103 protein-coding genes and 1 tRNA gene are annotated in these 110,828 nt (G+C 68.6%); 43 read left to right on the top strand and 61 right to left on the bottom strand.

Features of this window, described 5'->3' with window-relative positions; all coding sequences use genetic code 11:
- On the top strand, nt 1-366 hold a 366-nt coding region (locus F1599_RS01465; RefSeq protein WP_150081917.1), incomplete at its 5' end, for an FCD domain-containing protein.
- Nucleotides 362-1,573, top strand: coding sequence for an NAD(P)/FAD-dependent oxidoreductase (locus F1599_RS01460; RefSeq protein WP_395894479.1), 1,212 nt, complete (start codon nt 362-364; stop codon nt 1,571-1,573). The genes F1599_RS01465 and F1599_RS01460, both read left to right, overlap by 5 nt.
- A 115-nt stretch (nt 1,574-1,688) precedes the next feature.
- Here F1599_RS01460 and aroC read toward each other — a convergent pair whose 3' ends face one another.
- The 3 genes from aroC to F1599_RS01445 all read right to left on the bottom strand — a co-directional run bounded on the left by aroC (nt 1,689) and on the right by F1599_RS01445 (nt 5,500).
- Nucleotides 1,689-2,801, bottom strand: coding sequence for a chorismate synthase (gene aroC, locus F1599_RS01455; RefSeq protein ID WP_149319247.1), 1,113 nt, complete (start codon nt 2,799-2,801; stop codon nt 1,689-1,691).
- Between the two features lie 124 nt (nt 2,802-2,925).
- Nucleotides 2,926-4,833, bottom strand: a complete 1,908-nt coding sequence (locus tag F1599_RS01450; RefSeq protein WP_150081911.1) for an MFS transporter — start codon at nt 4,831-4,833, stop codon at nt 2,926-2,928.
- A gap of 220 nt (nt 4,834-5,053) precedes the next feature.
- On the bottom strand, nt 5,054-5,500 hold the full coding sequence (locus tag F1599_RS01445) for a CBS domain-containing protein (protein ID WP_149319249.1): 447 nt from the start codon (nt 5,498-5,500) through the stop codon (nt 5,054-5,056).
- 297 nt (nt 5,501-5,797) lie between these two features.
- On the opposite strand from F1599_RS01445, the gene F1599_RS01440 reads away from it, so the two are divergent.
- On the top strand, nt 5,798-7,150 hold the full coding sequence (locus F1599_RS01440; RefSeq protein WP_150081907.1) for an O-acetylhomoserine aminocarboxypropyltransferase: 1,353 nt from the start codon (nt 5,798-5,800) through the stop codon (nt 7,148-7,150).
- Nucleotides 7,150-7,977 carry an alpha/beta fold hydrolase gene (locus F1599_RS01435; RefSeq protein ID WP_149319251.1) on the top strand — a complete coding sequence of 276 codons (828 nt, stop codon included), beginning with the start codon at nt 7,150-7,152 and terminating at the stop codon, nt 7,975-7,977. The genes F1599_RS01440 and F1599_RS01435 overlap by 1 nt, the downstream gene beginning before the upstream one ends.
- A gap of 126 nt (nt 7,978-8,103) precedes the next feature.
- Here F1599_RS01435 and F1599_RS01430 read toward each other — a convergent pair whose 3' ends face one another.
- Nucleotides 8,104-9,474, bottom strand: a complete 1,371-nt coding sequence (locus F1599_RS01430) for a YihY family inner membrane protein (RefSeq protein ID WP_149319252.1) — start codon at nt 9,472-9,474, stop codon at nt 8,104-8,106.
- A gap of 232 nt (nt 9,475-9,706) precedes the next feature.
- On the opposite strand from F1599_RS01430, the gene wrbA reads away from it, so the two are divergent.
- From wrbA to F1599_RS01390, 8 genes are all read left to right on the top strand, one after another.
- On the top strand, nt 9,707-10,327 hold the full coding sequence (gene wrbA, locus F1599_RS01425; RefSeq protein ID WP_149319253.1) for an NAD(P)H:quinone oxidoreductase: 621 nt from the start codon (nt 9,707-9,709) through the stop codon (nt 10,325-10,327).
- Nucleotides 10,324-10,779, top strand: a complete 456-nt coding sequence (locus F1599_RS01420; protein ID WP_149319254.1) for a DUF2069 domain-containing protein — start codon at nt 10,324-10,326, stop codon at nt 10,777-10,779. Before wrbA ends, F1599_RS01420 begins: the two co-directional genes overlap by 4 nt.
- Nucleotides 10,780-10,827: 48 nt before the next feature.
- Nucleotides 10,828-12,261, top strand: coding sequence for an FAD-binding oxidoreductase (locus tag F1599_RS01415; RefSeq protein ID WP_150081904.1), 1,434 nt, complete (start codon nt 10,828-10,830; stop codon nt 12,259-12,261).
- Nucleotides 12,262-12,423: 162 nt separating this feature from the next.
- A complete protein-coding gene (locus F1599_RS01410; protein WP_149319256.1) occupies nt 12,424-13,833 on the top strand; it encodes a selenium-binding protein SBP56-related protein in 1,410 nt (469 codons plus the stop codon).
- Nucleotides 13,830-14,486 carry a hypothetical protein gene (locus F1599_RS01405; protein ID WP_150081901.1) on the top strand — a complete coding sequence of 219 codons (657 nt, stop codon included), beginning with the start codon at nt 13,830-13,832 and terminating at the stop codon, nt 14,484-14,486. Before F1599_RS01410 ends, F1599_RS01405 begins: the two co-directional genes overlap by 4 nt.
- A 197-nt stretch (nt 14,487-14,683) precedes the next feature.
- Nucleotides 14,684-15,679, top strand: a complete 996-nt coding sequence (locus F1599_RS01400) for a Bug family tripartite tricarboxylate transporter substrate binding protein (RefSeq protein WP_150081898.1) — start codon at nt 14,684-14,686, stop codon at nt 15,677-15,679.
- A 121-nt stretch (nt 15,680-15,800) separates the two neighbouring features.
- Entirely contained in the window at nt 15,801-17,156 is a 1,356-nt protein-coding gene (locus F1599_RS01395) for an acyclic terpene utilization AtuA family protein (protein ID WP_150081935.1), read from the top strand.
- A gap of 9 nt (nt 17,157-17,165) precedes the next feature.
- Nucleotides 17,166-17,516, top strand: coding sequence for an AtuA-related protein (locus F1599_RS01390; RefSeq protein ID WP_149319259.1), 351 nt, complete (start codon nt 17,166-17,168; stop codon nt 17,514-17,516).
- Here F1599_RS01390 and F1599_RS01385 read toward each other — a convergent pair.
- Nucleotides 17,484-18,344, bottom strand: coding sequence for an IclR family transcriptional regulator (locus F1599_RS01385; protein WP_150081895.1), 861 nt, complete (start codon nt 18,342-18,344; stop codon nt 17,484-17,486). The two genes, F1599_RS01390 and F1599_RS01385, sit on opposite strands and share 33 nt — an antisense overlap.
- 10 nt (nt 18,345-18,354) lie before the next feature.
- A complete protein-coding gene (locus tag F1599_RS01380) occupies nt 18,355-19,548 on the bottom strand; it encodes an acyl-CoA dehydrogenase family protein (protein WP_150081892.1) in 1,194 nt (397 codons plus the stop codon).
- 342 nt (nt 19,549-19,890) lie between these two features.
- Between F1599_RS01380 and F1599_RS01375 the strand changes: the two genes are divergently transcribed.
- Complete coding sequence (locus F1599_RS01375; RefSeq protein WP_150081889.1) at nt 19,891-21,048, top strand: mechanosensitive ion channel family protein; 1,158 nt, start codon at nt 19,891-19,893, stop codon at nt 21,046-21,048.
- 119 nt (nt 21,049-21,167) lie between these two features.
- Here the strand turns inward: F1599_RS01375 and F1599_RS01370 are convergent.
- The 6 genes from F1599_RS01370 to cysS form a co-directional block, all read right to left on the bottom strand.
- A tRNA-Ser gene (locus F1599_RS01370) sits at nt 21,168-21,261 on the bottom strand.
- Between the two features lie 135 nt (nt 21,262-21,396).
- Nucleotides 21,397-22,647 carry an aspartate kinase gene (locus F1599_RS01365; protein WP_149319263.1) on the bottom strand — a complete coding sequence of 417 codons (1,251 nt, stop codon included), beginning with the start codon at nt 22,645-22,647 and terminating at the stop codon, nt 21,397-21,399.
- 303 nt (nt 22,648-22,950) lie between these two features.
- The gene (gene tilS, locus F1599_RS01360) at nt 22,951-24,459 is read right to left on the bottom strand and encodes a tRNA lysidine(34) synthetase TilS (RefSeq protein WP_190286276.1); all 1,509 of its coding nucleotides are present in this window, start codon (nt 24,457-24,459) and stop codon (nt 22,951-22,953) included.
- On the bottom strand, nt 24,425-25,396 hold the full coding sequence (locus F1599_RS01355; protein ID WP_023264370.1) for an acetyl-CoA carboxylase carboxyltransferase subunit alpha: 972 nt from the start codon (nt 25,394-25,396) through the stop codon (nt 24,425-24,427). Before F1599_RS01355 ends, tilS begins: the two co-directional genes overlap by 35 nt.
- Before the next feature lie 146 nt (nt 25,397-25,542).
- Nucleotides 25,543-26,451: a DNA-3-methyladenine glycosylase family protein gene (locus F1599_RS01350; protein WP_150081886.1), complete on the bottom strand. Its 909-nt coding sequence runs from the start codon at nt 26,449-26,451 to the stop codon at nt 25,543-25,545.
- Complete coding sequence (gene cysS, locus F1599_RS01345) at nt 26,436-27,824, bottom strand: cysteine--tRNA ligase (RefSeq protein WP_150081883.1); 1,389 nt, start codon at nt 27,822-27,824, stop codon at nt 26,436-26,438. The genes F1599_RS01350 and cysS overlap by 16 nt, the downstream gene beginning before the upstream one ends.
- A 239-nt stretch (nt 27,825-28,063) precedes the next feature.
- Between cysS and F1599_RS01340 the strand changes: the two genes are divergently transcribed.
- The 4 genes from F1599_RS01340 to F1599_RS01325 all read left to right on the top strand — a co-directional run bounded on the left by F1599_RS01340 (nt 28,064) and on the right by F1599_RS01325 (nt 31,039).
- Nucleotides 28,064-28,867 carry a tetratricopeptide repeat protein gene (locus tag F1599_RS01340; RefSeq protein ID WP_150081880.1) on the top strand — a complete coding sequence of 268 codons (804 nt, stop codon included), beginning with the start codon at nt 28,064-28,066 and terminating at the stop codon, nt 28,865-28,867.
- 152 nt (nt 28,868-29,019) lie between these two features.
- On the top strand, nt 29,020-29,628 hold the full coding sequence (locus F1599_RS01335; protein ID WP_283949977.1) for a peptidylprolyl isomerase: 609 nt from the start codon (nt 29,020-29,022) through the stop codon (nt 29,626-29,628).
- 12 nt (nt 29,629-29,640) lie between these two features.
- A complete protein-coding gene (locus F1599_RS01330) occupies nt 29,641-30,141 on the top strand; it encodes a peptidylprolyl isomerase (protein WP_023264649.1) in 501 nt (166 codons plus the stop codon).
- 115 nt (nt 30,142-30,256) lie between these two features.
- Nucleotides 30,257-31,039, top strand: a complete 783-nt coding sequence (locus tag F1599_RS01325; RefSeq protein WP_150081877.1) for a UDP-2,3-diacylglucosamine diphosphatase — start codon at nt 30,257-30,259, stop codon at nt 31,037-31,039.
- A 62-nt stretch (nt 31,040-31,101) separates the two neighbouring features.
- On the opposite strand, the gene cysE is transcribed toward F1599_RS01325, so the two are convergent.
- Both cysE and F1599_RS01310 read right to left on the bottom strand, forming a co-directional pair.
- The gene (gene cysE, locus F1599_RS01320; protein WP_149319424.1) at nt 31,102-31,845 is read right to left on the bottom strand and encodes a serine O-acetyltransferase; all 744 of its coding nucleotides are present in this window, start codon (nt 31,843-31,845) and stop codon (nt 31,102-31,104) included.
- A 387-nt stretch (nt 31,846-32,232) separates the two neighbouring features.
- Nucleotides 32,233-33,240, bottom strand: coding sequence for an RNA methyltransferase (locus F1599_RS01310; protein WP_150081871.1), 1,008 nt, complete (start codon nt 33,238-33,240; stop codon nt 32,233-32,235).
- A gap of 196 nt (nt 33,241-33,436) precedes the next feature.
- Here F1599_RS01310 and F1599_RS01305 point away from each other — a divergent pair, with 196 nt between their 5' ends.
- The 3 genes from F1599_RS01305 (at nt 33,437) to F1599_RS01295 (ending at nt 38,226) form a co-directional block, all read left to right on the top strand.
- Nucleotides 33,437-34,255 carry an inositol monophosphatase family protein gene (locus F1599_RS01305; RefSeq protein WP_149319271.1) on the top strand — a complete coding sequence of 273 codons (819 nt, stop codon included), beginning with the start codon at nt 33,437-33,439 and terminating at the stop codon, nt 34,253-34,255.
- 174 nt (nt 34,256-34,429) lie between these two features.
- Nucleotides 34,430-37,114, top strand: a complete 2,685-nt coding sequence (mutS, locus tag F1599_RS01300) for a DNA mismatch repair protein MutS (RefSeq protein ID WP_150081868.1) — start codon at nt 34,430-34,432, stop codon at nt 37,112-37,114.
- Nucleotides 37,111-38,226, top strand: coding sequence for a hypothetical protein (locus F1599_RS01295; protein WP_150081866.1), 1,116 nt, complete (start codon nt 37,111-37,113; stop codon nt 38,224-38,226). Before mutS ends, F1599_RS01295 begins: the two co-directional genes overlap by 4 nt.
- 78 nt (nt 38,227-38,304) lie before the next feature.
- Here F1599_RS01295 and F1599_RS01290 read toward each other — a convergent pair whose 3' ends face one another.
- Nucleotides 38,305-38,832 carry an FKBP-type peptidyl-prolyl cis-trans isomerase gene (locus tag F1599_RS01290; RefSeq protein ID WP_006576455.1) on the bottom strand — a complete coding sequence of 176 codons (528 nt, stop codon included), beginning with the start codon at nt 38,830-38,832 and terminating at the stop codon, nt 38,305-38,307.
- Between the two features lie 11 nt (nt 38,833-38,843).
- Here F1599_RS01290 and F1599_RS01285 point away from each other — a divergent pair, with 11 nt between their 5' ends.
- Nucleotides 38,844-40,052, top strand: coding sequence for a cupin domain-containing protein (locus tag F1599_RS01285; protein WP_317845723.1), 1,209 nt, complete (start codon nt 38,844-38,846; stop codon nt 40,050-40,052).
- 199 nt (nt 40,053-40,251) lie between these two features.
- Nucleotides 40,252-40,488 carry a hypothetical protein gene (locus F1599_RS26090; RefSeq protein ID WP_043437644.1) on the top strand — a complete coding sequence of 79 codons (237 nt, stop codon included), beginning with the start codon at nt 40,252-40,254 and terminating at the stop codon, nt 40,486-40,488.
- Between the two features lie 144 nt (nt 40,489-40,632).
- Here the strand turns inward: F1599_RS26090 and F1599_RS01275 are convergent, their stop codons facing one another.
- The 8 genes from F1599_RS01275 to F1599_RS01240 form a co-directional block, all read right to left on the bottom strand.
- Nucleotides 40,633-41,421 (bottom strand): MBL fold metallo-hydrolase, encoded by a 789-nt coding sequence (locus F1599_RS01275; RefSeq protein ID WP_150081863.1) that lies wholly within the window; start codon nt 41,419-41,421, stop codon nt 40,633-40,635.
- Nucleotides 41,422-41,536: 115 nt separating this feature from the next.
- The gene (bamC, locus tag F1599_RS01270; protein ID WP_149319275.1) at nt 41,537-42,772 is read right to left on the bottom strand and encodes an outer membrane protein assembly factor BamC; all 1,236 of its coding nucleotides are present in this window, start codon (nt 42,770-42,772) and stop codon (nt 41,537-41,539) included.
- Nucleotides 42,773-42,830: 58 nt separating this feature from the next.
- Nucleotides 42,831-43,715, bottom strand: a complete 885-nt coding sequence (gene dapA / locus F1599_RS01265; protein WP_150081861.1) for a 4-hydroxy-tetrahydrodipicolinate synthase — start codon at nt 43,713-43,715, stop codon at nt 42,831-42,833.
- Between the two features lie 160 nt (nt 43,716-43,875).
- On the bottom strand, nt 43,876-44,469 hold the full coding sequence (locus F1599_RS01260) for a class I SAM-dependent methyltransferase (protein ID WP_223819419.1): 594 nt from the start codon (nt 44,467-44,469) through the stop codon (nt 43,876-43,878).
- A 32-nt stretch (nt 44,470-44,501) separates the two neighbouring features.
- On the bottom strand, nt 44,502-45,704 hold the full coding sequence (locus F1599_RS01255) for a tryptophan--tRNA ligase (RefSeq protein ID WP_149319277.1): 1,203 nt from the start codon (nt 45,702-45,704) through the stop codon (nt 44,502-44,504).
- A 40-nt stretch (nt 45,705-45,744) separates the two neighbouring features.
- Nucleotides 45,745-46,410, bottom strand: coding sequence for a site-2 protease family protein (locus tag F1599_RS01250; protein WP_149319278.1), 666 nt, complete (start codon nt 46,408-46,410; stop codon nt 45,745-45,747).
- Nucleotides 46,411-46,492: 82 nt separating this feature from the next.
- Complete coding sequence (locus F1599_RS01245) at nt 46,493-47,116, bottom strand: L-threonylcarbamoyladenylate synthase (RefSeq protein ID WP_150081858.1); 624 nt, start codon at nt 47,114-47,116, stop codon at nt 46,493-46,495.
- Between the two features lie 16 nt (nt 47,117-47,132).
- Nucleotides 47,133-47,978 carry a 3',5'-nucleoside bisphosphate phosphatase gene (locus F1599_RS01240; RefSeq protein WP_149319280.1) on the bottom strand — a complete coding sequence of 282 codons (846 nt, stop codon included), beginning with the start codon at nt 47,976-47,978 and terminating at the stop codon, nt 47,133-47,135.
- Between the two features lie 319 nt (nt 47,979-48,297).
- Between F1599_RS01240 and F1599_RS01235 the strand changes: the two genes are divergently transcribed.
- Nucleotides 48,298-49,395, top strand: coding sequence for an NAD(P)/FAD-dependent oxidoreductase (locus F1599_RS01235; protein WP_150081926.1), 1,098 nt, complete (start codon nt 48,298-48,300; stop codon nt 49,393-49,395).
- A gap of 22 nt (nt 49,396-49,417) precedes the next feature.
- Here F1599_RS01235 and F1599_RS01230 read toward each other — a convergent pair whose 3' ends face one another.
- Both F1599_RS01230 and F1599_RS01225 read right to left on the bottom strand, forming a co-directional pair.
- Nucleotides 49,418-50,311, bottom strand: coding sequence for an alpha/beta fold hydrolase (locus F1599_RS01230; RefSeq protein ID WP_150081855.1), 894 nt, complete (start codon nt 50,309-50,311; stop codon nt 49,418-49,420).
- Nucleotides 50,308-50,601, bottom strand: a complete 294-nt coding sequence (locus F1599_RS01225) for a hypothetical protein (RefSeq protein ID WP_150081853.1) — start codon at nt 50,599-50,601, stop codon at nt 50,308-50,310. The genes F1599_RS01230 and F1599_RS01225 overlap by 4 nt, the downstream gene beginning before the upstream one ends.
- On the opposite strand from F1599_RS01225, the gene F1599_RS01220 reads away from it, so the two are divergent.
- On the top strand, nt 50,600-52,354 hold the full coding sequence (locus F1599_RS01220) for an acyl-CoA synthetase (RefSeq protein ID WP_150081850.1): 1,755 nt from the start codon (nt 50,600-50,602) through the stop codon (nt 52,352-52,354). The two genes, F1599_RS01225 and F1599_RS01220, sit on opposite strands and share 2 nt — an antisense overlap.
- A gap of 86 nt (nt 52,355-52,440) precedes the next feature.
- On the opposite strand, the gene F1599_RS01215 is transcribed toward F1599_RS01220, so the two are convergent.
- Nucleotides 52,441-53,325, bottom strand: coding sequence for a ferritin-like domain-containing protein (locus F1599_RS01215; protein WP_150081848.1), 885 nt, complete (start codon nt 53,323-53,325; stop codon nt 52,441-52,443).
- A gap of 189 nt (nt 53,326-53,514) precedes the next feature.
- On the opposite strand from F1599_RS01215, the gene F1599_RS01210 reads away from it, so the two are divergent.
- From F1599_RS01210 to F1599_RS01200, 3 genes are all read left to right on the top strand, one after another.
- Nucleotides 53,515-54,039, top strand: a complete 525-nt coding sequence (locus tag F1599_RS01210) for a gamma carbonic anhydrase family protein (RefSeq protein ID WP_149319284.1) — start codon at nt 53,515-53,517, stop codon at nt 54,037-54,039.
- Nucleotides 54,040-54,076: 37 nt separating this feature from the next.
- Nucleotides 54,077-55,105 carry an Hsp33 family molecular chaperone HslO gene (gene hslO, locus F1599_RS01205; RefSeq protein ID WP_150081846.1) on the top strand — a complete coding sequence of 343 codons (1,029 nt, stop codon included), beginning with the start codon at nt 54,077-54,079 and terminating at the stop codon, nt 55,103-55,105.
- A gap of 205 nt (nt 55,106-55,310) precedes the next feature.
- A complete protein-coding gene (locus F1599_RS01200; RefSeq protein WP_150081843.1) occupies nt 55,311-55,715 on the top strand; it encodes a hypothetical protein in 405 nt (134 codons plus the stop codon).
- Between the two features lie 39 nt (nt 55,716-55,754).
- Here F1599_RS01200 and ftsB read toward each other — a convergent pair whose 3' ends face one another.
- The 11 genes from ftsB to edd form a co-directional block, all read right to left on the bottom strand.
- On the bottom strand, nt 55,755-56,096 hold the full coding sequence (gene ftsB / locus F1599_RS01195; RefSeq protein WP_149319287.1) for a cell division protein FtsB: 342 nt from the start codon (nt 56,094-56,096) through the stop codon (nt 55,755-55,757).
- 81 nt (nt 56,097-56,177) lie between these two features.
- Nucleotides 56,178-57,467 (bottom strand): phosphopyruvate hydratase, encoded by a 1,290-nt coding sequence (eno, locus tag F1599_RS01190; protein WP_149319288.1) that lies wholly within the window; start codon nt 57,465-57,467, stop codon nt 56,178-56,180.
- Between the two features lie 124 nt (nt 57,468-57,591).
- A complete protein-coding gene (locus tag F1599_RS01185; RefSeq protein WP_006576078.1) occupies nt 57,592-57,882 on the bottom strand; it encodes a DUF1330 domain-containing protein in 291 nt (96 codons plus the stop codon).
- Nucleotides 57,883-58,021: 139 nt separating this feature from the next.
- Nucleotides 58,022-58,891 carry a 3-deoxy-8-phosphooctulonate synthase gene (kdsA, locus tag F1599_RS01180; RefSeq protein ID WP_150081841.1) on the bottom strand — a complete coding sequence of 290 codons (870 nt, stop codon included), beginning with the start codon at nt 58,889-58,891 and terminating at the stop codon, nt 58,022-58,024.
- Between the two features lie 24 nt (nt 58,892-58,915).
- Nucleotides 58,916-60,571, bottom strand: a complete 1,656-nt coding sequence (locus tag F1599_RS01175) for a CTP synthase (protein WP_149319290.1) — start codon at nt 60,569-60,571, stop codon at nt 58,916-58,918.
- Nucleotides 60,572-60,707: 136 nt separating this feature from the next.
- Nucleotides 60,708-61,529, bottom strand: a complete 822-nt coding sequence (locus F1599_RS01170) for a peptidase (RefSeq protein ID WP_149319291.1) — start codon at nt 61,527-61,529, stop codon at nt 60,708-60,710.
- A 206-nt stretch (nt 61,530-61,735) separates the two neighbouring features.
- Complete coding sequence (locus F1599_RS01165; protein ID WP_187829265.1) at nt 61,736-62,554, bottom strand: transglutaminase family protein; 819 nt, start codon at nt 62,552-62,554, stop codon at nt 61,736-61,738.
- Between the two features lie 71 nt (nt 62,555-62,625).
- Nucleotides 62,626-63,579: an alpha-E domain-containing protein gene (locus F1599_RS01160; protein WP_150081839.1), complete on the bottom strand. Its 954-nt coding sequence runs from the start codon at nt 63,577-63,579 to the stop codon at nt 62,626-62,628.
- A 105-nt stretch (nt 63,580-63,684) separates the two neighbouring features.
- The gene (locus F1599_RS01155) at nt 63,685-65,157 is read right to left on the bottom strand and encodes a circularly permuted type 2 ATP-grasp protein (protein ID WP_150081837.1); all 1,473 of its coding nucleotides are present in this window, start codon (nt 65,155-65,157) and stop codon (nt 63,685-63,687) included.
- A gap of 210 nt (nt 65,158-65,367) precedes the next feature.
- Nucleotides 65,368-65,877, bottom strand: a complete 510-nt coding sequence (locus tag F1599_RS01150) for a gluconokinase (protein WP_149319295.1) — start codon at nt 65,875-65,877, stop codon at nt 65,368-65,370.
- Between the two features lie 267 nt (nt 65,878-66,144).
- Entirely contained in the window at nt 66,145-68,013 is a 1,869-nt protein-coding gene (edd, locus tag F1599_RS01140; protein ID WP_149319296.1) for a phosphogluconate dehydratase, read from the bottom strand.
- A gap of 295 nt (nt 68,014-68,308) precedes the next feature.
- Between edd and F1599_RS01135 the strand changes: the two genes are divergently transcribed.
- The gene (locus F1599_RS01135) at nt 68,309-69,292 is read left to right on the top strand and encodes a MurR/RpiR family transcriptional regulator (protein WP_149319297.1); all 984 of its coding nucleotides are present in this window, start codon (nt 68,309-68,311) and stop codon (nt 69,290-69,292) included.
- Between the two features lie 127 nt (nt 69,293-69,419).
- Here the strand turns inward: F1599_RS01135 and F1599_RS01130 are convergent, their stop codons facing one another.
- The 4 genes from F1599_RS01130 to F1599_RS01115 all read right to left on the bottom strand — a co-directional run bounded on the left by F1599_RS01130 (nt 69,420) and on the right by F1599_RS01115 (nt 75,140).
- The gene (locus F1599_RS01130; protein ID WP_150081835.1) at nt 69,420-72,065 is read right to left on the bottom strand and encodes a DNA internalization-related competence protein ComEC/Rec2; all 2,646 of its coding nucleotides are present in this window, start codon (nt 72,063-72,065) and stop codon (nt 69,420-69,422) included.
- Between the two features lie 216 nt (nt 72,066-72,281).
- Nucleotides 72,282-73,124, bottom strand: a complete 843-nt coding sequence (locus tag F1599_RS01125; protein WP_150081832.1) for a TatD family hydrolase — start codon at nt 73,122-73,124, stop codon at nt 72,282-72,284.
- A 26-nt stretch (nt 73,125-73,150) separates the two neighbouring features.
- Complete coding sequence (gene lolD / locus F1599_RS01120) at nt 73,151-73,897, bottom strand: lipoprotein-releasing ABC transporter ATP-binding protein LolD (protein ID WP_149319301.1); 747 nt, start codon at nt 73,895-73,897, stop codon at nt 73,151-73,153.
- Complete coding sequence (locus tag F1599_RS01115) at nt 73,890-75,140, bottom strand: lipoprotein-releasing ABC transporter permease subunit (protein WP_150081829.1); 1,251 nt, start codon at nt 75,138-75,140, stop codon at nt 73,890-73,892. Before F1599_RS01115 ends, lolD begins: the two co-directional genes overlap by 8 nt.
- A 213-nt stretch (nt 75,141-75,353) precedes the next feature.
- On the opposite strand from F1599_RS01115, the gene F1599_RS01110 reads away from it, so the two are divergent.
- Both F1599_RS01110 and recJ read left to right on the top strand, forming a co-directional pair.
- Nucleotides 75,354-76,523: a hypothetical protein gene (locus F1599_RS01110; protein WP_150081826.1), complete on the top strand. Its 1,170-nt coding sequence runs from the start codon at nt 75,354-75,356 to the stop codon at nt 76,521-76,523.
- 208 nt (nt 76,524-76,731) lie between these two features.
- Entirely contained in the window at nt 76,732-78,429 is a 1,698-nt protein-coding gene (gene recJ, locus F1599_RS01100) for a single-stranded-DNA-specific exonuclease RecJ (RefSeq protein WP_150081820.1), read from the top strand.
- 116 nt (nt 78,430-78,545) lie between these two features.
- Here the strand turns inward: recJ and F1599_RS01095 are convergent, their stop codons facing one another.
- Nucleotides 78,546-79,292 (bottom strand): M23 family metallopeptidase, encoded by a 747-nt coding sequence (locus F1599_RS01095; RefSeq protein WP_150081818.1) that lies wholly within the window; start codon nt 79,290-79,292, stop codon nt 78,546-78,548.
- A 331-nt stretch (nt 79,293-79,623) separates the two neighbouring features.
- On the opposite strand from F1599_RS01095, the gene prfB reads away from it, so the two are divergent.
- From prfB to lysS, 3 genes are all read left to right on the top strand, one after another.
- Nucleotides 79,624-80,728 (top strand): peptide chain release factor 2 gene (prfB, locus tag F1599_RS01090; protein ID WP_150081815.1). Its coding sequence is split into 2 segments (ribosomal slippage): nt 79,624-79,704 and nt 79,706-80,728, totalling 1,104 coding nucleotides; the frame shifts between segments, so codons are not numbered across the junction.
- Between the two features lie 109 nt (nt 80,729-80,837).
- Nucleotides 80,838-81,620 carry an SDR family oxidoreductase gene (locus F1599_RS01085; RefSeq protein ID WP_150081811.1) on the top strand — a complete coding sequence of 261 codons (783 nt, stop codon included), beginning with the start codon at nt 80,838-80,840 and terminating at the stop codon, nt 81,618-81,620.
- Nucleotides 81,621-81,660: 40 nt separating this feature from the next.
- On the top strand, nt 81,661-83,193 hold the full coding sequence (lysS, locus tag F1599_RS01080; RefSeq protein ID WP_150081808.1) for a lysine--tRNA ligase: 1,533 nt from the start codon (nt 81,661-81,663) through the stop codon (nt 83,191-83,193).
- 162 nt (nt 83,194-83,355) lie between these two features.
- Here lysS and iscX read toward each other — a convergent pair whose 3' ends face one another.
- The 11 genes from iscX to uvrB form a co-directional block, all read right to left on the bottom strand.
- Nucleotides 83,356-83,550, bottom strand: a complete 195-nt coding sequence (gene iscX / locus F1599_RS01075) for a Fe-S cluster assembly protein IscX (RefSeq protein ID WP_149319309.1) — start codon at nt 83,548-83,550, stop codon at nt 83,356-83,358.
- A gap of 66 nt (nt 83,551-83,616) precedes the next feature.
- Nucleotides 83,617-83,955: an ISC system 2Fe-2S type ferredoxin gene (gene fdx, locus F1599_RS01070; RefSeq protein ID WP_053821506.1), complete on the bottom strand. Its 339-nt coding sequence runs from the start codon at nt 83,953-83,955 to the stop codon at nt 83,617-83,619.
- A gap of 54 nt (nt 83,956-84,009) precedes the next feature.
- The gene (hscA, locus tag F1599_RS01065) at nt 84,010-85,875 is read right to left on the bottom strand and encodes a Fe-S protein assembly chaperone HscA (RefSeq protein WP_150081805.1); all 1,866 of its coding nucleotides are present in this window, start codon (nt 85,873-85,875) and stop codon (nt 84,010-84,012) included.
- Nucleotides 85,876-85,999: 124 nt separating this feature from the next.
- Entirely contained in the window at nt 86,000-86,518 is a 519-nt protein-coding gene (gene hscB, locus F1599_RS01060) for a Fe-S protein assembly co-chaperone HscB (RefSeq protein WP_150081802.1), read from the bottom strand.
- 114 nt (nt 86,519-86,632) lie between these two features.
- Nucleotides 86,633-86,953 (bottom strand): iron-sulfur cluster assembly protein IscA, encoded by a 321-nt coding sequence (iscA, locus tag F1599_RS01055; protein WP_023263777.1) that lies wholly within the window; start codon nt 86,951-86,953, stop codon nt 86,633-86,635.
- Between the two features lie 23 nt (nt 86,954-86,976).
- Nucleotides 86,977-87,381, bottom strand: coding sequence for a Fe-S cluster assembly scaffold IscU (gene iscU, locus F1599_RS01050; RefSeq protein WP_053821503.1), 405 nt, complete (start codon nt 87,379-87,381; stop codon nt 86,977-86,979).
- A 48-nt stretch (nt 87,382-87,429) separates the two neighbouring features.
- Entirely contained in the window at nt 87,430-88,647 is a 1,218-nt protein-coding gene (locus F1599_RS01045; RefSeq protein ID WP_149319312.1) for an IscS subfamily cysteine desulfurase, read from the bottom strand.
- Between the two features lie 64 nt (nt 88,648-88,711).
- Entirely contained in the window at nt 88,712-89,281 is a 570-nt protein-coding gene (gene iscR / locus F1599_RS01040) for a Fe-S cluster assembly transcriptional regulator IscR (protein WP_150081799.1), read from the bottom strand.
- A 130-nt stretch (nt 89,282-89,411) separates the two neighbouring features.
- Nucleotides 89,412-91,709 carry a site-specific recombinase gene (locus tag F1599_RS01035; protein WP_150081796.1) on the bottom strand — a complete coding sequence of 766 codons (2,298 nt, stop codon included), beginning with the start codon at nt 91,707-91,709 and terminating at the stop codon, nt 89,412-89,414.
- An 88-nt stretch (nt 91,710-91,797) separates the two neighbouring features.
- Nucleotides 91,798-92,274 (bottom strand): low molecular weight protein-tyrosine-phosphatase, encoded by a 477-nt coding sequence (locus tag F1599_RS01030; RefSeq protein WP_149319315.1) that lies wholly within the window; start codon nt 92,272-92,274, stop codon nt 91,798-91,800.
- 11 nt (nt 92,275-92,285) lie between these two features.
- Nucleotides 92,286-94,382, bottom strand: a complete 2,097-nt coding sequence (uvrB, locus tag F1599_RS01025) for an excinuclease ABC subunit UvrB (protein ID WP_149319316.1) — start codon at nt 94,380-94,382, stop codon at nt 92,286-92,288.
- A gap of 153 nt (nt 94,383-94,535) precedes the next feature.
- Here uvrB and F1599_RS01020 point away from each other — a divergent pair, with 153 nt between their 5' ends.
- Nucleotides 94,536-95,732 carry an amino acid aminotransferase gene (locus tag F1599_RS01020; protein WP_149319317.1) on the top strand — a complete coding sequence of 399 codons (1,197 nt, stop codon included), beginning with the start codon at nt 94,536-94,538 and terminating at the stop codon, nt 95,730-95,732.
- 373 nt (nt 95,733-96,105) lie between these two features.
- On the top strand, nt 96,106-97,347 hold the full coding sequence (locus tag F1599_RS01015) for a polyhydroxyalkanoate depolymerase (protein ID WP_149319318.1): 1,242 nt from the start codon (nt 96,106-96,108) through the stop codon (nt 97,345-97,347).
- A 157-nt stretch (nt 97,348-97,504) separates the two neighbouring features.
- On the opposite strand, the gene F1599_RS01010 is transcribed toward F1599_RS01015, so the two are convergent.
- On the bottom strand, nt 97,505-98,140 hold the full coding sequence (locus F1599_RS01010) for a TetR family transcriptional regulator (RefSeq protein ID WP_149319319.1): 636 nt from the start codon (nt 98,138-98,140) through the stop codon (nt 97,505-97,507).
- Between F1599_RS01010 and F1599_RS01005 the strand changes: the two genes are divergently transcribed.
- Genes F1599_RS01005 through nth form a run of 3 tightly spaced genes read left to right on the top strand, consistent with a single transcriptional unit; the run spans nt 98,124 to nt 99,849 of the window.
- Nucleotides 98,124-98,348, top strand: coding sequence for a hypothetical protein (locus F1599_RS01005; protein WP_149319320.1), 225 nt, complete (start codon nt 98,124-98,126; stop codon nt 98,346-98,348). The genes F1599_RS01010 and F1599_RS01005 overlap by 17 nt on opposite strands.
- Nucleotides 98,349-98,395: 47 nt before the next feature.
- Nucleotides 98,396-99,208, top strand: coding sequence for an electron transport complex subunit RsxB (gene rsxB / locus F1599_RS01000; protein WP_150081923.1), 813 nt, complete (start codon nt 98,396-98,398; stop codon nt 99,206-99,208).
- The gene (nth, locus tag F1599_RS00995) at nt 99,205-99,849 is read left to right on the top strand and encodes an endonuclease III (protein WP_149319321.1); all 645 of its coding nucleotides are present in this window, start codon (nt 99,205-99,207) and stop codon (nt 99,847-99,849) included. The genes rsxB and nth overlap by 4 nt, the downstream gene beginning before the upstream one ends.
- Nucleotides 99,850-99,953: 104 nt before the next feature.
- Here the strand turns inward: nth and F1599_RS00990 are convergent, their stop codons facing one another.
- Nucleotides 99,954-100,541: a malonic semialdehyde reductase gene (locus F1599_RS00990; RefSeq protein WP_150081793.1), complete on the bottom strand. Its 588-nt coding sequence runs from the start codon at nt 100,539-100,541 to the stop codon at nt 99,954-99,956.
- Nucleotides 100,542-100,625: 84 nt separating this feature from the next.
- Complete coding sequence (locus F1599_RS00985; protein ID WP_149319323.1) at nt 100,626-101,558, bottom strand: DMT family transporter; 933 nt, start codon at nt 101,556-101,558, stop codon at nt 100,626-100,628.
- A gap of 250 nt (nt 101,559-101,808) precedes the next feature.
- Here F1599_RS00985 and F1599_RS00980 point away from each other — a divergent pair, with 250 nt between their 5' ends.
- Together F1599_RS00980 and F1599_RS00975 are read left to right on the top strand one after the other, a co-directional pair.
- Nucleotides 101,809-102,240: a DUF1841 family protein gene (locus tag F1599_RS00980; protein ID WP_149319324.1), complete on the top strand. Its 432-nt coding sequence runs from the start codon at nt 101,809-101,811 to the stop codon at nt 102,238-102,240.
- Between the two features lie 139 nt (nt 102,241-102,379).
- Nucleotides 102,380-103,699, top strand: coding sequence for a phospholipase A (locus tag F1599_RS00975; RefSeq protein ID WP_150081920.1), 1,320 nt, complete (start codon nt 102,380-102,382; stop codon nt 103,697-103,699).
- A gap of 121 nt (nt 103,700-103,820) precedes the next feature.
- On the opposite strand, the gene F1599_RS00970 is transcribed toward F1599_RS00975, so the two are convergent.
- Complete coding sequence (locus F1599_RS00970; protein WP_149319325.1) at nt 103,821-104,237, bottom strand: thioredoxin family protein; 417 nt, start codon at nt 104,235-104,237, stop codon at nt 103,821-103,823.
- An 89-nt stretch (nt 104,238-104,326) separates the two neighbouring features.
- A complete protein-coding gene (gene grpE, locus F1599_RS00965) occupies nt 104,327-104,917 on the bottom strand; it encodes a nucleotide exchange factor GrpE (protein WP_149319326.1) in 591 nt (196 codons plus the stop codon).
- Between the two features lie 262 nt (nt 104,918-105,179).
- Here grpE and F1599_RS00960 point away from each other — a divergent pair, with 262 nt between their 5' ends.
- Nucleotides 105,180-105,365, top strand: coding sequence for a hypothetical protein (locus F1599_RS00960; protein WP_149319327.1), 186 nt, complete (start codon nt 105,180-105,182; stop codon nt 105,363-105,365).
- A gap of 36 nt (nt 105,366-105,401) precedes the next feature.
- Here the strand turns inward: F1599_RS00960 and F1599_RS00955 are convergent, their stop codons facing one another.
- The 3 genes from F1599_RS00955 to hrcA all read right to left on the bottom strand — a co-directional run bounded on the left by F1599_RS00955 (nt 105,402) and on the right by hrcA (nt 108,011).
- Nucleotides 105,402-105,797, bottom strand: coding sequence for an RNA-binding S4 domain-containing protein (locus tag F1599_RS00955; RefSeq protein WP_150081790.1), 396 nt, complete (start codon nt 105,795-105,797; stop codon nt 105,402-105,404).
- Nucleotides 105,794-106,909 carry a ferrochelatase gene (hemH, locus tag F1599_RS00950; RefSeq protein WP_023263767.1) on the bottom strand — a complete coding sequence of 372 codons (1,116 nt, stop codon included), beginning with the start codon at nt 106,907-106,909 and terminating at the stop codon, nt 105,794-105,796. The genes F1599_RS00955 and hemH overlap by 4 nt, the downstream gene beginning before the upstream one ends.
- Nucleotides 106,910-106,973: 64 nt before the next feature.
- Entirely contained in the window at nt 106,974-108,011 is a 1,038-nt protein-coding gene (gene hrcA / locus F1599_RS00945; RefSeq protein WP_149319329.1) for a heat-inducible transcriptional repressor HrcA, read from the bottom strand.
- 102 nt (nt 108,012-108,113) lie between these two features.
- On the opposite strand from hrcA, the gene F1599_RS00940 reads away from it, so the two are divergent.
- Together F1599_RS00940 and recN are read left to right on the top strand one after the other, a co-directional pair.
- A complete protein-coding gene (locus tag F1599_RS00940; protein ID WP_149319330.1) occupies nt 108,114-109,031 on the top strand; it encodes an NAD kinase in 918 nt (305 codons plus the stop codon).
- A 62-nt stretch (nt 109,032-109,093) separates the two neighbouring features.
- The gene (recN, locus tag F1599_RS00935) at nt 109,094-110,815 is read left to right on the top strand and encodes a DNA repair protein RecN (RefSeq protein ID WP_150081788.1); all 1,722 of its coding nucleotides are present in this window, start codon (nt 109,094-109,096) and stop codon (nt 110,813-110,815) included.
- The last annotated feature ends 13 nt before the right edge of the window (nt 110,816-110,828 follow it).

Raw genomic sequence — 110,828 nt, 5'->3', positions numbered from 1 at the left:
GCCGCGCGCCGCCGCACCGAGGCCGATCTGGCCGCGATCCACGGCGCGCTGGCCGCGATGCGCGCGCAGCGCGACGACCCGTCCAGCGCGGCGGCGGCCGACGTGGCATTCCACCAGGCCATCGCGCAGGCGGCGCACAACCCCTGCATGGCGGGGCTGACCGATTTCGTCGGCCAGCAGCTGCTCGCCGCCCGCCGGCTGGCCTGGGAAAACGCTGCCCGCTATCGCGGCGGGCCCGGCGCGGCGGAGGAAGAACACACCGCCCTGGCCGAGGCGATCGCGGCCGGCGACGCCGGCGCGGCACGGCAAGCCGCGCGCCGGCATCTGGAAGCCGCGGCGGCGCGCATGGGGCTCGACCTGGATTGATCGACGAGACGAGCGAGCCGGAGCGCGATGGCAGTCGCCGTTCCGCACCCGCCCGTCTCGACAACGCAACTCAAAGCAACGCAAGGCAGAACAAGGAAAGCAAGGCATGGAATCAGTGGATTGCGTGGTGATCGGCGCCGGCGTGGTGGGCCTGGCGGTCGCACGGGCGCTCGCCCGGCAAGGGCGCGAGGTGGTGATCCTGGAGGCGGAGAACGCCTTCGGCACGATCACCAGCGCGCGCAACAGCGAGGTGATCCACGCGGGCATCTACTACCCGGCCGGCTCGCTGAAGGCGCGGCTGTGCGTGCAGGGCAAGGCGATGCTGTACGACTATTGCCGGAGCCACCAGATCGCCCATCAGCGTTGCGGCAAGCTGATCGTCGCCACCAGCGCGGCGCAGGTCGCCACGCTCGAAGGCATTCGCGCGAAGGCGGCCGCCAACGGCGTCGACGATCTGCGCCTGCTGTCGCGCGACGAGGCGCTGGAACTGGAACCGAATCTGCAATGCGAGGCCGCGCTGCTGTCGCCGTCGACCGGCATCGTCGACAGCCACGGGCTGATGCTGGCGCTGCTGGGCGATGCCGAGCAGGCCGGCGCGATGCTGGCGGTATGTTCGCCGGTGCTGACGGGTGCGGTGACTGCCGACGGCATCGTGGTCGAAGTCGGCGGCGACACCGCGACCACGCTGCTGGCGCGCACCGTCGTCAATGCCGCGGGGCTGACTGCGCCCGAGCTGGCGCGCCGGATCGAGGGCATGCCGGCGGCGCATATCCCGCCGCAGTTCTACGCCAAGGGCTGCTATTTCACGCTGGCCGGCCGCGCGCCGTTCTCGCGGCTGATCTACCCGGTGCCCGAGGCGGCCGGCCTGGGCGTGCATCTGACGCTGGACCTGGGCGGCCAGGCTCGCTTCGGCCCGAATGTGCGATGGATCGACGAAATCGAATATGGGGTCGATCCGCACGATGCCGACAGCTTCTATGACGAGGTGCGGCGCTATTGGCCGGCGCTGGCGGACGGCGCACTGCAGCCGGGCTATGCCGGCATCCGCCCGAAGATCAGCGGCCCGGGCGAGCCGGCCGCGGACTTCCGCATCGACGGCCCGGCCACGCATGGCGTGCCGGGGCTGGTGCACCTGTTCGGGATCGAATCGCCGGGGCTCACGGCGTCGCTGGCGATCGGGGAGGCAGTGGCGGCGATCGCGGAATAACGGACGCGCCAGATATCGGCTCCCCGCTCCCGCAAGCGGGAGAGGGAGAAAACCTCCCGCTCAGCCCTGCGCCTTGGGACTGTCTCCCAGCGGGAGACGGGGGAAACCCTGCCGCTCAGCCCTGCCCCTTCGGCGCCTGCGCCGGAATGCGCGGCGTCTCCACTCGCACGTCGCCGCATTGCGCGCGATGACGCAGCGCATGGTCCATCAGTACCAGCGCCAGCATCGCCTCGGCGATCGGCGTGGCACGGATGCCCACGCATGGGTCGTGGCGGCCGAAGGTCTCGACCGTGGCGGCCTGTCCGGCCTTGTCGATCGATTCGCGCGGGGTGCGGATGCTGGAGGTCGGCTTGATCGCCAGCGACACGGTGATGTCCTGCCCCGTCGAGATGCCGCCCAGCACGCCGCCGGCATTGTTGGTGCGGAAACCCGCCGCGGTCAGCTCGTCGCCATGGACGCTGCCGCGCTGCGCCACGCTGGCGAAGCCGGCGCCGATCTCGACGCCCTTGACCGCATTGATGCCCATCATCGCGTGCGCGATATCGGCGTCGAGCTTGTCGAACAGCGGCTCGCCCAGGCCCACCGGCACGCCGCTGGCCACCACCTCGATGCGGGCGCCCACGGAATCGCCGTCGCGGCGCAGCGCATCCATATACGTTTCCAGCTCGGGGACGATATTGGCGTCGGCGGCGAAGAACGGATTGCGCGGCACCTCGGCCCAGTCGGTGAACGGCACCTGGATCTCGCCCAGCTGCGACATATAGCCCCGGATCTCGGTGCCGTACTGCTCGCGCAGCCATTTGCGCGCGACCGCCGCGGCGGCCACCACCGGCGCGGTCAGCCGGGCCGACGAACGGCCGCCGCCGCGATGGTCGCGGATGCCGTATTTCTGCCAGTAGGTGTAATCGGCGTGGCCGGGGCGGAAGGTTTCGACGATATTGCCGTAGTCCTTGCTGCGCTGGTCGGTATTGCGGATCAGCAGGCAGATCGGCGTGCCGGTGGTCTTGCCCTCGAACACGCCCGACAGGATCTCGACCTGGTCCGGCTCCTTGCGCTGCGTGACGTGGCGCGACGTGCCCGGCTTGCGGCGGTCCAGGTCGCCCTGGATATCGGCCTCGCACAGGCTCATGCCCGGCGGGCAGCCATCGACCACCGCGCCGATGGCGGGTCCGTGCGACTCGCCGAAGGTGGTGACTGTGAAGAGCAGGCCGAGGGTATTGCCGGACATGATGAAAACCACGCAGGAATTGGGAAAGGCCTACATTGTACGGCCTGGCGTCGCGCCACGGCGCCGCCCCGCTGCCCCGCTGCCCCGCTTTTCCGCTACCCCGCCGCTTGTGAGGCCGCGCCGCCTACCGCCATTCGCCGCGCAGGCCCTGCACCACCTGCTGCAGGCCTTCCGGCGTGGCCTGCGTCGGGTCGATCGGCTCGCCGACCACCAGTTCGAGCCGGCTGAGGATGCCGCGCCGGAACGGCCGCGTCATCGCCGCCCCGCCCTTGCGCGAGAAAAAGCTGCCCCACAGGCCGCGCAGCGCCATCGGCACCACCGGTACCGGCGTGCGCCGCACGATCTGCTGCACGCCCTGCTTGAACGGATTGATGTCGCCGCTGGCGGTGATCTTGCCCTCCGGGAAGATGCAGACCAGCTCGCCCCCGGCGAGCGCGCGCGCGACCTCGTCGTAGGCCTGCTTCAGCGTCTGCGGGTCTTCGTGCGCGGGCGCGATCGGAATCGCGCGCGCCTGCCGGAAGAACCAGGACAGCAGCGGTACCTGGAAGATGCGATGGTCCATCACGAAGCGCACGGGCCGCGGGCTGGCCGCCATCAGCACCACCGCATCGGCGAAGCTGACGTGATTGCAGACCAGCACCGCCGGCCCCTCGGCGGGAATCCGGTCGGCGTGGATCCGCTTGAGCCGGTACACCGTATGCACCAGGATCCAGGCGACGAAGCGCAGCAGGAATTCCGGCACCACCGAATAGATGTAGATCGCCACCACCGCATTGAGCAGCCCCACCGCCAGGAACAGCTCGGGAATGCTGTAGCCGGCGCCGGTCATCGCCATCGCCAGCAGCGCCGAGGCGATCATGAACAGGCTGTTCAGGATGTTGTTGGCGGCGATGATGCGCGCGCGATGCGTCGGCGCGCTGCGGCTCTGGATCAGCGCGTAGAGCGGCACGCTGTAGAAGCCGCCGAACATCGCCAGCAGGAACAGGTCGGCCAGCACGCGCCAGTGCGCGGGCTCGGCGATGAAGGCCGCGACGCCGCTCAGCGTGGCCGGCGCCTGGCCTCGGCTGGCGAAGTACAGGTCGATCGCGAACACCGTCATGCCGATCGAGCCGAACGGCACCAGCCCGACTTCCACATGCCGGCCCGACAGCCGCTCGCACAGCAGCGAGCCGACGCCGATGCCGACCGAGAACACCGCCAGCAGCAGCGTCACCACGCTCTGGTCGCCGCCGAGCACGGTCTTGGCGAAGGCGAAGAACGAGGTCAGGAAGGTCGCGCCGAGGAACCACAGCCAGGAGATGCCCAGCAGGCTCAGGAACACCGTGCGGCTCTCGCGCGCCAGCATCAGGTTGCGCCAGGTCTCGGTGACCGGATTCCAGTTCAGCCGCAGGTCCGGCTGGGGCGCGGGCGACAGCGGCACGCGCGAGGCGGCCACACGGCCGGCGACGGCCAGCGCCACGCACGCCGCACCGATATAGAGCGTGGCGGGGATGCCTTGCCGTGCCGCCGCCCCACCCACCGCCGCGAGCTCCCCGCCGAGCACGGTGCCGAGCAGGATCGCGACGAAGGTCCCCATCTCGACCAGCCCGTTGCCGCCGACCAGCTCGCTCTCCTGCAGATGCTGCGGCAGATAGGCGTACTTGACCGGGCCGAACAGCGTCGAATGCAGGCCCATCAGGAAGGTGGTCAGGTACAGCAGCGGCGCGCTAAACAACGCGAAGCCCGCCAGTCCGACCAGCATGATGGCGATCTCCAGCGACTTGACGAAGCGGATCAGCCGCGACTTCTCGATCTTGTCGGCAATCTGCCCGCTGGTCGCCGAGAACAGCACGAACGGCGCGATGAAGATCGCCGAGATCAGGAAGGCCGCGCTGGCGCCGTCCACGCCCTCGAAGCGCGCGGTCTGGTAGGTCACCAGCGAGGTGAACGCGACCTTGAACACGTTGTCGTTCATCGCGCCCAGGAACTGGGTCCAGAAGAACGGCGCAAAGCGGCGCTCGCGCAGCAGGCGGGACTGGCTCGATTGGCTCATGGAACTGGCTGGGGTGCGGGAATGGCGCGGGGAAATGGTACGACAGACTGCGCGAAGAGGGGCGCGAAGGGCGGCGCGAAAGGCCGCGCCGGGGACGGCGCAAGGGACAGCGCGGCAAGCGCGATCGACTCCGCGGGCGCGGGGATCGGAATCGGGGGCGGCTGGAATCCGGCGGGCGGCACCGTCACGGTCCGCCCGCGCTCCGCGAGATGGCTCTGGCTCAGCTGGCCTTCTCTTCCGGCCAGTCGCGGATATAGGCCTTCAGCATGCGGTTCTCGAAGCTCTGCTCCTCGACCACCGCCTTGGCCACGTCGTAGAACGAAATCACGCCCATCAGCGTGCGGCTGTCGAGCACCGGCATATAGCGGGCATGGCGCTCCAGCATCATGCGGCGGACCTCGTTGACGTCGGTCTCGGGCGTGCAGGTCAGCGGCGCGTCGTCCATCACGCGGCGGATCGTCGTGTTGCCGACATTGCCGTTGTTCGAGGCCAGCGTCTGGATGATCTCGCGGAAGGTCAGCATGCCGACCAGCTCGCCGTACTCCATCACCACCAGCGAGCCGATGTCGCGCTCGGCCATCGTGGTGACCGCCTCCAGCAGTGACGTGTCCGGCTTGACGGTATAGAGCGTATTGCCCTTGATCTGCAGGATGTCGCTGACTTTCATAATGGTCTCCCCTCGATGATGCCGGTGCGGCGGGCGGCGGGCATCGCCGGCCCCAGGCGCCCGAACCGCGTGGCGGCGCAGGCCTTGCGCGCCATCCGCGATAGATGGGCCGATGCTAGCCGAAAGCGGGCGCCCAAGTAAAGCCGGGGCCCTGCGGCGAGGCGGTCCGCCGCGAGCAGGCCAATGCTACGATGCAGGCCGGCACATCCGCATGCCGCCGCACGCCCGCACTGCGGAACCGTGCCGTTGCCGGCCGCTGTCAGACCGCTTCGCTGGAACCACGATTCGATAGAGACCATGTCCGATACCCGTTTCGATACCCTCGCGCTGCACGCCGGCGCCGCGCCCGACCCCGCCACCGGGGCGCGCGCCACGCCGATCCACCTGACCACCTCCTTCGTGTTCCGCGACAGCGAGCACGCGGCCTCGCTGTTCAATATGGAACGCGCCGGCCATGTGTATTCGCGCATCTCGAATCCGACCGTGGCCGTGTTCGAGGAGCGCGTGGCCGCGCTGGAGAACGGCGTCGGCGCGATCGCCACGGCCTCGGGCCAGGCCGCGCTGCATCTGGCGATCGCCACGCTGATGGGCAGCGGCTCGCATATCGTCGCCTCGTCGGCGCTGTACGGCGGCTCGCACAACCTGCTGCACTACACGCTGCGCCGTTTCGGCATCGAGACCACCTTCGTGCAGGCGCGCGACATCGACGCGTGGCGCGCCGCGATCCGCCCGGAGACCCGCCTTCTGTTCGGCGAGACGCTGGGCAATCCGGGCCTGGACGTGCTCGACATCCCGACGCTGGCCCAGCTCGGCGACGAACATGGCATTCCGCTGCTGGTCGACTCGACCTTCACCACGCCCTATCTGCTGCAGCCGTTCGCGCATGGCGCGGCGCTGCTCTACCACTCGGCGACCAAGTTCCTCGGCGGCCATGGCACCACCATCGGCGGCGTGCTGGCCGAGGGCGGCAACTTCGATTTCGAGGCATCCGGGCGTTATCCGGAGCTGTCCGAGCCGTATGCGGGCTTCCACAACATGGTCTTCACCGAGGAAAGCACCGTCGCGCCCTTCCTGCTGCGCGCGCGCCGCGAGGGCCTGCGCGACTTCGGCGCCTGCATGAATCCGATGGCCGCGTGGCAGTTGCTGCAGGGCATCGAGACGCTGCCGCTGCGGATGGCACGCCATGTCGACAACGCGCGCCGCGTGGTGCAGTTCCTGGTCTCGCATCCGATGGTCGAGTCGGTGGCCTACCCCGAGCTCGAGTCGCACCCCGACCACGCGCTCGCCAGGCGGCTGCTGCCGCGCGGCTGCGGCGCGGTATTCAGCTTCAATCTGAAGGGCGACCGCGCCGCCGGCCAGCGCTTCATCGAGAGCCTGACGCTGTTCTCGCATCTGGCCAATGTCGGCGACGCGCGCTCGCTGGTGATCCATCCCGCCTCCACCACGCACTTCCGCATGGATGCCGCGGCGCTGCGCTCGGCCGGCATCGCCGAGGGCACGATCCGCCTGTCGATCGGCCTGGAGGACCCGGACGACCTGATCGATGACCTGAAGCGCGGGCTGAAGGCCGCGCAGAAGTCGATGGAAAAGGGCGGCGGCAGCGGGACCAGCAGCGGCGCCGCCAACAAGAGCAACGGAGGGAAAGCCTGATGTATCTGAACATCGATGGCCAGCGGGCCTACGCCTATACCGGCGGCAAACCCTTCGATCCCGCCCTGCCCTGCGCCGTGTTCGTGCATGGCGCGCAGAACGACCACAGCGTCTGGGGCCTGCAGACGCGCTGGTTCGCGCATCACGGCTTCTCCGTGCTGGCGGTGGACCTGCCCGGCCACAACCGCAGCGAGGGGCCGCCGCTGGCGAGCGTCGAGCAGATGGCCGACTGGGTCGCCGCGCTGCTGCGCGCGGCCGGCGTCACGGCACCCGCGCTGGTGTTCGGCCACAGCATGGGCTCGCTGATCGCGCTCGAATGCGCGGCGCGCCATGCCGAGGCGGTGCGCGCGATCGGCCTGCTGGCGACCGCCTATCCGATGAAGGTCTCGGACGCGCTGCTCGATGCCGCGCAGAACCGCGAGCACGAGGCCATCGCGATGGTCAATGCGTGGTCGCATTCGAGCCTGGCCAACAAGCCGTCGGCGCCGGGTCCGGGCTTCTGGATGCATGGCGTCGGCCAGCGCCTGATGGAACGGGTCGGGCGCCGCAATCCGCAGGCCCAGGTCTTCCATACCGACTTCGCTGCCTGCAACGCCTACGCCAACGGCGAGCGCGCCGCGGCGGGCCTGCAATGTCCGGCGCTGGTCGTGATCGGCAGCAAGGACATGATGACGCCGGCCCGCTCGGCCCGCGCACTGGCGGCGAGCATGCCGCGCGCCAGCGTGGTGGAAGTGCCGTGCGGCCACGCGATCATGGGGGAAAAGCCCGATGAGGTGCTGGACGCGCTGGCGGGCTTTGCGCGGCGCGTGATGGCGAATCGCGACTAAGCAAGCGCGCTCGCGCTGCGGCCCGCGAGAGCGGTGAGCCAGTGGCTTCAAAAGACGCTGGCTTCCCGCTCTCGCGGGAATGACGCGGTCGCCGGCGCCCCCCGCTTCGGCGCGCCGAAGCGCCGCTCAGACCTGCCCGTGCCAGCCGGGCGGGACCACCTCCAGCGTGCGGCGCTGCCCCTCCGGCGCTGGAGTTTGCGGGGTCTGCGGCGGCGATGCGGCGCCCGGCTCGAAGATCTCCTGCAGCGTCTTGTCGAGCATCGGATTCTCCAGCACGCCGCGCAACGCGTCCGCGCCATTGAGCAGCTGCGCCACCGCGGTGCGTGGCAGGCGCGGCAGGTTCAGCACCAGCCGGTCGTGCAGCAGGCGCAGCGGCACGCGCGCCGGGTCGCATAGCAGCGCCCAGTGCGCCTGGCCGCGATGGTGCTGCAGCTTGCCGACCAGATGCATCGCATCGAGCTTGCCCAGCAGCACGGCCAGGTAGTCGGCCTCGACCCGCAGCTTGCGGCCGAGATCCAGTTCACCGACGCTGCGCGGCGCCTGTTCGCGCGCGCGGTACAGCACGTACAGCACGCCGAGCGCATCGTAGAACTCGCTGCCGGCAAAGGTGCGGCGGCGCCAGTAGCCCTGCCGCACCACCGGCAGGTTGGCGGCGATGGTGGCGCCCAGCAGCGTCACCAGCCAGCTCAGGTAGATCCATAGCAGGAAGATCGGCAGCGCGGCAAAGGTGCCGTAGACCGCGGTATAGGTGGGGAAACGCGTGATGAAATAGCCGAAGCCGCGCTTGGACAGCTCGAAGGCAAGCGCCGCCACTAGCCCCGCGGCGATCGCGTCGCGCCATTCGACATAGGCATTCGGCACCGCCGTATAGAGCAGCGCGAAGGCGATCGCCGACAGCAGCACCGGCGCAAGACTGACGGCAAAGCCGACGCCGAACGGCATCGTGCCGACATAGCCGGCGGAGATCGAGATCAGGTACGAGCTGATCGACAGGCTGCCGCCGATCAGCACAGGGCCGCAGGTCAGCACCGCCCAGAACACCAGCACGCGCTGTGCGAAGCGCCGCTTCTGCTTGACGCGCCAGATCGCGTTGAGCGCGTCCTCCACCGTCAGCATGGTCAGCACCGCGGTGACCATCAGGCCGACGAGACCCACCGCGGTCAGGCCCTTGGCATTGCGCGCGAACTGGCTGACATAGCCGGTGATCGAATCGGTGAGGTTGCCCGGAATCAGGTTCTGGAACAGGAAGCCTTCGATCGCGTTGCGGAAGTTCGCGAACATCGGAAAGGCGGCGAGCAGCGCGAACGCGACCGTCAGCACCGGCACCACCGACAGCACGGTGGTGAAGGTCAGGCTGGCCGCGACCTGCGGCAGACGGTCCTCGCCGGCGCGCCGCGCGGCATAGCGCAGCAGCGCGCGCAGCTTCTGCCAGTTCCATTCGCGGCGCAGGCGCGCGATACGGTTGGTGCAGCGGGACAGCAGGCTGGGATGGGACATGCGAGGCAAACTCCAGGGCGGCGGGCGCCGAGCCCGCCACTATAATACGCCGGTTGCATCGCACGCGATGCTCGAGCCGCCAGAGCAAAGCCGCCACGGCCCCGCGAGCCGAGGCCCTTTCGTGGCTAGACCCGTGGCTAGACCCGTGCCTTGACCCACGCCTGACACGCGCCCTGGCCGGCTCCGCTGCCCGCTCCCTGCCGCTCCTTTGTCGCCTTCCTCCCGCGCCCCTATGTCCGACATCCTGGTCCTCTACTACAGCCGCCACGGCAGCACCCGCAAGCTCGCCGAGCTGATCGCGACCGGCATCGACAGCGTGCCCGGCGCCCACGCGCGGCTGCGCACGGTGCCGCCGGTGTCGACGGTGTGCGAGGCCACCGCGCCGGATATCCCGGCCGATGGCCCGCCCTATGTCGAGCTGCGCGACCTGCACGAGTGCATCGGCCTGGCGCTCGGCAGCCCGACCCGCTTCGGCAACATGGCCGCGCCGATGAAGTACTTCCTCGACGGCACCATCGCCGAGTGGCTGTCTGGCACGCTGACCGGCAAGCCTGCCTGCGTGTTCACGTCGACCGGCAGCCTGCATGGCGGCCAGGAGACCACGCTGCTGTCGATGATGCTGCCGCTGCTGCATCACGGCATGCTGGTGATGGGGCTGCCCTACAGCGAGCGCGGCCTGATGACCACCGTGGGCGGCGGCACGCCCTATGGTCCTAGCCACCACGCGCTTGGCGACAACAGCCGGCCGGTAAGCGAAGACGAATCGGCGCTGGCGATCGCGATGGGCAAGCGGCTGGCGCAGACCGCGCTGCGGCTTGCGCAGAACGCCCCTGCCAACGGAGCCGCGCGATGAGCGCCACCGACGCCCGCGACGATGCCGCGCTGCACAGCCCGCTGCTGTACCGCCTGAGCATCGCCAGCCTGCTCGCGCTGATCGTGCTGTCGATCGCCTGGGAGTGGTTCCTGGCGCCGCTGCGGCCGGGCGGCTCCTGGCTGATTATCAAGTTCCTGCCGCTGCTGCTGCCGTTGCGCGGCATGCTGACGCGCAACCGCTATACGATGCAGTGGTCGTCGATGCTGATCCTGCTGTATTTCACCGAAGGGGTCGTGCGCGCCACCAGCGACCGCGCGCCGTCGTCGTGGCTGGCATGGTGCGAGGTGGCGCTGACGCTGCTGTTCTTCTTCGCGACCATCTTCTATCTGCGCCCGTACAAGCGCCGCGCGCGGGCTCAGACCGGCGCGCCCGAGTCTGCCCGGAACAAGGCCAATGCCGACGCGGCGGCTTCCCCGCCAACGCGGCGCTGAAGCGCCACGCCTTCCCTTTCCACGTCTCCTCCGAATCCATCGCACGCCATGACGCAAGCCCCGACCGACGCCCGCCTCCACTCCTTCCTGTCGCTGTGCCGCGCCGCGCTGGGGCCGACACATGTGCTGACCGAAGCCGAGGACACGGCGGCCTACCTGACCGACTGGCGCCGCCGCTATACCGGCGAAGCCCTGGCCGTGCTGCTGCCGGGCACCACCGAGGAAGTGGCCGCGGCGGTGCGCGCCTGTCATGCGCACCAGATCGCGATCGTGCCGCAGGGCGGCAACACCGGCCTGTGCGGCGGCGCCACGCCGGACGCGTCGCAGCCGTCGGTGGTGCTGTCGCTCAAGCGCCTGAACCGCATTCGCCAGGTCGATCCGCTGAACAACACGATCACCGTCGAGGCCGGCGCGATCCTCCAGCAGGTCCAGCAGGCGGCCAGCGAGCACGACCGCCTGTTCCCGCTGAGCCTGGCCGCGGAAGGCAGCTGCACCATCGGCGGCAATCTGGCCACCAATGCCGGCGGCACCGGCGTGCTGCGCTATGGCAATACGCGCGAGCTGTGCCTGGGGCTCGAGGTCGTGACCGCCAGCGGCGAGGTCTGGAACGGCCTGCGCGGCCTGCGCAAGGACAACACCGGATACGACTTGCGCGACCTGTTCATCGGCGCGGAAGGCACGCTCGGCGTGATCACTGCGGCCGTGATGAAGCTGTACCCCGCGCCTCGAGCGCGCGTGACCGCGCTGGCCGCCGTCGAGGACCCGCGCGCCGCGCTGGCGCTGCTGGCGCTGGCGCAGCGCCACGCCGGCGCGATGCTGACAGGCTTCGAGCTGATGTCGGCGATGTGCCTGGCGCTGGTGACGCGCCACTATCCGCAACTGCGCTATCCGTTCCACCGGCCGCATCCGCAGGTCGTGCTGCTGGAGCTGTCGGACAGCGAAAGCGCCGAGCATGCGCGCGCCACCTTCGAGACGCTGATGGAAGCGGCCTTCGAGGCCGGCATCGTCGCCGATGCCGTGGTGGCCGAATCGGTGCAGCAGTCGCGCGACTTCTGGAATCTGCGCGAGCACATTCCGTTGGCGCAGGTCGAGGAAGGCAAGAACATCAAGCACGACATCGCGGTACCGATCTCGCGCATCGGCGACTTCATCGCCAGCACCGACGCGCAGCTGCAGGCCGCATTCCCGGGCGTGCGCATGGTGACCTTCGGCCATCTGGGCGACGGCAACCTGCACTACAACGTGTCGCCCCCGGCGGGACAGGACCACGATGCCTTCCTGGCTCACCAGGACGCGATCAACCGCATCGTCCACGACAGCGTGCATGCGCACGGCGGCTCGATCTCGGCCGAGCATGGCCTCGGCCAGCTCAAGCGCGAGGAGAATCGGCGCTACAAGAGCGAGGTCGAGCTGGCGATGATGCGGGCAATCAAGCAGGCGCTGGACCCGCTCGGGCTGATGAATCCGGGCAAGGTGGTGTGAGGCCCGGCGGCGATCGGCTTGCCCGCGTCAGACGCTGCAGAAGACACATAAGCTCATTCGAAATCGTTCGTAGCGGCAGGCCCGCCTTTCGTTGACGCCCGTTTCGCCGCGACCTAGTGTAGATAGGTTCGCGCGGCATATCCGTGCCAGGAGGGGCATTCCATGAGCCTGCGGCCAGATCCCACATTCCACGCCTCGCCGGCACTGGCGATGCAGGCGCCGCCCGAGGAGTACGCCTACACGGTGATGCTGAGCCCGGACGCCTCGCAGCCCGATGCGCTGGCCGTCATCGACGTCAAGCCTGGCTCGCCGACCTACAGCCAGGTGGTGCATACGGTGCCGATGACCCACCGAGGCGACGAACTGCACCACTTCGGCTGGAATGCCTGCTCGTCGGCGCTGTCCCCGCTGACGGGGCACGCGTTTCTCGAACGGCGCTTCCTGATCATCCCCGGCATGCGCTCGTCGCGCATCTATATTGTCGATACGAAACCGCATCCGACCCAGGCGGCGATCCACCGCGTGATCGAACCGGACGAGATCTTCCGCAAGACCGGCTATTCGCGGCCGCACACCGTGCACTGCGGTCCCGAGGGGATCTACGTGAGCACGCTCGGCGGCGGCGGCCACGACGGAACGGACGGCGCGCCCGGCATCTTCATCATGGATTGCGAGACCTTCGACGTGCTGGGGCGCTGGGAGATCGACCGCGGCCCGCAGGACAAGCACTACGACTTCTGGTGGAACCTGCCGCGCGACTACATGGTGTCGAGCGAATGGGCGCTGCCGCCGCAGTTCGAGAACGGCCTGGTGCCCGAGGACCTGCTGTCCAATCGCTACGGCCACCGCCTGCATTTCTGGGACCTGCGCGCGCGGCGCAACGTGCAGACCATCGACCTCGGCGCCCAGCATCAGATGGCGCTCGAAGTGCGCCCCGCCCACGACCCGGTGCGCGAATACGGCTTCGTCGGCGTGGTGGTCGACACCACCAATCTGGAAGGATCGATCTGGACGTGGTGGCGCGAGGACGGGCAATTCCACGTCGAGAAGACCGCGACGATTCCGGCCGAACCGGCCGCGGCGGATCTGCTGCCGCCGCTGCTGCAGGCGTTCGGCGCGGTGCCGCCGCTGGTGACCGACATCGACCTGTCGCTCGACGACCGCTTCCTCTACGTTTCCTGCTGGGGCACCGGCGAGATGCGCCAGTACGACGTCACCGATCCGCGCAAGCCGAAGCTGACCGGATCCGTTCATCTCGGCGGCATCGCGCGCCGCACGCCGCATCCGAACGGCAAGGCGTTCGCGGCGGGACCGCAGATGGTCGAAATCAGCCGCGACGGCCGCCGCGTCTACTGGTCCAATTCGCTCTATTCGAGCTGGGACAACCAGTTCTATCCCGACGGCGTGCCAGGGGCCCAGGTCATGGCGCATGCCGACCCCGACGGCGGCCTGACGCTGGCCGACGACTTCTGGGTCGAGTTCCCCGCGGGCTACCGCGCCCATCAGATCCGCCTCGAAGGCGGCGACTGCTCGACCGATTCGTTCTGCTATCCCTCCGTCGGCCCGCGATGACGTGGGAACAGGCCGGCCTGTGGACCGGCGTGCTGGTCAGCGGCCTGTATCACGGCCTGAGCCCCGCGATGGGCTGGCCGCTCGCCGTGTCGAACGGGCTGATGGCGCGGCGCGACGACGCCGTGTTCGCCGCGCTCGGCTATCTGGGCCTCGGTCACGCCGGCGCGGTGATGGCCCTGACGCTGCCGTTCGGCCTGCTCGCGTCGCTGGCGGCCTGGCAGCGCGAGATCCGCTTCGTCGCCGCCGCCCTCGTGATCGGCTATGGCATCGCGCTGCTGGCGCGGCGGCGCCATGCGCGCGCGCTCGCCCGCATCCCGCCGTCGCGGCTGGCGCTGTGGTCCTTCGCGATCGCGCTGGCCCATGGGGCGGGGCTGATGCTGGTGCCGCTCTATCTCGGCCTCTGCGGCACCGCGGCCGACACGGGCCATCAGGCCGCGGCCTCGCTCGCCTTCGGCAACGCCGGCATGGCCGTGCTCGTCGCGCTGGTCCACACCGCGGCCATGATCGCCGGCGGCGGCGCGATGGCATGGGTCGCCTATCGCCACGTCGGCCTCGCGCTGGTATCGCGCAGCTGGCTCAATACCGACGCCGCCTGGGCGTTGAGTCTCGTGCTGGTGGGTGGGATGTCGCTGATGGCGGCGACGGCGCGCTGAACGTACCTGCATGCCGAACGCGCCCGGCGCAGCCGAAAGGTGTAGCGCAACGGGCTCCGCTTCCCACACCAGAATTTTCATCCAATGAAAATCTGATCGCTTCGTTTGACGCTGCTTTCGGCGCCGCCCTACCCTGTGCCGCACAGAGTTTCCATTGACGAAACCAGCGTGCGCCTTGGCGCCGAGGAGACAAACCGATGAAGCGTCATTCCCCTGCGCGGCGCGCCCTGCTCGCCGCGATGGCGGTGCTGTGCGGCGCGGCCGTTCCCGCGATGTCGGCCATCGCCGCCGAGGCCTTCCCCAGCCGGCCCATTCGCCTGATCGTCCCGTTCACGCCGGGCGGCACCACGGACATCCTGGCGCGGCTCGTCGCACAGAAGGCCGGCGAGGTACTGGGGCAGCCGATGGTGGTCGAGAACCGTCCCGGTGCGGGCGGCAACATCGGCGCGGAGGCGGCCGCGCGCAGCGCCGCCGACGGCTACACGCTGCTGATGGGCACGCTCGGCACGCAGGTCACCAACCAGTTCATCTATCCGCGCATGCCGTATGACAGCGCCAAGGACTTCGCGCCGGTGACGCTGGTCGCCAATTCGCCGAACGTGCTGCTGGTCAACGGCACGCTGCAGGCCAACTCCATCGGCGAGCTGATCGCGCTGGCAAAGCGCGAGCCCGGCAAGATCAACTACGCGTCGACCAGCACCGGCGGCTCGCCGCATCTGTCGGGCGAGCTGCTGAACATGATGGCCGGCGTCAGGATGCAGCACGTGCCGTACAAGGGCGCGGCGCCCGCGATGACGGACCTGCTGGCCGGTCAGGTCAACCTGATGTTCGACAACCTGCCCTCCGCGCTGGCGCAGATCCAGGGCGGCAAGATCAAGGCGCTGGCCGTCACCGGCGTCAAGCGTGCCTCGGTGCTGCCGTCGGTGCCGACGGTGCGTGAATCGGGGTTGCCGGACTACGAGGTCAATTCGTGGTTCGGCCTGCTGGCGCCGGCAGGCACGCCGACCGAGCGCGTGCGCCAGCTGCAGCAGGCCGTCGACAAGGTGCTGGCGATGCCGGACGTGCGCAAGCGCATCCAGGAACTCGGCGCCGAACCCGGCGGCGAGGGCTCGGCGGCCTTCGCGGCGCAGATCAAGGCAGATACCGACAAGTGGTCGCGCGTGATTCGCAGCGCGGGGATCAAGGCGCAATGAGCGTGCGGCACGTATCGGACGTACCGCACGTACTGCACGTACCGCACGTCGTGCACGAACGGCTCGTATGGCACGCACGACACGTACCGCAGGAGAGAAGGACCCAGGCATGACGGACACCATGACTCGCAGCAGCACCCTTCGCATCGGCTCGGGATCGGGCTGGTGGGGCGATCGCGTCGAACCCGCGGAACGCTCGGCGCGCCTCGGCAAGCTCGACTATCTGTGCTTCGAGACGATGGCCGAGGCCACGGTCTCGGCCGCGCAGGTCCGCAAGCGGCGCGACCCGGCCTTCGCCGGCTACGACACCTATCTCGACGAGCGCATGCGCGCGGTGCTGCCGCACTGCATCGCCAACGGCACGCGCATCGTCAGCAATCAGGGATGGATCCATCCGCTCGGTGCCGCCAGGCGCGTGGCCGAGCTGTGCGAGGAGCTGGGGTTGCCCGGCGTCAGGATCGCGGCGATCACGACCACCGATTTGACCGGCAGCATCTGCGAGCTCGACCTGACGCTGCTGGAGAGCGGCGCGCCGGTGTCCTCGCTGCGCGGCACGCTGATCAGCGCCGAGCCTTACGAGGGTGCCGCGCCGATCGTCGAGGCCTTGCGCGCCGGCGCGCAGATCGTCATCACGGGCCGCGTCGCCGATCCCTCGCTGTTCCTCGCGCCGATGATCGCGCATTTCGGCTGGTCTCCCGACGACGTGACGCGTCTCGCGCGCGGCAGCGCCATCGGCCATCTGCTCGAATGCGGCGCGCAGGTGACCGGCGGCTACTTCGGCGATCCGGGCTACAAGGACGTGCCCGAGCCGTGGAATCTCGCCTTCCCGATCGCGGAGGTCGAGTCCGACGGCAGCGCGGTGATCGCGAAGGTCGAAGGCATCGGCGGACGCATCGATCTGCAGACGGTCAAGGAGCAGATGTTCTACGAGGTCCACGATCCGCGCCGCTATATCACGCCGGACGTCATCGTCGACTTCTCGACCGCGGTGCTGGAACAGGTGGGGCCGGACCGCGTGCGCATCGACGGGGTGTCCGGACTGCCGGCCACCGACACGCTGAAGGTGTCGCTGGGCTGTACCGAGGGCCATATCGGCGAGGACATGTTCTTCTATGCGGGCCCCGGCTGCCTGGACAAGGCGAAGCTGGCCAGGCGCATCCTCGAGGAACGCTTCGCCATCGCGAAGCTGCAGGCCGACGAGCTGCGCATCGACTTTCTCGGCGTCAACGCCGTGCATGGGGCCGCCTCGCCCGAACCGGCGTGCGAGCCGAACGAGATCGCGGTGCGCGTGGCGGCGCGCACGCGCACGCGCGAGGAGGCGGCCAAGGTCGGCCGCGAGATCGACAGCATGGCGGTCTGCGGGCTGGCGTCCACCGGCAAGCGCGTGCCGCATCAGGACCGGACCCGCGAGATCATCGGCGTCTGGTCGGCGCTGGTGCCGCGCGATTTGATCCGGTCCGAGATCCACTATCTGTGAGGAAGCGTCATGCGCGTACCCCTGCGGCGCCTCGCCCATAGCCGCTCCGGCGACAAGGGCAACACCTCGAACACGGCCGTGATCGCCTACGCGCCCGAGTTCTATCCGCATATCAAGGCGCAATTGACGGCGGCCGCGTTCAAGTCGCTGTACGGCACGCTGATCGCCGGCGAGGTGACCCGCCACGAGGTCGATGGGCTGCAGGTGCTGAACTTCGTCGCCGAGGGCGCGCTCGGCGGCGGCGTGTCGCGCAGCCTGGCGATCGACAACTATGGCAAGGCGCTGGCCAGTGCGGTGCTGCGTTTCGAGGTCGAGATCCCGGACGAACTAGCGCCGTTGCTGCGCGGGCCGGCGCGATAGGCGCACCGCCGTCACGCGCGCTGTCCCGCGCGCTGTCCCGCGCGTTGTAACCCGGCCTGCTTCGCCCTGCGGCGACAGCGCCGAGCCCGTCCACGCGCTGGCGATGTGGCTTGCCTCCGCCCGCAGGCGCCGCGCAAGGACCGCCTCGCGCGCGCGCAAGCGTACCGTCTGGGCCGCGACGCTGAGCGCGCCGATGGGCCTGCCCTGGTCGTCGAGAATCGGCACCGCGATGCCGCCCATGCCTTCGACCACCCAGTCGAGAAACATCACGTGCCCGCGCAGGCGGGCCGCCTCGATCTCGGCGGCGATGGCGGCGGCGTCGAGCCGCGGATAGTTCGCCAGCTTGCGCGAGGTCTGCTGCAGGCGGCGCGTGCGTTCGGGGGCCGGCAGCCACGCCAGCACGGCCAGGCTGCCCGCTCCCACGCCGAGCGGCCGGCGCGTGCCGACCGAGACGTAGTTCGCGCTGAGCGGCACCGTGCCCGGCTCCACGTCCGAACAGACCGCCTCGCCGCGGCTGGCCTCGGTCAGCACGGCGGTATCGCCGAATTCCGCGACCAATCGCTGCAACGCCGGGCGCGCCAGCTTGCGCAGCGCGGCCCGGCGCTGCGCGACGTCGGCCAGCTGGAAGATCTCCGGGCCGATGCCGTAGCGGCGCATCTCGTCGCGCGTGGCGAAGCCCTCCTGCACCAGCAGGTCCAGCATGCGCGACGCGGTGGCGGGATCGAGCCCGGTCGCCCGCGCGACATCGCTCATGCGGCGCACTTCGGGATCGGACAGCGCGCGCAGCACGGCAAGCGCGCGCTGCACCGGTGAGGGACGCGACGGCATGGCGCGACGTTCAGCGCGCCGGCGTGCCGGCCAGCGTATCGCGCTTGATCTTCTTCGCCAGCGACCACTTGTGGACCTCGGTGGGACCGTCGTAGATGCGGAAGGCCCGCACCTCGCGCAGGATCTGCTCGACGATGGTGTCGCGCGACACGCCCAGGCCCCCCATGATCTGCACGCAGCGGTCGGCCACGCGGTACAGCGCCTCCGACACCGCGACCTTGGCCATCGAGCTCTCCGCCGTGCCGGCCGCGCCGCCGTCGAGCACGCCGGCGCACCAGTCGATCATCAGCGCGGCCTGCTGCAGGTCGATCAGGTTCTCCGCCAGCATGAAGCCCACGCCCTCATGGTCGATCAGCAGCTTGCCGAAGGCCTTGCGCGTGGTGGCATACGCGCGCGCGATCTCGTCGGCGCGCACCGTGCCGCCGAACCAGCGCATGCAGTGCGACAGCCGCGCCGGCGACAGGCGCACCTGCGCATAACGGAAGCCCTCGTTGACCTCGCCGAGCACCTGGTCGGCCGGCACGCGCAGGTCGTCGAGCAGGATCTGCGCATGGCCGCCGGGCATCGAGCTGTCGATGGTGTCGATCACGCGCTCGAGGCGGATGGCCGGATGCGGCAGGTCCACCAGGAACATCGTCGCCTGCGCATGTTCGCCGTCGCCGGTGCGCGCCATCACGATGCCCACCCGGGCCCCTTCGGCGCCGGTGATGAACTTCTTGCGGCCGCGGATCATCCAGTCGCCGCCGTCCTGCGTCGCCGTGGTCTGCAGCATCGAAGGATCGGAACCGGCCCCGCCCTCCTCGGCCGGCTCGGTCATGAAGAAGGCGGAGCGGGCCTCGCCGCGCACCAGCGGCTCCAGAAAGCGCTGCTTCTGCGCCGGCGTGCCGACCTTGCCAAGCAGGAACATATTGCCCTCGTCCGGCGCCATCGTATTGACTGCAACCGGTCCCAGCGGCGACAACCCCGAGCGCTTGAGCACAGCCGCGGTTTCCAGCTGCGTCAGGTGCGATCCGTCGGGCAGGATATGCGGCGTCATCACGCCCGCGGCGCGGGCCTTCGCGCGCATCTCGTCGATCAGTTCGCTGGTCGGCCCGTGCGCCGTGCAGCGGGGATCGGCTTCATAGGGGACGACGACATCGCGGACAAATCGCTCGACGCGATCGGCAATGACGCGGCTGCGTTCGGTGGGGCACGGGGTGAACATGCTGGGTGTCTCCTTGGGGTCGGTCGCGCTCGCAGATGGCTTTGCATGCTGCGTGCCCGCCGCCGATGGTGGTCGCTTGTGTGACCCGATTGTATGGGATTCCCACTCACTGGCCGCGGACCATCGCCACCTTGTCAGCGTTGCCCTCGTTTGAATTTTCGACGAACGATTGCCTGCGGTCATCTCCGTGCACGCGCGCCTCGCCCAGGCACGATGACCCGCAATCCGTTGAACGGACCCATTCCGCGGCTTGCGCCGCTATGCACGAATCTCCCGTCGCACCGTGGCATCAATCCTGCAAGCCCCTGCCCCATGCGTCCGTCCCGGCACAGGAGGTAAGGCATGAAGGAATGGCTCGATCTGAACGTCTTCTTGGGCATCCCGGCGCTCAACTGGCTGCATGCCGGCATCGCCGCCGTCGTCAGCTATCTGGTGCTGGTCACGCTGCTGCGCTTCACCTGCGCACGCCTCGACCGGCTCGCGGCCCGGACAAAGCCGGTGATCATCGACCGCATGGCGGACATGCTGCGGCATACCTCGCGCTTCGTGCTGCTGCTGGCCGCGCTGCTGATCGCCGTCGACTTCCTCGATCTGCCGCCGAAATGGGCCAGCCGCATCGGCCATCTGTGGTTCCTGCTGATCGGGCTGCAGATCGCGATCTGGATCAATCATGCCGTGACGCTATGGACGTACGACAGGCTGACCGGCACCGGGCCGACCGCCCACAATCCCGTGTTCACCACGGTGATGGCGTGGGGCATGCGCGTGATGCTGTGGTCGGTGCTGCTGCTGGCGGTGCTGGCCAATATGGGCGTCAATATCACGGCCTTCGTGGCGAGTCTGGGCGTCGGCGGCGTGGCCGTGGCGCTGGCCGTGCAGAACATCCTCAGCGACCTGTTCGCGTCGCTGGCCATCGGCCTGGACAAGCCGTTCGAGAACGGCGATTTCATCGTGTTCGGCGACATCGCCGGCAGCGTCGAACGCATCGGCCTGAAGACCACGCGGCTGCGCGCGCTGAGCGGCGAGCAGATCGTCTGCAGCAATACCGAGCTGCTGAAGACGACGATCCACAACTACAAGCGCATGGCGGAACGCCGCATCCAGTTCAATTTCCGCGTGACATACCAGACGCCGCCGGACACGCTGCGGCGCATCCCGGAGATCGTCAAGGCGGCCGTCGTCGCCGCAGGCCGCACGCGCTTCGACCGCGCGCATTTCAAGGGCTTCGGCGAAAGCGCGCTGGAGTTCGAGGTCGTCTACTTCGTCACCGACCCGGACTACAACCTGTACATGGATATCCAGCAGTCGATCAATCTGGCGATGGTGACGGAGCTGGCGAAGCTTGGCGTGGAGTTTGGGGTGCCGGTGCGCAAGGTGCAGGTGGTGGAAGCGCAGGGAGGCGCGAAGGAAGAAGCCGAGGCCGCTCGCAGCGGGCCGCGCGATGCCGGCGAGCGCGAGCGTGGATGGGCGGGACAGCAGCTCGGTCGGCGCCATGCGTGACCGCCTCAAGGTGGAAAGCCAGCGCCCGCGAGCCAGAAATGCGCAAGAAAACAGGCCAAAAAAACAAAACCCCGGAAGACCGCGATCTTCCGGGGTTCCGCCGCCATGTACCGATGTACTGGCGGAGACGGAGGGATTCGAACCCTCGATCCAGGTTTTGGCCCGGATGCTCCCTTAGCAGGGGAGTGCCTTCGACCTCTCGGCCACGTCTCCCAAACTTGCGTTGTGCGAGGGAGGCCGCACAACGAAGCGCGTATTCTAGCGAGGGTGTGGCAATTGGTCAACGACGAATCGATGACACCGCACTTGCCTGCCCTCGCCAGGGCTGGCGCGCGAATGCGCCGGAATTCAGGCCTGTTCCAGCTCGAACGCCTTGTGCAGCGCGCGCACGGCCAGCTCCATGTACTTCTCGTCGATCAGCACCGAGATCTTGATTTCCGAGGTCGAGATCATCTGGATATTGATGCCCTCTTCCGACAGCGTGCGGAACATCTTGCTGGCGATGCCGACATGCGAGCGCATGCCCACGCCGACCACCGAGACCTTCGACACCTTCGGATCGCCCGACACGCTGGCCGCGCCGATATGGCCCTTGACCGCGTCGTTCAGGATCGCCAGCGAGCGCTGGTAGTCGCCGCGCGGCACGGTGAAGGTGAAGTCGGTCTTGCCCTCGACGGACTGGTTCTGGATGATCATGTCGACGTCGATATTGGCGTCGGCGATCGGGCCCAGGATCTGGTAGGCGATGCCGGGCTTGTCGGGCACGCCGAGAACGGTGATCTTGGCTTCGTCACGGGCAAAGGCGATGCCGGAGATGACGGCTGCTTCCATGTCAGGGTCTTCCTCAAAAGTAATCAGCGTGCCCGAATGCATTTCCTGCTCGAGCGGCATCAGGGGGTCGGTCAGCGACGACAGCACGCGCGTCTTGACGCGGTATTTGCCGGCGAATTCCACCGAGCGGATCTGCAGCACCTTGGAACCGAGGCTGGCCATTTCCAGCATTTCCTCGAAGGTGATGCGGTCCAGCCGGCGCGCGTCTTCGACCACGCGCGGATCGGTGGTGTAGACCCCGTCCACGTCCGTATAGATCAGGCACTCGTCGGCCTCGATCGCGGCGGCGATGGCGACGGCCGAGGTATCCGAGCCGCCGCGGCCAAGCGTGGTGATGTTGCCCAGCGCGTCGATGCCCTGGAAGCCGGTGACGATCACCACGCGGCCCGCGTCGAGATCGCCCAGGATGCGCTCATCGTCGATCGACTCGATGCGTGCCTTGGTGTATGACGAGTCTGTCTTGACCGGGACCTGCCAGCCGGTATAGCTGATCGCGTCGATGCCCTCGCCGTGCAGCGCGATGGCCAGCAGCGCGACGCTGGCCTGCTCGCCGGTCGAGGCCAGCATGTCGAGCTCGCGCGGGTCCGGCTGCGGCGAAATCTCCTTGGCGAGTCCCAGCAGGCGATTGGTCTCGCCCGACATGGCCGAAGGCACCACGACTACGCGGTGACCGGCGCGGTGCCACTTGGCCACGCGCTTGGCGACATTCTTGATGCGTTCCGTGGAACCCATTGAAGTGCCGCCGTATTTGTGAACGATGAGAGCCATCTTCTTGTCGACGCCAGCGATTGTGCAAAACCACTGAAAATACACCAAGCACCGACGCCCGGCAAGGCGGAATAGCGGGCGTTTCGGCTTGTCAAGCCTTGCCGGAGCGACGTCTCGTGCGGTAGGCGACGTGGCAGGCGCCGCGGGACTGCGGCATGAGCAGCCCCATCAGGGCCGCTCCGTCAGGGCGGGGGCCCGAGCGCCGGGCCTGAGTTCCGGGCCTGAGTTCCGGGCCTGAGTTCCGGGCCTGAGTTCCGGGCCTGAGTTCCGGGCTGGGCCATGGGGGCCGGGGTTATGCGCCGGTCACTGCGGCAGCCCGGCGGCGTCCGAACCCCAGGCCTGCCATTCGACCCGCCAGCGCGGGGCCGGCGCGGCGTCGGGCCAGCGGCGATGCATGCCGAGCCCGGCGGCCAGCACGATCTGCTGCCCTGCGCCCCCCGCCTCGCCAGCCCGCAGCAGCGGCAGATAGGGACGGCGCCAGGCCGGCACGGCCGCCTCCTGATACGCCTGTTTCAGCGCCCGGGCCGGGCCGCCCGGCCGCAGCACGATGCGCTCGCCGCCGGTGCGCGGCCCCAGCGTCAGCGGCTGCCGCAGCACGGCCTCGGGCACGCCGAAGGTATCGTCGCGCGTGAAGCGCAGCTCGCCGCACCAGGCGGGAACCGGCAGGCTGCCCTGCCCGGCCCACTGCAGCGCGACCGCCTCCGTTGGCGGGGCACCCGGCGGCATGCAGGCCAGCACACGGGAGCGGAAACGCCGCAGCACCAGGCCGTCATGCGGCAGCGCCGGTTCGCCGCCGTGATGGTCGATCAGTTGCGCCCGCATCGCCGCCAGCCGGGCCACCGACGGTGCGCGCACGCCGAGGTCGCGCAGCCACAGCCGCAGCACGGCATCGCCCTGCGCGGCCGGCAGGGCGCGCAGGCCGTCGAGATCGAGTTCGGCGAGCGTGGCGGCGTCGCGCCCGGGATGCGCCAGCGTCGCCAGATGCCGCGCCGCCAGCGCATCGAGCGCGTGGGCGGCTTCGGCCAGATGCGCGGCGGCCTGGGCGACGTTGGCGCGCAGCGCCGGGAAGGCGGCGAGCAATCCGGGCAACTGCTGGCGCAGCGCGTTGCGGGCGAAGCGGGTGTCGTCGTTGGAGGGGTCGTCGATCCAGCGCAGGCCGTGCGCGTCGCAATAGGCCTCGATGTCGCGCCGTTCGATCTCGAGCCACGGCCGCAGCAGCGCGATGTCGCGGCGTTCGGCCAGGCGCCGCAGCGCCGGCATGCCGGCCAGGCCATGCACGCCGCTGCCGCGGAACAGCCGCATCAGCACCGTTTCGACCTGGTCGTCCAGATGGTGGCCGAACAGCAGCCAGCCGACGTTGTGCTGCTCGCAGAGCTCGGTCAGCGCCTGGTAGCGAACGCGGCGGGCGGCGGCTTCGAGCCCTTCTCCGTGCGCGGGAACGACCGTGACCCGGGCGGCTCGGTATTCGACACGCCAGTCCTGGCACAACCCGGCGCAGAAGCGGTCCCATTCGTCGGCCTGGGCCTGCAGGCCGTGGTGGACATGCAGCGCCAGCAGGGGCGCCGGCCCGGCCTCGCCGACACGGGTGGCGGCGAGCGCGGCGCCCGTGGCGTGCAGCAGTGCCACCGAATCGCGGCCGCCCGACAGCGCCACCGCCACCGCGCGCGGGCCATGTTGGCCGGCCCCGGAAACGACAAAGGCCGCACCGGCCTGCAGGGCCTGTGCGACCTTGTCGGTCAGCGTGGCGGTCGGGTCGCGCAAATCGGGCGCGGCGGGATCAGCCTTGTGCGCCGGTTTCCTTGAACTTGCCATAGGCCATCAGGCGCTCGTGGCGGCGCGCCTGCAGTTCCTTGACGCTGATGCCCTGGAACTGGCGCAGCGACTCGGCCAGCGAACGCTTGAGCATCGCGGCCATGGCCTTCGGATCGCGGTGCGCGCCGCCCAGCGGCTCGTTGACGATCTTGTCGATCAGGCCCAGCGCCTTCAGGCGATGCGCGGTCAGGCCCAGCGCCTCGGCGGCCTCGGGCGCCTTCTCGGCGGTCTTCCACAGGATCGACGCGCAGCCTTCCGGCGAGATCACCGCGTAGGTGGCGAATTGCAGCATCTGCACCACGTCGCCCACGGCGATCGCCAGCGCGCCACCCGAACCGCCCTCACCGATGATGGTGGCGATCAGGGGCACCTTCAGGCCGGCCATCACGTACAGGTTGTGGCCGATCGCCTCCGACTGGCCGCGCTCCTCGGCGTCGATGCCCGGGAAGGCGCCCGGCGTATCGACGAAGGTGAAGATCGGCAGGCCGAACTTGTCGGCCAGTTCCATCAGCCGCTTGGCCTTGCGATAGCCCTCGGGCTTGGACATGCCGAAGTTGCGCAGCGCGCGCTCCTTGGTGTCCCGGCCCTTCTGGTGGCCGATCACCATGCAGGCCTGGCCGTTGAAGCGGGCCAGCCCGCCCACGATCGACAGATCGTCGGCGAAGGCGCGGTCGCCATGCAGTTCGTGGAAGTCGGTGAAGATCTCGCGCACGTAGTCCAGCGTGTAGGGACGCTGGGGATGGCGCGCGATCTGGGCCACCTGCCACGGGGTCAGGTTGGCGTAGATGTCCTTGGTCAGCTGCTGGCTCTTGCCGGCCAGCCGCGAAATCTCTTCGGAAATGTCGACGGCCGAGTCGTCCTGCACGAACCGCAGTTCTTCGATTTTTGCCTCGAGTTCGGCGATCGGCTGTTCGAAATCCAGGAAGGTGGTTTTCATTGAATCACACGTACCTGTCTGTGAAGGGGCGCATTCTACCGGAATTTCCTTGCGCTCCGGGCGCTGAAATCGCGCCGGATGCGCCGCATGCGCCGCCTGAAGATGGTGAAAGGAGCACTTTCGTGCCCCGGCTATCGAATGCCAGACTAGTAAGTGACAGGCAGCGGATCAAGGCTGCGCCACATGTACCAGGTCGCCACGGTGCGCCATGGCTCCCAGTTGGCGGCGACCTCGCGCGCCTCGCTGCGCGTGACCGGTTCGCCGCTGAAATAGTTGGCCGAGATCGCGTTGATCAGGCCGATGTCGTCCAGCGGCAGCACGTTCGGCCGCATCAGGTTGAACATCAGGAACATCTCGGCGGTCCAGCGGCCGATGCCGCGGATCTGCGTCAACTCGGCGATGACCGCCTCGTCGTCCATCTCGGCCCATTTGTCGACATGGACCCGCCCCGCCTTGAAGTGCTCGGCGAGATCGACGATGTACTCGGCCTTGCGGCGCGACAGGCCGCAGGCGGCCAGCTTGTCGACGCCGGCCCGCAGCAGCTGCGCCGGCGTCAGCTTCGGGCAGGCGGCGGCCAGCCGGTCCCACACCGATTGCGCGGCCTTGACCGAGATCTGCTGGCCGACGATCGAACGGGCCAGCGTGATGAAGGGATCGCCGCGCGAAATCAGATGGGCCGGCCCGTAGGTCGGGATCATCTTGCGCAGGATGCGGTCGCGCTTCATCAGGTCGGCGCAGGCCTCGTCCCAGTAGGCGGGACGGACGGCGCCCTCGACCGTCTCGACCGGCAGCGGGATCGCCGCGGCCTCGGGCAGCGTTGCCTTGGGGGCGCGCGCGGTCTTCAGGACCGGCTTGCCGTCGGCCTTGGTGACGGTGCGGGCCTTGGGCGCGGCCACGCCGCCGGCGGCCGGCGCCTTGGCGACCTTCGCTGCCTTGGTCGCCTTGGCCGCCTTGGTCACCTTCAGGGCCGGCTCTCCGGTGGGCCGCGCCGGCTTGGCGGCCTTGGCCGCCGTGCCGGGCGTCTTGCGCACGGCAGCGTTCAAGCACGCCTCCATTCGGTCACGCCGCCCGGCTTGTCCTCGAGCACGATGCCGGCCTCGAGCAGTTCGGCGCGGATGCGGTCGGCCTCGGCGAAATTGCGCTCGGCCTTGGCCTGCTTGCGCGCGGCGATGCGCTCCTCGATCTGCTCCGGCGCGATGCCGGCCGCGTCGGCGCCGCCCTGCAGGAAGGCGTGCGCGTCGCGCCCGAGCAGGCCGAGCGTCGCGGCCAGGCCCTTCAATTGCCGTGCCGCGGCGGCCGAGCCGCTGCGATTGACTTCGCCGGCCAGGTCGAACAGCACCGAGACCGCGATCGGCGTATTGAAGTCGTCGCCCATCGCCTCGGCGAAGCGGCGCGCGTGCGGCTCGTCCCAATCGAGCGGCTGCGTGTCGGGCTGCACGTCCTTGAGCGCCGTGTAGAGACGGGTCAGGCCGTGGCGCGCGTCGTCCAGGTGCGCGTCGCTGTAGTTCAGCGGGCTGCGGTAGTGCGCGCGCAGGATGAAGAAGCGCACGACCTCGGCGTCGTACTGCTTGAGCACCTCGCGGATCGTGAAGAAGTTGCCGAGCGACTTCGACATCTTCTCGTCGTTGATGCGCACGAAGCCGTTATGCATCCATACGTTGACGAAGGGCTTGCCGCTGGCGCCTTCCGACTGCGCGATCTCGTTCTCGTGGTGCGGGAACTGCAGGTCGGCCCCGCCGCCATGGATGTCGAAATGCTCGCCCAGCAGCGCGCAGCTCATCGCCGAGCATTCGATATGCCAGCCCGGACGGCCCATGCCCCACTTCGACGACCACTTGCTTTCGGCCGGTTCGCTGTCCTTGGCCGACTTCCACAGCACGAAGTCGAGCGGGTCGTGCTTGGCATCGTTGGCCGCCACGCGCTCGCCGGCGCGCAGGTCCTCCAGCGACTTGCCCGACAGCTTGCCGTAGCCGGCGAACTTGCGCACCGCGTAATTGACGTCGCCGTCGCTGGCCTGATAGGCCAGGCCCTTCGCTTCGAGCTTGCCGATGATGTCGAGCATCTGCGGCACGTATTGCGTCGCGCGTGGCTCGTGGTCCGGGCGCTGGATGCCCAGCGCGGCCGCGTCCTCGTGCATATAGCCGATGAACCGCTCGGTCAGCTCGCCGATGGTCTCGCCGTTCTCGGCGGCGCGGCGGATGATCTTGTCGTCGATGTCGGTGATGTTCTGCACATAGGTGACCTCGTAGCCCGCGGCGCGCAGCCAGCGCTGCACCATGTCGAACACCACCATCACGCGCGCATGCCCGACGTGGCAGTAGTCGTACACCGTCATGCCGCAGACATACATGCGGACCTTGCCGGGTTCGATGGGCACGAAGGGCTGTTTCTCGCGCGCGAGCGTGTTGTAGATGTTCAGTGGATGCATGAAACGAGGTGTTCGAAGAGAATGCGTGGCGCCTGCCGCGCGCGAGACCGTGCCGACTGGCCGGCCGCGCATCGGTCGACTTGCCGGACAGCGTGACCGGGCGATGCGTCTCGACCAGTGCCGCGGCGGCGTGGACATCGGTTCGCCGAGCGAGGCCATATCTTACCGGAAGCCTTCGCGCGTCGGCGTCGATGCCGCGCTTTGCTAGAATGCCGCGAAGTATAAAGGACCGCACCTACATGAGCTTGCCATTGCCCAACGTCGCGACCGACGCCATGCATCACGTCACGCCCGGCATCATGACCGTGCGGCGGCGCGCCGCCGCAGCCACCGTACGCAGCGTGCGCGCGTGCGCCATCGCCGTGGCGAGCGCCGCCGCGCTGCTGTGCGCCCTGCCCGCTGCGCCGGCCCTGGCGCAATCCGTCGGCTTTCCCGGCGGCGGCACGGCCGGCGCGAAGGGCTTCCAGCCCTCCGGCGATCCGGGCATGGCCGAGGCCGAGAAGGCCGCGCAGCAGCGCCGCTATGCCGAGGCGATCGAACGCTTCGACCGCGTGATCGCCGCCAACCCGCGCAATGTGCAGGCCCGCTTCGAGCGTGCGTGGGCGCTGTCGCAGGCCGGCCGCGAGGACGAGGCGGTGCAGGCCTTCCACGAGATCGCACAGGAATATCCCGAACTGCCCGAGCCGCACAACAATCTGGCGCTGATCTATGCGCGCCGGGGCGATCTGAAGCGCGCCGAGGCCGAGCTGCTGGCGGCGCTCGAAGCCAAGCCCGGCTTTGCGATCGGCTATACCAATCTGGGCGACGTCTATCGCAAGCTCGCCGAGCGCTCCTACGCCGAAGCGCTCAAGCGCAATCCCGGCGATGCGCGCGCCCGCAGCGGCCTGGCCGCGGTCGGCACCAAGGCGCCGGCCAATACGTCGGCAAATCCGCCCGCCAGCCCGCAGCCGCGTACGCGCCAGCCCGCCGCCGAGCCCCAGGCACCGGTCGCGGCGCCGCCGCTGCCCCGGCCGCCCGGCCCGGATCGCGAAGACCTGGACTGACCGGTCCGCAGCACTGCCCCGCTCGCGCCCTGCGCTGTGCAAGGCGTAGCGAGCGGGCGTGATCGTTATCCATGCGGGGCGACTGCCGGGACGGCGCGTCCATCGACCGCCGGTATCCGCCGATCGCCCTCGCCCACTCCCTGGAGATCCCCATGTCCCTGACCCGACGCGGCGCCCTCGGCGCCATGCTGGCCGCGCTGATGGCCGGCACCCTGAGCTACGGTGCGGCCCACGCGCAGGCGCCGGCCTCCGCCCCCGCCACGACTGCGGAGCGCGTGCGCTTTGCCACCAGCGCCGGCAACTTCACCATCGAGGTCTATCCCGAGGCCGCGCCGAAGACCGTCGCCAACTTCCTGGAATACGTGAACAGCGGCTTCTACAGCGGCACGATCTTCCACCGGGTGATCAACGGCTTCATGGTGCAGGGCGGCGGCTTCGACCGCGACATGAAGCAGAAGCCGACGCGCGCGCCGATTCCGCTGGAGGCGCAGAACGGCCTGAAGAACAAGGCCGGCACCGTGGCCATGGCCCGCACTGGCGATCCGAACTCCGCCACGGCGCAGTTCTTCATCAATGTGGTAGATAATCCGAGTCTCGACTATCCGCAGCCGGACGGTAACGGCTATGCCGTATTCGGCAAGGTGGTCGAAGGCATGGATACCGTCGACCGCATCAAGAAGACGCCTACCACCGCCTACGGCCCCATGCGCAATGTGCCAGCCACGCCGATCGTCATCGAGTCGGCCACCATCGTCAAGTAACAGAGGAAAGCCATGTCCAAGGTCCAGCTCCAAACGAATCACGGCGCCATCGTCATCGAACTCGACGCCGACAAGGCGCCCAAGACGGTGGAGAACTTCCTATCGTATGTCCGCAAGGGTCACTACGACAACACGATCTTCCACCGCGTCATCAAGAACTTCATGATCCAGGGCGGCGGCTTCGAGCCGGGCATGAAGCAGAAGCCCACCGACGATCCGATCGACAACGAGGCCGGCAACGGCCTGAAGAACGACCGCTACACCGTGGCGATGGCGCGCACCAATGCGCCGCACTCGGCCACCGCGCAGTTCTTCATCAACGTGGTCGACAACGACTTCCTGAACTTCACTTCGCCGACGCCGCAGGGCTTCGGCTACGCGGTGTTCGGCAAGGTCGTCGAAGGCACCGACGTGGTCGACAAGATCAAGGGCGTGCGTACCGGCAGCGCCGGCTTCCATCAGGACGTGCCGCTCGAGGACGTCGTGATCGAGAAGGCGGTGGTGCTCGAGTAATCGTGCACTGGATTGACTCGGCACAGCGCGCGGCACGGCACGCGGCACAACGCGTGCGCTGCGCCCGCGCCAATCACGGCGGCATGCCCTCGCCCATGGAAATCGTTCCCAATCGATGAGCCCTGCCGCCAGCACGCCGGCTGCCTCCACCCTCGCGGTGGAAGCGCCGGCGTGGTTCATTTCCGACCTGCATCTGACCCCGGGGATGCCGCGCACGCTGGCGGCCTTCGAACGCGTGCTCGAACGCGCCGCCGAACAGGCGCGCACGCTCTTCATCCTCGGCGACTTCTTCGAATTCTGGATCGGCGACGAAGAAAGCGAGGCACCGTTTCCGCGCGCCGTCGCCGCGGCGCTGGCGCGCCTGGCCGCGCGTGGCGTGCCGGTCTATCTGATGCACGGCAATCGCGACTTCCTGCTCGGCCCGCGCTTTGCGCGCGAGGCCGGCGCGACGCTGCTGCCCGATCCGACCGTGATCGATTGCGCGGGCCATCGCGTGGTGCTGACCCATGGCGACATGCTGTGCACAAACGACACGCGCTATATGCGCTTCCGCCACTGGACGCGCAAATCCTGGATCCAGCGGCTGTTCCTGGCGCTGCCACTGTCGTGGCGCCTGGGTATCGCGCGCAAGCTGCGCAGCGACAGCGAGGCGGGCCGCCAGCGCCCCGGGCCGCCGCGCGACTATGGCGATGTCGCGCCGGCCGCGGTCGCGGCGCTGCTGCGCGACAGCGGCACGGCGGCGATGGTGCATGGACACACGCACCGGCCGGCCCGGCATGACGAGCCGCATGGCCTGCGCTGGGTGCTGACCGACTGGGACCTCGATGGCCCGCATCCGCGCGCGGCGGCATTGCAGCTCGATGCCGAGGGCTTTCGCGAATTGCCGCAGCTCGATTGATCGCGGCGCAGGCAAAGGCCCACGCGGCCGCACCTCCGCCCTTCCTCGTTCACGCCATCGCGTTACTTCATCAGCTTGCGCAGTTCGCTGGCATCGAAGCGATCGTTCGGCGTGTTCTCCAGATGCTCGCCGAGCCGGTCCAATGCGGCCTGCACCGCCTCGAGCTTTTCCTGCTGGCTGGCCGCATGGTCGATCAGGCTCTTGAGCGCCAGCGACACCGGATCGTCGGCATTCGGCGTGATGCCGTAAGCGGAGAACTCCTGCCGCGCGCCCTGCTGCGAAGTCGGCGCGTCCGGCAGGATGATGCGGGCCGGCACGCCCACCGCGGTGGCGCCCGGCGGCACCGGCTTGAGCACCACGGCATTGGAGCCCACGCGCGCGCCATCGCCGATGGTGAAGCCGCCCAGCACCTTGGCGCCGGCGCTGACCACCACGCCGGTGCCCAGCGTCGGATGCCGCTTCTGGCCCTTGTACAGCGAGGTGCCGCCGAGCGTCACGCCCTGATAGATCGTGCAGTCGTCCCCGATCTCGGCGGTCTCGCCGATCACCACGCCCATGCCGTGATCGATGAACACGCGCCGGCCCATCTTGACGGCCGGGTGGATCTCGATGCCGGTCAGGAAGCGCGACCAGTGCGAGATCCAGCGGCCCAGCCAATGCATCCCCGCATTCCAGCAGGCGTGCGCGAAGCGATGAAACACCACGGCATGCAGGCCCGGGTAACACGTCAGCACCTCCAGCCGGCTGCGCGCGGCGGGGTCGCGCTGCATGATGGTGTCGATATCTTCCTTGAGGCGAGAGAACATCTTGGTCGTGTGCGATTGCCCCGCCGTGCCGCGCGCCATCGGAGCGCGCATGCCGCCGGGGTCGTGTCCGGGCAAGGCCCTGGGGAAACGGAAGCAGGGAGTGTAAGAGATTTGGCACCCTGATGCCGTCATGGGCATCGGGCGCCGCACCTGCCCCGCCGCTACGTCGACACGCGCGGGGGAAGCCCGGGCGTGCGCGGCGCGGGCGTCAACATCGCTCGCGGTGGAAGGCGTGGGCAGCGTGGGCAGCGGTGCGGATGGCGCGCTCGCGTCGCACGAGCGACGGACGGCCGGCCCGCTCGCGACGTGCGTGAAGCGCTTCGGTGCGCCAGGGTTCGATGCACCAGGGACCGATGCAGCAGAAGCAGGCGGCAATTCGCGCCAAGGTCATGTCTCCATGCTGTCGCCACTGCGGTGGTCACTGCCGACACCGCCGCGGTCGTCACTGCGTTCGCCGCTGCGCGGCCCGCGCCCGGCCAGCGTCATCTGCTTGGCGATGCCGCGCAGCAGATTGACCTCCTCCTGCTCCAGCCCGCTGCGCGCGAACAGCCGGCGCAGTCGCGGCATCAGCTTCTTCGGATGGGCCGGATCGAGAAAGCCGATCGCCTCCAGGCCCTGCTGCAGATGCGCGAACATCGCCTCGATCTGCTCGGCCGTGGCGGCCTGCCCAGCATAGCCGATATCGCTCGGCGGCGCCGCGCGGTCCTGCAGCAACGCCAGCCGCATCTCGTAGGCGATCAACTGCACGGCCTGGGCAAGATTCAACGAGGCGTAGGCGGGATTGGCGGGGATATGGGTCACCACCGAGCAGCGGTCGACGGCCTCGTTGGGCAAGCCGAAGCGTTCGTTGCCGAAGACGAAGGCGACATCGGCCGCTTCGGGGCTGAATTCCGCGGTGGGTTCCTGGGTGGATCCCTGGGTGGATCCCTGGGTAGATCCCTGGGTGCGTTCCAGGGTGGCTTCGGCGGTGGATGCCGAGCCGAAGCCGGCCGCGGCCGCCAGCAGATGCCCGCGCGCCCGCGCCGTCGCCTCGCGCGGCAGCAGCCGCGGCGGCCCGAACTCGCGCTGGCGCGCCGTCATCGCGACGGTATAGGAGGCGCCCGCCAGCGCCGTTTCCAGATCGTCGACCACGCGCGCGGCGCGCAGCACGTCGTCGGCACCGCTGGCCAGCGCGACGGCCTCCGGATGCTCGCGCACCGCCGGCTCCCGCGGCGACACCAGCACCAGCGTGCCGGGCCGGGCGCCGAAGCCCATGGTCTTGATGGCGCGCGCCACCGAGCCGACGTTGCCGGGATGGCTGGTTTCGACCAGCACGAAGCGCACGCGGGCAAAGGCGGCGTCCAGGGCGGTCTGTGGCGCGCCTGGAGCTGCGTTTGCGTGCTCGCTCGTGTCCATTGCCGGGTTCCTATACAATGCAGGGTTCCAATTTATTTGGCGCGCCGCTCCGCCGCCCTGGCCAAGGCTTCGATGCCGGCCAGCGGAGACAAGGTCGACGCGCCCGTTCTTCTACAATCCGTTGTGTTGTCCGCCGGGAGCCGCGCGCGCCATGCCGTCCGCAGCGCTGCCCGCTTTTCGGCGGCTGGAGAGATTCATGCATCCGATGCTCAATATCGCCATCAAGGCCGCTCGCAAGGCGGGTTCCATCATCAACCGCGCGTCGATGGACGTGGATCTCCTGCGGGTTTCCCGCAAGCAGCACAACGATTTCGTCACCGAGGTCGACCGCGCCGCCGAGGCCGCGATCATCGAGATCATCCGCACCGCCTACCCGGAACACGGCATTCTAGCGGAAGAGTCCGGCCAGTCCTGGCGCGAGGACGAGGAAGGCCACGAGTACACCTGGGTCATCGACCCGCTCGACGGCACCACCAATTTCATCCATGGCTTCCCGCAGTACTGCGTGTCGATCGCCCAGCTGCACAAGGGTTCGCCGGTGCAGGCGGTGGTCTACGACCCGACCCGCGACGAGCTGTTTACCGCCACCAAGGGCGCCGGCGCCTTCCTGAACAACCGCCGCATCCGTGTCAGCCGCCGCGACAAGCTGGCCGACTGCCTGATCGGCACCGGCTTCCCGTTCCGCGATCTGGATGGCCTCGAGGCCTATGTCGAAGTGTTCGCGCTGATGACGCGCAGCTGCGCCGGCCTGCGCCGCCCGGGCGCCGCCGCGCTGGACCTGGCCTATGTCGCCTGCGGCCGCCTGGACGGCTTCTTCGAGACCGGCCTGAAGCCCTGGGACATGGCGGCCGGCATGCTCCTGATCACCGAAGCCGGCGGCCTGGTCGGCAACTACGCGGGCGAAGCGCGCCAGCTCGAACAGGGCGAGGTGCTGGCCGGCAACCCGAAGGCCTTCGCGCAGATGGTGCGCCTGCTGACGCCGTACTCGCTGGATAACGGCGGCCCGGCGGCCTGAGGGGCGGGGAAGCGCCCAACCCATCGCGGCGCCCTCCCCCCTTTTTCATCCAATTCCTCTCCGTACCCCGCCGCAACGCGCAGTAAAATGCGCGTTTGCGTCCGATGCCCACGGCCTCGCGCACGCTCCGAACCCGGCCGCTGCCCATGCGCAGCGGCCCGCCGAGAGGATTGCATGTCCGAAGACCTGCCAACTACCGCGGCCGCCAGCGCATCGGCTGGTGCCACGGAAAAACACACGCCGATGATGGCGCAATATTTGCGCATCAAGGCGGACCATCCCGACACCCTGCTGTTCTACCGGATGGGCGATTTCTACGAGCTGTTCCACGACGACGCCGAGAAGGCCGCGCGGCTGCTCGATATCACGCTGACCGCGCGCGGCAGCTCCAATGGTGTGCCGATCCGCATGGCCGGCATTCCCTTTCATTCGGTCGATCAATACCTGGCCCGGCTGGTCAAGCTCGGCGAATCGGTCGCGATCTGCGAGCAGATCGGCGATCCGGCCACGAGCAAGGGACCGGTCGAGCGCAAGGTCGTCCGCATCGTCACGCCCGGCACGCTGACCGACGCGGCGCTGCTGCCCGACAAGGCCGATACCTTCCTGATGGCGGTGCACCAGCAGACCACGCGGCGCGGCGTCAGCAAGACCGGGCTGGCCTGGCTGAACCTGGCCAGCGGCGAGCTGCGGCTGATGGAATGCGAGGCCGCGCAACTGGCGCGCGAACTCGAACGCATCCGCCCCGCCGAGTTGCTGCACACCGATGGCATCGAACTGCCCGCGCATCCGTGCGCGCGTACCCGGCTGCCCGAGTGGCACTTCGATCAGGACGCCGGCGCGCGCCGCCTGCGCGAGCAACTGGGCGTCGCCAGTCTCGATCCGTTTGGCTGCCGCGCGCTGGGCGCGGCGCTCGGCGCGGCCGGCGCGCTGCTGAACTACGCGGCCAGCACGCAGGGCCAATCGCTGCGCCATGTGCAGGGCGTCACGGTCGAGCATGAAACCGAGTTCGTGGGCCTGGACACCGCCACGCGCCGCAATCTCGAACTGACCGAGACGCTGCGCGGCGGCGAATCGCCGACGCTGTTCTCGCTGCTCGATACCTGTGCCACGGCAATGGGCAGCCGGCTGCTGCGCCATTGGCTCCACCATCCCTTGCGCGAACGCGCGATTCCGCAGGCGCGGCAGCAGGCCATCGGCGCGCTGCTGGCGCAGGATCTCGATACGCTGCGCGCCCGCCTGCGCCGGCTCGCCGATGTCGAGCGCATCACCGCCCGGCTGGCGCTGCTGAGCGCGCGTCCGCGCGACCTGTCGTCCCTCAGGGATACGCTCGCGGCGCTGCCGGACGTGCAGGCCTGCGTGGCGCCGGACGACACCGCCCCGCTGCTGGCGCAGACGCTGACCGAGCTGGCGGTGCCGCAGGAGTGCCTGCACCTGCTGTCGCGCGCGATCGCGCCGGAGCCGTCGACAGCCGTGCGCGATGGCGGCGTGATCGCCCGCGGCTACGACGCCGCGCTCGACGAGCTGCGCGACATCTCGGAGAACTGCGGCCAGTTCCTGATCGACCTGGAGGCGCGCGAGCGCACGCGCACCGGCATCGCCAACCTGCGCGTCGAATACAACCGCGTGCACGGCTTCTATATCGAAGTCACCAACGGGCAAGCCGACAAGGTGCCCGACGACTATCGCCGGCGCCAGACGCTGAAGAATGCCGAGCGCTATATCACGCCGGAGCTGAAGGCCTTCGAGGACAAGGCGCTGTCGGCGCAGGACCGCGCGCTGGCGCGCGAGAAGCAGCTGTACGAAGCACTGCTGCAACTGCTGTTGCCGCATATCGGCGAGCTGCGCCGGGTCGCGGCGGCACTGTCGCGCCTGGACGTGCTGGCCGCCCTCGCCGAACGCGCCCGCACGCTGGACTGGTCGTGCCCCGAGCGCGTCGACGAGAACGTGATCGACATCGTGCAGGGCCGCCATCCGGTGGTCGAGGGCCAGCTGGCCGCGGAGTCGACGCCATTCATCGCCAACGACTGCCACCTGACCGAGGCCCGCAAGCTGCTGCTGATCACCGGCCCGAACATGGGCGGTAAATCGACCTTCATGCGGCAGACCGCGCTGATCGTGCTGCTGGCGTGCGTCGGGGCCTACGTGCCGGCGCGGCGCGCGACCGTCGGGCCGATCGACCGGATCTTCACGCGCATCGGCGCCGCCGACGATCTGGCCGGCGGCCGCTCGACCTTCATGGTGGAGATGACCGAGGCGGCCGCCATCCTGCACAACGCGACGCCGCACAGCCTGGTGCTGATGGACGAGATCGGCCGCGGCACCTCGACCTTCGACGGACTGGCACTGGCGTGGGCGATCGCCCGTCATCTGCTGGCGCACAACCGCAGCCACACGCTGTTCGCCACGCACTATTTCGAGCTGACGCAGCTGCCGCAGGAGTTTCCGCAGGCGGCCAACGTGCACCTGTCCGCGGTCGAGCACGGCGACGGCATCGTCTTCCTGCACGCCGTGCAGGACGGCCCGGCCAGCCAGAGCTACGGCCTGCAGGTCGCGCAACTGGCGGGCGTGCCGCAGCCGGTCATCCGCGCGGCGCGCAAGCATCTGGCCTGGCTCGAGCAGCAATCGACCGACGCCACGCCGACGCCCCAGCTGGATCTGTTCGCGGCGCCGACCGTGCCCGATGCGGACGATGACGGCGACGATGGCCGCCACAATGGCCCCGCTTCCATCGCCGCCGCCAACGATGCGCTCGGCGAGGCGATGCGCGATCTCGACCCCGACAGCATGACGCCGCGGCAGGCGCTCGACGCGCTGTACCGGCTCAAGGCGCTGGCCGAGGAATCCGGGCAGCCGGCATGACGATGGCAAGCGCGCGCCGCCGGGCACCGTGGTGCCGACCGCTGCTGGCCCTCGGGCTGGCGGCGGCGCTGCTGGGCGCGTGGGCCACGCAGAGCGCCGCCACCGTGCAGCCGGTCGCGGCCAGGGCGCTGTCGGCGGAAGGCAAGCCCGGCGGCAAGACCGGTGACAAAGCGAGCGGCAAGGCCGTCGACTCACGGCTCGTACGCATCGCGCTGATCGCCGACCTGCCGCAATGGCCCGACGCCGAGGCGCCGACGCAGCAACTGCTGGACAACCTCGCGCAACGCAAGCTCGCCTTCGTCATCCATGCCGGCGGCATCAAGGGCGACACCGAGTCGTGCGCCGATGCGATGCTGGCCGGCCGGCTGCGGCTGCTGGACCAGTCGCCGCTGCCGCTGGTCTATATCCCGGGCGAAACCGACTGGGCCGAATGCGAGCAGGCGATCAATGGCAGCTTCGATCCCGACGAGCGGCTGGCGCGGCTGCGCGAGCTGGCCTTTCCGGACGACGATTCGCTGGGCCAACGCAAGCTCCGGCTGATCCGGCAATCGGATCAGGCCAAGTTCCGCAGCTATCGCGAGAACGTCCGCTGGACGGCGGGCAAGGTGCTGCTGGTCGGCATGAACGTGCCCGACGACAACAACCACTATCGCACCGAGGCGGGGCGCAACGGAGAATTCGAAGACCGCCGCGAGGCCAACCGGCAATGGCTGGCGCGCGCGTTCTCGGCCGCCGAGCAGGAATCGCTCGATGGCATCGTGCTGGTGATCCACGGCGACCCGCAGTTCGGCAACGGCTGGGAGAAGCGCGGCAAGCCGACGCTGCTCGACGGTTTTCTGCGCCATCGCCAGCGCGATGGCTATCTCGAATTCAAGCGGCAGCTGCGCGAGCTGGTCAGCGACTATCGCGGGCAGGTGCTGCTGATTCACAGCAGCATCGGCGGCTTCGGCATCGATACGCCGCTGCGCGATGCCAAGGGCAAGACGATCCGCAGCTTCACGCGCGTCGCGCTGCCGGTGGGCTCGCCGAAGCAGTGGACCGAGCTGACGATCTCGCCGGATTCGCGTTCGCTGTTTTCGGTTGCGCTGCAGGACGGCGCAGGCAAGAACTAGCCTGCTTACCACTATCGAGCCCAGAAAGCGAAAAAGCCGGCAATGCCGGCTTTTCCGTTCGATGGATGCATACGTCGATCAGTGCAGCGTGCGCGGGCTGTCGTCGTCCTCGTCCTCGTCGACCACTTCGATGCCCGATGCGCCATGCGCGTGGCCATGCTCGACTTCCTCGGCGGTCGCTTCGCGGACCTCGGAGACCTTCAGCCAGAAACGCAGCGCCATGCCGGCCAGCGGATGGTTGCCGTCGAGCACCACCTTGTCCTCGGCGACGTCGGTGACGGTATAGATCACCGAATCCTCTTCGTCGCCGTCCTCGGGCACGCCTTCGAACTGCATGCCGACTTCGAGCGGTTCGGGAAAACGATCGCGCGGCTCGACCTTGACCAGTTCGGCGTCGTAGTCGCCGAAGGCGTCCTCGGGCTCGAGCTGCAACTGCGTCTCGAAGCCTGCGGCATGACCGTCGAGTGCTTCCTCGATCTTGGGGAACGTGCCATCATAGCCGCCGTGCAAGTAGACCATCGGCTCATCCGATTCTTCGATCAGATTGCCCTGCGCATCCGACAGCTTGTACACCACGGACACAACCGTGTTCTTCGCGATTTTCAATTCTTCACTCCATGAACGATTCCGCATTATACGCGCAGGCCCTGCCCCGCGGCCCGGTGGATCCGGATGCGCCACTTCAGCTGCTCGGGGGCATGACGCCCGCCGCATTCATGCGTGATATCTGGCACCGCAAACCCCTGCTGGTTCGACAAGCCATCTCCGATATCGTGCCCCCTGTCTCGCGGGAAGCGCTTTTCGAGCTGGCCGACCGCGACGACGTCGAATCGCGGCTGGTCACCCACTTCCGCAACCGCTGGAAACTGGCGCACGGCCCCTTTGCCGCCGACAATCTGCCATCGACCAAGGCGCGCCAATGGACGCTGCTGGTCCAGGGCGTGAACCTCCACAATAGCGCGGCGGCCGCGCTGATGGGGCAATTCCGCTTCATTCCCGATGCGCGCCTGGACGACGTGATGGTCAGCTATGCCACCGACGGCGGCGGTGTCGGCCCGCACTTCGACTCCTATGACGTGTTCCTGCTGCAAGTTTCGGGCCGGCGCCGCTGGCGCATCTCGTCGCAAGACCGGCTCGAGCTGGTGCCGGATCTTCCTTTAAAGATACTGGCCGAATTCGAAGCGGAACAGGAGTTCGTGCTCGAGCCCGGCGACATGCTGTACCTGCCGCCGCAATACGCCCACGACGGCGTCGCCGAGGGTGAGTGCATGACCTGCTCGATCGGTTTCCGCGCGCCGGCCTACCGCGAGCTGGCGGGGCATTTTCTGGCGTGGCTGTCGGAAACCGTGGAGGACAACGAGGCGCTGTCCGGGCGTTATGCCGATCCCGGACAAGCGGCCACTTCGCGTCCCGCGCAACTGCCCGCGGATCTCGCCCGAACCGTTGCGCAACGGCTGCAGGCGTTGCGCTGGTCCAATGACATGGTGTCCGAGTTTATCGGCACCCATCTGTCCGAACCGAAGCCCGGCGTGGAGTTCGCCGAGGTTCCGCAAATCGCCGCGGGAAAATACGCGAAACTGGCAAGAACGCACGGCATTGTGTTGGCGCCGGCTTCGATCGCGCTATACGACCGCAGCCATTTCTTCCTCAATGGCGAAGCTTACGAGGTCCCCGGCGAACTGGCCGGCTGGCTGCGGCGGCTGGCCGATCGGCGCCATTTGACCGCCGCCGAGGTCGGCCAATGCGCGGAGCTGCCGGAGCTGATGGAGACATTTCACCATTGGACCCTGGAGGGCTGGCTGCAGCTCGCGCCGGCCGCGGTGTAATAATGCGTAACAGTGTGGTCAGCAAATGACGGCGCTACACAAGCCGGGAAAACGTGGATATAATCGCCAGCTGGCTCGTACTGTGGACCAATGCATTTACGGCACCGGGGAGAGCCATTAAATTGAAGTTCACGAGCGATAATTACCGGTAATTATTCATCGCCTGTTTTTCTTTCTATTACAAGTTAAAGGACGAACAATGAAGAAGTCTCTCCTGATCGCTTCCCTGCTGGCTGCTGTTGCCGTCGCCGCTTGCGGCAAGAAGGAAGAAGCCGCTCCCGCAGCTGACACCGCTGCTCCGGCTGCTACCGCTCCGGCTACCGAAGCTTCGGCTCCGGCTGCTGACACCGCTGCTGCTCCGGCTGCCGACGCTTCGGCCCCGGCTGCTGACGCTTCGGCTCCGGCCGCTGACGCTTCGGCTGCAGAAGCCAAGTAAGCGTTCGCCCGAACGAAAAAAACCGGCCTTCGGGCCGGTTTTTTTATGGGCGCTGGCCAGGCCGGGATTGCACGCCTGGGGCCCGGCCATTTATCGCGTCCGATTCATCCCTTCACCGCCTGCCAGCCGGCCGTTCGTCCTGATTCATCCCTTCACCGCCTGCCAGCCCAGCCCTTCGTACTGATCCGCCACCAGGATATCGTCGGCCACCGTGCCGAGCGCCGCTGCCAGCGCGCCGGTCGCCAGGGCCGGCGTATTGTTCTGCTGACTCAGATGGGCCGCCACCACGCGGCCAAGGCCGCTGTGCGCGACGCGCGCCAGGATCGCGGCGGCCACCTCGTTGGCCAGATGACCGAAGTCGCCACCGATGCGCCGTTTCAACGATGGCGGATACACCGAGTTGCGCAGCATCTCGCGATCGTGATTGCACTCGAGCACCAGCGCGTCGACGCCGGCGAGACGGGCCACCAGGTAAGGCGTTTCCATTCCCGCGTCGGTCAGCACGCCCAGCCGCGCATCGCCGTCCGACAGCACGAACTGCACCGGCTCGCGCGCGTCGTGCGGCACGGTGTAAGGCAGCACCTGCAGGTTGCCGATCTCGAACGCGTAGTCGGCGCCGATCACCCGCACATCGGCCTTGTCGGCACCGCGCAGATGCGAGGTCGCCAGCCAGGTGCCATGCGTGGTGAAGACCGGCAGCCCATGCCGGGCGGCAAATGCGTAGGCCGAGCCGATATGGTCGCCGTGTTCGTGGGTAACCAGCACCGCATCGAGCCGGTCGGGCGTGACGCCCAGCCGCTCGAGCCGCCGCGCGGTCTCGCGCAGGCCGAAGCCGCAGTCGAGCAGCGCGCGGGTCACGCTGGCGCCATCACGGGATTCGATCAGCAGCGAATTGCCCTCGCTGCCGCTGCCGAGAAAGCCGAACCGCATCATCGCCGCGCCCACCCCATGCCGGGCGGAACCGCGGCGGTGGGCCGGACCGGGGCGCGAGCACCCGGCATCGCGGGTCCGTGCAATGCCGGGCTCAATCCAGCGCTCAATGCAGCGTTCAATGCAGCTGCTCGTCGAGCAGCGTCAGGATGCGCTTGGCGATCTCGGTCGACTCCGGTTGGCCGGCGTCGTTCAGCACGGTCACGGTGGTGCCCGAACCGCTGCCCTTCAGCGCCACGCGGTACTTCTTCGCCTGACGGGCGGCATCGCCACCGCTGCGCGTGAACAGCTTGGAGAAGAAGCCGCGGTTGTCGTTGACCGTGTCGCGCGTGTCGACATAACGGACGTAGTAGAGGCCCTGGCCGCGGTCGCGGTCTTCCACCGTGAAGTTGACGCGGTCCAGCGCGAGGCCGACCGAGCGCCAGGCGCGGTCGAACGGCTCGGGCAGCTGCAGCGCCTGCGCGCCGTTGACCTGCGTCAGATAGGTCGCCGAAGCGGCGGCCGCCGCCGTCTTGCCGGCGCCGGCGTCGGCCGGTGCGGCCGGCTTGGCGGCGCCCGCCGGTGCGGGCAGCGTGCCGTTCTTCGCCATGCGGTCGGCCTGTTCCTTCTGCACGCCCAGGCGCTGCGCCAGGCGGGACAGGAATTCGGCTTCCAGCTCGGGATCGGCCGGGCGCGGAGTCCACACCGTCTGCGACTTGTCCAGGCCGGTCAGCTCTTCCTTGGCGCCGCGATGGCTGATGAAGACTTCCAGGTTGCCGTTCTGGCCCTTCTCGACCCGGCTGCGGAACTTGTCGCGCTCCGAGGTCGAATACAGGCTGTCGAACACCTTGCCGATCGTGTTGCGGATGAAGTCCTGCGGAATCTTGGCGCGGTTCTCGGCCCAGTCCGTTTCCATGATGCCGGTCTCGGGCGAGTCCTGTACCAGCAGGAAGCCGTTCTCCTGCCAGAACTCGCGCATGGTCTGCCACAGCTGGTCGGGCGCCATGCCGTTGCTGATGACGAGCCAGCGCTGGTTGCCGTCGCGTTCGACGCGGATGCCTTCCGCCGACGGCAGCACATTGGTGCCGGCGACCTTGGGCTGGGTGCTGGTGGCCTGCTGGTAGCCGGACAACGTCGCGCCGGCCTGCTCGGGGACCGAATAGCGGCGATCGCCGTCGAGCTTGGTCAGGTCCGGCGGCACCTCGAGCGTCGAGGTGCGCTTGGCCGCGGCGGCCGACTTGTAGTCGATCTTGTCGGCCTGCATCATGTCGTTGACGGTGCTGCAGCCAGCGGTCATGCCGAGCGCGAGCAGCGGCAAGACCAGGGCGGCACGGCGGCCTTGCGGCACGCCATGGCGGTTAAGCTTGAGTTTCATTGACACGCAATCCTAGTGAAGGGAATGACCGCTTGGCGCGAAAGAAAAATCGGATCGATCAGGCGAGCAGCCCGGCGCCGGCCAGCGCGCGGCGCACGGTCTCGTGGTGCTCGGGCGACAGCGGCGTCAGCGGCAGGCGGATGCCGCCGGCCATCTTGCCCATCTGTTGCAGCGCCCACTTGACGGGGATCGGGTTGGCCTCGATGAACAGCGCCTTGTTCAGCGCGATCAACTCCATATGGAGGCGGCGGGCGGTGATCGCATCGCCCTTGAGCGCCGCGACGCACAGCTCGTGCATCTTGCGCGGGGCCACGTTGGCGGTCACCGAGATATTGCCGTGGCCGCCCAGCAGCATCAGCGCGACCGCGGTGGGATCGTCGCCGCTGTAGATGGCAAAGCCTTCCGGCGCGTCCTTGATCAGCTGGGCCGCGCGGTCGATATTGCCGGTGGCCTCCTTGACCCCGACCACGCCCGGCACCTGGGCCAGGCGCAGGATGGTGTCGTTGCTCATGTCGGCGACAGTGCGTCCCGGCACGTTGTACAGCAGCACCGGCAGATCGACCGCTTCCGCGATGGTGCGGAAATGCCGGTACATCCCTTCCTGCGTCGGCTTGTTGTAGTAGGGCACGACCTGCAGCGACGCATCGGCGCCGACCTGCTTGGCGAAGGCGGTCAGCTCGATCGCCTCGCGGGTCGAGTTGCCGCCGGTCCCGGCGATGATGGGGATGCGTTTGGCGGCCTGCTCGACCGCGACCCGGATCAGCTCGCAATGCTCCTCGACCGACACCGTGGGCGATTCCCCCGTGGTACCGACGATCACGATGCCATCGGTGCCTTCGCCGACGTGCCAGTCGATCAGGCTGCGCAGCGCGGCGTAATCCAGGCTGCCATCCTCCTGCATCGGCGTCACGATGGCGACGATGCTGCCGGTAATCTGTGTCATAGCTGGTATGGTTTTCGAGATTTCGAATAGCGGGATTGTACCGGATACGAATTGGCCGCCGAAGCACACCGGCAACCCTGCCTACCCGGGCAAACACCAAGTGGATCAACGCATCGGCCCGCTTGCACGCTGACATCGCGCCGGCATCACCTGGCGCAAATCACCCGTCCAGGCGATAGCGTGGCGGCGCCGCCGCTCCAGCGGCCTGCAGTGCCTCGCGCACGGCGCATATGCGCTGCACGAACGCCGTCCGGGGCACTTCGATCACGCCGTCCTCGTAGGCGACGACCCGCAGGCTCCCGCGTACCGCCTCGAGCAATTCGCCGGGCCGCAGCAGGAAATCGGGATTGGACGGCTTGCCGACCGTCTCGTTCCCCACCGCAAAGGTTTCGTAGATCAGCACGCCGCCGGGCGCCAGCGCATCGATCAGATGCGGCCACAAGGGGCGATGCAGATAGTTGGTGACGATCACCGCGTCGAACGGCGCCTCGTCGGCCAGCGGCCAGGCGCCCTGCTCCAGGTCCGCCTGCCGGGTCCGCACGGGGCTCGGCAGGCCGGCCAGCGCGGCGGCATCGCGGTCGACGCCCAGCACGTCGAAGCCGCGCTCCGCCAGCCAGCGCGCATGGCGTCCGCTGCCGCAGGCCAGGTCCAGCACGCGGCCGCCCGCGCGCAGCAACGGCGTCCAGCGCACCACCCAGGGCGAGGGCTCGCCGAGCGCGGCATGCGGCGCGCCGGCAGGCATGGACGACGGCATGGGAGACGGCATCGACGACGGCAGCGAGCCCATCAACGGTATCCCAGCCCCATGGCCTCGCGCACGTCGCGCATGGTCTCCTGCGCGACCGCGCTGGCCTTGGCGCAGCCGTGGTCGACGATGTCGCGCAGCAGGGCCGGATTGTCCATGTACGGCTGGGCGCGCTCGAGCATCGGCTGCTGCTCGCGCAGGATGCCCTCGATCACCGGCTGCTTGCATTCGATGCAGCCGATGCCGGCGCTGCGGCAGCCCTTGAGCACCCATTCCTTCGTGGGCTCGTCGGAATACACCTGGTGCAGCTGCCACACCGGGCAGCGGGCCGGCTCGCCCGGATCGGTGCGGCGCACCCGTGCCGGATCGGTCGGCATCGTGCGCACCTTCTTCTCGACCGAGTCCTTGTCCTCGCGCATGCGGATCGTGTTGCCATAGGACTTCGACATCTTCTGGCCGTCGAGCCCGGGCATCCGCGACGCGGCCGTCAGCAGCGCCTGCGGCTCGACCAGGATGGTCTTGCGCGAACCGGCCAGATAGCCCAGCAGCAGCTCGCGGTCGTCATTGGACAGGCTCTGGGACTGCGCGACCAGCGCGCGGCCCTCTTCCAGCGCGCTGTCGGTGCCCTGCTCCTGGAAGGTCTTGCGCAGGTCGAGGAACACGCGGGTCCGCTTGCCGCCCAGCTTCTTCGCGGCCTCCTGCGCCTTCTCCTCGAAGCCCGGCTGGCGGCCGTACAGGAAGTTGAAGCGGCGCGCGATCTCGCGCGTGATCTCGACGTGCGGCACCTGGTCCTCGCCCACCGGCACCTTGTCGGCGCGATAGATCAGGATATCGGCCGCCTGCAGCAGCGGATAGCCAAGGAAGCCGTAGGTTGCCAGGTCCTTGTCCTTGAGCTTCTCGATCTGGTCCTTGTAAGTCGGCACGCGTTCGAGCCAGCCCAGCGGCGTGCCCATCGACAGCAGCGTGAACAGTTCGGCGTGCTCGGGCACGCGGCTCTGGATGAACAGCGTGGCCTGCTCCGGATCGACGCCGGCGGCCAGCCAGTCGGTCAGCATTTCCCAGACCGATTGGCCGATCACCTCGGGCGACTCGTAGTGCGTCGTCAGCGCGTGCCAGTCGGCCACGAAGAAGAAGCACGGGTGCTCCGACTGCAGCTTGACCCAGTTTTTCAGCACGCCATGGTAGTGGCCAAGATGCAGCGCGCCGGTAGGCCGCATGCCGGAGAGAACGCGATCGGGGAACATGTCGTTGTAATCAGTCTTTCAGGAAATCATTGCACCAGCGTCACTGCACCAGCGCCAGGATCGGCGCCAGCAGCAGCTGGACCAGCGAGCCCAGCAGGCTCATCACCGGCTGCATCCAGACCCGGGTGATGACGCCGGCGGCGACCAGCGCCAGCACGACGAAGATGCCGTACGGCTCGATCTTCGACAGCGCGTAGGCCATGCGCTGCGGCAGCAAGGCGCTGAGCACGCGGCCGCCATCGAGCGGCGGAATCGGAAACAGGTTGAACGCCGCCACCACCAGGTTGACCAGCACGCCGGCGCGCGCCATCTGCGCGAAGAACGGTTCGTCGACCTGCGCCAGCACCAGCCCCAGCGCGACCAGCGCCCAGGCGAAGGCCTGCACCAGGTTCGCGCCCGGCCCGGCCAGCGCGACCCACATGCTGTGCCAGCGCGGGTTGCGCAGCCGGCCGAAGGCGACCGGCACCGGCTTGGCATAGCCGAACACGAACTGGCCGCTGGTGACCAGGTACAGCAGCAGCGGCACGGCGATGGTGCCGATCGGATCGATATGGCGGACCGGGTTGAGGCTGACCCGGCCGAGCATATAGGCGGTGTTGTCACCGAACAGCTTGGCCACATAGCCATGCGCGGCCTCGTGCAGCGTGATGGCGAACAGCACGGGCAGCGCGTAGACCGCGAAGGTCTGAATCAGAGAGGCGTCCATGGGGCGCTATTGTAACGGCGGGCACCGGCCGCCACGCCGATTCGTGGGGCGGTCTGCGCCGGGCAGCGGCATGATGCCGCGCTCACAGCCCGAAGCGGGTGACATCGCCGCGGCCGGCGCGCACCAGCACCGGTTCGCCGCTGGTCAGGTCGATCACCGTACAGGCATGCGCGGGCGCGGTGCCGCCGCAGATCACCAGGTCGAGCTGCTTCTGCAGGCGCTCGCGAATTTCGAGAGGATCGTCCAGCGGCGCGGCATCGCCGGGCAGCTGCAGCGTCGAACTGATCATCGGCTGGCCCAGTTCGTTCAACAGCGCCTGCGGGATGGCATGGTCGGGCACGCGCACGCCGATGGTCTTGCGGGCCGGGTGGGACAGCCGCCGCGGCACTTCCTTGGTGGCCTCGAGGATGAACACATAGGGCCCGGGCGTGGCGCCCTTGATCCAGCGGTACTGCCGATTGTCGACCCGCGCGAAATTGCCGAGTTCGGACAGGTCGCGGCACATCAGCGTCAGGTGGTGCTTGTCGTCGATGCCGCGCAGCCGGCGCAGGCGCTCGACCGCGCCCTTGTCGTCGAGCCGGCAGGCGAGCGCATAGCTCGAATCGGTGGGCAGCGCGATCAGGCCGCCCTTGCCGACGATCTGGGCGGCCTGCTTGATCAGGCGCGATTGCGGATCGACCGGATGGATATCGAAGAACTGCGACATGGGGCGGTCCGGCGGCTTACCAGTCGTGCCAGACCGGCGTCAGCGACGACGGCAGCGGCGGCAGCGAGCCGATCTCGACCCGCCCTTCGCCCGGCCCGTGGAAGTCCGAGCCCCGCGAGGCCAGCAGCCCGTAGTGCCGCGCGACGTCGGCATAGCGGCGGTACTGGTCCGGCGTATGGCTGCCGGTCACGACCTCGACGGCGCCGCCGCCGAGCGCGGTGAATTCGTCGAAGAGCGCGTCGTGCTGGGTATCGGTGTAGTCGTAGCGGCCCGGGTGGGCCATCACGGCGATGCCGCCGGCGGCGCGGATCCACTTGACCGCCTCGCCGAGCGTGGCCCAGCGATGGCCGACATAGCCGGGGCGGCCCTCGGTCAGATAGCGGTCGAACACCTCGGAGATATTGCCGCAGATACCCTCGTCGACCATCCACCGGGCGAAGTGCGTGCGCGAGATCAGGTCGGGGTTGCCGACATAGCGCAGCGCGCCTTCGTAGGCGCCCTCGATGCCGACCGCGTGCAGCGCGTCGCCGATGTCCTGCGCGCGGCGGGCGCGGCCCGAGCGCGTCGCGGTCAGGCCGTCGATCAGTTCGGGGCACAGCGGATCGATCTGCAGGCCGACGATATGGACCGTCTGGCCCGCCCAGGTCACCGAGATCTCGACGCCCGGCACATAGCGCATGCCCAGCGCCTCGGCGGTCTCGCGCGCGATCAGCTGGCCGCCCAGTTCGTCATGGTCGGTCAGCGACCAGATCTCGACGCCGTTGGCGTGCGCCCGCTCGGCCACGACCGCGGGTGGCAGCGTGCCGTCCGAGATGGTCGAGTGGCAATGCAGGTCGGCGTTGATGGCGTGGGAAGCGTGCATTCCGTCATTCTACTCCCGCGCCTTCCGTGTCCGCAGGAGCCGGGCGCCGCTGCACCGCGGGACATGGCCGCCCCGGCGGTCCCCTGCGGCCCACGGTGGCCACTGCGGTGGACGGCGGCCACTGCTGTCAATAGTGGCTACTGCGGTCGACGGCAGCTACTGCGGCCAATGGGGGCCACTGCGGTCCACGGCGGCGCATAGCCATGCCGCCAACGCTGGCGTAGCCGGAACCGCGGCGGGGCCGGGGTATAGTGGACGCCTCCCCAGTCTTTCCGCGCGGCGTGCCGCCATGGCGCACGCCGGCCGCAACGATCCGATCATGCAGAACACCCATCCGGCCTCCCCCTCCCAAGACGTTTCCACCCCGCCCGCCGCGACCAATACCGAACCGGTCCGCACCGACGTGCTGATCGTCGGCGCCGGTCCGGTCGGCCTGTTCGCGGCCTTCCAGGCCCGGGTGCTGGGCCTGCAATGCGAGATCGTCGACGTGCTGGACCGCGCCGGCGGCCAGTGCACCGAGCTCTATCCCGAGAAGCCGATCTACGACATCCCCGCCGTGCCCGGCTGCCTGGCCCAGGACCTGGTCGACCGGCTGCTGGAGCAGTGCGCACCGTTCGCGGTGCCGATGCATTTCGGCCAGCGCGTCGAGGGCGTGCAGGAACTGCCCGGCGAGCCGCAGCGGCTGCTGGTCGCCACCGATGCCGGCAAGCGTTTCGAGGTGGCGGCGGTGCTGATCTGCGCCGGCGCCGGCGCGTTCGCGCCGCAGCGCGTGTCGCTGCCCGAGGCGGCGGCGCTGGAGGGCCGGCATTTGCACTATGCGGTGCGCGACGTGTCGCGCTTCGCCGGCAAGCGCGTGATCGTCGCCGGCGGCGGCGACTCGGCGCTGGACTGGGCGCTGGCGCTGCGCAAGGTGGCCGCGCGCGTCACGCTGCTGCATCGGCGCGAGGGCTTCCGCGCGGCCGACCATACGGTCGCCGAGATGCGCGCCGCGGTGGCGGCGGGCGAGATGGATTTCGTCGTCGGCATGCTGGGCGCGCTGCAGACCGAGGGCGACGCGCTGGTCGCCGCGCAGGTGCGCACGCGCGAGGACACGCTGACGCTGCCGGCCGATGAACTGGTCGCGCTGTACGGGCTGGTGTCCGAACCGGGTCCGATCGCGCATTGGGACCTCGACATGCGCGCCGGCCGCATCCTGGTCGATACCACCACCTACGAGAGCTCGCGCCGCGGCATCTTCGCCGCCGGCGACATCGCCTTCTATCCGAACAAGCAGAAGCTGATCCTGTCGGGCTTCCACGAGGCCGCGCTGGCGCTGCGCCGCGCCTACCACTACGCCTTCCCCGACAAGGCGCTGGTCCACGTGCACACCAGCAACAACGCCGCGCTGAAGGAAGCGCTGACGCACGGCACGGACTGAGGCGGAGGGCCGCCGCGCGGGCTCAGCCGCAGAACGACTCGATCAGCCCCGCGACCGCCTCGGGCTGGTCGTGATGCAGCATGTGGCCGGCGTCGTCGAGAATCACCTCGCGGAAATCGCGGAACGCGGCGAAGCGCTGCTTGAATTCGGCGATGCTCTGCTTGTGGGCGATATGGCGCAGCGTCTCCGAGTCGCGCGCCTCGACGTGCAGCACCGGCGCGGTCGCCGCGGCCCAGATCGCCATCGCCTCGTCGACGCGATACAGCACCGGATTGATCAGCTTGTGCGCGGGATCGCCGAGGATCTCCCAGCGACCTTCCGCGTTGCGCCGCGACCAGTGTTCGGCGAGAAACGCCGCGCGGTCGTCGCGCAGCCGGGGATTGGTTTTCTTCAGCCGCGCGGCGACCGCCTCGACGCTGTCGTAGGTCTTCAGCGTCGGCGGGTCGCGCAATTCGTCGAGCCAACGGGCGAAGCGCCGCGGCGCCTGCTCTGGCCGAGTGGCCGTCATGCCGAAGCCCTCCAGGTCCACCACGCGGCGTACCCGCTCGGGACGCACGCCGGCGTAGAAGCACGCGATATTGGCGCCCATGCTGTGGCCGACCAGGTCCACCGCGCCGTCCGGCTGATAGTGGTCGAGCAGGACTTCGAGATCGGCCAGATAGTCGGGAAACCAGTACGACGCCGTACCCGGATGGCGGGTCGGCCAGCCGGTCTGGCCGAAGCCGCGCCAGTCCGGCGCGATCGCGTGCCAGCGGCCCTGCAGCGCGTCGACTAGGAACTGGAACGAGGCCGCCACGTCCATCCAGCCATGCAGCAGGAACAGCTTCGGCGCGCCCGGTTCGCCCCAGTGGCGCACGTGGTAATCGAGGCCACGCACCGTGATACATTCGGAGCGCGATGTGTCGCGGATCGTCATGGTCTGCCCTGTCCCGCCTTGTCGGCTGTGTGGTTGCGGCGATTGCTCTGCCTGTGGTGATGATTGCGATCGTGATGATCACGTTGATCGCGATGGTCACGATCGTCACGATGGTCGTGCCAAGGATTGCCGCGACGGCCGTCGATGGCCACCACGCCCTCAGTCCGACAAAATCGAACGCTCGTTCGATTTACCGCGATTGTAGCCACAAGCGAGTCCGCGACGCCAGCCAGCATGCCAACAAGATCCGCGGCGCCCGACGCCGCGGACACAAGAACGGAGACCACCATGGCCGCATCCTCGCTGCCGGACAGCCGGCGCGACGACTATCCCGCGCTCTACCGCGACTTCCACTGGCACGTACCCGAAACCTTCAATCTCGCCGAAGCGTGCTGCGGCCGCTGGGCACGCGATCCCGCCACGCGCGACCGGATCGCCGTCCATACCGAGCATGAGGATGGCCGGCGTGCGTCGCATCGCTACGGCGAGATCCAGCGCGACGCCAATCGGTTGTCGCACGCGCTGCGCGAGCTGGGCGTCCGGCGCGGCGACCGGGTGGCGATCGTGCTGCCGCAACGCATCGAAACCGTGGTCGCGCATATGGCGGTCTATCAGCTCGGCGCGATCGCGATGCCGCTGTCGATGCTGTTCGGCCCCGAGGCGCTGGGCTATCGCCTGCAGCACAGCGAGGCCTGCGTGGCGATCGCCGACGAGACCTCGATCGACAATCTGCTCGCCGCGCGCGGCGACTGCCCCGCGCTGCAGGCGGTGATCGCCGTCGGCGAAGCGGCGGGCCGCGGCGACCGCGACTGGGACGCGGCGCTGGCGGACCAGGCCGACGACTTCACCGCCGAGCAGACCAAGGCCGACGAGGCCGCCGTGCTGATCTACACCAGCGGCACCACCGGGCCGCCCAAGGGCGCGCTGCTGCCGCACCGCGCGCTGATCGGCAACCTGACCGGCTTCGTCTGCTCGCAGAACTGGTATCCGCGCGAGGACGATGTGTTCTGGAGCCCCGCCGACTGGGCCTGGACCGGCGGCCTGTGGGACGCGCTGATGCCGGCGCTGTACTTCGGCAAGACGATCGTCGGCTACCAGGGCCGCTTCTCGCCCGAGGTCGCCTTCGGCCTGATGGAGCGCTACCGCGTCACCAACACCTTCCTGTTCCCGACCGCGCTCAAGCAGATGATGAAAGCCTGCCCGGCCCCGCGCGAGCGCTACGACCTGCGGCTGCGCGCGCTGATGAGCGCCGGCGAGGCGGTCGGCCAGACCGTGTTCGACTGGTGCCGCGAGGCCTTCGGCGTGATCGTCAACGAGATGTTCGGCCAGACCGAGATCAACTACATCGTCGGCAACTGCACCGCGCAATACGACGATGGCCAGCTCGGCTGGCCGGCGCGGCCGGGCTCGATGGGACGGCCCTACCCCGGCCACCGCGTCGCCGTGGTCGACGACGAAGGCCGCCCCTGCCCGCCCGGCGAGGACGGCGAGGTGGCGGTCTGCACCACCGACATCCACGGCCATCCCGATCCGGTGTTCTTCCTCGGCTACTGGAAGAACGAGGCGGCGACCGAGGGCAAGTTCGTCGAGCACGATGGCCTGCGCTGGTGCCGCACCGGCGACCTCGCCCGCGTCGATGAAGACGGCTACCTGTGGTACCAGGGCCGCGCCGACGACGTCTTCAAGTCCTCGGGCTATCGCATCGGCCCGAGCGAGATCGAGAACTGCCTGCTCAAGCATCCGGCGGTGTCGAACTGCGCGGTGGTGCCGTCGCCGGACCCCGAGCGCGGCGCGATCGTCAAGGCCTTCATCGTGCTGACGCCGGGCGTGCAGCGCTCGGCCGAGTCCGAGGCCGCGCTGGTCGCCGAACTGCAGCAGCACGTGCGGGGACAGCTGGCGCCGTACGAGTATCCGAAGGCGATCGCCTTCATCGACCAGCTGCCGATGACGACCACCGGCAAGATCCAGCGCCGCGTGTTGCGCTTGCAGGAGGAAGAGGCGGCGCGGCAGCGTGCGGCGGCCCCGCGCGTGGGCAACGGCTAGGCGGTCAGCCGGTTGAGCAGCCGGTTGAGTCCGCTGGTTGAGGTCAGCCGGTTGGGCCAGCCGGTTGGTCCTTCACCGGTTGCCGGTTATCCGGCGCTGCCGGTCAGCCAGGCCAGTTCGTCCTCGTCGAAGCCGGCCGCGCGGCGCGCCGCCAGATTGAACGGCGGCCGCAGCCGCGGCGCCTGGTGGCGCTCGGCCAGTTCGGCGTAGGTGGTCACAGGATCGAGGCCCCGCTCGGCGCATAGCCAGCGATACCAGCGGTTGCCGATCGCCACGTGGCCGACCTCGTCGCGCAGGATGATGTCGATGATCGCCGCGGCCTCGGCATCGCCGGCGTCGGCCAGCCGCGTGCGGACCACCGGCGAGGCGTCCAGCCCGCGTGCCTCCAGCGTGCGCGGCACCAACGCCATGCGCGCCAGCACGTCGCCGGCGGTGCGGTCCGCCATCTCCCACAGGCTGTTGTGCGCCGGGAAATCGCCGTAGGCGAAGCCCAGCTTGCGCAGGTGCGCGGCCAGCAGCGTGAAGTGCAGCGCCTCCTCGTCGGCCACCTGCAGCCAGTCGCGGTAATACCCCGCCGGCATGCCGGCAAAGCGCCAGACCGCATCGAGCGCCAGATTGATCGCGTTGAACTCGATATGCGCCAGCGCGTGGATCAGCACCGCGCGCCCCGCCGGATTCTGCAGCGAGCCGCGCCGCTCGACCTTCTGCGGCGGCACCAGCTCGGGACGCGCCGGGCGGCCAGGCACCGGGCCGGCGGCGGCGAGCGTCAGGGCGGCGCCGATGGCATCATCGCCGGCTTCCAGTGAGGCGGCGCGCAATGCACGGGCCGCGGCGGCCTTGGCGGCGGGATCGGGCTCCGCCAGCACGGCGAGCGCCCGATGGCGCAGGGAAAGCGGCGAGGAGGCCGCATCTGGATCGATCGGCGCCGTGGCATTGCGATCTGGGGCGGGTTCGGCAGCGTAGGCGGGCATGGGCGTAAAATCCGGTCTGCCGCGATTGTAGAGCCTTGCCGGCGCCGCCCGGCCTCATACGACCTACGCCCCGGTGTTGCGCCCCGGTGTTGCGCCCGGGTGTTGCGCCCGGGTGTTGCGCCCGGGGTTCCGCCCTTTAAGGCCCGGCGGCCATCCCCATCTAGAAACGAACCCCGTACAGGAGACCTCATGTCGCTTTACCAGCTCGGCGATACCGCCCCTTCCATCGATGCCGACGCCTACGTGGCTGCCGAAGCCACCGTCATCGGCAACGTGACGCTCAAGGCGCGAGCCAGCGTCTGGCCGGGCGCGGTGATCCGGGGCGACAACGAGCCCATCGTCGTCGGCGAAGCGACCAACGTGCAGGAAGGCGCCGTGCTGCACACCGACCCGGGCTGCCCGCTGACGATCGGCGACCGCGTCACCATCGGCCACCAGGCGATGCTGCACGGCTGCACGATCGGCGAAGGCGCGCTGATCGGCATTCAGGCGGTGGTGCTGAACCGCGCGGTGATCGGCAAGGAATGCCTGGTCGGCGCCGGCGCCATCGTCACCGAAGGCAAGGTGTTCCCCGACCGCACGCTGATCCTGGGCGCCCCCGCCAAGGCGGTACGCGAACTGAGCGACGAGGAAGTGGCCGGCCTGTACCGCAACACCGACACGTATGCGGCACGCCAGGCCGTCTACAAGAAGGAATTGAAACGCATCGGCTGAGCGCCCGCGCGCCGGCCGATCCCACCGATGGATGATCGTGACTGAAACCCAAACCCCGGACACCCTGCAGAAATTCCTGTTCGACGCCGCCCCGGTGCGCGGCGAGCTGGTGCGGCTGCAATCGACCTGGCAGGAAGCGCTGGAGCGCCACCACTATCCGGCCCCGGTACGCCGGCTGCTCGGCGAGATGATGGCCGCGGCCGCGCTGCTGTCGGCCAACCTGAAGTTCAACGGCGCGCTGGTGATGCAGCTGCATGGCGACGGGCCGGTGCGCATGCTGGTGGTCGAATGCCTGTCCGACCTGTCGCTGCGCGGCACCGCGAAGCTGGCCGAAGGCGTCGAGATCGCCGACGATGCCACGCTGGCCGAGCTGGTCAACCAGCACGGCCAGGGGCGCTTTGCCATCACGCTGGACCCGCACGACAAGCTGCCGGGCCAGCAGCCCTACCAGGGCATCGTGCCGCTGGCCGACGCCCATGGTCCGCTGACGTCGATCAGCGCCGTGCTCGAGCACTATATGCAGGCCTCCGAGCAGCTTGACACGCGGCTGTGGCTGGCCGCCGACGACCGCGTCGCGGCCGGCATGCTGCTGCAGAAGCTGCCGTCCTACGGCGGCACGATGGAAGGCAAGCCCGGCCGCCCGCCCGCACAGGTTGGCGAGACCGGCGCGCCGCTGTCGGCCCACGGCCGCGCGCAGGATCTCGATACCTGGGACCGCGCCTGCCAGCTCGGCGCCACGCTCAAGACCGAGGAACTGCTGGCCGAACAGCCGGATACGCTGCTGCGGCGGCTGTTCTGGGAAGACCTGCAGGACGCCGGGCTGCGCGTGTTCGAACCCGGCACGCCGCACTTCCGCTGCTCGTGCTCGCGCACCAAGGTGGCGAACATGCTGCAGTCGCTGGGCCAGGCCGAGGTCGACGACATCGTCGCCGAGCGCGGCTCGGTGGAGATCCACTGCGACTTCTGCGGCCAGGAGTACCGCTTCGACCCGGTCGACTGCGCGCAGCTGTTCAGCGGCGCGGCGATGCCGGCGGGGGTCGGCGAGGGCGCGGGACATCGGCACTGAGCGGCGCTGAGCAGCACGGAGTGACACCGAGCAGCGCTGAGCTCTGCCGGCCAGGCTGACCGGTTCCCCCGGTCTGTTCTCCCTCTCCCCTCAGCGGGAGAGGGGAAAAACCCTGTGGTGCCCCGCGGGCCGCAAACTTTGCCGGCTCACTAAAATCAAAGTCAACAAAGTCTCCCCGACATCCGCGCACCGCCTGGAGGTCATCATGCCGGCCATCCCTTCGTCGATCCGTCTTGCATTGCTGGCCGCGCCGCTGCTGGCCGCGGGGTGCGCCGCCAATCTGCCGCGCGACATCAACGGCTCGCCGCCGACCGCCCGGCTGGCGCCGGATACCGCGTCACGCGCACCTGCCGCGCCGCTCAGCGCCGAGGAACGCAAGCGGCTGGACGCACTGAACAAGCAGGTGCTGCGCGAGCAGGAGGCTGCGATCGCCCGCGATCAGCAGGCCCAGGCCTGGGCGCGCGCATCGACCTACGCCTATCCGGCGTATCCGCTGTCGAGCTGGAGTTTGTACTACGGGGGATGGGGCCGCGGCCGCTGGGGCGGCGGGGTCAGCATCGGGTCGCCCGGCTATTGGGGCTGGGGCGGTTATCCGTACTGGTGGTGGTGAAGCGCTGGCGTGAGACGCGAGCCGGCGGCAGCCTGACGCTCAGTGCCCGCCGGAACCCGGCTTGGCCGCCGGAGGCGGCGGCAGCGGCGGCGTGGCGCTGACCTTGGGGGCCGGTGCGACGAACTGGATGAACACCTCGCCGTCCTTGACCATGCCGAGCTCGTAGCGCGCCCGCTCCTCGACCGCGCCGGTGCCGTCCTGCAGGTCCAGCACCTCGCCCTCGAGCTTGGCATTGCGGCGCTTGAGCTGTTCGTTGCGGGCGGTCTGCTCGCCGACCTGCTTGTTCAATTCCCACACGCGCAACCAGCCGCCCTTGCCCAGCCACAGGGGATACTGGATCGCGAGCAGCACCACGAACAACAGCAGCGTAATCAGGCGCATGGGCATTCAGGAAACGGACGACTGGGCGGTGGCCGCAGGCGCCGGCGGCCGAGGCCGCCGGGCGCCTGCCGACTCCCGGGCTTAGCGCAGATTGTAGAACGCGCTCTTGCCGGGGTAGCTGGCGATGTCGCCCAGGTCTTCCTCGATGCGCAGCAGCTGGTTGTACTTGGCGATGCGGTCCGAACGCGACAGCGAGCCGGTCTTGATCTGGCCGGCGTTGGTGCCCACCGCGATATCGGCGATGGTGCTGTCCTCGGTCTCGCCCGAACGGTGCGAGATCACGGCCGTGTAACCGGCGCGCTTGGCCATCTCGATCGCCGCGAAGGTTTCGGTCAGCGTGCCGATCTGGTTGATCTTGATCAGGATCGAGTTGCCGATGCCCTTGTCGATGCCTTCCTTCAGGATCTTGGTGTTGGTGACGAACAGATCGTCGCCGACCAGCTGCACGCGCTTGCCGAGCTTGTCGGTCAGCACCTTCCAGCCGTCCCAGTCGCCTTCGGCCATGCCGTCCTCGATCGACACGATCGGGAACTTGTCGCACAGATTGGCCAGGTAGTCGGCCCATTGGGTCGAATTCAGCGTCAGGCCTTCGCCTTCCAGGTGATACAGGTCCTCGCCTTCGCGGAAGAACTCGCTCGATGCGCAGTCCAGCGCCAGCAGCACGTCCTCGCCGGCGCGATAGCCGGCCTTCTCGATCGCCTGCAGGATGGTGTTCAGGCATTCCTCGTTCGAGGCGAAGTTCGGCGCGAAGCCGCCTTCGTCGCCGACCGCGGTCGACATGCCCTTGTCGGCCAGGATCTTCTTCAGCGCGTGGAACACCTCGGCGCCGCAGCGCAGCGCTTCACGGAAGCTCTTCTGCGACACCGGCATGATCATGAATTCCTGGATGTCCAGGCTGTTGTTGGCGTGCGCGCCGCCATTGACGATGTTCATCATCGGCACCGGCATCTGCATCGCGCCCGAACCGCCGAAGTAGCGGTACAGCGGCAGGCCGGCTTCCTCGGCGGCGGCCTTGGCCACCGCCATCGACACGGCCAGCATCGCGTTGGCGCCCAGGCGGCTCTTGTTCTCGGTGCCGTCCAGATCGATCAGCGTGCGGTCCAGGAAGGCCTGCTCGGCGGCGTCCAGGCCCATGATGGCTTCGGAGATCTCGGTGTTGATGTGCTCGACGGCCTTCAGCACGCCCTTGCCCAGATAGCGCGACTTGTCGCCATCGCGCAGTTCGATCGCCTCACGCGAGCCGGTCGACGCGCCCGACGGCACCGCGGCGCGACCCATCACGCCCGATTCGAGCAGAACGTCGCATTCGACGGTCGGGTTGCCGCGCGAGTCGAGAACCTCGCGACCGATGATATCTACGATTGCACTCATGGATTCCTCTTGATCTAGATCTGGTGAAGCTCGGTATGTCGATGCACTGCGTCTGGTACGGCGTTGCACCGCGCGCCAGGCGCTCCGCGTGGAGACCCGCGTCAGGCAACGCCCCGGTCGAGGCTCAAACGCCCTCGACCACGATCATGTTCATCCGGGCCGCATGCTCGCGCGCCTTGCGGGCGGCGCGATAGGTCTCGCCGTCATGGAAGGCCTGGGCCGCCTCGACGCTGGGGAACTTCAGCAGCACCACGCGGGTGGGCGCCCATTCGCCTTCGAGCGGGACCGTGCGGCCGCCGCGCACCAGCACCTCGGCGCCATGCTCCTGCATGGCCTTGCTGGACAGGACCTTGTACTGCTCGTACTGCTGCGGATCGGTGACGTCGACGTAGGCGATGATGTAGCCGGCGGCCATGCGTATCTCCAGGATGAATCTTATGGTTGTCAACGTTGCCGCCCGATGACGGCGGCAACGTGCGGAATCGGTGATCGGCGCGAGGGCCGTTGCAGCTGACGATTGAACGATTGAACGATTGACGGTTGGCGCTGCGCGCTCAGGCGCAGGCCGGCCAGCCGAAATTGTCTTCGAGGAAGCCGGCGCGCTTGGTCAGCGCGTCCAGATCCTTCAGCACGGCCAGCAGTTCTCGCATGCGCGACAGCGGCACGGCATTGGGACCGTCCGACATCGCCTTGCTCGGATCGGGGTGGGTCTCCATGAAGAGGCCCGCGATGCCGACCGCCACCGCGGCGCGCGCCAGCACCGGCACGAACTCGCGCTGGCCGCCCGAGCTGGTGCCCTGCCCGCCCGGCAGCTGCACCGAGTGGGTCGCGTCGAACACCACCGGCGCGCCGGTCTCGCGCATGATCGCCAGCGAGCGCATGTCGGAGACCAGGTTGTTATAGCCGAACGACACGCCGCGCTCGCAGGCCATGAAGCTGTCCTCGGGCAGGCCGGCTTCGCGCGCGGCGTCGCGGGCCTTGTCGATGACGTTCTTCATGTCGCCCGGGGCCAGGAACTGGCCCTTCTTGATATTGACCGGCTTGCCGCTCTGCGCGCAGGCGCGGATGAAATCGGTCTGCCGGCACAGGAAGGCCGGCGTCTGCAGCACGTCGACCACCGCGGCCACCGGCGCGATCTCGTCGATCTCGTGGATGTCGGTCAGCACCGGCACGCCGATCTCGCGCTTGACCGTGACCAGGATCTCCAGCCCCTTCTCCATGCCCAGTCCGCGGAAGGACTTCCCCGACGAGCGGTTCGCCTTGTCGAACGACGACTTGTAGATGAAGGGGATGCCCAGTTCGCTGGTGATCGTCTTCAGCGCGCCCGCGGTATCGAGCGCCATCTGCTCCGACTCGATCACGCAGGGACCGGCGATCAGGAAAAACGGCTGGTTCAGGCCGACATCGAATCCACACAATTTCATCTTGCTCTCCTGCTATCGGCCGCTTCAGGCGCCCTTGCGCCGCTGTTGGCCGGCCAGCGCCGCTTCCACGTAGGCCTTGAACAGCGGATGGCCTTCGCGCGGCGTCGAGGTGAATTCCGGGTGGAACTGCACGCCGACGAACCACGGATGCAGTTGGGCCGGCAGTTCCATCATCTCGGGCAGGTTCTCGGTCGGGGTGCGGGCCGAAATCACCATGCCGGCCTGCTCCAGCTGCGGCACGTAGTGATTGTTGACCTCGTAGCGGTGGCGATGCCGCTCGTTGACCTCGGCACCGTAGATCTGCGCGGCCTTGGTGTCCGGCTTGACCGGCACGCGCTGCGCGCCCAGGCGCATGGTGCCGCCCAGATCCGAATCGGCCGAGCGCTGCTCGACCTTGCCGTCGCGGTCGACCCATTCGGTGATCAAGGCGACCACCGGGTGTTCGGTCTCGAGGCTGAACTCCGTCGAATTGGCATCGCGCATGCCGGCCACATGGCGGGCGAACTCGATCACCGCCAGCTGCATGCCCAGGCAGATGCCCAGGTACGGCACCTTGTTCTCGCGCGCGTACTGGATCGCGCGGATCTTGCCCTCGGTGCCGCGCTTGCCGAAGCCGCCCGGCACCAGGATCGCGTCCAGGGGCTTGAGCACTTCGAGATGGCCCGATTCCAGTTCCTCGGAATCGATGTATTCGATATTGACGCGGGTCGCGGTATGCATGCCCGCGTGGCGCAGCGCCTCGATCAGCGACTTGTACGACTCGGTCAGATCGACGTACTTGCCGACCATGCCGATCGTCACTTCGTGTTCGGGGTTTTCCTGCGCGTTGACCAGCTTCTGCCACATCGACAGATCGGCCGGCTTCGGATCCAGGCGCAGCTCCTCGCAGATCAGCCGGTCCAGGCCCTGCTCGTTGAGCATCTGGGGGATCTTGTAGATGCTGTCGACGTCCCACACCGAGATCACCGCTTCCTGCGGGATATTGGCGAACAGCGAGATCTTGGCGCGCTCGTCGTCCGGAATCGGCCGGTCGGCGCGGCACAGCAGCGCCGTCGGCGAGATGCCGATCTCGCGCAGCTTCTGCACCGAGTGCTGGGTGGGCTTGGTCTTGAGCTCGCCGGCGCTGGCGATGAACGGCACCAGCGTCAGATGGACGAAGGCCGCGTGGTTGCGGCCCATGCGCAGGCTCATCTGGCGGGCGGCCTCGAGGAACGGCAGCGATTCGATATCGCCGACGGTTCCGCCGATCTCGACCAGCGCCACGTCGGCCTTGCCTTCGTGCGAGGCGGCCGCGCCCTTCTCGATGAAGGCCTGGATCTCGTTGGTGATATGCGGGATCACCTGCACGGTCTTGCCCAGGTATTCGCCGCGCCGCTCCTTGCGGATCACCGATTCGTAGATCTGGCCCGTGGTGAAGTTGTTCGACTTGCGCATCTTGGCCGAGACGAAGCGCTCGTAGTGGCCAAGATCCAGGTCGGTCTCCGCGCCGTCTTCCGTGACGAATACTTCGCCATGCTGGAAGGGGCTCATCGTGCCGGGATCGACGTTGATGTAGGGATCGAGCTTGAGGAGGGTGACTTTGAGGCCGCGCGACTCGAGAATAGCCGCGAGCGAGGCGGCAGCGATGCCCTTGCCGAGGGAAGAGACGACGCCACCGGTGACGAAGACGAATTTGGTCATAAACCGAGCTTGCCGGGGAAATCGGGATTATACATGAGCGAGGCCGGATGGACGGGCGGAATCGGCGTGCCGGACTGTCCGCTCGCGTGCCGTTTCGGCGGCGGACCCGGCCTCGCGCGAGCCCTCGCCGCCCCGTTCACTGCGGTTCGCGCGGACGCTCGCGCCGGGCCCGCACCGGCTGTCCCCAGCGGTCGCCCTCGCCCTGCCGCGTCAGCGGATGTTGGGCCGGCGCGGCGGCGTCCCATTCCGGGTTGTCGATCTCGCCGAACACCTGGCGCAGGCGCTGGCCCCAGGTCTCGCGGATCATGCAGAAATACGGATTGCGGTCGTCGATGGTGGCAAAGCGCGTGACGTGCAGCGAATCGGCTTCGTAGACCAGCAGGTCCAGCGGCAGGCCCACCGAGATATTGGACTTGAGCGTCGAGTCCATCGAGATCAGCGCGCACTTGGCCCCTTCGGCCAGCGGCAACGAGGGATGCACCACGCGGTCGATGATCGGCTTGCCGTACTTGGCCTCGCCAATCTGGAAGTAGCAGTTCTCCGGCGTCGCCTCGACGAAATTGCCGGCCGCATAGACGTTGAACAACCGCACCCGCTCGCGGCCGATCTGGCCGCCGAAGATCAGGCTGACGTTGAACTCGATGCCGGCATCGCGCAGCGCATCGGCATCGCGGCGGTGCACCTGGCGCACTGCGTCGCCGACGATCGAGGCGGCCTCGAACATATCGCGCGCGGTCCACAGCGAGCGTTTGCTGTCGCGGCTTTCCATCAGGATCTGGCGGATCGACTGGCTGATGGCGAGATTGCCGGCGGTCATCAGCACCATGACGCGGTCGCCGGGCTCCTCGAACACCGTCATCTTGCGGGCCGTCGAGATCGCGTCGACGCCCGCATTGGTGCGCGAGTCGGACAGGAATACCAGGCCGGCATCGAGCCGCATGGCTACACAGTACGTCATGGTGTTGTCTTATTGTGGTGACATGGCGCGCGGCGGAACGCGCGGGGAGCATCCCGGCATTCTAGCGCCCTCGCCGGGCGTCCCCTGTCACGGCCCCTTATCGGCCCCACAGCGAGCCGTGGCGAGCCGTGGCGACCCGTGGCGACCCGGGGCCCCACGGCGACACGTAGCCGCACGTAGCGGCACGCTGCGGCGCAATGCAGGACTCAGGCCGGCTCGATCAGGATCTGCACCGACAGCGATTCGGTGCCGCCGCCCTCGCGCACGCCGCGGATCGGCGCCGCCGAGCGGTAGTCGCGCCCCACCGCGAGGCGGATATGGCGGGTATCGGTGAAGCAGCCGTGCGTCACGTCGATGCTGCACCAGCGCTCCCGCCCGGTATCGACACACAGGTCGGCCCAGGCGTGGCTGGCCAGCTCGGTGGCCGCGGGGTCGTGGAAATAGCCGCTGACATAGCGCGCCGGAATGCCGAAGGCGCGGCAGGCGGCCACCATCACCTGCGCCTGGTCCTGGCACACGCCCGCGCCCAGCGCGAAGGCCTCGGCGGCGCTGGTGCCGACATCGGTGGCATTGGGCTGGTAGCGCACGCGCTCGCCGATGCCCTGGGCCAGCGCCAGCAGCGCGGCGGGATCATGGCCGGCGGCCAGATACGGGGCGGCGAACGTCCTCAGTTCGTCGGGCGCGCTGGTCAGCGGCGTGCCGCTGCGGAAGTACAGCGGCGACACACGCGCCTCGCCCGGCGGCGGCGCGTCGCTGAAGCAGCCGTCGGCATCGGAGGCCGGCGTGATCTCGACTTCGCCGCTGGCGGCGATTGTGATGGTGTCGGCCGGCCGCGCCAGCGTGAACTGATGGACGATATTGCCGAAGCCGTCGAGCGCCTCGGACAGATTGCCCGGCACCGACAGCTGCCATTGGTGCACGCGCTGCAGCGGGCCGGAGCGCGGCGCCAGCCGCAGCTCGTGAACGCTGCGGATCACCGGCTCGGCATAGCGGTAAACGGTGCGATGGTGGATCTGGTATTTCACGGTCATGTTGCGCTGCGCCGCCAGATCCGCCCGGCAGGTACGCCTGGCGCGTCGGTGGGCGAATCCATCGGTCAGGCTGCCAGCGGCGGCACCAGGAAGTCCCGGCTGATGCCGCTGCCCAGATCGCCGATGCGTTCCAGGAAGCTGGTCAGGAAAGCGTGCAGTCCGACCGCGAAGATGTCGTCGATGCGCGCGTATTTGAGGTCGGCATGCAGTTTACCAGCCTGCCGCTCGGTCTCGGCCGACTGCTGGTTGCGCACCAGCGCCAGGATCGCCACCACCTCGTCCATGCTCGACACCAGCGAGCGCGGCATGTCGGGCCGCAGGATCAGCAGTTCGGCGACGCGCACCGGTGTGATCACCGTGCGGTAGATCTTGCGGTAGACCTCGAAGCCCGACACCGAGCGCAGCACCGCGGCCCAGTGATAGAAGTCCTGCTCGGTCCGTTCGGTGCCGCCGTTCTCGCTGCCGGTGGCCTGGAACTTGACGTCGAGGATCCGCGCGGTGTTGTCCGCGCGCTCCAGGAAGGTGCCCAGCCGCATGAAGTGGAAGGCGTCGTCCTTGAGCATGGTGCCGAACTGCACGCCGCGCGCCAGGTGCGAGCGGAACTTGACCCATTCGAAGAACTGCGACGGATCGTCGCGCAGCACGCCGTCCGAGATCATCCGCTGCACGTCCAGCCAGGTGGTGTTCAGCGTCTCCCACACCTCGGTGGTCAGCGAACCGCGCACGGCCCGCGCGTTCTCGCGCGCCGCGCGCAGGCAGCTCATGATCGACGACGGGTTGGTCATGTCGCGCACCATGAAGTCGATCACGTCCTCGCGCGACAGCAGGCCGTACTTGTGGTCGAACGCGTGCGTCAGCTCGGAGATATCGAGCATCGCCCACCAGCCCTGCTCGGCCACCTCGAGCGATTGCGGCAGCAGCGAGGTCTGGTAATTGACGTCGAGCATGCGCGCGGTGTTCTCGGCGCGCTCGGTGTAGCGCGCCATCCAGAACAGGTGGTCGGCGGTGCGGCTCAGCATGATGGCTCTCCGTGGTCCGGTCGGAAGATCGCGGGGTCGGCAATGGCTGCGGAAAGGTGCGAAGGATTGAAGCTTGAAGGCTCGATGGCTCGAAGGTTCGTCGGCTCAGCGCTCCAGCACCCAGGTGTCCTTGGTGCCGCCGCCCTGCGAGGAATTGACCACCAGCGACCCCTCGCGCAGCGCGACGCGCGTCAGCCCGCCCGGCACCATGCGCACCTCCTTGCCCGACAGCACGAACGGCCGCAGATCGATATGGCGCGGCGCGATGCCGGCCTCCACATAGGTCGGACAGGTCGACAGCGCCAGCGTCGGCTGCGCGATGTACTGATCCGGCCGCGCCTTGACCACCTCGCGGAAGGCGTCGATCTCGGCGCGCGTCGCCGCCGGCCCGACCAGCATGCCGTAGCCGCCGGCCCCGTGCGTTTCCTTGACCACCAGCTCGTCCATATGGTCGAGCACGTACTGCAGGTCGTCCGGGCGCCGGCACATCCAGGTCGGCACGTTGGCCAGCAGCGGTTCCTCGCCCAGATAGAAGCGGATCATCTCGGGCACATAGGGATAGATCGACTTGTCGTCGGCGACGCCGGTGCCGATCGCATTGCAGACCGTGACATTGCCGGCGCGATAGACCGCCAGCAGGCCGGCCGCGCCCAGCGTCGAATCGGGCCGGAACACCAGCGGATCGAGAAAGTCGTCGTCGACGCGGCGGTAGATCACGTCGACGCGCTGCGGCCCCTGCGTGGTGCGCATGTACAGATGGTCGTCCTGCACGAACAGGTCGCTGCCCTCGACCAGTTCGATGCCCATCTGCTGCGCGAGGAACGCGTGCTCGAAGTAGGCGGAGTTGTACATGCCCGGCGTCAGCACCACCACGGTCGGATCGGCCACGCCCTGCGGCGACACGCTGCGCAGCATGTCGAGCAGCAGGTCGGGATAGTGGGCCACCGGCGCGACGCGGTTGCGCGCGAACAGCTCGGGGAACAAGCGCATCATCATCTTGCGGTTCTCGAGCATGTAGGAGACCCCCGAAGGCACCCGCAGATTGTCCTCGAGCACATAGAACTCGCCCTCTCCCGCGCGCACCACGTCGATGCCGGCGACATGCGCATAGATGTCGCGCGGCACGTCGATGCCCAGCATCTCCGGCCGGTATTGCGCGTTGTCGTAGACCTGCTCGGGCGGGATCACGCCGGCGCGGATGATGTCCTGGCCGTGATAGATGTCGTGGATGAAGCGGTTCAGCGCGGCGACGCGCTGGCGCAGGCCCTTCTCCAGCAGCGCCCATTCGCCGGCCGGAAAGATGCGCGGAATCACGTCGAAGGGGATGGTGCGCTCGGTGCCGCTGTTGGCCTCGTCCTTGTCGCCATAGACGGCGAAGGTGATGCCCACGCGCCGGAACACCAGGTCGGCCTCGGCACGCTTGTTGGCCATGGTCGCGCCCGACTGGCGCGCCAGCCAGTCGGCGAACTGGCGGTAGTGCGGCCGGATCGCGTCCGGCGACAACGCCTGCCCGGCGGCGATGTTCGGGGGCGCATCGCCGCGCCAGTCCAGCATTTCATCGAAAAACCCCGCCGCCATGATGCCCTCCCCCAGTACCGGGCGCCCGACCGGCCGCCGCGCATCGTTGACTTCTACAGCATACGTCCGGCCGCCGCCCCCGAGAAGGAGGCCAGGTGCCTTGGCAGACATTCAAGCAAGATGCCTGCCAATGGAAGACGGGTCGCGAACGGCGTGTTGGCGCGGCGTGGCGCCACGCAATGGCGCGGGGACGCCGCCCCGCACACCATTTCAGTGCACGGGCTGGCTGCCGCGGACGGGCGGACGCTCGGCCAGGATCTGGCGCACCAGTTCCTCCGGGGGCTTGCGGATATCGAGCACCAGCGCGTCGCGCGGCTCCTCGAGCGTATCGAGCTGGCTCTGCAGCAGCTTGGGATCGAAGAAATGCCCGCTGCGGCCGGCCAGGCGCGTGCGCAGCACGTCGATATCGCCCTTCAGGTAGATGAAGCTGACCCCGCCGTCGGGCGGCGTCAGGCGGTCGCGATAGATCTGGCGCAGCGCGGAGCAGGTGAAGACGTGCGGGCGGCCCTCGGCGCGGGCCTGGTCGATGGCGGCGCGCATCGCGTCCAGCCAGGGCCAGCGGTCCTCGTCGGTCAGCGGAATGCCGGCGGCCATCTTGGCCTTGTTGGCGGCGCTGTGGAATTCGTCGGCGTCATGGAAGCCGCAGTGCAGGGCCTGCGCCAGCAGCGAGCCGACCGTGGTCTTGCCGCTGCCGGAGACGCCCATCAGGATATAGATCATGTCTGCTCCATCGATCAGGATCGGACGGTCGAAGCCGCCCTTGTTGGTCTGACCGCGCGGCGGCGGGTTCGCGCGCGTGCGGTCGAGGCCGGACATGGGGTCCGGCCGGCTTGAGGATTGATTCGGTCCGGGGTTCGGTCCGGGGTTGCGGGTCGCCTGCCGTATCGGTTGCCGTATCGGTTGCCGTATCGGTTGCCGTATCGGTTGCCGTATCGGTTGCCGTATCGGTTGCCGGATCGCCTGCCGAAAGTACGCCCTACAGCACGACTATAGTGCGCGCGGTGCCGGCGCCGCCATCGCATCGGCCTCGCTGAGGTCCAGCGCGCTGCCGCCCTGCTCCGCGCCGCGCGCGTGGCGGCGGAACAGCCCGAACAGGCCGCGCCCCAGGCTGTAGTCGGCGAACGCGTCCTGCGGCGGTGCAGCAGGCGCGCGGGCCGCAAACTCGGCCGGATCGCCGAGCCACGCCAGCGTGCCGGCGACCGCGTCGACGCGCAGCCGGTCGCCGTCGCGCACGCGCGCCAGCGGACCGCCGGCGCTCGCTTCCGGTCCGACATGGATTACCGCCGGCACCTTGCCCGAGGCGCCCGACATGCGGCCGTCGGTCACCAGCGCGACGCGATGACCGGCATCCTGCAGCGCGCCCAGCGGCGGCGTCAGCCGGTGCAGCTCGGGCATGCCGTTGGCGTTCGGGCCCTGGAAACGCACCACGACGATGACGTCGCGATCGAGCTCGCCGCGCGTGAACGCGTCCTGCAGCGCCTGCTGCGAATCGAACACGCGCGCCGGCGCCTCGACGATCCGGTGCTCCGGCGCGACCGCCGACACCTTGATCACGCCGCGACCAAGATTGCCGGACATCAGCCGCAACCCGCCTTCCGGATCGAACGGCGCGTCGATCGGCGCGAGCACCTGCGCGTCGCCGCTTTGCGCCGGGGCTTCGCGCCACTGCAACGCGCCGTCGTGCAGCACCGGCTCCTGCGCATAGCGCGCCAGCCCCGGGCCGGCCACGGTCTCGACGTCCTCATGCAGCAGTCCGGCGTTCAGCAACTGGCGAATCACGAAGCCGACGCCCCCCGCCGCATGGAAGTGATTGACGTCGGCCGCGCCGTTCGGATAGACGCGCGCCAGCAGCGGCGTCACGCGCGACAACCGGTCGAAGTCATCCCAGTCGATCACGATGCCGGCGGCGCGCGCCATCGCCACCAGATGAATGGTGTGGTTGGTCGAGCCGCCGGTCGCCAGCAGCCCGACGATGCCGTTGACCACCGCGCGTTCGTCGACGATGCGGCAGATCGGCAGATAGCCGTCGCCCCGCGCCGACAGCGCCAGCGCGCGCTGTGCCGCGGCGGCCGTCAGCGCATCGCGCAGGCCGCCCTCGGGCGGCACGAAGGCCGCGCCCGGCAGATGCAGGCCCATGATTTCCATCAGCAGCTGATTGCTGTTGGCGGTGCCATAGAAGGTGCAGGTACCCGCGCCGTGATAGGCCTGGCACTCGGCCTCGAGCAGCGCGTCGCGGCCGACCTGGCCGGTCGCATAGAGCTGGCGCACGCGCGCCTTCTCCTTGTTGGGCAGGCCGCTGGCCATCGGTCCGGCCGGCACCATTACCACCGGCAGATGGCCGAACTGCAGCGCGCCCATCACCAGCCCCGGCACGATCTTGTCGCAGACGCCGAGCATCACCACCGCGTCGAAGGTGTTGTGCGACAGCGCGATCGCCGTGCCCATCGCGATCGCATCGCGCGAGAACAGCGACAGCTCCATCCCGGGATTGCCTTGCGTGATGCCGTCGCACATCGCCGGCACGCCGCCGGCGACCTGGGCCACCGCCCCCACTTCGCGCGCAGCCGCGCGAATCAGCGCGGGATAGCGCTCATAGGGCTGGTGCGCCGACAGCATGTCGTTGTACGCGGTGACGATGCCGAGATTGAGCGCATGTTCGACGCGCAGCTTCAGCTTGTCGGCGGCCGGCAGCGCGGCGTAGCCGTGGGCCAGATTGGCACAGGACAGTCCCTGCGCCGGCCCCTGGTCGCGCTGCGCGCGGGCACAGCGTTCCAGGTAGGCGGCGCGGCTGGCGCGGCTGCGTTCGACGATGCGCTCGGTGACGTCGCGCACCGCGGGATCGAGAGTCTGTGACATGCGGTATGGAGAGGCGAACGGGAAGATGGGCAGTCGATGAACCGGGAGCTGGGGTCCATCCCGGCGGGGTCGTTTTGTGTAGAATTTCTACATTCTACCGGAAGACAGGTCGATTCCAGAAGCCCCGATTCGCGCCAATGTGCCGACAATGCGGGAAATCCCCTTATAAAACGGCCTTTCCATCGCCGAGTCTCAGGGTTATTCCCGACTGCAGCGAACGGCGATCGGCCCGATCATTCGGCCCGCGAAGTAGAATCTCTACATACAACGATCCAATCCGACCCTTGCCGCCCTCATGCGCGATCGCATCCTCGCCGTCTACGACTCCCTTCGCCCCTCCGAACGGCGCCTCGCCGACTACGTCGCGCGCCACGGCGCCAGCGTGATCCGGCTGTCGATGCCGGAGCTGGCGCGCCGTGCGGGCGTGTCGCAGCCAACCATTGCGCGCTTCTGCGCGGCGCTGGGCTACGACGGCTTTCGCGAGTTCAAGCTGCAGTTCGCGCAGACCGTCGGTGCCGGTACGCCCTTCGTGCATCAGGACGTCAATCCGCAGGACCAGCCGGCCGATATCGCGGGCAAGGTGTTCGACCGCACCATCGCGACCCTGATGTCGGTGCGCAACGCACTGTCGGCCGACCAGATCGAGCACGGCATCGCCCTGCTGGCCGGCGCGCGCCGCATCGAGTTCTACGGCTGCGGCAACTCCGGCATCGTCGCCCTCGATATCCAGCACAAGTTCTTCCGCCTCGGCATGCCGACCGTCGCGTATTCGGATCCGCATGTGTTCAGCATGTCCGCGGCGCTGCTGGCGCCGGGCGATGTCGCGGTACTGGTGTCCAACAGCGGCCGTACCTGGGACATGCTGACCGCCGCCACGCTGGCGCGCAGCGCGGGCGCCAGCGTGCTGGCGCTGACGCACAGCGGCTCGCCGCTGGCCGCGCTGGCCGACGTCTGCGTGTTCTCCGATGTCGAGGAGGACAGCGAGGTCTATACGCCGATGACCTCGCGCATCAGCCATCTGGTGCTCGGCGATGTGCTGGCCGCGGGCGTCGCGCTGGCGCGGGCCGATACGATGGCGGGCCGGCTGCAACGGGCCAAGGCCCATCTGCGCGAACGGCGCATCGCCAGCGCCGAGCCGAGCCATGCGCTGGAGGCGCTGCCGCGCGGCAAGGCGCGCCGCAACGCGCGGCCGGCGGCGAAGTCCGCGGGGAAATCGGCGGCCAAATCGGCCGCAAGATCGGTCCAAAGGCCGGCGGCGCGCCGCGCGGCCAAGGATTAGCCGGCGCTTGCGCATCGGCGCATCGGCGCATCGGCGCATCGGCGCATCGGCGCATCGGCGCAGCGGCGCAGCGGCGCATCAGCTACTGCCAACCGCGGCCAATAAAGCCTCAACAGGAACCCACCTCTCATTCCGGCGCGTCCGGCGCCGGCCGCCAGTAGCGCCGCGCCTGCTGCCGGAACGACGCGATCGCGATGCCGCCGCGATCCGCGACGACTTCTACCGCGCCCGTGCGATCGCCGCGATAGCGCGCAATCCCGCGGCGCCCATAGCGCGCCCATACCTGTGCATGCGGATGCCGGTAGCGGTTGCGATAGCCGAGCTGGAACACCGCGGCGGTGGGCTGCACCGCATCGAGCCATTCGTCGCTGGACGAGGTGCGGCTGCCATGGTGCGGCACCAGCAGCAGGTCGGCACGCAGCGCATCGGGCGGCAGGCGCGCCACCATCGCCCGTTCGGCGGCGCGATCGATATCGCCGGTCAGCAGCATCGTGGCGTACGGGCTCGAGATCCGCAGCACGCAGCTGCGCGCATTGCTGCCGATCGTGGCGTCGTCGCCCTGTCCCGGCAGCGGATGCAGCAGCTCGAAGCGCACGCCGTCCCATTGCCAGGCGATACCCGCCGCACACACCTCGCTGACATCCGGGCCGACACCGGCCGGCAAGCGCCATAGCGGATGGCCGCGCGGCAACGCCGCCCACATGCGCCGGACCGGCAGCGCCGCCATCACGTCGCGCGCGCCGCCGGCATGGTCGGCGTCCTCGTGGCTGATCACCAGCGCATCGAGCGAATGGATGCCGACCGCGCGCAGGAACGGCACCACCACGCGTTCGCCGGCGCTGGGCCGCGCCGCGTCAGCCGGGCCGTTGACCGAACCTCTGTCCGAACCTCTGTCCGAACCTCTGTCCGAACCTCTGTCCGAACCGCTGGCCGAACCGCTGGCCGAACCGTTGGTCGGGCCATAGGCCGGCCCGGTGTCGTACAGCAGCCGGTGGCTGCGGGTTTCGATCAGCACCGCCGCGCCCTGCCCGACATCGAGTGCCGTGGCGCGGAACGCCGCGGCGGGCAGCGGTGCACGGCCGCTCGACAGCATCGGAATCAGCAGCACCAGGCCATGCACGCGCCAGCCCCAGCCAAAGGCGCGCGGGGCGAGCAGCACCGCCGTGCCAAGCAGCGCGAAGGCGAGCTCGATGGTATCGGGCCGTGCCGCCTGCCAGACGGCCCAGTTCGGCGCCGATAGCCGGACCAGCACGGCCCCCAGCCATGCCATCGCCTGATGCGCCACCGTCAGCAGCAGCGTGGCCGCCATCGCGATGGCGCCGCCGAGCGGCCAGTCCGCGGGCCACGCCGCCAGCAGCGCCGCGCTCAGGGCCAGCGGCGTCACCAGCAGGCTGACGACCGGAATCGCCAGCGCATTGGCCAGCGGCGACACCACCGACACCTGCTGGAACAACAGCAGCGTCGGCGGCAGCAGTCCGACGGTCACGGCCCATTGCGTGCGCACGCCTTCCGCCAGATGCCGGCGCAGGCCATGCCAGCGCGCCTGCCAGAGCGAAGGCGGTGGCGGCCCGGGCCCGGCTGCAGCGACGGTGCGCTGCGACGCCGCCAGAAAGATCGCCGCCACCGCGCCGAACGACAGCCAGAACCCCGCCGCCCGCACCGCCCAGGGATCGAGCGCGAGTGCCACCGCGGCAGCCCAGGCCAGCACCAGCGAGGCCGGCGGCCGACGCTGCCACCACAGCGCCAGGGCGGCCACGGCGACCATCGCCACGGTGCGCTGCGCCGGGACTTCCATGCCGGACAGCAACCCATAGGCCAGGGCCGACACCACCGCCACCACCGCCGCCGCACGCTGCGCCGGACAGCGCAACGGCAGCGGCCTGCGCATCCATCTGGCCAGGCCGAACGAGCGTCGCCAAAGCGCACGGGCCAGCGCGGCGGCCAGGCCGGAAATCATCGTGATGTGCAGTCCCGAAATGCTGACCAGATGGCCGATGCCGGTGCGCGTGAACCAGCGCCACTGCTCGGCGGCAATATTGCTTTGGTCGCCGATCGCCAGCGCCACCAGCACGCCGGCGAACGGCGCATCAGCCGGCATCGCCGCCAGCATTCGCGCCCGCATCCGCGCGCGCCAGCGTGAAATGCGCCAGGCGGGCCGCAGCGCCACCGGCGATGCCGGGCCGGCCGCCAGCACGTAGCCGGTCGCGCCGATGCCCCGCTGCAGCAACCAGTATTCGTAGTCGAAGCCATGCGGGTTGGCGAGCCCGTGCGGCTGCTTCAGCCGCACGGTCAGCGCCAGCCGCGTGCCGGGCAGCAGGCCGGGCGGCGCCTGTTGCCAGCCCAGCGACAGCAGCGCCGGCAAGCCGGCCGGCCGCTTGCCTTCGACAGCCAGGTTGAAGCGCAGGCCCTCGCCGTTGCCGGTCGGCAAGCTGGACACCACGCCGGTCAGCGACAGCGCCACGCCTTCGAGCTCGGCGGCGAGCCGTTCGGCCAGCCGGCGCTCGGCGCGCCACGCCGCCCATGCCGCGCCAACGATCAGCGCCGCGAGCACGGTCACCAGTACGGTCGCCAGCCAGCGGGCATGGAAGACAAGGGAGGAAGAACGCGGGCGCGCCGGCACCGTTCGGCGGTGTCGTCCGGCAAGCGGCGACAGCACGAGCACCACGCCGAACGAAGCCAGCCCCGCGGTCATGCTGGTGCCCGCGGAGGGCAGCGCCGGCAGCTGCTGCACCAGCCAGCAACCTGCCACGAAGGCGCACAGGGTCAGGCGCATCGCGGCGCCGGCAACGCAGGAACTACAGGAACAGCAGGAACAGCAGGGACAGCAACGAACGCCGGGCCCGATACGCCCGCAGCATGTCCATCTGCCGCCGGGCAAATCGTAGAAACCGCAGAAAGCCTAAGGTCCGCAAGTACCGCAGACATGCCCGCCCTCGTTCGACGATCACGATGCCTGCGTTTATACCGCCGGGCGGCGGCGCGAAACGTGTCAGTCCGTCACGGCGGAGGACGGCGCGATCGTCGCGGCAAAGGCGGCCAGCCGGGGCAGCGCCTCGACCGCATTGCGCCAGGTCGCCTGGGCCAGGGTTGGGGCATCGATGCCGCGCAGTTCGGTCAGCACCCGGGCGACGCCTGCGACCTCGGCCGGTGTGTTGCGCACCTTGCGCTGTTCGCCGAACTGGTCGTCGGTCAGCCATGCCGGCGCGATATCGGGCGCATCGGTTTCCAGCACCAGCGCGTCCAGCGGCAACTCCACCGCCAGCCGCCGGATCTGCCGCGCGCGGCTGAAGGTCACGTTGCCGCCGAAGCCGAGCTTGAAGCCCTGCTCGACGAAGCGCTGCGCCTGCTGCGCGCTGCCGTTGAAGGCGTGCGCGATCCCGCGCCGCACGCCGACGCGCCGCAGTTGCGCGGCGACCTGGTCCTGCGACTTGCGGACATGCAGCAGCACCGGCAGATCGAACTCGCGCGCGATCTTCAGCTGCTCGACGTAGAGCCAGGTCTGGTGCTGCGCATCGAGCCCCGGCACGAAGAAGTCCAGGCCGATCTCGCCGATGCCGACGAAGCGGGGATCGGGCAGCGCGGCCTCTACCTCGCGCCGCAGCGCGTCGAGGTCGGGCTGCCCCGCTCCGGGGGTGCACAGCGGATGGATGCCGAGCGCGTAGACGCAGGCCGGATGGCGATGCGCCAGCGCGCGCACGGCGGCGAAGTTCGACACCGCCACCGCGGGCAGCACGATGCCGGCGACGCCGGCCGCGGCCGCGGCCGCCACCACCGCGTCGCGGTCGTCATCGAACTCGGCCGCGTCGAGGTGGCAATGGGTGTCGATCCACATCGGGGCAAGCTCCGGCGCGCCGCGGCTCAGCGTTCGCGATGCAGATGGCCGTCGCGCAGCCGCAGCACGCGGTCGCAGCGGTTCGCCAGATCGAGATCGTGCGTGACGATCACGAAGCTGGTGCCCAGCGTGCGCGACAGCTCCAGCATCAGGTCGTAGACGCCGCCGGCGGTGTGGTCGTCGAGGTTGCCGGTCGGCTCGTCGGCCAGCACGCACGCCGGCTGCCCCACCAGCGCACGCGCGATCGCCACGCGCTGCCGCTCGCCGCCGGACAGCTCGCCGGGACGGTGCTTCGCGCGCTCGCCGAGGCCGACGCGCGCCAGCATCGCTTGCGCGGCCTCGCGCGCCTCGCCCTGGCGCAGGCCGCGGATGCGCATCGGCATCGCGACGTTGTCCAGCGCGGTGAACTCCGGCAGCAGATGGTGGAACTGGTAGACGAAGCCGAGCGAGCGGTTGCGCACCAGGTTGCGCTCGGTCTCGCGCAGGTCGGTGAAGGGCTTGCCAAGCAGCGCGACGCTGCCCGAATCGGGATTGTCGAGCCCGCCCAGCACATGCAGCAGCGTGCTTTTGCCCGAGCCGGAGGCGCCGACGATGGCGACCTTCTCGCCGGCATCGATGCGCAGATCGACGCCGCGCAGCACCTCGACGTCGAGCCCGCCCTGGCGGAAACGCTTGCACAGCCCCTGCGCGGTCAGGATCGGTTGCGCGGCGGCGGTAGCGCCCGCCGGCGTGGCCTCGGGCGCGGCGGTGCGGTTCAGCATGGCCTCATTCATAGCGCAGCGCCTCCGCGGGGTTCACGCGGGCGGCACGCCAGCTGGGATAGAGCGTGGCCAGGATGGCCAGCACGAAGGAAATGGTGCCGATGGTGGCGATGTCGTTCACGCGCGGGTCCGAGGGCAATTCGCTGATGAAGTAGATGTCGCGGGGCAGGAACTGGACCTGCAGGATCCGCTCGATGAAGGGCACGATCACGTCGATATTGGTCGCGATCAGCGTGCCGCCGAGCACGCCGAGCACGGTGCCGATAAAGCCGATGGCCACGCCCTGCACGATGAAGATGCGCATGATCGAGCCGGGCTGCGCGCCCATGGTGCGCAGGATCGCGATATCGGCCTGCTTGTCGGTCACCGTCATCACCAGCGTCGACACCAGGTTGAAGGCCGCCACCGCGATGATCAGCGTCAGGATGATGAACATCATCCGTTTCTCGGTCTGCACCGCGGCGAACCAGTTGCGGTTCTGCTTGGACCAGTCGCGCAGATAGAGCTCGCCGGACAGCGTGCCGGACAGCGCGTCGGCGACCTGCGGGGCGCGCTGCATGTCGGACAGCTTCAGCCGCAGGCCGTTGGGACCGTCGAGCCGGAACAGCGTCTGCGCGTCCTGGATGTCGATCAGCGCCAGCGCGCTGTCGAACTCGTAATGGCCCGACGAGAACACGCCGACCACGGTGAACTGCTTGAGCCGCGGCAGCACGCCCGCCGGCGTGATGGTGCCCTGCGGCGCCACCAGCGTGACCTTGTCGCCCACGCGCACGCCCATCGCCGCGGCCAGCTCGCCGCCGAGCACGATGCCGAAGCCGCCGGGCTGCAGCTCGGTCAGGCTGCCGGCCTTGAACTGCTTGCCGATGTCCGAGACCTTGGGCTCCTCGGCCGGATCGACGCCGCGCAGCAGTACGCCGCGCACGGTGTCGTCGCGCGTCAGCATTGCCTGCGCGGCGACATAGGGCGCGGCGCCGACCACCTCCTTGTTGCGCATCGCCTCGGCGGCGGTGCGGCGCCAGTCGGGCAGCGTGGATGGGCCGATCACCTCGATATGCGCCAGCACCGACAGCATGCGGTCGCGTACCTCCTTCTGGAAGCCGTTCATCACCGACAGCACGACGATCAGCGCGGCCACGCCGAGCGCGATGCCGAGCATCGAGATCATCGAGATGAAGGAGATGAAGGTATTGCGGCTGGCGCGTTTGCTGGCGCGGGTATAGCGCCAGCCGATCTGCCACTCGTAGGGAAAGTTCAAGACGGTTCCTGTGTTCGTTGCCAACGCGCGATGGCGCCCGTGAGGCCGGATCGATGGCCCGGCCGGGCCGCCATCGCGCCCCCGGGCGCGTGCTGATCGGGCGTAAATCCGGCGCAAGTCCGGTGCCAGTTCGGCGCAAATCCGGCGCGAATTCATCCGAATCGGGTGAATCGGGACGCGCCGGCCACCCGCGAGTTTACAATCTCGCCAACCATGACGACGCACCTGACCCTGATTGTGCCCTTTTCGGTCCCGCCCGGCGCGGATACCGAGGGCCTGGACGAACCGAACGGCGCCGGCGGCGGCATTGCCGGCGCCCTGCTGCGCCAGTTGGAGTTGCCGGCGCTGGGAAAGTTGCTGACGCGCGCCGGCACGACTGCGCGCGAGCGCCACGGCGCCGGCTACGATCCGATCGCGCTGCGCTCGCTCGCCCATGAGCGCTGGCTGGCCGCGCGCGCCGGCCTGGACACCGCGCGCGTGCCCACCGCGCCCTACATGCGGCTGGCCGACCATGGCGGCGCCGACGCCGATCACGACCTGCGGTCCGGCACCGACCCGCAGTCCTGGGTCTGCCTGCAGCCGGTCCACATCCATGCCGCGCGCGATCACCTGGTGCTGATGGACCCGGCGCTGCTGACGCTGGACGCCGCCGAATCGGCCGCGCTGCGCGAGGCCATCGCGCCGCTGTTGAGCGATTCGGGCATCGCGCTGGATGCGCCGCACCCCGGCCGCTGGTATCTGCCCGAAGCCGTGTTCGGCCCGCTGGACGCGACCCCGCCGCTGCGCGCGGCCGGCCGCAATATCGACGTCTGGATGCAGTCCGGCCCGCGCGAGCGCGACTGGCGCCGGCTGCAGAACGAGATCCAGATGACCTGGTTCGACCATCCGGTCAACCAGGCGCGCGAGGCCCGGGGCGCGCTGCCCGTCAACTCGGTCTGGCTGCATGGCGGCGGCGCGCTGCGGCCGGTGCCGCGGCTGGCCGATACGGTGCTGGCCGACGATCCGCTGCTGCGTGGGCTCGCGCTGGCCGGCGGCGCGGAATGCCTGCCCTTGCCCCCTTCGCTGGCATCGCTCGAATCGCTCGCATCGCTTAAGGCCGAGGGCAGCGCCATGGCGCTGCTCGATGCCTGCGCCTCGGCCTATCTCGCCGAGGACTGGGGCAGCTGGATCGAACGGCTGCATGCGCTCGAGGCCGACTGGTTCGCGCCGGCGCTGGCCGCGCTCGAGTCGGGCCGGCTGCAGGCGCTGACGCTGGTGCTCGGCGGCGACGACCATCACGCCGAATTCACCGTGCGCCGCGGCGACCTGCGCAAGTTCTGGCGCGGCCTGGGCATGCGCGGCGACTGGCGCGCGCTGCTGTCCGATCTCGCGCTGGCCGCATGAGGGCGACCATGCCAACGCCGCTTCGTCCGCCTCATCCACTTGCCGCGCCGCGCCCGCTTGGTCTGTCGCACCCGCTTGGTCTGTCGCATCCGCTTCGTCTGCCGCGTCCGCTTCCCCTGCTGCGGCCGCCGCGTCTGCTTCGTCCGCTGCGGCTGCTTCGCCCGCTGTGCCGCCGCCCCGGCCCCTGCTCCGCTATCGTTCCGAGCCCATGACCCGCATCGCGATCCGCCCCCACCAGTCCGACCACGCCAGCGCCCTCGCGGCGCTGGGCCTGCATCCGACGCTGGCGCGCATCCTGTCGGCACGCGGCGTCACCCATGCGCGCGAGCTGGCCACCGACCTGCCCGAACTGATGGCCCCGCAGGCGATGAAGGGCATCGACCGCGCCGCGGTCTATCTGGCCGACGCGATCGCCGCGCGCCGCCGGCTGCTGATCGTCGCCGACTACGACTGCGACGGCGCCACCGCCTGCGCGGTGGGCGTGCGCGGCCTGCGCATGCTGGGTGCCCAGGTCGACTACATCGTGCCGAACCGTTTCGAATACGGCTACGGCCTGACGCCGGAGATCGTCGCGTTGGCGGCGCAGCGCAACCCGGACGTGATCGTCACCGTCGACAACGGCATCGCGAGCGTCGATGGCGTGGCCGCGGCCAATGCGCGCGGCATCGACGTGGTGGTCACCGACCACCATCTCCCTGGCGACCAGCTGCCCGACGCGGCGGTGATCGTCAATCCGAACCAGCCGGGCTGCGGCTTTCCCAGCAAGAACCTGGCGGGCGTCGGCGTGATGTTCTACGTGCTGCTGGCGCTGCGCGCGGAATTGCGCCAGCGCGGCGTGTTCACGCCGGCCAATCAGCCGCGCCTCGACACACTGCTCGACCTGGTCGCGCTGGGCACCGTGGCCGACGTGGTCAAGCTCGACACCAACAACCGCATCCTGGTCGCGCAGGGGCTCAAGCGCATGCGCGCGGGCCGCATGCATGCGGGCGTCGCCGCGCTGTTCCGCGCGGCCGGACGCGAGGCCAGCCGCGCCACCACCTTCGACCTGGGCTTCGGCCTGGGACCGCGGCTGAACGCCGCCGGACGGCTCGCCGACATGTCGCTCGGCATCGAATGCCTGCTCAGCGACGACGCCGAGCGCGCGTGGGAGATCGCGCAGCAGCTCGACGCGATGAACCGCGAGCGGCGCGATATCGAGGCCGGCATGCAGCAGGAGGCGCTGCAGATCCTCGAACGTCCGCTGGACGGGCTCGACCCGTCGTCGCGCTTTACCGTCAGCGTGTTCAACGACACGTGGCACCAGGGCGTGATCGGCATCGTCGCGTCGCGGCTCAAGGAGAAGTTCCATCGCCCGACCATCACGTTTGCGCCGGGCGACGAGGCCACCATCAAGGGCTCGGGCCGCTCGATTCCGGGCTTTCATCTGCGCGACGCGCTCGATCTGGTGTCCAAGCGCCATCCCGGCCTGCTGGTCAAGTTCGGCGGCCATGCGATGGCGGCCGGCCTGACGCTGCGCGCCGGCGATTTCGAGCGCTTCATGGATGCGTTCGAGGGCATCGGCCGCGAATGGCTGACCGACGACCATCTCGCCCGCGTGATCGAGACCGACGGCGAGATCGAGGACCACTGCTTCGATCCGGCCTTCGTGTCGCTGCTGGAGCAGCAGGTATGGGGCCAGGGCTTTCCGCCGCCGACCTTCTGCGGGGAATTCGACGTGCTGCGCCAGACCGTGCTCAAGGGCAAGCACCTGAAGCTGCAGCTCGGACGCGGCAAGCGCCAGTTCGACGCGATCTGGTTCAACCACGCCGACACGCTGGGCGCCAGCGCGATGGTGGCCTACCGGCTCGACAACAACACGTTCAACGGCGTCACGCGCGTGCAGATGGTGATCGAGCACGCGCAGTAGGGACAGGCTCTGCCAGCCGATAGTTCGCCCCGTGAAAGCAGGGGCCAAGCGGCTGCCGAAGGACGCTGCGTCCCGCATGCGCGGAGACGACGCCGATGCGAAGGCAGGACCCGGCCTTACCCCCGCGCCGGCAGCATGCTGGCCGGATCGACCGGCTTGCCGTTGCCGCGCACCTCGAAGTGCAGTTCGCTGGCCGCGGCGCCCATGCGGCCCACCACCTGGCCCGCGTCGACGTGGGCGCCTTCCTTGACCATCGGCTGATCGAGATTGCCGTAGACCGTCAGCCAGTCGTCGTTGTGCTTGACGATCACCAGCGTGCCGTAGCCGCGCAGCGCGCCGACGTGGATCGCCCAGCCGGCCGCGGCGGCACGTACGGTGCCATTGGCCGGCACCGCGATGCGCAGGCCTTTGCTGGACGGTGGCGAATAGCCGTGCGTGACCGTGCCGTCGGCCGGCCATTGCAGCGCGATGCGGCTGGACGGCGGCCGGCTCGACGGCGTGGCCGCGCGCGGGGTCTCCTCGACCGTGGCCGGGCCGCTGGGGTTGCTGGCGGCGGCGGCCGCGGCCCCGGCCGGCGGCCGCACCCGGATCAGCTGGCCGACCTCGATGCGATCGGCGCTCGGCAACGCGTTCCAGCGCACCAGGTCGCGCACCGAGCGGCGGTGGCGGCGCGCGATCGAATACAGCGTGTCGCCGGAGCGCACCCGGTAGAAGCCGTCCGGCGCGGGGCCGCCCTCGCCCACCGTGCCGCAGCCGGCCAGCGTCGCCAGCATCGTAGCGGCCAGCGCGGCAATGGCGCGCCGGCGGCCGATGGCCGGGGCGGTCGGTGCGGTCGCGGTCGGGAGGGTCGAAATGGCTGGCATCGTCATGGCTGCATCGGGAATCTGGGCCCGCCGCCATGTCGCCCTGGCGGGCCGGAGCGGCGGAATGAACGGCGGACGGTACGGCGGAATGGAAACAGAGGCGGCGCCAGCGATGTAACGGTTGACGCACCCGCAACTGTAGACCATCGGTCACGGCCACAGTTCGACGCGCCGCCCGGAATCGCCCGGCGGTGACCCGTGCAGGACCGGAGCCGCCGCGGCCCCCGGCATCGCCAAAGCGTGGCCGTCCGCGCGGCGCATTATCCGTCATTACCCGGGGAATGCCGTCCCGTTCCGCTATAATTCACGGTTTTCAAAGCGCAAGAACACCATGGAAGCAGAACGCCTCAACGCCATCTCCGGCGCCATCTCCGATCTCCGTTCCCGGACGGAAGATCTACGGGGGTATCTTTGACTACGACGTCAAGGTAGGACGTCTGGCCGAAGTCAACGGCGAACTGGAGGACCCCGAGGTCTGGAACAACCCGAAGCGGGCCCAGGACCTCGGCAAGGAAAAGAAGATGCTCGAAGGCGTGGTCCAGGTACTGGGCAAGCTGACCGAGGATCTGGAAAGCGCGCAGGAGCTGTTCGAGCTCGCGCGTGAAGAGGGCGACGACGACACGCTGGTGTCGATCGAAGAGGACGTCAAGGGCTTCGAGGCGGCGGTCGCCGACATGGAGTTCCGCCGCATGTTCTCCGGCCAGCTCGATCAGGCCAATGCCTTCATCGACATCCAGGCCGGCGCCGGCGGTACCGAGGCGTGCGACTGGGCCTCGATGCTGCTGCGCCAGTACCTGAAGTACTGCGAGCGCAAGGGCTTCAAGGCCGAGGTGCTGGAAGAATCCGAGGGCGATGTCGCCGGCATCAAGAGCGCCACGATCAAGGTCGAGGGCGAATACGCGTTCGGCTATCTGCGCACCGAGACCGGCGTGCACCGCCTGGTGCGCAAGTCGCCGTTCGACTCGTCGGGCGGCCGGCATACGTCGTTCTCGTCGGTGTTCGTCTATCCGGAGGTCGACGACTCGTTCGAGGTCGAGATCAATCCGGCGGACCTGCGCGTCGATACCTATCGCGCCTCGGGCGCGGGCGGCCAGCACATCAACAAGACCGATTCGGCCGTGCGGATCACGCATATCCCGACCGGCATCGTCGTGCAGTGCCAGAACGACCGCTCGCAGCACCGCAACCGTGCCGAGGCGATGTCGATGCTGAAGTCGCGCCTGTACGAGCACGAGATGCGCAAGCGCCAGGCCGAGGCCGACAAGCTCGAATCGACCAAGACCGATGTGGGCTGGGGCCACCAGATCCGCTCGTATGTGCTGGACCAGAGCCGCATCAAGGACCTGCGCACCAACGTCGAATTGTCCAACACGCAGAAGGTGCTGGACGGCGACCTGGACACCTTCATCGAGGCGAGCCTGAAACAGGGCCTGTAAGCGCAGGCCAAGCGTTGCAGCACCAGCAGGACCGGCGCCCGCTCGCGCCACCCATCCCGCGGCGCGGCCGTGCCGCGGGGTCCGACCTCTCTCCGCCAGGGCGATATCCATGACCACAGCCGCATCGACTGACGCATCGACCGACGCATCCCATCTGATCATCGTCACCGGCGCCTCGCGCGGGCTGGGCGCGGCGCTGGTGCGCGCGCTGATGGTCCCGGGCAACCGGCTGGTGTGCGTGGCGCGCAGCCGCAATGCGGAACTGGAGCAGGCCGCGCAGGCCAGCGGCGTGCCGATCGCCTGGCACCTGCAGGACCTGTCGAAGCCCGCGCAGGCGGCGAGCTGGCTGGCGAGCGTGCTCGACAGCGTCGACGCCCCCGCCAGCGCGACGCTGGTGCTGAACGCCGGCGTGATCGAGCCGATCGCGCCGATCGCCGAGCTGCAGGAGGCCACGCTGGTGCCGCACCTGATGACCAACCTCGTGTCGCCGATGACGCTGACCGCGGCCTTCCTGGCGCGCAGCGAGCGCTTCGGCTGCCCGCGCAAGGTGCTGGCGATCTCGTCGGGCGCCGCGCGCCGGCCGGTCGAGGGCTGGAGCGCCTACTGCGCCGGCAAGGCCGCGCTCGACATGTTCGTGCGCTCCGTCAATGCCGAGTACGCGTCGGTGCCGGCCGAGCGCGGCGTGCGCGCAGTGGCGCTGGCGCCGGGCGTGGTCGATACCGGCATGCAGGCCGCGATCCGCGAGGCCGACTTCGCGCAGGTCGAACGCTTCCGCTCGCTGAAGGCCAACGCGCAGCTGACCAGCCCCGACGAGGCCGCCGCCCGCATCGCCGCCTATCTGCAGCGCGCCGACTTCGGCAGCACCGAACTCGACGATATCCGCAATACCTGACTTTCCCGCGCGGCCCCGTGCCCCGCCCTTTGACGACATCATGACCGAACCCACCCGCGCGCCTGCCGAGCAGGCCCCCGCCGTCGACGAAAACAAGATCATTGCCGAGCGGCGCGAGAAGCTGCAGGCGCTGCGTCAGCAAGGCGTCGCCTTCCCCAACGACTTCCGTCCGACCCATCAGGCCGCCAGCCTGCACGCGCAATACGGCGACGCCGACCAGGCCGCGCTCGAGGCCGATCCGGTCGAGGTCGCGGTGGCCGGCCGCATGATGCTCAAGCGGGTGATGGGCAAGGCCAGCTTCGCCACGGTGCAGGACGGCAGCGGCCAGATCCAGTTCTACATCACGCGCGACAAGGTCGGCGAAGAGGTCTACGCCAACTTCAAGCACTGGGACCTGGGCGACATCGTCAGCGCGCGCGGGCTGCTGTTCCGCACCAACAAGGGCGAACTGTCGGTGCAGGTGCAGGAATTGCGCCTGCTGTCGAAGTCGCTGCGGCCGCTGCCGGACAAGTTCCACGGGCTGGCCGACCAGGAGATGAAGTACCGCCAGCGCTATGTCGACCTGATCGTCTCGCCGGAGACGCGCGCGACCTTCCGCGCCCGCACCGAGGCCATCTCGTCGCTGCGCCGTCATATGGCCGAGGCCGGCTTCATGGAAGTCGAGACGCCGATGCTGCATCCGATTCCCGGCGGCGCCGCGGCCAAGCCCTTCATCACGCACCACAACGCGCTGGACATGCAGATGTTCCTGCGCATCGCGCCCGAACTCTATCTGAAGCGGCTGATCGTCGGCGGCTTCGAGCGCGTGTTCGAGATCAACCGCAACTTCCGCAACGAGGGGGTCAGCCCGCGCCACAACCCCGAGTTCACGATGATGGAGTTCTACGCGGCCTATACCGATTACCGGTGGCTGATGGACTTCACCGAGGACCTGATCCGCAAGGCGGCGATCGACGCGCGCGGCAGCGCGACGCTGACCTATCAGGGACGCGAGCTGGACCTGTCGAAGCCCTTCCACCGGCTGACCATCACGCAGGCGATCCAGAAGTACGCGCCGCAATACACCGATGCGCAGCTGGCCGATGCGGACTTCCTGCGCGCGGAGCTGAAGAAGTTCGGCGTCAACACCGGCGCGCCGCAATTCCTCAACGCGGGCCTGGGCACGCTGCAACTGGTGCTGTTCGAGGAGACTGCCGAGAGCCAGCTGTGGGAGCCGACCTTCATCGTCGACTATCCGGTCGAGGTGTCGCCGCTGGCGCGCGCCTCCGATACGGTGCCCGGCATCACCGAGCGCTTCGAGCTGTTCATCACCGGCCGCGAGATCGCCAACGGCTTCTCGGAGCTCAACGACGCCGAGGACCAGGCCGAGCGCTTCCGCAAGCAGGTCGAGCAGAAGGACGCGGGCGACGAGGAGGCGATGTATTTCGACGCGGACTACATCCGCGCGCTGGAATACGGCATGCCCCCGACGGGCGGCTGCGGCATCGGCATCGACCGGCTGGTGATGCTGCTGACCGACAGCCCGAACATCCGCGACGTCATCCTGTTCCCGCACCTGCGGCGGGAAGACTGAGCCGGGCCGCGCCGACGGGCGCGGGCTCGAGCCATGAAAAAGCGCGCTCCTGGAGCGCGCTTTTTTTGTCCGCACCGCCGGCCGATGGCACAGACCATGATCCGGCCGGGCCGGCCCGACGTTCGTACCGCTGCTGCACTACTGCATGACCGCCCTGCCGCCCTACTGGGCTTCCTCGATCCACGCGGCCTGGATGGCCTCGAGGATCTTTTCGCCGGACCGCTCGGGCAGGTCGTCGAAGCCGTCCAGCTCCAGCACCCAGCGGCGCAGGTCGGTGAAGCGCACCGTCAGCGGATCGACATCGGGGTACTTGTCGTACAGCGCTGCCGCGATGTCAAAGGTATCCGTCCATTTCATCAGGGGTTCTCCAAGGTCTTCGTTCGCCATGGAATCGCCATGCCGCCGGGGCAGGCAACACGGGCCTCAGTGGCCTTCCTTGGCGTGGTTGATGGTGTATTTGGGAATCTCGATGGTCAGGTCTTCGTCGGCGACGATGGCCTGGCAGGACAGCCGGGAATTCGGCTCGAGGCCCCAGGCCTTGTCGAGCAGGTCTTCCTCTTTCTCTTCGGCTTCGTTCAGCGAATCGAAGCCCTCCCGCACCACCACGTGGCAGGTGGTGCAGGCGCACGACTTCTCGCAGGCATGCTCGATCTCGATGTCATGCTCGAGCAGCACGTCGCAGATGCTGGTGCCCTTCCTGGCTTCGATCACGGCGCCCTCGGGGCAGTATTCGGCGTGGGGCAGTACGACAATCTGTGGCATATGGGGTCCTGATATTGGGGATGGCGGGCGACGCGGCAGGTGAAATGGAGCGCCTCAGCCGAGCTCCTGCACCTTGCGGCCGGCCAGCGCTTGCTTGATCGAGCGGTCCATGCGGCGGGCCGCGAACTCGTCGGTGCCCCGCGACAGCGCTTCGATGGCCGCCTTGATCGCCAGATGGTCGTCGCCGGCGGCGGTCTCGCGCACGCTCGTCATCAGGGCTTCGACCTCGGCGCGCTCGTCGTCCGACAGCAGGTCGCCGTCGGCCTGCAGCGCGCTGCGCGTGGCCTCGAGCAGCCGCTCGGCCTCGACACGCTCCTCGGCGAGCGCGCGGCTCTTCATGTCGTGCTCGGCCTCGCGGAAGCTGTCCTGCAGCATCCGCGCGATATCGTCGTCGCCGAGACCGTACGAGGGCTTGACGGCGATCGAGGCCTCCACGCCCGACTGCGTCTCGCGCGCCGACACCGACAGCAGACCGTCGGCGTCGACCTGGTAGGTCACGCGGATACGGGCCGCGCCGGCCACCATCGGCGGAATGCCGCGCAGCTCGAAGCGCGCCAGCGAACGGCAGTCGCTGGCCAGTTCGCGCTCGCCCTGCAGCACGTGGATCGCCATCGCGGTCTGGCCGTCCTTGAAGGTGGTGAACTCCTGCGCGCGCGCGACCGGGATCGTACTGTTGCGCGGAATGATCTTCTCGACCAGGCCGCCCATGGTTTCGACGCCCAGCGACAGCGGAATCACGTCGAGCAGCAGCCAGTCATCGCCCGGCGCGTTGTTGCCCGCGAGCAGATTGGCCTGCATCGCCGCGCCCAGCGCGACCACCTTGTCCGGATCGAGATTGGTCAGCGGCGGCTGGCCGAAGAAATCGGCGACCGCCTTGCGGATCGACGGCATGCGCGTGGCGCCGCCGACCAGCACCACGCCCTTGACCTCGTCGGGCGCCACGCCGGCATCGCGCAGCGCCTTGCGCACCGGCGCCAGCGTCTTCTGCACCAGATGCGCGGTCATCTCGCGGAACTGCTCGGCGGTGAGCGGCAGATGGACGATCTCGCCGGTGGTCAGCACCGCGTCGATCACCGTGCTGTCGGCTTCCGACAGCGCTTCCTTGGCGGCGCGCGCGCGCACCATCAGCAGGCGCGTGTCCTCGGCCGACAGCGGCTGCAGGCCGGCCTGCTCGACGATCCAGCAGACCAGCCGCTGGTCGAAGTCGTCGCCGCCCAGCGCGGAATCGCCGCCGGTCGCCATCACCTCGAAGACGCCCTTGGTCAGCTTCAGCACCGAGATGTCGAAGGTGCCGCCGCCCAGGTCGTAGACCGCGTAGATGCCTTCCGAGGCGTTGTCGAGCCCGTAGGCGATCGCCGCCGCGGTCGGCTCGTTCAGCAGGCGCAGCACTTCGAGGCCGGCCAGGCGCGCCGCGTCCTTGGTCGCCTGGCGCTGCGCGTCGTCGAAATAGGCGGGCACGGTGATCACCGCGCCGACCAGGTCGTCGCCCAGCGCATCCTCGGCGCGCTGGCGCAGCGTGGCCAGGATCTCGGCCGAGACCTCGACCGGGCTCTTGATGCCGGCGACGGTCTTGATCTGCAGCATGCCGGGCGCGTCGACGAAGTCGTACGGGCTGTGCTCGATATGCGCGACGTCGTGCAGGCCACGGCCCATGAAGCGCTTGACCGAGACGATGGTGTTCTTGGGATCGCGCACCGCCTCTTCCTGGGCGCGGAAGCCGATCTGCGCGGTCTGGTTCGGCAGATAGCGCACCACCGACGGCAGCAGCGTACGGCCGCTCTCGTCGGCCAGCACCTCGGGAATGCTGTTGCGAACGGCCGCCACCAGCGAGTTGGTGGTGCCGAGATCGATACCGACCGCAAGCCGTCGCTGGTGGGGTGCCGGCGACATGCCGGGTTCGGAAATCTGAAGCAGTGCCATGTCAATCTTCTGTTGTCGGGGCGAGCGGCGCGATGGCCGGGCGAAGGTCCTGGGCGCGCCGCCGGATTACCCGCTTTTGCCGGGGCGCCATTGTGTCATGGCCCCCGCGATGGTGCCTGCCGCGCTAGCTTTCGAGGCGGTCGATCGCCTCGCTCGCGTCGTGCTCGATCTTCTCGACGAACATCAGCTGGCGCGCCGCGGCGGCCGCGGCCTCGTCCTCGCCGGCATCGAGCAGGCCGCCGAGCGCGCTCTGGCGTTCGCGCTTCTCCTGGCGCAGCGAGCGCAGCAGCGCGTCCAGCGCCGCGGCGTTGCGCTGCTGTACCGCGTCCTGCAGCGCCTCGCGCCACTCCATCTGCTGCATCAGGAAGTCGGGCGCCATGGCCGTATTGTTCTCGGCCTGGATATCGATGCCGCGCAGCGACAGCAGATAGATCGCGCGCTTGAGCGGCTGGCGCAAGGTCCGGTAGGCCTCGTTCGCATGCGCGGCCCATTGCATCGCGACGCGCCGTTCGGCGTCGCCGGCATGGGCGAAGCGGTCCGGATGGGCCTGCGATTGCACCGTGCGGTAGGCGGCGTCGAGCGCTGCCTCGTCGACGGTGAAGCGGGCCGGCAGCCCGAACAGGGCGAAGTAATCGTCTTTCAAGGTAGTCCTGCTGGAAGGCTATGGCGAAGGCGGCGGTGCCTCGTCCGTGAGGCGCCACCGCCGTGCCCGGCCCTCTCCCGCCAGCGGGAGAGGCACACGCTCAGGCCGCCGGCCTTACACGCGGAACGATTCGCCGCACCCGCACTCGTCCTTGACGTTCGGGTTGTTGAAGCGGAAGCCTTCGTTCAACCCTTCGCGGGCGAAGTCGAGCTCGGTGCCGTCGATGTACGGCAGGCTCTTGGGATCGACCACCACCTTGACGCCGTGCGACTCGAACACCTGGTCCTCCGGCTGCAGCTCGTCGACATACTCGAGCTTGTACGCCAGGCCGGAACAGCCGGTCGTCTTGACGCCGAGCCGCAGGCCGATGCCCTTGCCCCGGCGGTCCAGATAGCGCGAAACGTGCTTCGCGGCTTTTTCGGTCAATGTGATCATCGCTACCACTTCCCTTCGATCGCTCAGGCGGCCTGTTGCGTCGGGGCGCCCGCGTGCTTCTTCTTGTAGTCCTCGACCGCGGCCTTGATCGCGTCCTCGGCCAGGATCGAGCAGTGGATCTTGACCGGCGGCAGCGCCAGTTCCTCGGCGATCTGGGTGTTCTTGATCTCCAGCGCCTGGTCCACGGTCTTGCCCTTGACCCACTCGGTCACCAGCGACGACGAGGCGATCGCCGAGCCGCAACCGTAGGTCTTGAACTTCGCGTCTTCGATCACGCCCTGCTCGTTGACCTTGATCTGCAGCTTCATCACGTCGCCGCAAGCGGGCGCGCCCACCATGCCGGTGCCGACGGCGTCGTCGTTCTTGTCGAACGAACCGACGTTACGGGGGTTTTCGTAGTGGTCGAGTACCTTGTTGGAGTAAGACATGTTGGCTACCTCTGTGACGTATCTTTTATGGGGTCGGTTGGACAGCGTTCAATGCGCCGCCCATTGAATCGAATTCAGGTCCACGCCGTCCTTGTACATCTCCCACAGCGGGGACAGGTCGCGCAGCTTGCCGATCTTGCTCTTCAACAGTTCGACCGTGTAATCGATCTCCTGTTCGGTGGTGAAGCGACCGACGGTGAAGCGGATCGAGCTGTGCGCCAGTTCGTCGTTGCGGCCCAGCGCGCGCAGCACGTAGGACGGCTCCAGCGAGGCCGAGGTGCAGGCGGAGCCCGACGACACCGCGACATCCTTGATCGCCATGATCAGCGACTCGCCTTCGACGAAGTTGAAGCTGACGTTCAGGTTGTGCGGCACGCGGCGCTCGAAATCGCCGTTCAGGTAGACCTCTTCCATGCCCGACAGGCCGTTCCACAGGCGGTCGCGCAGCATGCGGATGCGCTCGTTCTCGGTCGCCATTTCCTCGCGGGCGATGCGGAAGGCCTCGCCCATGCCGACGATCTGGTGCGTCGCCAGCGTGCCCGAACGCATGCCGCGCTCGTGGCCGCCGCCGTGCATCTGCGCCTCGATGCGCACGCGCGGCTTGCGGCGGACGTACAGCGCGCCGATGCCCTTCGGGCCATAGGTCTTGTGCGCCGAGAACGACATCAGGTCGACCTTCAGCTTCGACAGGTCGATCGCGACCTTGCCGGTGGCCTGCGCAGCGTCGCAATGGAAGATGATGCCCTTCTCGCGGCAGATCTCGCCGATCTGCTCGATGTCCTGGATCACGCCGATCTCGTTGTTGACCAGCATCACCGAGACCAGGATGGTGTCCGGGCGCAGCGCCTGCTTGAACACCTCGATGTCGATCAGGCCGTTTTCCTGCACGTCCAGGTAGGTGACCTCGAAACCCTGGCGCTCCAGTTCGCGCGTGGTGTCGAGCACGGCCTTGTGCTCGGTCTTGACCGTGATGATGTGCTTGCCCTTGCCCGAGTAGAAATTGGCCGCGCCCTTGATGGCGAGGTTGTCGGACTCGGTCGCGCCGGAAGTCCAGACGATCTCGCGCGGATCGGCGCCGACCAGCGCGGCCACCTGCTCGCGCGCTTCCTCGACGGCCTTCTCGGCTTCCCAGCCGTAGGCGTGACTGCGCGACGCGGGATTGCCGAACTGCTCGCGCAGATACGGAATCATCTTGTCCGCCACGCGCGGGTCCACCGGCGTGGTGGCCGAATAATCCATGTAGATCGGGAAATGTGGGGTGCTCATCGTTGTCACTGCCTTGTTTTGACTGCCTGGTGGGACACTGTGCGTCGCCTGGCTGGAGTCCCGCTCAGGACTGCGCCAGGCTGAAAACCGAATTCACCATCTTGGGCCGGGCGGGCTTGTCCGCCTTTTCCGCCGCGCCGGGCTGCGCCGTCCGCGCTGCCGGTGCGCTCTGGCGGACACCGCCCTCCTCGCGCATGTCGCGCAGCACGCCGGGCTGGCGGGCGCGCTGCTGTTCGACCAGATCCTTCAGCGAGACCGAGTCCAGATACTCGACCATCTTCTGGTTCAGGGTCGCCCACAGCTCGTGGGTCATGCAGCGGCCGGTATTCTCGTCGCCATTGCAATTACCCTTGCCGCCGCACTGGGTGGCATCGAGCGGCTCGTCCACCGCGATGATGATGTCGGCCACCGTCACGTCCTCGGACTTGCGCGCCAGGCTGTATCCGCCGCCCGGGCCGCGCACGCTCTCGACGATCTGATGCCGGCGCAGCTTGGCGAACAGCTGTTCCAGATAGGACAGGGAGATCTTCTGGCGCTGGCTGATGCCGGCCAGCGTCACCGGACCCTGGTCCTGGCGCATGGCCAGGTCGATCATGGCGGTGACCGCGAAGCGGCCTTTGGTCGTCAATCTCATGATTGCGGGGGGTAATACCTGATGAATTTCGTCAAGTATAAATTTCCCGACTAAATCGGTCAACTACCCCATGTCACTTCTTCGGCAGATCCCCTGGTGATGGCAAGGGCATTGCCGCAGTCGGGGACGGTCAGGCTCGGCCTGCCTCCGCGTCAGCCGGCGCCTGCCGCGGCGGCACGATCAGCGACAGCGGATGGCGCAGGATGCGCCCCCGCACCGCGGCGCTAAGCGCACGCCGGTCCACCCGGCGCAGATTGCGCGAGCGCAGTGCCATGTAAAAGGCCAGCGCGAAGCTGACGGCGACGTTCAACAGGCCCATCAGCGCGATGCCGGCCACCGCCAGCCACAGCGCCGGCATCCGCAGCGCATCGAGGCCCAGCACGCCGATCGCGGTGCCGACCGAGCCCGTTGACAGCGTCACGTGGCGCACCTCCATATGCGGACCGAAGAAGCTCAGGATCTCGGGCCCCAGCCCGAGCAGAAAGCCCAGCGACACATTGCCCGCGATGCCGGACAGGTTGCGCTTCCAGAAGTCGGCCAGCCGCATGGCGCCCCGCTCGCCCAGCACATAACGCAGCCGGCGATGGTAGGCGAGCACATCGTGCACGCGGTGCAGCGCGAACCAGTTGTCGGCCCAGCCGGCAATCAGGCTCGACAGCCACAGCAGCACGCCGGTGAAGATCGCGTACAGCGGCGTCGGACCCAGGATCGAGAACGATTCGATGGTGGCGATCGCCTTGGCCGGGGTGATCAGGTTGACCGACAGCAGCTTGCCGGCCAGCCACTGGATCGCCAGCGCCACCGGAAACACCACCGCCAGATTGCCCACGATGGCCGCCGCGTTCGAGCGGATCATCGCGACGGTATCGTCGACGAAGGCCTCCCTGCCCTCCGGCCGCCCCACCGCATCGAGCCGATGCGCCAGGGCCGGACCGGTCATCGCCGGCTGCTTGGTGGCCAGCGTGAAATGCGCGAAATGGATCGCCAGGAAGCTGCCGGCATAGTTCAGCGAGGCCAGCAGCCCCTCGATGAACTTGTCCAGGTGCAGGCCATAGATCAGGAACTTCAGATAGACCGTGGCCACGGTGATCAGCCCACCGCCGGCCGCGGCCCGCACCAGTTCGCCGTACTCCTTGCGGTCGCGCGTGATGTAGTGCTCGCCGGTCTCGGCCGAGCGCTCGACCACCTTGCGCGCCAGATGCGAGAACGATTCCGCGGCCAGATGCTTGACGCTGCGGCGCGCCTGCGTCGAACGGATCAGTTCGCCGGCCAGTTGGGCGACCTTGCCCCGGCGCGCGGGATCGGCCCAGGCGGCGAGCAGCATGTCGATACGGGCCAGCCGCACCTTCATCCGCTCGATCTGGAACACCACTTCGACGGAGACGCCGTTCTCCTCGAGATCCGCGTAGACATGGCGCGCGGCGTCGTGGCAGCCGTCGAGCAGCGCACGGCAGTAGTTCAGGCGGTGCAGGAAGACATCGCTGTCGCGCACCAGCCCTTCCTCGCACAGCGCCGCCACGGCGGGGCCGAGCCGGAAGAACGGCGTGTCGTCGACCCGGCCCGGCAGCCGCGCGCGGATTGCCTGGCTGAGCCCGGTGGCGCGCACCTGGCTGGCCAGCACCTGGATGCTGCTGGCCAGCGTGCGCTCGAGATGGTCCCAGTAGCGGGCGGGCAGGGTCTGGCGTGCGGCGGCGGCTTGGCCATCGCGCGTGCCTTCGACCGGGCCTTCGCCTGCGCCTGTGCCTGCAATCCCCACTGCGTCTGCGCCTTCAGCCGCCGCTTCACCCGCGCCTTCACCCGCGCCTTCACCCGCCCCTTCACCCGCCCCTTCACCCGCCCCTTCATCCACCTCTTCACCCGGGCCGTCAGCCGGGCCTTCGCCGGCGGCCTCGTCCGGCGCAAACATCAGCAGCGCGCCGAGCCGTTCGAGCAGCTCCGCATCGAGCGCCGCCACCCAGTCGGCGTCGCGCTCGCCGACGAACAGCAGCGCGAACAGATCGGCCATGTCGCCGCGGTTCGGCGGCGGCGACAGGAAGCGCGCCTGCAGGCGGTCCATCATCTCGCCCCAGAAGCCCGGGTGCGAGGCCACGCCGGTGTCGCAGAAGAGCCCGGTCGGATCGTTGTCCCGCAGGATCGTGCGGACCGTACCGGCAAAGCGTGCGGCCAGGTCAGGATTGCGTTCGAGCACCTGCAGCAGATAGCGCAGCCGGACGTGCTCGGGCCAGACGTCGTCGCCCGAAGTCGGCCCGGCGGCCGGGGCAGCGCCCGTAGCCGGCCAGCCATCGCGGCGCAGCCAATAGCCCAATTCGATGAGCCAGCCGTTGCGCTCGGCCAGCGCGCCGTCGGGATTGGCCGCGGACAGGATGGCGTCCAGCTGCAGGCTGGCATTGCGCGACTCGCGCCATTTGCGAAGCAGGGTTCGGAACATCGGGAAGGAACGGAAAGACTGGCGCGAATCGGGTCGGACGCACGCCGGTGATCAGGCAGGCAGACGGGCCGCGGCGCGGCCCCCGCGGTCATTGTCGCTGGCGCAGCATTGCGACGATGCCCTCGCAGGCGTCCTCGACGTAATCGAGCACGCGCTCGAAGCCGTCGCCCTCGCCGTAGTAGGGATCGGGCACCTCGTCGGCATCGTGCCGGGTGGCGAAGTGCATCAGCAGCTTGACCTTGTGGCGATGCTCGGGCGGGCACAGGGCCTGCAGCCGCGCGAGATTGTCGCGGTCCATCGCCAGCACCAGGTCGAAGCGGGCGAAGTCCTCGACCGCGGCCAGCCGCGCCCGCTGCCCGGCGAGGTCATAGCCGCGCGCCAGCGCATGCTGCTGCGCGCGGCGGTCGGGCGCATGGCCCAGGTGATAGCTGTGGGTGCCGGCCGAATCGACCTCGACGGCGTCGGCCAGGCCGGCCTGGGCGAGTTTGGCGCGCAGCACGCCTTCCGCGGTCGGCGACCGGCAAATATTGCCCATGCAGCACATCAGAATGGCAAAGCGTTTCATCGTTTCCAATCTCACGCCGGCAGCGCCCCGCCCTCGCCCGCCGCGCCGAACACCTGCTGCTTGAGCTTGCTCAGCTGGTCGCGGACCTGCGCGGCTTGCTCGAACTCCAGGTTCTTGGCATGGTCGAGCATCTTCTTCTCGAGGCGCTTGATTTCCTTGGCGACCTGCTTCTCGCTCATGTCCTCGTAGCGGGCGCGCTCCTCGGCGGCCATCAGCTCGGCCTTGACCTCGTTCGGATCGTAGACGCCGTCGATGATGTCCTTGATCCGCTTGACCACGCCCCGCGGCGTGATGCCGTTGGCGGTATTGAAGGCGATCTGCTTGTTGCGGCGGCGCTCGGTCTCGTCGATGGCCTTGCGCATCGAATCGGTGATGCGGTCGGCGTACAGGATCGCGGTGCCGTTGACGTTGCGCGCGGCGCGGCCGATGGTCTGGATCAGCGAGCGCTCGGCGCGCAGGAAGCCTTCCTTGTCGGCATCGAGGATCGCCACCAGCGAGACCTCGGGGATATCCAGGCCCTCGCGCAGCAGGTTGATGCCGACCAGCACGTCGAAGGCGCCCAGGCGCAGGTCGCGGATGATCTCGACCCGTTCCACCGTGTCGATGTCCGAATGCAGGTAGCGGACCTTGATGCCGTTCTCGGACAGGAATTCGGTCAGCTGCTCGGCCATCCGCTTGGTCAGCGTGGTCACCAGCACGCGTTCGCCCGCCTGGATCCGCAAATGGATTTCCGACAGCAGATCGTCGACCTGCGAGACGGCGGGACGCACGGTGATGATCGGATCGACCAGGCCGGTGGGCCGCACCACCTGCTCGACTACCTGGCCCGCATGGGCGCGCTCGTAGTCGGCCGGCGTGGCGGTGACGAATATCGCCTGCCGCATCTTGCGCTCGAACTCCTCGAACTTCAGCGGCCGGTTGTCCATCGCGGACGGCAGCCGGAAGCCGTATTCGACCAGCGTGGTCTTGCGCGAGCGGTCGCCGTTGTACATCGCGTTGAGCTGGCCGATCAGCACGTGCGATTCGTCCAGGAACATCAGCGCGTCGGGCGGCAGATAGTCGACCAGCGTCGGCGGCGGGTCGCCGGGACGGGCGCCGGACAGATGGCGCGAATAGTTCTCGATGCCCTTGCAGAAGCCCAGCTCGGCCAGCATTTCGAGGTCGAAGCGCGTGCGCTGCTCCAGCCGCTGCGCCTCGACCAGCTTGTTTTCCTTGTAGAAGAAATCGAGCCGCTCGCGCAGCTCCGCCTTGATCGCCTCGATGGCGCGCAGCACCGTCTCGCGCGGCGTCACGTAGTGGCTCGACGGATAGACCGTGAAGCGCGGAATCTTCTGCCGCACCTTGCCGGTCAGCGGATCGAAGTACTGCAGCGACTCGATCTCGTCGTCGAACAGCTCGACCCGCACCGCCACCTCGGCGTGTTCGGCCGGGAAGATGTCGACGGTGTCGCCGCGCACGCGGAAGGTGCCGCGCTGGAAATCGGTGTCGTTGCGGGTGTACTGCATCGCGATCAGCCGCCCGATCACGTCGCGCTGGCTGATGCGGTCGCCGGCCCGCAGAGTCAGAATCATCTGATGGTATTCGTTCGGGTTGCCGATACCATAGATCGCTGACACCGTCGCCACGATGATCGTGTCGCGCCGCTCCAGCAGGCTCTTGGTCGCCGACAGCCGCATCTGCTCGATATGCTCGTTGATCGACGAGTCCTTCTCGATGAACAGATCGCGTTGCGGGACGTAGGCTTCCGGCTGGTAGTAGTCGTAGTAGCTGACGAAGTACTCGACCGCGTTGCGCGGAAAGAACTCGCGGAATTCGGAGTAGAGCTGGGCGGCCAGCGTCTTGTTTGGGGCAAAGACGATGGCCGGCCGCCCCATCCGGGCGATCACATTGGCCATCGTGAAGGTCTTGCCCGAGCCCGTCACGCCGAGCAGCGTCTGGTAGGACAGGCCGTCCTCGATGCCTTCGACCAACTGGCGGATCGCCTCGGGCTGGTCGCCGGCCGGCGGATAGGGCTGATACAGCTGAAACGGCGAACCGGGGAAGCTGACGAATTTGTCCTCGTCCAGGGTGTGCGCGGCATCCGCGAGAGGCACGGCGAGATTCGACATAGACAGGCAGAAAACCTTTGGAATACGGGCGGATACGCTAGAATCTCGGGGTTGCGCGGTCCGTTTCAAGGCGGACCCACCGCACGCCCCCAGCGCAGTCCGAGCATTCTACGCCTTCCCGTTTTGTTACATAGCTGACCACGAGAATCCCAAATGAGTTTGTTTTCTGCCGTCGAGATGGCCCCGCGCGATCCCATCCTGGGCCTGAATGAAGCGTTCAACGCCGACACCCGTGCCAACAAGGTCAATCTGGGCGTGGGCGTGTACTTCACCGACGAAGGGAAGATTCCGCTGCTGCGCGCGGTGCAGGAAGCCGAGAAGGCACGCCTGACGACGGCCACCCCGCGTGGCTACCTGCCGATCGAGGGCATCGCGGCCTACGACCAGGCAGTGCAGACGCTGCTGTTCGGCAAGAACTCGCCGCTGATCACGGAAGGCCGTGTGGTGACGGCTCAGGCACTCGGCGGCACCGGCGCGCTGAAGATCGGCGCCGACTTCCTGAAGCGCCTGTATCCGGACGCCAAGGTCGCGATCAGCGATCCGAGCTGGGAAAACCACCGCGCGCTGTTCGAAGCTGCCGGTTTCCAGGTGGTCAACTATGCCTATTACGACGCCCCCAGCCACGGCCTGAATTTCGCCGGCATGGTGGAGTCGCTGAAGTCGTATCCGGCCAACACGATCGTCGTGCTGCACGCCTGCTGCCACAATCCGACCGGCGTCGACCTGTCGGCCGAGCAATGGCAACAGGTGGTCGGCCTGATCAAGGAACGGAACCTGATCCCCTTCCTCGACATGGCCTACCAGGGCTTCGCCGACGGCATCGACCAGGACGGCGCCGCGGTGCGTCTGTTCGCCGAGTCGGGCCTGCCCTTCTTCGTCTCGAGCTCGTTCTCGAAGAGCTTCTCGCTGTATGGCGAACGCGTCGGCGCGCTGTCGATCGTGACGACCGGCAAGGAAGAGGCGCAGCGCGTGATGTCGCAGGTCAAGCGCGTGATCCGCACCAACTACTCGAACCCGCCGACGCATGGCGGCACCGTGGTCGCGACCGTGCTGAACAGCCCGGAACTGCGCGCGATGTGGGAGGAAGAACTGGCCGAAATGCGCGACCGCATCAAGCAGATGCGCCACGCGCTGGTCGACAAGCTGGCCGCCAAGGGCGTGTCGCGCGACTTCTCCTTCGTCAAGGCGCAGCGCGGCATGTTCTCGTACTCGGGCCTGACCACCGAACAGGTCGAGCGCCTGAAGTCGGAACACGGGATCTATGCGGTCGGCACCGGCCGCATCTGCGTGGCGGCACTCAATAGCCGCAATATCGACGCCGTGGTCGACGCGATCGCCGCGGTGCTGTAAGCCTCGGGACCACTCCTGACGCCAGCGGGCCCATCGTCGATGGGCCCGCGTGCTTTCTGCTGGCCGTTTCAAACTCTCCCACCCGTTCCAATCGGCCCGGCCGCTCCAGCGGCGCCCGCCTCCGGCCCCTTGCGCCTCCCCGCTTATCGGCGCGCTTTGTGCGCCGCACAGCACCCACATCGCCCACCCTGTCGGTGTAGTCCAACACCGCGCCAGAATTACAGCCATTGTCCTATTGAGTTCCACTCACGCCGGCATACCTTTAGGTATATGCTGCGTTGCAAGATTGTGCGTACGGTCGTTCGCAAAACCAACGAGTTGAGCGCATAATCCGCCACAGCAAAACCCGATATCGAAAGGCAGGTGTGCGGCAATGCTTTACCAACTGCATGAATTTCAGCGCTCGATCCTGAACCCGCTGACCGCGTGGGCCCAGGCGACGGCCAAGACGTTTACCAACCCCCTGAGCCCGCTGTCGCTGGTGCCGGGGGCCACCCGGCTGGCCGCGGGCTACGAGCTGCTGTACCGGCTCGGCAAGGAATACGAGAAGCCCGCCTTCGACATCAAGTCCGTGCGCTCCAACGGCCGCGATATTCCGATCGTCGAACAGACGATCATGGAAAAGCCGTTCTGCAAGCTGATCCGTTTCAAGCGCTACGCGGACGATCCCGACACGATCAAGCTGCTGAAGGACGAACCGTCGGTGCTGGTCTGCGCGCCGCTGTCCGGCCACCACGCGACGCTGCTGCGCGACACGGTGCGCACGCTGCTGCAGGACCACAAGGTCTATGTGACCGACTGGGTCGACGCGCGCATGGTGCCGGTCGAGGACGGCCCCTTCCACCTGGCCGACTACATCCGCTACATCCAGGAATTCATCCGCCATCTCGGCGCCGAGGACCTGCATGTCGTGTCGGTCTGCCAGCCGACCGTGCCGGTGCTGGCCGCGATCTCGCTGATGGCCTCCGCCGGCGAGAAGACGCCCAAGACGATGACGATGATGGGCGGTCCGATCGACGCGCGCAAAAGCCCGACCGCGGTCAATTCGCTGGCGACCAACAAGTCGTACGAGTGGTTCGAGAACAATGTCATCTACACGGTGCCGGCCAACTATCCCGGCCACGGCCGGCGCGTCTATCCCGGCTTCCTGCAGCATGCCGGCTTCGTCGCGATGAACCCGGACCGCCATCTGTCCTCGCATTACGACTACTACCTCAGCCTGATCGAGGGCGATGCCGACGATGCCGAGGCGCATGTGCGCTTCTACGACGAATACAACGCCGTGCTGGACATGGCGGCCGAGTACTACCTCGACACCATCCGCGAAGTCTTCCAGGAGTTCCGGCTGGCCAACGGCACCTGGGAAATCCAGGGCGAGCCGGTGCGGCCGCAGGACATCAAGCACACCGCGCTGATGACGATCGAAGGCGAGCTCGACGACATCTCTGGCGCGGGCCAGACCGCCGCCGCGCACGACCTGTGCGCCGGCATTCCGAAGACCCGCAAGCAACATCTGACCGCGCCCAGGTGCGGGCACTACGGCATCTTCTCCGGCCGGCGCTGGCGCGAAACGATCTATCCGGAACTACGCGATTTCATTCGCAAGTACCGCTGAGCCGAACTGAGCCGGGCCGAGCCGACCGAGCCCGACCCAGCCGACCGAGCCCGACTCGGCCGACCGAGGCGAAGACAGATCGTCAACAGCTCACCAGCCGATCGCCAATGAGAAACGGGACCGCAACGGTCCCGTTTTCCTTGCCCTTTCCCGGCCCCTAGCGCCGCGCCAGATACGCCAGCAGCATGTCCGTATGCAGCTGCGCGAAGCGCTCGTGCTCGTCCTGCGAGGCCACGTCGCGGCCGATCACCGCGCTGATGGTGTAGCGGTTCGACAGCACGTAATAGCCGAGCGCCGAGATCGTCAGATAGAGCTGCGGCACATCGACGCCGTCGCGGAACACGCCCTGCCGCTGGCCGCGGCGAACGATCTCGGCCAGCACGTCGACCACCGGATTGACGAGGTCGTGCAGCTGCGTGGATTTCTTCAGGTGCCGCGCCTCGTGCAGATTCTCGCTGTTGACCAGGCGGATGAACTCGGGATGCTGGTAGTACCAGTCCCAGACGAAACGGGCCAGCTTGCGGACCGCGGCGACCGGGTCCTCGTCGCCGATCTGCAGGCGCTCCTCCGCGGCGCGGAACTGCGCATACTGGCGTTCGAGCACCGCGAGAAACAGGCCCTCCTTGCTCCCGTAGTAGTAATACAGCATGCGCTCGTTGGTCTCGGCGCGGCGGGCAATCTGGTCGACGCGTGCGCCGGCCAGGCCGCCCTTGGCGAACTCCTCGGTGGCCGCATCCATGATGCGACGACGGGTTCCTTCGGGATCGCGTTTCGTCTTGGTGGCGTTCGACATGCGTGGTCGGCTCGATTTTGTGGATGATGGCATGGCGCACCTGCGCCACTGGCGCGGGCGCTCCGGGTTGATCAGCTTCGGCGCCATGGCAAAGGGCGCATCTTCATGGTTTCTGCGGCGCGGCGAAATCGGGGATAATCCTTGCCGCGTCAGCCGCACCGTACGGCTGCACCTTGTGTTACCCCGCATCGTTCCCCTGCTTTCGTGACCGCTTCCGCCGCCGATACCGCTTCCGCTTCCCCCGCCGCTGCTTCCCTGGACGTCGGTCTGGCGGCCCGCGCCGACCGCCTGGAAGCCCTGCTGCCCCAGACGCAATGCACCAAGTGCGGCTTTCAGGGATGCCGTCCTTATGCCGAGGCCATGGCGCGCGGGGAGGCCGACTGCAATCGCTGCCCGCCCGGCGGTGCCGAAGGTATCCGGCGGCTGGCGGCCGAGCTCGGTGTCGCGCCGTTGCCGCTCGATCCGAGTCATGGCACCGAACAGCCGCGCGCGGTCGCGCGGATCGACGAGACGCTGTGCATCGGCTGCACGCTGTGCATTCAGGCCTGCCCGGTCGACGCGATCGTCGGCGCCGCCAAGCAGATGCACACCGTGCTGCCGGACTGGTGCACCGGCTGCGACCTGTGCGTGGCGCCCTGCCCGGTCGACTGCATCGCGATGATCCCGGTCACCGGCGAGCGCACCGGCTGGGACGCCTGGTCGCAGCCGCAGGCCGACGCCGCCCGTGCCCGCTACCTGTCGCGCAAGCAGCGGCTGGTGCGCGAGCGCGAGGAGAACGAAGCGCGCCTGGCGGCCAAGGCCGCCGCCAAGCTCGAAGCGCTGCGCCAGGAAGCGGCGTCGTCCGAGGCCGAGCGCCAGGCGCAGGAGCGCAAGAAGGCCATCATCCAGGCGGCGATCGAACGGGCGCGCCAGAAGCGGCAGGCCGCCCAGCCGCTCAACGCCGCACCGGCCGATCCGGTTGACCGCCCCGAGCCGGCGCCGGCCGCCGGGCCCGAGCCTTCCGACCATTCCGGCGATTCCGGCCATTCCGACCATCCCGTCCCCTCCGACACCAAGCGACCACAATGAACGCCGCCAAGTGCCGCGCGCTGTTTGAAACGCTCAGAGAAACCAACCCGTCGCCCACCACCGAACTCGAGTACAGCTCGCCGTTCGAACTGCTGATCGCCGTGCTGCTGTCGGCGCAGGCCACCGATGTCGGCGTCAACAAGGCCACCCGCAGGCTGTTCGCGATCGCCAACACGCCGCAGAAGATCCTGGCCCTGGGCGAGTCGGGGCTGATCGAATACATCAAGACCATCGGCCTGTACAAGACCAAGGCGAAGCACGTGATGGAGACCTGCCGGATCCTCGCGGAGCGCTACGGCGGCAAGGTGCCGGCCGATCGCGAGGCGCTGGAAGCGCTGCCGGGCGTCGGCCGCAAGACCGCCAACGTGGTGCTGAACACCGCCTTCGGCCATCCGACCGTCGCGGTCGACACGCACATCTTCCGCGTCAGCAACCGCACCGGACTGGCGCCCGGCAAGACCGTGCAGGCCGTCGAGATGAAGCTGCTGGAGGTCGTGCCCGACGAGTTCCTGCACGACGCGCACCACTGGCTGATCCTGCACGGCCGCTACGTCTGCAAGGCGCGCAAGCCCGAATGCTGGCATTGCGCGATCGAGACGCTGTGCGAGTACCCGGACAAGACGCTGCCGCCGCGCCTGTGACCACGCGAGCAGCCAGCGCGGTGACCTGATCATCCGTCGACCGGTCACCCGGTCACCCGGTCACCCGGTCAACCGGTCCGGTCACCGGTCATCCTTTCACCCGATCAGACGATCCGGCAGGCCTCGTCGAAGCTCAGGCGCGGGTTGCGCGGGAACAGCTTGTCGGCGTCGCCATAGCCGAGGTTGATCAGGAAGTTGACCGACCATTTGCCGTCGGGGAAGAACGCCGCATTGACCTTGGCGGGGTCGAAGCCGCCCATCGGCCCGCAGTCGAGGCCGAGCGCGCGCGCCGCCAGGATCAGATAGGCACCTTGCAGCGAGCTGTTGACCAGCGCGTCGCGGGCGATCTTCTCCGGCTGGCCGACATACCAGGAACGGGCATCGGCGTGCGGGAACAGCCTGGGGAGCTGCTCGTGGAAGGCGGTATCGAAGGCGACGATCGCCGTCACCGGGGCCGAGCGGGTCTTGTCGACATTGCCCGGCGACACGCATTCGACCAGCTTCGCCTTCTGCGCCGCGGTCTTGACGAACACGATGCGGGCCGGCGAGCTGTTGGCCGCGGTCGGGCCGAACTTCATCGCCTCGTACAGCTGATGCAGCACGGCGTCGTCGATCTGCCGGTCCTGCCAGGCGCTATGCGTACGGGCCTCGGTGAACAGTTGGGCGATGGCGGCCTGGTCGAGCGATTTCATGCGGATTCCTCAGGGAAGTACGGGAAAGGGCGCATTCTACCGACGCGTTCCACCCGTTCCACGCCAAGGATTTCAGCAAGCCGTTCAATTTTGTTGTACAGGCGCGGGCGCCGTGCCCTTGCGGGTCAGCCACAGCACGCCGGCCAGGATCAGGCCGCCGCCGACGGCCTGGGTCAGGCCGATCTGCTCGCCCAGCAGCAGCGCGGCCAGCAGCACCGTGACCACCGGTTCGAGCGTGGACAGCATCGAGGCCTGGGCCGCGCCGAGCCGCTGCAGGCCGGCGAAGAAGGTCAGGATGGCCAGCACCGTCGACAGCAGCGCGATCGCCGCCAATGCCAGCCAGCCGCCGGCATCGGCCGGAAACTGCGGCGGCATGCCGGCCGCGGCCCGGGCCAGCGCGGCGCCGACATAGACGACCGCAGCCGCCGTGCAGACCACCGTGGTGGTCGCCACGGGGTGCACGCCGGGCGTCAGCCGCGCGCCGACGATGATGTAGACCGAATAGATCAGCGCCGACGCCAGGCCCAGGCCGATGCCGAGCGCGCTGCCCTCCCCGCCGCCGACCGTCAGGCCCGCGCCGACCGAGCACAGCACCAGCGCGGTCACGGCCGCGCCGGTCAGCTTCTCCTTCAGGAACAGCGCCGCCATCACGGTGACGAAGACCGGATACAGATAGAGCAGCAGCGCCACCAGGCTGGCCTGCGCATGGTTCAGCGCGCTGAAGAAGCAGAACGACTGGCCGACATAGCCGATGCCGCCCATCGCCGCCAGCGCCAGCACGCGCGGCCACGGCGGCAGCGCGATCCGCTGCCAGCGCATCACCGCCGCCAGCGCGATCGCAGCCAGCACGAAGCGCACCGACAGCAGGCCATAGACGTCGGCGCCGGCGTCATAGGCGAAGCGGGCGAAGATCGCCATCGCGCCGAAGGCGCTGGCCGAGATCGCGATCAGCAGCACGCCGGCCAGCTTGTCGCCGGCGTGCCGCAGCAGGGTCGACGGGCGGGGGGTAGCGGTCATGGAGGAGCCGGGCCCTATGGCGAGGTCTACGGAAGGTCCAACTTCAGGTCGAACGGGGCCGACACGGGTCGATCACGGGTCGAAGGCAGGACGAACTCGAGTCGAACGCGGGTAAAACGCCGGGTCGAACGGCACGCCGGACGATCCCGCATTCTAGTCGGCATGCGGCCCCTGCGGCACAGTCTCAGTGGCACCCAACGCGGGGCAGCGCCGGCAAGCCCGCGGGCCGTCGTTTACAATCCGCCCCATCATGTTCAATCCCTCCCGTGAAGAAGTCCGCCGGTTCTTTTGCGAAGCCTGGCGCAAGCAAGGCGCCAACGAAGTGCTGACGCCGCTCGAGGCGATCGCCGTCGACTGGATCCGCGCCCACCCCGAATACCACGACCAGCTCGCCGACGCCGACGCGGCCATCGCCGAGGAATTCACGCCCGAGCGCGGGCAGACCAACCCCTTCCTGCATCTGGCCATGCATCTGTCGATCGCCGAGCAGGTGTCCGTCGACCAGCCGCGCGGCATCCGCCAGGCGTTCGAACAGCTGGCGCGCCGGCTTGATTCGCCGCACGAGGCCCATCATCAGATGATGGAATGCCTCGGCGAGATGCTGTGGCAATCGCAACGCAGCGGGCTGCCGCCGGACGGCGAGCACTACATCGCCTGCGTCCAGCGCCGCGCGCGCGGCTGATTTCCGCCGGACCGCCGGCCGACCGGCCGGTACAAATCGTCACAGCTAGTCCGGCCGGCCACGTGCTAGGCTTTGGCGCGTTGCCATTCCGGGCCGTGCCATGCGTCATATCCGGCACACCCCTCCAATATTTCCCATGATGCCGATGCTCCGAAGCCCGTCCGCGGCTCGTCGTCCGCGCCTGCTCGCGCCCGCCGCCGCCGTTTCCCTCGCCCTCGCCGCCCTGTGCGCGCCGTCCGCCCACGCCGCGATCGCGCTGCTGCAGCCGCCGCGCGTGCTGGACGGCGCGCAGCCGCTGCGGCTGACGCTGCTGGTGACCGCGGACACCGCCAACCGCAGCTATCTGGTGCCCGATACGCTGGAAGTGGTCGCCTCGCCGGAAATGCTGGCGCCGGTGCGGATCACGATGCGCCGGATCACGCCGGGCCCGGCCACGGTGCGCCTGCGCCGCGGGGAAAATCGCACCATTCAGTACCAGGGCGAGATCCCGTCGACGCTGCGCGGCCAGATCCGCCTCGATCCGGTCGGCCTCGACGCCGCGCCGGTGCTGGTGACGCTGAACCAGTCGGGCATCGCGCCCCCGGCCACCGCCGCGGCGCCGTCCGCCGGTACGCCTGCGGCGGCGACCGCGGCCGCGCCGGCCGACCACGACGATCAGCAGGCGGATATCGCGGCGACGCCGGTCGAGACGGTGGTCCAGCCGAAGGGACCGGGCCAGCCGGTCTACGACCAGCCGATCCTGTCGGGCGGCAGCCGGCTGACCTTCAACGATCCGATGTACTTCGCCGTCGGCGCGCACGGCGGCGCCAATGCCAAGTTCCAGTTCAGCTTCAAGTACCGGATCTTCGAGGGCCGCGATCCGAACTCGCGCTACTGGCTCGACAATCTGTACGTCGGCTACACGCAGTTCTCGCTGTGGGACCTGTCGGAGGAATCGAAGCCGTTCCACGACACCAACTACCGGCCCAGCATCTTCTATTACCTGTCCGATACCGGCGTGCGCAATCGCTGGATCAGCCGGCTGTCGATGGCGACCGGCCTCGAACACGAATCGAACGGCCGCGACGGCGACCAGTCGCGCAGCATCAATACGCTGTTCCTGAAGCCGACCTTCCACTTCGGCGAGACGAACGACTGGCACTGGACCGTGACGCCCAAGCTCTATTACTACCTGGAGAAGAGCGACAACAGCGATATCGCGCGCTACCGCGGCTATATGGATCTGCGGGTCGCCTACGGCAAACCCGATTCGTGGGAGCTGGCGGCGACGGTGCGCAAGGGCACCCGCCAGTGGTACGGCAGCGTGGACGCGCAGTTCACCTACCCGATGGGCAGGCTGATCCCGGGCACGGCCGGCTACCTGATGGCCGGCTACTTCGTCGGCTATGGCGAGAGCCTGCTCGACTACAACCGCAAGACGCCGTGGCAGTTCCGCATCGGTTACTCGCTGAACCGCTGAGGGGCCGAGCCCCCGTACGTGCCGAGCCGCCGGGCGCGCGACCGTCGAGCCGCCGGGAAAGGCGACCGTCGAGCCTCCAGGCGCGCGCGGCCGCCGAGCCGCGGCGGCAGCTACCGGGCCGTCACCCGGCGAGCGGCTTGCCGCTGGCCTTCAGCCGCGCGTTGGCAACCGCCGCGGCGAACTGCCCGATGCCATGCCAGCCGGTGGCGCGGCCGAGCTTCTTGCCGCGGTGGAAGAACATGAACACCGGGATGCCGTACAGCCCGAAGCGCCGTCCCAGCGCCGGATAGGTGTAGACGTCGGCATGCAGCCAGTGCAGATCGAGCTGGCGCAGCGGGTCCGGATTGGCCAGCATGGCCTTCTTGGCCATTTCGCAGTTGTAGCAGTCCTCGCCCCAGAAGAACACGCAGACCAGCTTGTCGCCGGCGGCGGCGAGCGCGTCGTCGATGGTGTCATGATCGACCGCGCGCATGCCGAAGGCCTCGAACGCGCGGTGATCCGTATGGGGCGCCGGCGCTGCGCCGAACGGGTAAGGCATCGCATTTCTCCACAAACGAGAACGCCCGGTGCCGAAACGGCGCCGGGCGTGGCTGCGCATCGGAGGCAGGCCGGTCTGCCCGCCGACCCTTACTTCGGCGCAGCCACCGTCACCAATGCGGGCCGCAGGACCCGGTCCGCGATCAGATAGCCGCGTTGCAGCACGGCCACCACCGTATTCGGTTCCTGCTCCGAAGGCACCATCGAAATCGCCTGGTGCCGATGCGGGTCGAACTTCTCGCCGACCGGATTCAGTTCGACCATGCGGCCCTTCTCGAAGGCGCTGGCCAGCTGCTTGGCGGTCAGTTCGACCCCCTCGCGCAGCTTGGCGATATCGCCAGACCCATCGGCCAGCGCAGCCTGCAGGCTGTCCATCACCGGCAGCAGATGCTCGGCGAAGCTCTCGATGGCGAACTTGTGGGCCTTTGCCACGTCTTCCTGCGCCCGGCGTCGGATGTTTTCGGCCTCGGCGACGGCACGCAGATACAGATCGTAGTTCTCGCGTGCCTTGGCTTCCTGCTCGGCCAGCTGTGCGGCGAGCTGGGTGGCCACGTCATCCGCGGCTGCGGCGGGCTCGGTCGTCTGGTTCGGCGTTGCCGGTTGCGCGGCTTGCGCTTCGGCGGCCTGGTCGGCGGGCGAGGTCGGCGGCGTGTTGGATGGCGTTTGCTTCTGGTCTTCCATGTCGATCCGTTTCAGAACAAGTTGCGGCCGCACCGGCGGTCCGCCTGGGGTCAATCGGAATTCAGCTGGCAACTGGTGGCGCCAAGCCGATATTTCAAGAGCGGATGGACATCTGCAGGAAACATCAGCTTACAAACTTAAACCAGTGCTGCGGGGAGTGAAATTGCTTTGCTGCAGTGCAGCTTCTAAGATAAATCCAAAAAAACGACAAAACTGCCGGGGTGCCGTCCCATATTGAAGTCTTTCCTGCCGGGGTAAGGCCATGCGCAAGCTGCCGAAGCCGTCGAACAAAACGCCGAAGTTTTCGCTCTTCACCCTGCTGGTACTTCTTTCGCTGGCGGCCCTGACCGTCTTCATCTGGCTCTCCGACGGACTGACCCCGCGCGACAGCGTGGCAGGCGGCGCCGATCCGGCGCTGCGCCAATACATCATCCAGTATTCCCGCTGACACACGGCCCGCCCGCGCGGGCCGTGTCGCTTCGGCTCACCCTTTCAGCTCCTCGATGCGGCGGCGGTCCCGCTTCGTCGGGCGCCCCTGCAATTGCGACGCCGGCTCGACATGCAGACGCCGCCGTTCGGCCTCGGCGGCGCGCCGCGTCCGGCTTTCCTCGGTTTCCTCGTAGAGCGTCTGGGCGACGGAGGCCGGCCCGCGGGCCGGGGCGACGCCCTTGACCACCAGCTCCCAGCGCTGCTGATGGGCGTCGATGCGTATCCTGTCGCCCGGCTTGACCTCCCGCGAATTCTTGCATGGCTGGCCGTTGACCTCCACCCGGCCCCGCTCGACGGCCTCCGCCGCCAGCGAGCGGGTCTTGAAGAAGCGCGCGCACCACAGCCACTTGTCGATGCGCTGGCGCGCATCGTCCTCGTATGACGGATTCATGCCGCCGCCCCCCTTGCCTGCGCCAGCGAGCGCCTGGCCTCCAGTTCGTGCGCGTGCGGCAGCCGCAGGGGCCAGCCCTGCATATGCTGCAGCGCAATCTCCGACAGCGCGGTGATCCAGAACGGCGCGTCATTCAGGCACGGAATGAAGTGGAACTCCTTGCCGCCGGCGACCTTGAATTCGGACTGCCCTTCCATCGCGATCTCTTCCAGCGTCTCGATGCAGTCGGCCGGAAAGCCGGGGCAGAACACGTCGACCCGCGCGGTGCCGACCTTGCCAAGCTCGGTCAGCGTCGGCGCGGTATAGGGCTGCAGCCACTCGGCCTTGCCGAAGCGCGACTGGAACGTGACCTGGTACTGGCCGGGCTGCAGACCCAGCGCCTCGCCCAGCATGCGGCCGGTCTTCAGGCATTCGCAGTGATACGGATCGCCCAATTCCAGCGTGCGCCGCGGCACGCCATGAAAGGACAGGATCAGGCGGTCGCCGCGCGCGAAATCGGGCGCGCCGTGCTGGGCCCAATAGGCGCCGACCTGCTGGTGCAGCGCGCCCAGGTAGGCCGGATGATCGTGGAAATGCTTGACCAGCCGAAGCTCGGGCTGGTTGCGCCATTCGCCGAGCACGCGGAACAGCTCGTCGAAGGCGGTCGCGGTGGTGGTGCCGGAATACTGCGGGTACATGGGCAGCGCCAGGATGCGCTCGCAGCCCTGGCGCCGCAGCGCCTCCATCACGGATGGGATCGACGGGTTGCCGTAGCGCATCGCGCAGGCCACCGTCACGTCGTGTCCCTGCTGCGCCAGCAACTGCTGCAGCGCATGCGCCTGCCGTTCGGTGTGGACCAGCAGCGGCGAGCCGGTCCGGTGCGCCTCGCGCAGCCAGATCGATTCGTACTTGAGCGCCGACGCGCGCGAGCGCAGCGGCAGGATCAGCCCGTACAGCACCGGCAGCCAGGCCGCGCGCGGAATCTCCACCACGCGCGGATCGGACAGGAACTGCTTCAGATAGCGGCCGACCGCCTTCGGGGTCGGCTCGTCGGGCGTGCCCAGATTGATCAGCAGGATCGCCGTGCGGGGCGCCTGCCCATGCCGATAGGCCGGTTCTGCGGTAAAGGTCATAGGGATTCCGGTATCGCTGGGGCGCGAAGGCCGCCCTGCGCGTGGCGGCCCGCCCTGGCCGCCATCAGTTCTGGCTGCTCAGCGCGCTCGACAGCAGCCGCGCGGTGATATCGACGATCGGGATCACCCGGTCATAGGCCATCCGCGTCGGGCCGATCACGCCCAGCGTGCCGACGATCTGGCCGTCGACCTCGTACGGCGCGGTGATCACCGCCATGTCCTCGAGCGGCACCAGCCGGCTCTCGCCGCCGATGAAGATCTGCACGCCCTCGGCATGGCTGGACACATCGAGCAGCTGCAGCAGGCTGGTCTTGTGCTCGAACACGTCGAACAGCCGGCGCAGCTTGTCCATGCTCGAGGCCAGGTCCTCGACCTCGAGCAGCTTGCGTTCGCCCGAGATATAGACCTGGTCGTCCTCGTCGGCCATCGCACTGCTGCCGGCCTCGACCGCGGCCTGCATCAGTTCGGACATGTCGATGCGCAGCGCCTTCAGTTCGTCGCGCAGCCGCTCCCGCACCGTGTCGAAGCGCATGCCGGCGTAATGCGTGTTGATGAAATTGGCCGCCTCGACCAGCTGCGACGCGCTGTAGGGCAGCTCGGTCTGGATGATGCGGTTCTGCACGTCCCCTTCGGGCGTCACGATGATCAGCAGGATGCGCTTGTCGGACAGCCGCATGAATTCGATCTGCCGGAACGCCTGCGCGCGGCGCGGGGTCATCACCACGCCGGCGAACTGCGACAGGTTCGACAGCGTGCGCGCGGCGGTGGTGATCATCCGCTGCGGGCTCTGTTCCTGCGCGCCGAGTTCGCCCTGGATCAGCCCGGCCAGCTTGGTGCGGTCGAACTGGCTGTCGAGCGGCTGGGCCGTCAGCATGGTGTCGACGAACAACCGGTAGCCGCGCGGGGTCGGAATGCGCCCCGCCGACGTGTGCGGGCTGGCAATGAAGCCCATCTCCTCCAGGTCCGACATCACGTTGCGGATGGTCGCCGGCGACAGGTCCAGTCCCGAGTACTTCGACAGCGTACGCGAGCCGACCGGCTGCCCTTCGGCGATGTAGCGCTCGATCAGGGTCTTGAGAAGGGTTTTCGCTCGTTCGTCCATGGTGTCCCGATTTTACGCAAGTTTTGCGCGCCGGGGCTCGCGCTGGCACTCGCCCCCCGCCCCGTGCTGACAATGGTCATGGCGGTATGGTCTAATCCGGGCATGTCTGCACACCCCAAGTCCGGCGCCGCGCACGCGCCCTTTCGCACGGTCGCCCTGGTCGGCAGGTATTCGACCGCGGGCATCGAGGGCCCGCTCGAGGAACTGGCGGCCTGCATCCTGCGCAACGGCCAGGACGTGGTGTTCGAACGCGAGACGGCGCTGGCGACCGGCCTGACCGACTACCCCGCGCTGTCCGCCGAAGAGATCGGCCGGCAGGCCGACGTCGCCGTGGTGCTCGGCGGCGACGGCACGCTGCTCGGCATCGCGCGCCAGCTGGCCGGCTTCTCGGTGCCGCTGATCGGCGTCAACCACGGCCGCCTCGGCTTCATGACGGACATCCCGCTGGAGGATGTGCAATCGGTGCTGCCGGCCATGCTCAGCGGCCACTACGAGCCCGAGAACCGCATGCTGCTCGAATCGCGCGTGATCCGCGACGAGGGCGTGATCTTCTCCGCGCTGGCCCTGAACGACGTGGTGGTCAATCGCTCGGGCATCTCCGGCATGGTCGAGCTGGCGGTCTCGGTGGACGGCTACTTCATGTACAACCAGCGTTCGGACGGCCTGATCGTGTCGACGCCGACCGGCTCGACCGCCTATGCGCTGTCGGCCGGCGGCCCGATCCTGCATCCGACGCTGTCCGGACTGGTGCTGGTGCCGATCGCCCCGCATGCGCTGTCGAACCGGCCGATCGTGCTGCCGCACGACGCCGAGGTGTCGATCGAGGTCGCCACCGCCCGCGATGCCAGCGTCAACTTCGACATGCAGTCGCTGACCTCGCTGCTGCCCGGCGACCGCATCGTCGTGCGCCGCTCGGCCAGGACCATCAACCTGCTTCACCCGGTCGGCTACAACTACTACGCCACGCTGCGCAAGAAGCTGCACTGGCACGAGTACCCGACCGAAGACAACCGGCTCTGAGCGCCAGCGCACCCCGCCGGTCCCGATCCCTCCCAAGTCACCGCCGCCTTCCGTCTCCCAAGATGCTGCGCAGCCTGTCCATCCGCGATTTCGTCATCGTCGACACGCTCGACCTCGACTTCACCGCCGGCTTTACCGTGTTCACCGGCGAGACCGGTGCCGGCAAGTCGATCCTGATCGATGCGCTCGCGCTGGTGCTCGGCGAGCGCGCCGATGCCGGCGTGGTGCGCGAGGGCGCGGCGCGCGCCAGCGTCAGCGCCACCTTCTCCACGCACCCCGCGCTGGACGCCTGGCTCAACGAGCAGGCGCTGGCCGAGGACGACGGCAACGTGCTGCTGCGCCGGGTCGTCGATGCCAACGGCCGCAGCAAGGCCTTCATCAACGGCAACGCCGCCACGCTCGCGCAGCTGCGCGAGGTCGGCGACCAGCTGGTCGACATCCACGGACAGCACGCCCACCAGCTGCTGCTGCGGCCGGACGCGCAGCGGCTGCTGCTCGACGCGCACGCGGGCCTGACCGCGCAAGCCGCCGCGGTGGCCGAGGCCTGGCGCACATGGCGGGCCTGCGTGCGCCAGCGCGAGGCCGTCGAACAGCAGTCGCGCGAGATGCAGCTCGAACGCGAGCGGCTCGAGTGGCAGGTCGGCGAGCTCGACAAGCTGGCGCCGCAGGCCGGCGAATGGGAAGCGATCCAGGGCGAGCACAAGCGCCTGTCGCATGCGGCCAATCTGCTCGAGGGCGGCCGCGCCGCGCTCGATGCGCTGTCGGAGGCCGACGGCGCGGTGCTGTCGGCGCTCAATGCGATGGCGCACCGGCTGCGCCAGCTGGCCGAGGTCGACCCCGCGCTCGCCGATGTGGTGACCGCGCTCGAAGCGGCCGAGGTGCAGGCCGAGGAAGCGGCCCACTCGCTGACCCGCTACGTCGACCGGCTCGAGCTCGATCCCGAGCGGCTGCAGGTGGTCGAGGAGCGGATGCAGGCCTTGCACACCGCCGCGCGCAAGTTCCGCGTGCCGCCCGAACAGTTGCCCGAGGAACTGCTGGCGCGCCGCCAGCAGCTCGACGACCTGCAGGCCGCGCAGGACCTGAACAAGATCACCGCGCGCGAGGCGGCGGCCCGCGCCGCCTACCTGACCATCGCGCGCCATCTGAGCGACAGCCGCCGCGAGGCCGCCGAGCGGCTGTCGGCGGCGGTCACCGAGGCGATGCAGGGCCTGTCGATGGCCGGCGGCAGCTTCACCGTGGCGCTGCACCCGCTCCAGGAAGGCGCCAGCCACGGGCTCGAACAGGTCGAGTTCCTGGTGGCCGGCCATGCGGGCGTGAGCGCCCGGCCGCTGGCCAAGGTCGCGTCGGGCGGGGAACTGGCGCGGATCAGTCTGGCGATCTCGGTGATCACCAGCGAGGCCGCGCCGACGCCGACGCTGATCTTCGACGAGGTCGATACCGGCATCGGCGGCGCGGTCGCCGAGGTGGTCGGCCGCCGGCTGCAGGAGCTTGGTAGCGCGCGCCAGGTCCTGTGCGTGACCCACCTGCCCCAGGTCGCCGCGCAGGCCGGCACGCACCTGCTGGTCAGCAAGGAGACCGTCGGCGATGGCGGCGAGGCCGTGACGCGCTCGCAGATCCGCGTGCTCGACGCCGCCGGCCGCGTGGTCGAGACCGCGCGCATGCTGGGCGGCGCGACGGTGACCGCCACCACGCTGCAACACGCCGAGGAGATGCTGGCGCAGGGCGCGCGCGGCGTGCCGGCGGCGGCCAGGGAGGGCCGGCGCGCACGCCGGGCGGCGAGCTGAGCCGGTCGCGGCG

Source organism: Cupriavidus cauae (genome assembly GCF_008632125.1).
In the GTDB taxonomy this organism is placed as follows: Bacteria; Pseudomonadota; Gammaproteobacteria; order Burkholderiales; family Burkholderiaceae; genus Cupriavidus; species Cupriavidus cauae.
This window is presented reverse-complemented; position numbering and strand designations above follow the sequence as displayed.

Coding starts and splice junctions, on each gene's coding strand:
- aroC (WP_149319247.1), bottom strand. CDS start 2,801: ATGTCCGGCAATACCCTCGGCCTGCTCTTCACAGTCACCACCTTCGGC.
- F1599_RS01450 (WP_150081911.1), bottom strand. CDS start 4,833: ATGAGCCAATCGAGCCAGTCCCGCCTGCTGCGCGAGCGCCGCTTTGCG.
- F1599_RS01445 (WP_149319249.1), bottom strand. CDS start 5,500: ATGAAAGTCAGCGACATCCTGCAGATCAAGGGCAATACGCTCTATACC.
- F1599_RS01440 (WP_150081907.1), top strand. CDS start 5,798: ATGTCCGATACCCGTTTCGATACCCTCGCGCTGCACGCCGGCGCCGCG.
- F1599_RS01435 (WP_149319251.1), top strand. CDS start 7,150: ATGTATCTGAACATCGATGGCCAGCGGGCCTACGCCTATACCGGCGGC.
- F1599_RS01430 (WP_149319252.1), bottom strand. CDS start 9,474: ATGTCCCATCCCAGCCTGCTGTCCCGCTGCACCAACCGTATCGCGCGC.
- wrbA (WP_149319253.1), top strand. CDS start 9,707: ATGTCCGACATCCTGGTCCTCTACTACAGCCGCCACGGCAGCACCCGC.
- F1599_RS01420 (WP_149319254.1), top strand. CDS start 10,324: ATGAGCGCCACCGACGCCCGCGACGATGCCGCGCTGCACAGCCCGCTG.
- F1599_RS01415 (WP_150081904.1), top strand. CDS start 10,828: ATGACGCAAGCCCCGACCGACGCCCGCCTCCACTCCTTCCTGTCGCTG.
- F1599_RS01410 (WP_149319256.1), top strand. CDS start 12,424: ATGAGCCTGCGGCCAGATCCCACATTCCACGCCTCGCCGGCACTGGCG.
- F1599_RS01405 (WP_150081901.1), top strand. CDS start 13,830: ATGACGTGGGAACAGGCCGGCCTGTGGACCGGCGTGCTGGTCAGCGGC.
- F1599_RS01400 (WP_150081898.1), top strand. CDS start 14,684: ATGAAGCGTCATTCCCCTGCGCGGCGCGCCCTGCTCGCCGCGATGGCG.
- F1599_RS01395 (WP_150081935.1), top strand. CDS start 15,801: ATGACTCGCAGCAGCACCCTTCGCATCGGCTCGGGATCGGGCTGGTGG.
- F1599_RS01390 (WP_149319259.1), top strand. CDS start 17,166: ATGCGCGTACCCCTGCGGCGCCTCGCCCATAGCCGCTCCGGCGACAAG.
- F1599_RS01385 (WP_150081895.1), bottom strand. CDS start 18,344: ATGCCGTCGCGTCCCTCACCGGTGCAGCGCGCGCTTGCCGTGCTGCGC.
- F1599_RS01380 (WP_150081892.1), bottom strand. CDS start 19,548: ATGTTCACCCCGTGCCCCACCGAACGCAGCCGCGTCATTGCCGATCGC.
- F1599_RS01375 (WP_150081889.1), top strand. CDS start 19,891: ATGAAGGAATGGCTCGATCTGAACGTCTTCTTGGGCATCCCGGCGCTC.
- F1599_RS01365 (WP_149319263.1), bottom strand. CDS start 22,647: ATGGCTCTCATCGTTCACAAATACGGCGGCACTTCAATGGGTTCCACG.
- tilS (WP_190286276.1), bottom strand. CDS start 24,459: ATGGCAAGTTCAAGGAAACCGGCGCACAAGGCTGATCCCGCCGCGCCC.
- F1599_RS01355 (WP_023264370.1), bottom strand. CDS start 25,396: ATGAAAACCACCTTCCTGGATTTCGAACAGCCGATCGCCGAACTCGAG.
- F1599_RS01350 (WP_150081886.1), bottom strand. CDS start 26,451: ATGGAGGCGTGCTTGAACGCTGCCGTGCGCAAGACGCCCGGCACGGCG.
- cysS (WP_150081883.1), bottom strand. CDS start 27,824: ATGCATCCACTGAACATCTACAACACGCTCGCGCGCGAGAAACAGCCC.
- F1599_RS01340 (WP_150081880.1), top strand. CDS start 28,064: ATGAGCTTGCCATTGCCCAACGTCGCGACCGACGCCATGCATCACGTC.
- F1599_RS01335 (WP_283949977.1), top strand. CDS start 29,020: ATGTCCCTGACCCGACGCGGCGCCCTCGGCGCCATGCTGGCCGCGCTG.
- F1599_RS01330 (WP_023264649.1), top strand. CDS start 29,641: ATGTCCAAGGTCCAGCTCCAAACGAATCACGGCGCCATCGTCATCGAA.
- F1599_RS01325 (WP_150081877.1), top strand. CDS start 30,257: ATGAGCCCTGCCGCCAGCACGCCGGCTGCCTCCACCCTCGCGGTGGAA.
- cysE (WP_149319424.1), bottom strand. CDS start 31,845: ATGTTCTCTCGCCTCAAGGAAGATATCGACACCATCATGCAGCGCGAC.
- F1599_RS01310 (WP_150081871.1), bottom strand. CDS start 33,240: ATGGACACGAGCGAGCACGCAAACGCAGCTCCAGGCGCGCCACAGACC.
- F1599_RS01305 (WP_149319271.1), top strand. CDS start 33,437: ATGCATCCGATGCTCAATATCGCCATCAAGGCCGCTCGCAAGGCGGGT.
- mutS (WP_150081868.1), top strand. CDS start 34,430: ATGTCCGAAGACCTGCCAACTACCGCGGCCGCCAGCGCATCGGCTGGT.
- F1599_RS01295 (WP_150081866.1), top strand. CDS start 37,111: ATGACGATGGCAAGCGCGCGCCGCCGGGCACCGTGGTGCCGACCGCTG.
- F1599_RS01285 (WP_317845723.1), top strand. CDS start 38,844: ATGAACGATTCCGCATTATACGCGCAGGCCCTGCCCCGCGGCCCGGTG.
- F1599_RS26090 (WP_043437644.1), top strand. CDS start 40,252: ATGAAGAAGTCTCTCCTGATCGCTTCCCTGCTGGCTGCTGTTGCCGTC.
- F1599_RS01275 (WP_150081863.1), bottom strand. CDS start 41,421: ATGATGCGGTTCGGCTTTCTCGGCAGCGGCAGCGAGGGCAATTCGCTG.
- bamC (WP_149319275.1), bottom strand. CDS start 42,772: ATGAAACTCAAGCTTAACCGCCATGGCGTGCCGCAAGGCCGCCGTGCC.
- dapA (WP_150081861.1), bottom strand. CDS start 43,715: ATGACACAGATTACCGGCAGCATCGTCGCCATCGTGACGCCGATGCAG.
- F1599_RS01260 (WP_223819419.1), bottom strand. CDS start 44,469: ATGCCGTCGTCCATGCCTGCCGGCGCGCCGCATGCCGCGCTCGGCGAG.
- F1599_RS01255 (WP_149319277.1), bottom strand. CDS start 45,704: ATGTTCCCCGATCGCGTTCTCTCCGGCATGCGGCCTACCGGCGCGCTG.
- F1599_RS01250 (WP_149319278.1), bottom strand. CDS start 46,410: ATGGACGCCTCTCTGATTCAGACCTTCGCGGTCTACGCGCTGCCCGTG.
- F1599_RS01245 (WP_150081858.1), bottom strand. CDS start 47,116: ATGTCGCAGTTCTTCGATATCCATCCGGTCGATCCGCAATCGCGCCTG.
- F1599_RS01240 (WP_149319280.1), bottom strand. CDS start 47,978: ATGCACGCTTCCCACGCCATCAACGCCGACCTGCATTGCCACTCGACC.
- F1599_RS01235 (WP_150081926.1), top strand. CDS start 48,298: ATGCAGAACACCCATCCGGCCTCCCCCTCCCAAGACGTTTCCACCCCG.
- F1599_RS01230 (WP_150081855.1), bottom strand. CDS start 50,311: ATGACGATCCGCGACACATCGCGCTCCGAATGTATCACGGTGCGTGGC.
- F1599_RS01220 (WP_150081850.1), top strand. CDS start 50,600: ATGGCCGCATCCTCGCTGCCGGACAGCCGGCGCGACGACTATCCCGCG.
- F1599_RS01225 (WP_150081853.1), bottom strand. CDS start 50,601: ATGGTGGTCTCCGTTCTTGTGTCCGCGGCGTCGGGCGCCGCGGATCTT.
- F1599_RS01215 (WP_150081848.1), bottom strand. CDS start 53,325: ATGCCCGCCTACGCTGCCGAACCCGCCCCAGATCGCAATGCCACGGCG.
- F1599_RS01210 (WP_149319284.1), top strand. CDS start 53,515: ATGTCGCTTTACCAGCTCGGCGATACCGCCCCTTCCATCGATGCCGAC.
- F1599_RS01200 (WP_150081843.1), top strand. CDS start 55,311: ATGCCGGCCATCCCTTCGTCGATCCGTCTTGCATTGCTGGCCGCGCCG.
- ftsB (WP_149319287.1), bottom strand. CDS start 56,096: ATGCGCCTGATTACGCTGCTGTTGTTCGTGGTGCTGCTCGCGATCCAG.
- eno (WP_149319288.1), bottom strand. CDS start 57,467: ATGAGTGCAATCGTAGATATCATCGGTCGCGAGGTTCTCGACTCGCGC.
- F1599_RS01185 (WP_006576078.1), bottom strand. CDS start 57,882: ATGGCCGCCGGCTACATCATCGCCTACGTCGACGTCACCGATCCGCAG.
- kdsA (WP_150081841.1), bottom strand. CDS start 58,891: ATGAAATTGTGTGGATTCGATGTCGGCCTGAACCAGCCGTTTTTCCTG.
- F1599_RS01175 (WP_149319290.1), bottom strand. CDS start 60,571: ATGACCAAATTCGTCTTCGTCACCGGTGGCGTCGTCTCTTCCCTCGGC.
- F1599_RS01170 (WP_149319291.1), bottom strand. CDS start 61,529: ATGACGTACTGTGTAGCCATGCGGCTCGATGCCGGCCTGGTATTCCTG.
- F1599_RS01160 (WP_150081839.1), bottom strand. CDS start 63,579: ATGCTGAGCCGCACCGCCGACCACCTGTTCTGGATGGCGCGCTACACC.
- F1599_RS01155 (WP_150081837.1), bottom strand. CDS start 65,157: ATGGCGGCGGGGTTTTTCGATGAAATGCTGGACTGGCGCGGCGATGCG.
- F1599_RS01150 (WP_149319295.1), bottom strand. CDS start 65,877: ATGATCTATATCCTGATGGGCGTCTCCGGCAGCGGCAAGACCACGGTC.
- edd (WP_149319296.1), bottom strand. CDS start 68,013: ATGTCACAGACTCTCGATCCCGCGGTGCGCGACGTCACCGAGCGCATC.
- F1599_RS01135 (WP_149319297.1), top strand. CDS start 68,309: ATGCGCGATCGCATCCTCGCCGTCTACGACTCCCTTCGCCCCTCCGAA.
- F1599_RS01130 (WP_150081835.1), bottom strand. CDS start 72,065: ATGCGCCTGACCCTGTGCGCCTTCGTGGCAGGTTGCTGGCTGGTGCAG.
- F1599_RS01125 (WP_150081832.1), bottom strand. CDS start 73,124: ATGTGGATCGACACCCATTGCCACCTCGACGCGGCCGAGTTCGATGAC.
- lolD (WP_149319301.1), bottom strand. CDS start 73,897: ATGAATGAGGCCATGCTGAACCGCACCGCCGCGCCCGAGGCCACGCCG.
- F1599_RS01110 (WP_150081826.1), top strand. CDS start 75,354: ATGACGACGCACCTGACCCTGATTGTGCCCTTTTCGGTCCCGCCCGGC.
- recJ (WP_150081820.1), top strand. CDS start 76,732: ATGACCCGCATCGCGATCCGCCCCCACCAGTCCGACCACGCCAGCGCC.
- F1599_RS01095 (WP_150081818.1), bottom strand. CDS start 79,292: ATGCCAGCCATTTCGACCCTCCCGACCGCGACCGCACCGACCGCCCCG.
- F1599_RS01085 (WP_150081811.1), top strand. CDS start 80,838: ATGACCACAGCCGCATCGACTGACGCATCGACCGACGCATCCCATCTG.
- lysS (WP_150081808.1), top strand. CDS start 81,661: ATGACCGAACCCACCCGCGCGCCTGCCGAGCAGGCCCCCGCCGTCGAC.
- iscX (WP_149319309.1), bottom strand. CDS start 83,550: ATGAAATGGACGGATACCTTTGACATCGCGGCAGCGCTGTACGACAAG.
- fdx (WP_053821506.1), bottom strand. CDS start 83,955: ATGCCACAGATTGTCGTACTGCCCCACGCCGAATACTGCCCCGAGGGC.
- hscA (WP_150081805.1), bottom strand. CDS start 85,875: ATGGCACTGCTTCAGATTTCCGAACCCGGCATGTCGCCGGCACCCCAC.
- iscA (WP_023263777.1), bottom strand. CDS start 86,953: ATGATCACATTGACCGAAAAAGCCGCGAAGCACGTTTCGCGCTATCTG.
- iscU (WP_053821503.1), bottom strand. CDS start 87,381: ATGTCTTACTCCAACAAGGTACTCGACCACTACGAAAACCCCCGTAAC.
- F1599_RS01045 (WP_149319312.1), bottom strand. CDS start 88,647: ATGAGCACCCCACATTTCCCGATCTACATGGATTATTCGGCCACCACG.
- iscR (WP_150081799.1), bottom strand. CDS start 89,281: ATGAGATTGACGACCAAAGGCCGCTTCGCGGTCACCGCCATGATCGAC.
- F1599_RS01035 (WP_150081796.1), bottom strand. CDS start 91,709: ATGTTCCGAACCCTGCTTCGCAAATGGCGCGAGTCGCGCAATGCCAGC.
- F1599_RS01030 (WP_149319315.1), bottom strand. CDS start 92,274: ATGAAACGCTTTGCCATTCTGATGTGCTGCATGGGCAATATTTGCCGG.
- uvrB (WP_149319316.1), bottom strand. CDS start 94,382: ATGTCGAATCTCGCCGTGCCTCTCGCGGATGCCGCGCACACCCTGGAC.
- F1599_RS01020 (WP_149319317.1), top strand. CDS start 94,536: ATGAGTTTGTTTTCTGCCGTCGAGATGGCCCCGCGCGATCCCATCCTG.
- F1599_RS01015 (WP_149319318.1), top strand. CDS start 96,106: ATGCTTTACCAACTGCATGAATTTCAGCGCTCGATCCTGAACCCGCTG.
- F1599_RS01010 (WP_149319319.1), bottom strand. CDS start 98,140: ATGTCGAACGCCACCAAGACGAAACGCGATCCCGAAGGAACCCGTCGT.
- nth (WP_149319321.1), top strand. CDS start 99,205: ATGAACGCCGCCAAGTGCCGCGCGCTGTTTGAAACGCTCAGAGAAACC.
- F1599_RS00990 (WP_150081793.1), bottom strand. CDS start 100,541: ATGAAATCGCTCGACCAGGCCGCCATCGCCCAACTGTTCACCGAGGCC.
- F1599_RS00985 (WP_149319323.1), bottom strand. CDS start 101,558: ATGACCGCTACCCCCCGCCCGTCGACCCTGCTGCGGCACGCCGGCGAC.
- F1599_RS00980 (WP_149319324.1), top strand. CDS start 101,809: ATGTTCAATCCCTCCCGTGAAGAAGTCCGCCGGTTCTTTTGCGAAGCC.
- F1599_RS00975 (WP_150081920.1), top strand. CDS start 102,380: ATGCCGATGCTCCGAAGCCCGTCCGCGGCTCGTCGTCCGCGCCTGCTC.
- F1599_RS00970 (WP_149319325.1), bottom strand. CDS start 104,237: ATGCCTTACCCGTTCGGCGCAGCGCCGGCGCCCCATACGGATCACCGC.
- grpE (WP_149319326.1), bottom strand. CDS start 104,917: ATGGAAGACCAGAAGCAAACGCCATCCAACACGCCGCCGACCTCGCCC.
- F1599_RS00960 (WP_149319327.1), top strand. CDS start 105,180: ATGCGCAAGCTGCCGAAGCCGTCGAACAAAACGCCGAAGTTTTCGCTC.
- F1599_RS00955 (WP_150081790.1), bottom strand. CDS start 105,797: ATGAATCCGTCATACGAGGACGATGCGCGCCAGCGCATCGACAAGTGG.
- hemH (WP_023263767.1), bottom strand. CDS start 106,909: ATGACCTTTACCGCAGAACCGGCCTATCGGCATGGGCAGGCGCCCCGC.
- hrcA (WP_149319329.1), bottom strand. CDS start 108,011: ATGGACGAACGAGCGAAAACCCTTCTCAAGACCCTGATCGAGCGCTAC.
- F1599_RS00940 (WP_149319330.1), top strand. CDS start 108,114: ATGTCTGCACACCCCAAGTCCGGCGCCGCGCACGCGCCCTTTCGCACG.
- recN (WP_150081788.1), top strand. CDS start 109,094: ATGCTGCGCAGCCTGTCCATCCGCGATTTCGTCATCGTCGACACGCTC.